The organism is Bacillus sp. SORGH_AS_0510 (assembly GCF_030818775.1).
Classification (GTDB): Bacteria; Bacillota; Bacilli; order Bacillales; family Cytobacillaceae; genus Neobacillus.
This window is the reverse complement of the sequence record NZ_JAUTAU010000001.1, coordinates 4348238-4463580: the sequence shown is the minus strand read 5'-3', so window position 1 is coordinate 4463580 and position 115343 is coordinate 4348238. Positions and strand designations below refer to the sequence as shown.

Sequence of the window (115343 nt, the reverse complement as noted above, 5' to 3'; positions counted from 1 at the left end):
GTCGGATTGGTTGCAGGACTGTTCAATGGGATCGGAGTGGCACTCCTAAAAATTCCAGCGATTATTATGACTTTAGGTACCCTAGGTATTTTACGAGGTCTAATGATTATCTCAACAGGTGGAAAATGGATTGAGGATATTCCAAACTATTTTAAAAAGTTATCAGGAGCTGATTTCATCGGTATTCCTTTTCCAATTTGGATTGGGATGATCATCCTTATTGCTGCGTTTCTTGTTCTAAAGATGACGAAAATGGGCCGTTATTTTTATGCTGTTGGGGATAATGCAGATGGTGCCCGCCTAATTGGAATTCCTGTTTCTAAAATACGAATTCTAGCCTTTGTCCTGTCAGGAATGTCAGCTTCAATAGCAGGGATGATTTTTGTTATGAACATTGGGTTTGTACCAAATCAAACAGGTAGTGGAATGGAGTTGCAGGTCATTGCTGCTGCCGTATTAGGTGGAGTAAGTTTAAACGGTGGATTAGGGACAGTGTTTGGTGCAGGACTCGGTGCCATTTTTTTAACCGCAATTAACAGCTCGCTAATTTACTTGAAAATACCTGCTTACTGGAACAACGCCATATCTGGATTTTTGCTCCTTCTCATCGTCATTAGTGACTCTAGATTCCAAAGCTATTTAGTTACTAGTCAATTTAAAAGAGGAAAGAGGCTTAAACAGCAGTCAATTGAAGGAAAAGGAGGGATTCACAACGATGAAAAAACAGATCGGGCCACTCTTTAGGTGGGAAAGTGCACTTGTTATTTTCTTATTTCTTGAACTGATTTTCTTCGGTGTGATGAATCCGGACTTTTTGAACTTTACTAATCTCATTTTTAGTATGAATGACTATGTTTACATCGGACTAGCCGCTATTCCGATGACTTACGTTATTATTACGGGTGGAATTGATGTATCTATCGGCTCAACAATCGGATTATCGTCCATTTCTATAGGTGTTTTTTGGATGAATGGTGTAAATATTTGGCTTGCTGTATTGATTGCTTTAATCATAAGCGCCTGTGCGGGTGCTGTGAATGGTGTGATTGTTGCTACAACTAATGTTCAGCCATTGGTTGTTACATTAGGAAGTATGTTTCTTTTCTCAGGAATCGCTCTAGTGATTTCTGGAGGAAGTGAAGCATCTGGGTATGAGGGCATCAGTGGTTTTCCCGATGCATTTGTACAGCTGGCGAATGGCCAAACTTTTGGGTTGCCCAACCCTATATTATTCTTACTCTTTTTTATGATTATTTTTGCTGTGATTCTAAACCTTACTCGCTTTGGCAGACAGGTTTTTCTTATAGGAATCAATATAAAGTCAGCAAGGTACAGTGGAATTCGTACAAAATCTATTTTAATTTGGTCTTACATTATTGCCGGTTTAGGGGGTGGTATCAGTGGAATCGTCTTAACCTCCTACTTCAGTTCTGCTAGATCAGACCTTGGAGCAGAAGCAGTATTGCCAGTTATAACCGCAGTTGTCCTTGGTGGAACTAGCATCACGGGTGGGAAGGGAACGGTTATTGGTACAGGGATTGCGAGTATTGTCATTGGTATGATGCAGTATGGTCTGCAAATGATGAGTATGACAAATGAGGAAACAAGCGTAGTGATTGGATTTTTGTTAATCTTGGCAGTTTTACTCCGTTTAGCTAATTGGAGCCATCTCCAATTAGTTATTAAAAAATTTAATAATAAAAAGGCCAATGTAAAAGGGCCGCAAAAGGGAGTGTAGATTAATGAAGAAATCTGGACTGTTAAAGCTGTTCACGGTGGTACTATCAGCATTCCTTCTGCTAGCTGCTTGTAGCAGTGGAGGGGAAAAAGCTTCAGGTGGGGAAAGCAAGAGCAAGAAAGATGTTAAATTAGCCTTTATCCCTAAATTAACTGGTGTTGGTTTTTTCACCTCTGGGGGAGAGGGCGCTAAGGAAATGGCAAAAGAGCTTGGAGTGGACTTGACGTATGATGGACCAAGTGAAGCATCTGTTGCTGGTCAGGTTAAGTATATTAATAACTTTGTTAACCAAGGATATAAAGCACTCATGATTTCCTCAACATCAGTTGACGGTTTAAACCAAGCGTTGGATCGCGCAAAGAAACGCGGCGTAAAAATTCTTACATGGGATTCCGACGTCAATCCAAAACATCGCTCTTTCTATATTAACCAAGGAACCCCTGAACAATTAGGCGGCTTGTTGATTGAAATGACAGCTAAACAAATTCCAGATAAAGCTAAGGTTGCTTTCTTCTACTCCAGTCCAACTGTAACAGACCAAAACCAATGGGTCGAAGCTGCAAAAGCTAAAATAAAAGCGGAACACCCTGGTTGGGAAATTGTTACGACACAATTTGGTGAAAATGATGCTCAAAAATCTTTAACAGTCGGTCAAAATATTATTAAAACTTACCCTGATATTGATGCAGTTATTTGTCCAGATGCTACGGCTCTACCAGCAATGGCTCAAGCAGCGGAGAACCTTAAGGTAGCAGGAAAGATTGCCATCACTGGCTTCTCCACGCCAAATGTAATGAGAGATTTTGTTAAACGGGATACCGTAAAGCAATTCGGACTTTGGGATGTTAAAAAACAGGGGGCTCTTGCAGCCTATGTAGCTTATCTCATGACGGTCAAAGGGAAGGACTTAAAAGTGGGCGATGAGTTTGACGTACCAAATGTAGGTCATGTTAAAATTGAACCGAATACGATTCAAGGATATGATTATACGGATGATCGCAGCGGAATCATCTTATTGCCGGAACGAGTAGTGTTTACGAAAGAGAACATTGATAATTACGATTTCTAAAATGCGTGGAAAGACTGCCTGTTGTGGCAGTTTTTTTCTTTTATAAACAATGTTTTATCTGTTCATACAGTCGTTACGATCGTTGGAATGATGTTTGTTGGGCATTTTTTATTAATTAAATTTATGATCAGTTTATAAAAATTAAAGAATTGTTCCCATCCCAACAGGGAAAAGTAAGCTGAAAAGGGGGGCAAATAAATCCATGCCTATGCTCATTAGGATTCTTCAGCTTACTTTACCGTGGATTTCCATAATATTTCTCCCAAAGAGGTCTTTGAAACACTATTTACCTGTTTCTATTTTCGCTTCACTCCTTGTATGCGGGATGTGTCTGTTAGCGGGTCCACTAAAATGGTGGAATAGTGCAGGTGGTTGGAAAGCAAGACTATTGAATGATACCAGTTTTACTTTTGGTCCTTTTTTTGTAGGGACATTATGGATTTTCCACTTTACCTTTGGGAATATGAAACGATATTTCTTAGCTAACTTATTAATGGACTCACTCTTTTCCTTCGTGCTATGCAAGTTTTATCAGAAGTTAAAACTGTTTAAATTAATTACATTTAAACCTGTGCACATATTCTTAACTTTTAGTAGCTTTTCTTTCATTATTTATGGATTTCAGTTGTTAGTACAGAAGAAAGTAGAAAAATGGAGATGACACTGCCGGTTCGGGCGGTGTTTTTTATTTGGCGAAACAATTTAGGGAATAAAACGTCTATTTTTATAGAGACCAGAAGGAGTTGGTAGGGTTGAAGGAGAATAAATGTCCGAAGTGTAATTGTGAAGAAGTTGCAGAAGGCACAGATTTTATGCCTATTAAACCTTTAAATAAGAAGTTTTCAATGGGTTCAAATAAGATTTATACTTTTTGTTTGAATTGTGGCGAAGTTATATCGATAAGAATAGAAAATCCTATGAAGTTTAGAGAGTAGGAAAGGAAAGTGAGTGGGGGGTTGTGAAGGTTATAACGTTGTGTGGTTCTACTAAATTTAAGGAGCAGTTCGAAAAAGCAAATGCATATCTAACTCTGCAGGGGAATGCGGTCATTAGTCTTGGTTTCTTTGAACAAAGTGAAGGCATTGAAATAACAAAGGAACAAGAGGAACTATTTGCAAAAATTCATCTAAAGAAAATTGATCTGGCGGATGAGATTTTTATCATTGATGTTGGTGGCTATATCGGAAGCAGCACCAGAAGTGAAATTGAATATGCGATAAAGGCAGGCAAACCTGTCCATTATTATTCTCAGAGTGAATTAGAATTGCTTACACAGAAAAACTAATCAAACGTTTGATTAACAAAATAAGACCCATTAAAGGGTTTTTTTTAGCTGGTTAAGCACTTCTGGAATGAATTCAGCATAGCTGTCTATATGAAAATCAGCTTCTATGTCGCGGTTTTGAAAGGCGACGGTTTTAATATTTAATTTCCTAGCCGGTATTAAATCCAACTCACGGTCACCCACTACCAAATCAATATGGTGATTTTTTAGTACATATTCATATGATGCACTGTGTGGTTTTCTGGTGAAGCCTTGTTCTTCCACTGAGACAACTTCCTTAAAGTAGTTAATTAAATTGTATTTTTCAAGGAGAAATATGGTTGATTCCTTGTCACGATGAGTCACTATAATATTATTTTCAACAGATGCGAGGACTTCTTCTAATTGCTCGAAAGGCTGGCTTTCATTTTTTGAATAATAGTTATGTAATCGTGTGTATTCTTCACGTTGTCTCTCATCGATTCCATAGTGTTTAAAAGCAGTCTTGGAATCTTTTTTCAGCCATCTCAAAACTTCCGTGCGATCTAGGTCCTGTTTGCTTAAACTGATGAATCCCTCCACAAGTGCCGGATAGGTATCAAAAAGAGTCCCGTCGAAATCCCAAAGTATGTTCATAAATATCCCTCTTTTACTTAATGTTTTGTTTTTTAAAGACAGTACCATAGAATGAAAGAAAAAGGAATGATTATGGTTGCCGGAAAACTAATCAAACGTTTGATTAAATCGCTGGAACCATTGGTATATAAGGGCTGAAAAAACTAATCAAACGTTTGATTAAAAAAAGAGGTGGAGTGCCATGAAAACGAGAAATAACTATCCATACATCTATTTTTTCACAGAACCGAATGTTGTTTTTGTTTATGAAATCCAAGGGGATAATTATTTAACTGTGTCGCAGTTGTCTGAGCAGGGTGGATGGGAAACATATGAAATTACGGAAGCGTTCGAAGAATTTAATCATAAAGAATATAGTCCGTTAGAAGGCCGAGGTTATTCGATTAGGCTAGATGATGTTAACTTCATGGTAGGTAAAATAAATAAACTCATTCGAATACATAGAAAAAGTTCTAGTCTTATAAAGAAGGATGGTCCGGTACATCTTGTGTCTTCGGAATCGGCTGCGGGTGCTTTAAAATTTGGATTAGAACGGCCCAAAACGGTCATTACATTCCAAGGTTTATTCTCAATCGGCCCGTTATGGAAGCTTGATGATAAAGTGGGACAAGCTGAACGGTTTAAATGGTTAAATGAGAATATTAATCTTGAACAGGATGATTACGAGCTAGAAAATCATTTTACTAAGACTCTGCTAGAAATAGAGGACCTCCCTGAGGATGTACTTATATACATTTGGACGGCTAATAATGGGAATGAACAAACCGGGCTTCGATTCATGCTGCATTTATTAAGGGGAAAAGAGAATGCAGTCGTTGTAATGAATACGACAGAACTTTACAAGAAATGGATCGGCTCTATGGACGAGATAAGTTACTCGAATTCCCTGCATCCGGATGAGTTAAGGCTCCTATTCGAAAAAAGCCAATCGAGCAAGCCGTTAACCCGAGAGGATCGATTACAGTTATTGGAAGAATGGGGATTGCTTTCGCAAACGAAAGAGAATTTACGTCTATGGAAAAATGGAAAAGTAACCAGCGTGACAGAAGATTATTTTGATGACCTTATATTAGAAACCATCAGCAATCTGCATAAAAAGCAAGAAGCAAAAGACTTTATTCGGGCAGGGAGAGTAATTGGAGAAACCCTGCATCAAATGGAAGAAATAGTGGGTGATTCTTATCTAGAGTATCGAATTAGATATTTAATCTATACAGGATCCCTGGAGCTAAAAGGAATTCCAAGATCGATGCGGCATTATAGTGTGAAATTGACAGGTTAATTATAAATAAATAGAAGGTTAAAGGCGGGGGAGTGGCATGAAACAAGAAGGGAAATTTAAAGGTGTTAATGGAGTGGAGTTATATTATCAAGCACTGCATCCAGAGGTAAATGCTCCAAAAGCGGCTGTTATTTTAGTACATGGTCATGGTGACCACAGTGGTGGATTGCAAAACCTTAGCAAGAGTTTGGTAGAAAAAGATTTTTTGGTGTATGCCTTTGATTTGCGTGGACATGGAAAAAGCTCAGGTAAAAGGGGATTCATTCGGGAGTGGGATGAATATAGGAATGATTTACATGCGTTCCGACAGCTAGTTGCCTCCGAAGTTCCCGAACTGCCACTATATATTTTGGGGCATAGCATAGGTGGTGTCATTGCTCTTGAATATACATTAGATTATAGTGAAGGACTTGCAGGACTCGTTGCCATTTCTCCAGCAATTTCTTATGAGGTCACACCTTCAGAGAGAATCCTTATATCGTTAATGGGTAAGCTTAAACCAGATTACAGTATTGTAAAGACTGGTAACCCGCAAATATTAACGAAGGATCCTGAGGAACTTGCGCGACTAAGTTCGGATGAGTTACGTCATGATGTAGTAACACCTGGATTGGGACGGGGATTAATGCGGGCAGTTCAACGGATATCCAAGGAGACAAAATCAATTAAACTACCATTTTTATTACAGTTTGGATTAGAGGATGAGCTAACGCCACCAGCGAAGCTGCTACACTTCTTTACTACCGTTTCATCGCCAGAAAAACAGAAATATGAGTATCCACTTGTGAGACACCGACCATTTGATGATCTTGAGCGGGAACAATTTTTTGAAGATATGACTAATTGGTTAGATAAGCAAGTTGACATTCTATAACGGGTCGTTGACACAAAAGTTCGTAAAAATATAGCCTGTAATTTTCTAACTTTCAAGGGTATAGTGACTGTATTGAAACTGTAAGGAGTGGGCTAATATGTTTTTTAAATTAACTAAAGAGCAGCAACAGGTAATGATTTCTGATATACAATCTTTCTTTTCTGAAGAAAGGGATGAAGTACTTTCTGAATTTGCAGCAGAAAGAGTGTTAGATTTTGTGAAGGAGTCACTTGCGCCACACTTTTATAATGCGGCTGTTTTAGATGTAAAGCGTGTGGTGGAAGAGCGATATGCCGCTATTGAAGATGAGATTTTAACGCTGGAGCGCCCAATAAAGAGATAGGTAATTGAACGTAAGCATGGCGGATAAGCCATGCTTTTTATTTTTTTACAAAAAAAATGCAACCTAAATGGGTTCTTCGTCGCCTAAAAGGTACAAACAATGAAAAAAAGAAGGGGGTGCTTCTATCATGGATCAGAAAAAGCTGATTGAGCGGATTCGCAATGGAGAGGATTCAGCGTTTGCTGAACTCATTCATCCGTTGATTGAAAAAGGATATCGTGCCAGTTATTCGATTCTACGTTCGAAGGAACAGGCGGAAGAGGTCGTCCAAAACGCAATGATTGAAGCGTACAGAAACATTATGAGCGGAAAGGAAATTCATTTTTTCAGTACATGGTTTTATAAACTAGTGTCTCACAGGTCCATTGATGTTTTGAGAAAGAACGGAAGATTAAGAGAATCGGTACTTGAATTAGAATCCCTGCGTGATGAGCAGGGTGTGGTGGATAGCGTGATAAAAGAGGAAACTGAAAATGAAATAAGAAGGGGCATATGGTCTCTTGAGAACAGAGATTACCGAAATGTCCTTCTTCTCTATTATTATCAAGAGTTAACGATTCAGGAAGTGTCTGATTTACTTGGAATCAATAGTTCCACAGTAAAATCACAACTGCGGCGGGCACGGAGCGCTTTGAAAAAAAGATTGCTAGAAAAACAGTTGATAGGGGTGAATACACAATGAAGATGGATGAGTTTTTAAAGAAAGAAATTGAGGAAGATATGGAAAAAATTCAAGTTCCTTCTTCTCTGTACGATTTTGCTAGGAATATTAAGGCGGAATCAGAGGTAAAAAATATTCACGAAGCCCCATTTTTGAAAACGAGACGTAATCGGAAATTCCATTATGTTGCAGCAGCAGTCATTGGTCTAGGTATCCTAACAGGCTCGGCCTTCCTCAGTCCATCGATAGCGGAAATGGCTTCGAAGATTCCTTATTTAGGGCAGGTATTTCAAACCAAACCGGTTTTCGAACTAATCCATGATGCTTTGGAGAAGGAAGGATACAAGAATCTCGCTTTGGGTATGACCCCTGGAGAAAAGGTATTGTTTGAGATTCGAATGGAGGGGTCTGAAAAGGATGCGGACCGGGAGAGAAGGAAAATCACAGGAATCGTAGAGGACATCCTGAAAAGTAAAGGGTATGATTCGTACGAAGTCAAAGTGACATCCTTTATTCCAGAAGTTGTGGAAGAGACGGAAGAAGAAAAACAAATGAGGCAGCTTGGATTGAAATTGGAAGAAGGACTGAGGAGCTCGGGTTATGATATTATGACCGTTAACCCGTATAACCCGAAAATAGAGGTAAGTATTCCGTTAACAGAAAAGCGCGTTGATGAAATTCAAAAGGCCACACTTGAGCTTGCAAAAGAGAACGGTTCGGATAAAGAAGTAGTGATGGATGTGGTAGATGTAGAGAACCAAAAGCGTGAGGGCTTGTGGATGGATTATTTGAGGAGTATTCACGAGGGGCTAGCATTGAAGAAGGAGTATAAAGTTTCCAGTTATGGTTATTCGTATAAGCCGGAAAAGGTGAAAATCATAATTAAAACTAGTATGACTGCTTCGGACGATGGGACCAAAGAGACGGTTGGAAAAATTCGTGACGAGATTAAGGCGTTCCTTGATAGTGAAGACGTTAAAGCAAAGGTAGATCACCAGCCGTATGAGGTTATTGTCCGCGATAAGAGTGGAAAGGATTTTCCGTTCTAGGTATAAGTTAAATTATCTTTTGTTGCAACAGCCCCCCTTCTAATTGAAGGGGGGTTAGTCTCAATTAAGGATACAATAGTGAATTAAAAACATGAATAACAAAAACTAATCAAACGTTTGATTAGTTTTTTTCATGCTCGGGCTAGGTTACTTTCTACTTCTCTATTTTTTTTAGAATAAAGCAGCTCCCATCCTTCGCAAAATAAAGAGATTCTCCATGGTCTCCATGGTCAAGATTAAAATCTACATTCGTTTTATCATAAATTAATTTGTCCACTGTTGCATATTGCACCAGTAATTCAGGGGGAGGATTAAATATAATAGATTGGCTGTTATCTGTTGTAACAAAGCCTTTGGGGTTTGATATTCTTTCGGGCTTTAGTTCAGCTTTCCAATGTCCCTCCAGTAGTAAGGAACTCGCTATGGACTTGGTCTTTCGGTTTTGGACGGACCAAACTTTTCTGCAATTACATCGATGGATTTTGTGCTTCATTTCGTGATACCTACTTTCATAGATAGTAGACTAATAAGGGTTATAGTCATTTTATTCAGTAGGTGGGGGAAATATTTATGGACAAAAAGTCCGATTTCATTAAACCTGAAAACTCATAATTTACGTTTTTTTAAAATAAATGAATAATAAATTGATAAAGTATCGTCTAATAAAACAGTACAGAAAGAATAGAACGGGGGGACCCGATGAAAATAAATAAAGCGAAGCAGCCAGCACCCATTGATGTTTCGAGTATTAACAAAGAAGCGATGCTTGAGGAACTAGTGGAAACCTTGGGAAGCAAGATTCTAAAGCTTGCATTTACATATGTGAAGGATCAAAAAATAGCAGAGGATCTCACGCAGGAAGCCTTCTTGAAATGTTATAAGAACTGGGATCATTTTCGTGGAGAATCCTCAGTGAAAACATGGGTTTATTCGATAACCATTAACCTTTGTAAGGATTATTTGAAAAGTTGGTCCTTTAAGAATTTGTTATATTTGGATTTTTCACCCAAGCAAACCACTGTGAAGGACAGCGTATTAGATCAGGTTTTAGAAAGATCACAGAAAAAGGAATTAGCATCAGCAGTGCTTAATTTGCCTGTAAAGTACAGGGAAGTTATTATTCTCTTTTATTATGAGAATTATCGGGTCGATGAAATCTCAGTTCTTTTACAACAAAATGAAAACACAATCAGGACACGGTTAAGAAGAGGCAAAGAGCTTTTACAAAAGAAGGCTGGAAAAGAAACGAGGGATAAAGATGGAAGATGAACTTCGTTTATTAAAGGAAAGTCTTGATGATACTTATTTTAAGGAGCTAGAGCTTTCAAAGAATATTAAAAAGAAGATAATCAAGCAATCTAAAAAATCTTCCCGAAGATCTCAACACATTCAGAGTTTTAAATATGCAGCAAGTTTGGCCATAGCGGTGTGCTGTCTTCTGCTTTTGGTACAAAACTTTATCCAAGTACCAAAAAACAAGCAAGCTAGTCTTTCGACAGTTCGACAGCAGCAGGTGGCGTTAATCCATTTTCAAAATGATATTATTAGGCTTGTTAGCAAACAAAAACAATCCGAAACCGCCTTTTTAACAGCGATTGTAGCAGGTAAGTCTAAAGGGGAAATTGAGTTGAATCGAGCAGAAAGTATAAAGCAAGGTGAGGAGATTATCTTAGGGCTCAAAGGTATGGTGATCCCTTCTGAGCTTTCCCCTTATCAAGAAATAATTAAAAAAAGCCTAGTGGAGTTAGAAACTGGGTATGTGCTGAAGAATGAATATTTCAGGGATTTAACTCCTGAAACCTACCAAGGACTTTCGGTGCATTATGAGTATGTGGATAAATTATTTAAGTTTGACCAGATGATGATCCCCGTATATAAAGCAGTAGAATTTAGACCAGTAAGTTATGTTGGTTATTTTAACTTAAGAGATTACAGAGAAGAATGAGCAAGAGAAAGGGACAGTCCCCCGGCGCTTTAGCGCAACGGGGGACTGTCCCTTTCTCAGGTTTGTGTTACAATCTTACTATTAAATCTGATCCTCATGAGGAGGGGGAACGCACGTGAACATTCGGATAAACCATAAACTCATCAAAGAAATGTGTGGCACTGTCTCCTTCAAACGAGGGGATTATTTTTACCGAACGGACAGAGTGACCTTTGAACACTATCAGCCCGAATGGTGTCAAGCGACGGTTACATCTGATGAAGCGTTTCGTGTGGTGATTAAAACTGAGACGGATGGGAAACTAAGGACGGAGTGCAATTGCCCGAAGCTTGCGTCCTTTAATAAGGATTGTCAGCATATTGCGGCTGTTTTATTGGCACTTTGCGAACATCAACAACATGGAACTATCCCAAACATATCTAGCAACCCGGGGCTAACTGAGGGCTTATTGAATCTTTTCTCGGATCGACCTGTTCGCTCTAGTGGTCACCAAAACCACTTTGAAACGAGGGAGGTTCTTGAGGTGGAGTTTACCTGCCGCCCAATGGATCTCGGTAATGGGAAACACCTTTTTGGTATTGAACTGGCGGTCGAGTCAACAAACGTGACGGACATTCGTGCCTTTTTAGAACAAGTAGGTTCAGGCCGGTCAGCCGCTCTTTTCCGGAACTCTACGTATGACCCAATTAAGCATTGTTTTCCAAAAGAAACCGATGCCGTCCTTCAACAGCTCATCCAAGTACAGCGTGATGAAAAGGTATATATGAAAAAGGTGCCTGACACCACTGGGCATCAGATACTGCCAATCCCTTCTTCGTCTTGGGAACAGCTGCAACCGTTACTTGTAAAGGTCCCTCAGGTAAAGCTTGTGGATGACGGGCAGACTTTTAAAGGAATTCACGTCTCTCATGAATTGCCGCCATTGCAGTTTCAGTTTAAAGAAGCAGAAGGAAATGGGTATCAATTGCATGTGAAAGGCTTTGAACAGGTACTGGTCTTAGATGCGTATCGGTCTGTATTGTATGAAGGGAAAATCAAACAGTTAGAGGCGCAAGACTGCAAGCGTCTCACCGAGCTAAAACAAATGCTGTCTCAAACAGGAACGAATCGAATCCCGATTCCGGAAGGAAAGATTTCGTTTTTCCTAGAAAAAGTCGCCCCAGGATTAAAAAAGCTCGGACAAGTGACCATCGCTGAATCAATTCGGAAACAAGTAATGGGTACGCCGTTGGTGGCTAAACTCTATCTAGACCGAGTAAGTAATCGCCTTCTAGCCGGCCTTGAGTTTCATTATGACCATATGATGATTAATCCACTAGAAAAGCGAGAGCTGCCAGCTGACAGCCTAATCATAAGAGAGGTAGAAAAAGAAGAAGAAATTCTGCAACTCATGAACGATAGTGAATTTGCCACGACGGACGGAGGCTACTTTTTGCATAATGAGGAGCTCGAGTATGAATTTCTTGTTCATATGCTCCCAAAACTCCAAAAACTGGTGCGGATTTATGCCACAACAGCGGTAAGAAACCGGATTTTTAGAGGGACGACCCATCCTCAGATAAGAGTGAAGGTCAAAAAAGAACGGACGAACTGGCTCGAATTCAAATTTGAAATGGATGGAATTTCAGATCATCAGATTCGCGGAGTATTAGCCGCGTTGGAGGAAAAACGTAAATATTACCGCCTGCCGAATGGCTCTCTTTTTTCATTAGAATCAAGAGAAATGAATGAAATCCAACGGTTTATTCAGTCACCTCTAATGAAGGGTAAAGACTTAGCTGCAGGATTGGAGTTACCGGTCGAGCAAAGTATACAGCTTCTTGATACGGTAGAGGTTAGTGATGCGTTTAAGCTGGAGGAATCTTTCCGCCAGTTCCTTGACCACCTCATGAACCCTGGACAGCTTGAGTTTGAGGTGCCAACCAGTTTAGCTCATATCTTGAAAGAGTATCAAAAGGTGGGCTACAAATGGATGAAAACGCTGGCACACTACGGTTTTGGTGGGATATTAGCAGATGATATGGGGCTTGGAAAGACAATTCAAAGCCTGGCGTATATTGTGTCCGAGCTGCCTGAAATTCGTAAGAAGAAGGAGGCGGTTTTGATTGTTTGTCCTGCCTCCTTAACTTATAACTGGTTGAATGAGATTCGGAAATTTGCTCCTGAGTTAAATGCTATTGTAATTGATGGGGACAAATCGGAGAGGGGTGAACTGCTAAAAAAGGTATCTGATGTGGATGTAATGATTATCTCCTACCCGTTATTACGGCGAGAGATTAGCTGGTTAGAGAAACAGAGCTTTTATGCGTTGTTCTTTGATGAAGCGCAAGCCTTTAAAAATCCATTAACACAGACAGCTCGAGCGGCTAAAAAGCTGCAGTCACGTCATCGTTTTGCACTAACAGGTACACCCGTTGAGAATTCACTCGAAGAGCTGTGGTCCATTTTTCATGTGGTCTTTCCGGAGCTGTTCTTAGGATTAAAAGAATATAGTAAGCTTTCTCGAAAAACAATCGCGCGAAGAATTCGGCCATTTCTCCTGCGGCGCTTGAAAGAGGATGTTCTTGCAGAGCTTCCTGAAAAAATGGAGTCGCGGGAATCGGTGGAACTGTATCCTGAACAAAAGAAGCTGTATGCTGCCTATCTAGCGAAATTAAGGCATGATACGTTAAAACATCTGGATAAGGACACGATTCGGAAAAATCGGATTAAAATATTGGCCGGCTTAACGCGGCTACGGCAGCTTTGTTGTCACCCTGCCTTATTTGTAGATGGGTATAAAGAAGGCTCAGCCAAGCTGGATCAGCTGATAAGGATTGTGGATGAATCGAAGTTTTCAGGTAGAAGGGTGCTCATTTTTTCCCAGTTTACTAAAATGCTTGAGTTGATCGGTCGAAGGTTGCAGGCGAAAGGGCTGCCGTTCTTTTATCTGGATGGTCAAACGCCGCCAGAAGAACGAGTGGAAATCTGCGACCGATTTAATCAAGGGGAGAGGGATTTATTCTTAATCTCCTTGAAAGCTGGGGGAACAGGACTTAATCTGATGAGTGCCGATACGGTGATTCTATATGACACATGGTGGAATCCTGCTGTCGAGGAGCAAGCGGCAGACCGCGCTCATCGGATGGGGCAGCAAAATGTCGTTCAGGTCATCAAACTCGTGGCCCGAGGCACCATCGAGGAAAAAATGAACGATCTGCAGGATAAGAAGAGAGATTTAATCGATGAAGTAATTGATTCAGATGAAAAAGTGATGGCTAACCTTACGGAAGAGGATATTAGGGAAATCTTGATGATCTAGTAGGGAGGTTCAGAGTACTTCGGATTGGTTTACTGTCGTATAGGTGCGTGTAACTGTCGTATGAAGGTAATTTACTGTCGTATAGGTGCGTGTAACTGTCGTATGAGGGTAATTTACTGTCGTATAGGTGCGTGTAACTGTCGTATGAAGGTAATTTACTGTCGTATAGGTGTAGGTTACTGTTGGATAAGAGTGATTTACTGTCGTATAAGTTGATTACTGTCTTATGAGCAAATTTTTCTCCAGGACACCTTAAAACCTCACATAACAAAGAAGAACCTTGCCAATTAACTGGCAAGGTTCTTGTGTTTAAGCATGCTTCCTAAGCGCCTCTTCTAAAAACGAAATTAAATAGTCAACGCTAGTGATTTTTTTATTACATTCAGCACTATCAAAGCAAATATAGTTTCCAATAGCTTTATAGTAATCCGGGTTATTAGACTTTTTCGCTTTGGTTACTGTGGTAATAAAAGCCACCTTCCCAAAACGATTACAGAACGAACAGATATTATCCTTATTCGAAATAGAATATTTGCATTCGATCCCCATCAACTTCTCATCAAGATCATAGATGATAAACTTTTTATTTGAGCTAATATCCGTCCAGCTTAGGTAGGTCATTTTTTCGTAATCGAGATCTGATAAATTGGGTACCTTTAACTTTTTTACCTTAGGAAACATCTTTTTCACTTGCTGTTCGGTCAGCTTGGGGAAGGGGATTAAGAAGCTGGCTAGCTCTTGAACATATTGATCAAGCACCGCTTCCGTTTTCCATTTTAAAAGGTCCAGACTGTCTGCCTGTTTCTTTGTTGCCTGCGGGAAAAGCTCAAGAATTTGAGCATTCGACAGTTCTCTTACTGCCTTAATCACATTTGGGTCGGAATTCTTCCTGTAACTATCCTTAATCAAGGCCACTTGCCGTTTGATAAAATTATATTGGTCATTCTTAATGAATTTTTCATCCATTGTTCGTCACCTCATTCAACTTTATTTTATAAGAAGTATCTTACTAATAAAATGTAGAAAATGAATTAGAAACAAACTATACATAAGAAAACACTGACAGCACAAGCCATCAGTGTTTTTTATTTGAGTAAACTATTTTCTTGATCGTTTCGATGGATAAGAAATGCTCATCCGCTAAATCAGGAATGCTTTTTCCGTTCGTAAAAGCATGCTTGATAGCGGAATTTCGTTCATCGATGGATTTCCTTGCTCCGGAACAACTGCCCCATGTCCGGTAGGTTTTTTCCGGCTTCGGAATATAAAGGGTTTCCCCTTGAACGTATTTTTGAATTTCTGCAATCAGCTTTTCAGGTAAGATGTTGCTTGCGTTTACATATTTCATACATTGCCAGCCCCTTATTTTATTTAGAGAAATAAGGTGCAAAGCCGCATATTAAAAAGCTTACCTGGGCGATTTGTTAAGTTAGTGTCCGCCCCATGCAAAGTATCGCCTTTCCAATACTTGGCTTTGCATGAGTTGCTGGAGTCCCTGGTAATCTAGTTAGATTTCCCAAGACTCATCACCTCCTGAAAATGTAAGGTGTATTCTTACCTTATTTTATAAGTAAGTATCCTTTTATTATAATTCACTGTTTACTCGAATGGAATAGAATTTGATAGGTGGATTTTTTATACGTATCGGCATATTCCAATCCATAGCTGCCAAAACTATGCTCGTTTGTATGAAATTTTTTCAAAAGGAGGTTTATGGATTGATTAAGACACTTACCATCTTTCTAGTTTCATTGCTAGTGATCATTGGACAGTTTTCACATTTCCGTGCATTTGCAAAAAAGCCAGACAGTGCTGTCCAGCTTCGTTTACTTGGTACGACCGATATTCATGTTTTTTTAGCTAATTATGATTATTATCAGACAAAGCAGGATGACAAAGTGGGTTTGGTGAAAACCGCTACCTTGATCAAACAGGCACGGAACGAAGTGAAAAACTCAATGCTGTTTGATAATGGGGACGAAATTCAAGGCAATCCTTTAGGTGACTACGTCGCAAAGGTAAAGGGATTAAAGAAAGGCGAGGTGCACCCGGTTTATCGCCTTTTTAATCAGTTAGAATATGATGCTACAACGGTAGGAAACCATGAATTCAATTATGGATTGGATTATCTCAACGAAGTATTAAACGATGCTAAAATGCCGCTGGTCAATGCAAATGTGGTGAAAGCAGGAACAGATCAGCCATATTTTGAACCTTATGTCTTCCTTAATAAAACTGTTGTGGATGCACAAGGGAAAAAACAAACGATTAAGATTGGGATCATTGGCTTTGTTCCACCGCAGATTATGGAATGGGATAAAGCCAATTTAGAAGGCAAAGTCGAAGTAAAACCTATTGTGGAGACTGCGAAGAAATATGTTCCGTTGATGAAAAAGAAAGGGGCTGACGTAATTGTTGCCCTTGCTCATACTGGAATTAGCGGTGAGCCCTATCAGCCGAGAATGGAGAATGCGGCTTACTATTTAACCGAAATCAAGGACATTGATGCGATTTTTACCGGACATCAACATAATGTTTTCCCTGGACCTCTTTATAAGGTTTTAGAGAAAGTGAATCTGGAGAAAGGGACGATTAATGGGAAACCGGTGGTAATGCCGGGAGCTTTCGGCAGTCACCTTGGAGTCATTGACCTTCAACTACAAAAGGTTCTAGGCCAGTGGAAGGTGGTTGACAGTCAAGCTAGTGTTCGTCCGATTGTGGATGCAACGGGGAAATCGATTGTAGAAACAGACCAAGAGTTAATGAAGGCAATCCTTCCTGAACATGAGGGCACGATTAAATATGTGAACCAGCCTGTTGGAGAAACGACCGCTCCGATTTATAGTTATTTTGCGCTCGTCCAGGATGATCCTTCTGTTCAAATCGTGAATATTGCACAAACAGAATACTTAACCGAGAAATTAAAGGATCCAGCTTATAGTAAGTATGCAGGTATCCCTGTCCTTTCCGCGGCTGCGCCGTTTAAGGCAGGTGGGCGTAACGGTCCACAGTACTATACAGACATTCCGGCGGGAACTTTGGCAATAAAGAATGTCGCAGATTTGTATTTGTATCCGAATACGCTTCAAGCGAAGTTAGTTACAGGAGCGCAGCTTAAAGAATGGCTGGAAATGAGTGCTGGACAATTTAATCAAATCGATCCATCCCAGACGGGGGAACAGCCGTTAATTAATTCGAACTTCCAATCTTTTAATTTTGATGTGATTGATGGAGTGCAGTACCAAATCGATGTAACGAAGCCGGCTAAATACGATCCTAACGGGAATGTGATTAATGCTGGTTCGAGCCGGATTTTAAACTTAACCTATCAAGGAGAGCCTGTTGCGGCAGACCAGAAGTTTATTGTGGCAACGAATAATTATCGTGCAACAAGTGTGACCTTCCCTGGAGTAAGTCAAGGTGAGATTGTATTAAAATCACCTGATGAAAACAGACAAATTATCACGAACTATATTCAAGAAAAGAAAACGATTAATCCGACGGCAGATCAAAACTGGTCTTTTGCTAAATTCAAAGGCACAGTTGTTCCAGTGTTTGATAGTTCGCCGAATGCTCAGAAGTTTATTGGCCAGTTCCCGAATATAAAATATATTGGGCCATCGGCTGGTGGATTTGCAAAGTATTCTATTGATTTAACTGAATAAACGCTTGTTACCGTATGGCTCGACAGGAAAAAGCTGTCCCTGGATTAGGGGACAGCTTTTTCGTTAGAGGGTACTATGAATTTATGGGAAAAGTAATAATGTCGGTATCAATTGTCCATTCTAAACGTCTAATCCATTCTTCCTGAACTTCTTTAGGAGATTTTTGGACCTTATGCAAAACTTTCCATACTTTATATACACAATAAGCTTTTAGTGTGATCCCTGTTTTATGAGTAATTTTTAAACAATTTAGTTCATTATCAATGTCTTCGTTTATAGTTTTTGCAACTTTAATAACTAATGGAATATGAGAACCAGTTAACAAGAAGGTTTCATTTGTATAACCTCCAGTTAATCTAACAAGTTTAAAATCACCATATTTTTCTGTTAAAAGTTCTTCAATCATCTTTTTAATCAAAGTGGGATTTTCATCCTCATATACAAAAATCTCTCTATAACATATCTACTATTACACAAATTTTATGTTTAATCATCTTATAAAAAGAAATAAGTAGTTTGCTCTTCAAAGAATCTTACCTATCTTATAAATATACGATTTTCCTTATTTATCCAAAAATGTTATAATAAATTTTGGTAAAAAAGGAGGAGGACGCACTTGAAAATCGCAATTGTATGTTTTGATAACTTTACTGATATAGATGTTTTTTTACCGTGGGATTTATTAAACCGGGTTCGACATGTCGGTGGGATATCGAATTGGGATGTTCAACTATTAGGAACTGAAGAGACCCATATTTCGGTTTCTGGGTTACGTATCCCAATGACAGGAAGTATTTCCGAAATACCTTTTGCTGATGCAGTCATTTTCACAAGCGGTAAGGGTGTTCAAGATTTATATAAAGATCAAGAATATCTATCAAAAATTAACCTAGATACAAAAAGGCAACTAATAGGTTCCATGTGCTCAGGTGCACTTTTATTAGGTGCAAAAGGATTATTAACTGGAAAAAAAGCAACAACCTATCCAACAGCAGTAGAACAGCTAAAACAATTTAATGTAGATGTTATTGAACAGAGCTTTGTTAACAATGGAAATATTTCTACTGCAGCAGGATGTTATGCAGCTCAAGATTTATCAGCTTGGATTATTAGGACACTAATAAACGAAGACATAGTGAATAAAGTAATCGAATCTGTTCAGCCTGTTGGGAAAGGGTTACATTTTTAATGATTGCGTTAAAGTCAGGTTTTTTTACCTGGCTTGTTTATATTATAGTTCTTAAAACAACCTAGGCAGGGATTTACTTCACATATGCCGAAGTGAAAAGAACTTACGAAAAATGTTTGATATGTAAAAAAGGGGTACTAAGTATGAGAAATCTCGTCTTGTTAAGCAATATTTCAAACAATATGAATTTACATTTAGAGGAAAGAATTAAAGGGATGATAGGCGAAAGCCTGTTTAAACTAGCATATATTCCCTCCCAATCAGACCATCAAAGAAGATATTTCAATTATGTTATGGAGTATTTCCAGTCCTTAGGGGTTAGCGATGTTTTATATTTTGATGCAGATGAAGAATATGATGAGAGCTTGCTAGAACAATTGAAAGAGTGCGACGGGCTTTTCTTATCAGGAGGAAACACCTTCTATTTTTTAAAAAATCTCCAGGAAAGAAACCTGATCCCAACCATCCAAGCCATGGTGGAAAAGGGTAAACTACTGATTGGACTGAGTGCCGGGAGCATCATGATGTCTAAAACCATTAAGATTGCAGACTACATAGACGAAAATCTCGTTGAATTGCAAACATTAGAGGCGTTGGATCTCGTAAACTTTGAATTCATGCCACATTGGGAAGTACAAAAGCCTCGTCTAGAGGAATTATTAGAGTATTCTTTAACCAATCAAAACACCATTTACACCTGTTACGACGGTGATGGTATTGTTTTACAAGGAGATACCATTGAGTTTTTTGGAAAGGTAAATGAAATCAGAAGTGGTAATTGGATTGAATCGACAAGAGGTGGAGAATTTGAGTAATTGGGAAAAGGCCTTATCAAAAATATGTGAGATCTATTTTAACACCGAATCCAGAATGGAATGGATTTTGGTCGGCTCTGTGGGTTCAGTGCTCCAAGGCTGTGACATGACTCCTGGGGACATTGATATCTATGTAAAAGACCAAGAGATTGTCGGCCAATTTGCCGAATTGTTACAATCATATTCCCTCCCGTCAAAAGGTGGAGAAAAACATGATGAGAATTGGCTATCCTCCTTCGAAGAGCCAACCTTTACCCAAACCTTCCCAACCGGTTTTACCTGGACAAAAGGACGTTGGAAAATTGAAGGCGTCGATGTTGAAGTCGTGAACATTTCGAATTCTGCAGGTATCCCTGATTCGCAAACAGGAAATGGAATTTGGGAAGGCGGAAAATATATTTGGGACCTTTATAAAAAAGTCTCGTTTGGACCATATACCATCCGAACTGTCCCACTGGAAATACAATTAGAATCCAACTATAGAAGACAAAGACAGGAAAGAATTGATGCCATCATCAAGGCAATGAAAACCTACGGATACGATGAAGAACTATTGAAGAAATCTCTTTCTAGCAAACACCTTCTAGAGTTTTACACAGCAATGGGCATGGAAAGTCCTATTTCCTGAAAAGGTGTGAACAGCGCATGAGTAAAAAAGCTTTATGGCTGGGGTTAATCGCGTTTGTGTTTGTTCTTTTAGCGGCCTGTCAAAGAGATGACGAATCTACTCAAAAACATTATAAACCAACTGCAAATGAAGTGGTAGAAGCCCATGGTGGTCTTGAGAATATTAAAAGATTAGACCTGTTTGTTAAAAATGTGAACAGCGGGAAGAAGGATCAGGTTCGGCTCACTCGATTTACAATAGAAGGGGATCCTATTTACTATGATTTAACCTATAACGGCTCCAAATTGAAAATTATAGAAGACACAAGAGAAGACGAGTTTGGTCAAGGAGAGGTAAAAACCTATCATTGTAAAAGTATCCAAAAACAAGAATCATCTACAAGTACCAAATATATAATCGAGGAATGCCCAAATTTAGGAGAGTTACTGACCATTTCTCACGATGTCGACCAACAGGATTTGTTTGAATTTGAGTTGAAGTACGGTGTGGGTATGAAAAATAAAATTAACACAAAGGAACAGGAACTTATCAAGGACTTACAAAATGGTGAGGAAGTTGGCGTCAGTGATTTCCAGTTTTCAAAGGATGAAATGAACCAAATCTATAAGCTCATGATTCTTTCAAACTATCTTGAGGAAAAAAAGCTATCAACTCAATGCAATAAGAAGCCATTTGAAAGTTATGAGCTAACCGTGTGGATTAATGACGCGAAGCGACATTTTGCGTGGTCCGAATGTGATAAGAGTAAGGATGGAAAACAAATGTCGGAACTGGTTGCTGATATTAAAGCCATCCTCAAACAAAATCCTGTCTATCAATCGTTCCCAGAGGTTAAAGGATCCTATGAATAACAAAAGGTGGTTCCACTAAAAAATGATAGATGAGCAAGGAGTTATTTCGATTATACAAAGTGATTCATGGATTATGGAAATATTAAAAACAGTGAATTCACTGGATTTACCAGACTGGTGGATTTGTGCAGGGTTTGTTCGTTCAAAAATATGGGATCACCTTCATGACTTTAGCGAAAGGACTCCTATTCCTGATATTGATGTCATTTTTTTTGATCAAACAACAATGGATGAATTAGTAGAAAAAAAGTATGAAGCAAAACTTAGAACCCTTATGCCTGATTGTCCGTGGTCGGTGAAAAATGAAGCCAGAATGCATATTAGAAATAATATGCGACCTTATACTTCCTCGGTGGATGCAATATCGAAATTTCCTGAAACCGCAACAGCACTTGGTGTTAAATTAGATGGAGATAACAATGTCATCTTAACAGCTCCTTGGGGGATTAGCGATGTAGTCCAATTCGAGGTTAGGGCAACTCCATTTTTTATAGAGAATGAAGAGCGGATGAAATTCTATAAAGAGCGTATTGCAAAAAAGAACTGGAAATCAACTTGGAACAGGATAAAAGTGTATAACACTAGTGTATCGTGACTAAGAGTCCTTGCCTCAATGTTAAAAAGAAGGTAAGCTTTAGAAAAATAGAAATGAGGGATTCGCATGGCATTTGATACATCAATTTTAGGTTTACCATACTTCAGCCTGGATGCGGCTGCGGTCGACAAAAGTCCAAGTGAGATGGTTATTACAAACAATAATGGAGAAACCTATTACATAGTAACAAAAGATGTATATGAGGACGGCCTGCAACAAGAAGGGTATCAAATCGTCGTAAACGAAGGAGAGTAATATTGCTCTCCTTTTATTGATGCTTCATGACTAATATTGTACAGGAGCCATTGCAATGAAAAAACTTATTGTATTCTTTTTACGATTGCTAGGATTTATCGCCATCATCCTTTTGACTATAGGCATATTTGTCTTAATCGCATTCCTCCAACAAGCATTTTTTGTTCCAAAAGAGTATGTCATCTGGATTTTCAGATCACCTTATTCAGGGTTGGTTTTCATTTTTGAGATCTATCTTTTTGTGGGATACTTTTACCTCTTTAATAAGGACTTTAGAGATACATTACGATATGGTAAGTTTTTCAGCAGGAATAGAAAAATCATTATTTCTGTTGTTATAACTGGTACCCTTGTACTGTTATACACGGTGATCACACCAGTTACGGTAGTTAAAGCAAAAAGAATCGTTAATTATTCTTTTTTCACTCCGCAGGGAAAGGAATATAGCTACAATGACATATCGAAAATCCAAACAGGTGTGTATGGGAAGGGTCGCTCCTCATTATTCGGGCACTCCAAGGGTGAATTTTTTTACATTATTGAATTGAAAGATGGGACAAGAATTGATCTAGCCGAGGTGGGCGGGACGCCACAGGATAAAGACGAGCGCTTTATCATCGAAAAACTTGATAGGAAATTTGTGGATATGAATATTCCTAAAGAAGCCAGCATGAAAAACTTTGAGTACACGAAAAAGAACTTAGCTAAGATATATACGGATAAGATTCGCAACATTTTGGAAAATACAAAATAACTTTTTAAAACACACTTGACAGGTAGGTAAAGTCAGAATAAAATGAAAATAATCTAACTGAACTATTTAAGCTGATTGGAAAACCAAAGGCTTATACTCATTTTTATGGGTATAAGCCTTTTATTTTTTTGAAGGGAGAATTTCATCATGACTTATCCGATAAGTAAGTGTAGTCCATATTGTTGTCCGTCTACTAGGTTAGTATTATTTTTTCATTATAAAAACCAAGTAAACACATAGGATATATTATATATGAGGAGGATGAATAAATGGCGAATGTAGATCAAGCTAAGGCCAACTTTATTCTATCAACACTTAAAGGGATGGAGTATGGCTCAGTTATTATTACGGTTCATGACGGAGCGATTACTCAAATTGACAAAACCGAGAAAACACGGTTTGGACAAAAGAAACATGCATCAAAAGATAAACAATAAAATAAGTACTGGACTTACTAATCTATTATGCCGATCAGACTTACTGAAGGCTGCTACTTTTTATTACTGATTTAGAGCTGTTTTTCGGAGCTTTTTATGTGCCGAAATTCTCTTTAATAGGTATTAAAATGAAGCAGCCTTTTTTATTTACAAATAAGGGGGCGTTTTACCATGTTACGTATACAAAAAGGATCAATTAAATTAACACTGTTGCTACTTATTCTGGGGCTTCTATTAACCGGATGCGGTAGTAATCAAACAAGCAATCAAACTGGTCAAAAAAAGGAAGAGAAAACGACAGAAAAAAAGACCGAAAATAAGCCACCAGTGGAGTTATTGAATGTTTCATACGATCCGACTCGTGAGCTTTATGAAGAGTTTAATAAGGAATTTGCAAGCTATTGGAAAAATAAAACAGGTCAAGAGGTAACGATTCAGCAATCACACGGCGGGTCAGGGAAGCAGGGCCGCGCAGTAATTGATGGACTAGAAGCAGATGTGGTTACACTTGCTTTGGCATATGATATCGATGAAATTGCAAACCTAGCTGGTTTACTTTCAAAAGATTGGCAGAAGAAATTGAAAGATAACTCTACACCTTATACATCTACGATTGTGTTTTTAGTTAGGAAGGGAAATCCGAAGGGGATTAAAGATTGGGATGATTTAACGAAGAAGGGCGTTTCAGTCATCACACCGAATCCGAAAACTTCTGGGGGAGCACGCTGGAATTACTTAGCTGCTTGGGCTTATGCACAGGAAAAATACAACGGCGATGAAAAGAAAATCAAAAGCTTTATGGGCCAATTATATAGCAACGTTGAGGTGTTAGATTCTGGGGCACGCGGTGCGACGACTACATTTGTTGAACGGGGCATTGGAGACGTATTAATCGCTTGGGAGAATGAAGCATTTTTAACCTTAAACGAGCTAGGGAAAGACAAATTTGAAATTGTAGCTCCATCCATAAGTATTCTTGCTGAACCACCTGTTGCAGTTGTAGATAAAGTGGTGGATAAAAAGGGTACCAGAGAAGTGGCTGAAGCCTACTTAAATTACTTATACACAGAAAAAGGACAGGAAATTGTAGCGAAAAATTACTATAGACCAAGAAATGAAGAAGTTCTTGCGAAGTATGCGGATACTTTCCCAAAGCTGAATTTAGTAACGATCGATGATTATTTCGGAGGTTGGAAAAAAGCACAGGAAACTCATTTCAATGACGGCGGTACTTTCGATCAAATATATCAGCCAAAGTAAGAAAAAATGAATAAGCGTTCTCAACTCTTACTAGGTTGGGAACGCTTATCTAACTTTTAGCGGAAGGGGTCAACCTCATGGCTCATATACAAAGTCTAAAAAGGAAACGAAACAGTGTACTTCCAGGCTTGGGCTTGTCACTTGGATTTACCATGTTTTACCTCAGTCTTATCGTCATTTTGCCCTTATCCATGATTTTTTTTCAAACGGCGGCTGCCCCTTGGGATAAAATATGGCAGACCATATCTGATCCAAGAGTAATAGCTTCCTATAAACTCAGCATCGGTGCTTCGCTCCTAGCAGCAACAATAAATGTCATCTTTGGTGTATTAATTGCGTGGGTGTTAGTTCGTTACCGGTTTCCTGGAGCGAAGATTATCGATGGACTTGTTGATCTTCCCTTTGCCTTGCCAACAGCGATTGCAGGAATTGCCTTAACCACTTTATATACAAAAACAGGCTGGATTGGACAGTTTTTAAGCTTTAAGGTGGCGTTTACCCCTCTTGGCATTACGCTGGCTCTTACCTTTATTGGCTTACCCTTTGTGGTCCGAACGGTTCAGCCTGTCCTCCAAAACTTTGAAAAAGAACTTGAAGAAGCTTCTGCTAGCTTAGGAGCCAACCGTTTCCAAACCTTTGGAAAAGTCATTTTTCCTGAATTACTGCCAGCTGCACTAACGGGTTTTGCTCTAGCATTCGCAAGAGCGCTTGGGGAATATGGATCAGTGGTGTTTATTGCAGGAAACATGCCCATGAAAACAGAAATTACGCCCCTTTTAATTATGACAAAGCTTGAGCAATATGATTATTCGGGGGCGACTGCCATTGCTGCAGTCATGCTAATTTTTTCATTTATTCTCTTATTCTTAATTAACCTGTTGCAATGGTGGACAAATAGAAAATTCATATAAAAAAATAGGAGGTCACTATGGCTGGACATGTTTCTCTGGCATATGCAAGTAACACATCACTACAGACTACCTCGAAAAATTCTGAGCCTCGGTGGGTGAGGTGGCTTTTAATTACGGTAGCATTAGGATTTCTATGTTTATTTCTAGTTTTACCACTTGTTGCAATATTCGTAAAAGCCTTTGAAAAAGGAGGAGAGGTGTTTTGGGCAGCTATTACTAGTCCGGATGCCTTATCCGCTATAAAGTTAACCTTCCTTATTGCGCTTATCACGGTTCCTCTTAATGCGATTTTTGGGGTGGCCGCTGCTTGGAGCGTGACTAAGTTCAATTTTAAGGGAAAAAGCTTTTTGATTACGGTTATTGACCTGCCCTTTGCAGTATCCCCGGTTATTGCCGGATTGGTGTTTGTTTTATTATTCAGTGCACATGGTTTATTCGGCCCTTGGCTAATGTTACATGATATTAAGATTATTTTTGCCGTTCCAGGAATTCTTCTAGCCACTCTGCTAGTCACTCTGCCTTTTGTGGCTAGAGAATTGATTCCATTGATGCAGACACAAGGCACAACAGATGAGGAAGCATCGTTGACATTAGGTGCAAGTGGTTGGAAAACGTTTTGGCTGGTTACACTTCCGAATATTAAATGGGGATTATTATACGGTGTGATCCTCTGCAGTGCCCGGGCGATTGGTGAATTTGGAGCCGTTTCGGTTGTTTCCGGCCATATTCGCGGTTTGACTAATACGATGCCATTGCATATTGAGATTTTATATAATGAGTATCAGTTTTCAGCGGCGTTTGCAGTTGCATCGTTAATGTCCTTTTTCGCCATCATTACCTTGGTCGTGAAAAACTTAATTGAGTGGAAAGCGAAAAAATCAGTGATACCTGAAGAAGGGGCTGTTTAAGATGAGCATACAAATTAACCAAATCTCAAAATCATTTGGGAGATTTAAAGCCTTAGATAATATTTCTATTGATATTCAAACGGGAGAACTCGTTGCTCTTCTTGGCCCGTCTGGTTCAGGGAAAACCTCACTATTAAGAATTATTGCTGGATTAGAAGCAGCCAACCAGGGAGCTATTCTGTTCGGGGAAGAGGATATGACGTACATTAGTACGAAAGAGCGGAAGGTCGGCTTTGTTTTTCAACACTATGCACTTTTTCGGCATATGACTGTTTTTGATAATATTGCGTACGGGTTAAAGGTAAGACCAAGGAAGACCCGGCCTTCTAAGCAAGAAATCAAGGAGAAGGTAGAGGAGTTGTTAAGACTAGTTAAGTTGGAATTCTTTGCTGACCGCTACCCAGCTCAATTGTCGGGCGGCCAGCGTCAGCGAGTTGCCTTAGCAAGAGCATTGGCTGTTGAGCCTAAAGTCCTTTTGTTAGATGAACCATTTGGCGCCCTAGATGCAAAGGTACGAAAGGATTTACGGCGCTGGCTGCGAAAGCTTCATGATGATTACCAGATTACGAGTATTTTTGTGACACATGACCAGGAGGAAGCGCTGGATGTGGCTGACCGAATAGTGGTAATGAACGAAGGGAAGATTGAACAAATTGGTACACCTGAAGAAGTCTATGAAAATCCCAAAACTCCGTTTGTTTATCACTTTTTAGGGAATGTGAATTTGTTTAAAGGCCGTCTACACAATGGGAAGTTACGGCATGGAAATTTTGAGATGGAAGTGAATGACCCTGAATATGAAGGAACGGTGAATACCGAAGCGGTGGGATATGTTAGACCCCATGATATCAGTATTGAGCGCGAACCGAGTGCCGATTCGGTAAACGCCGAGATTAGTTATATTCATTCAGTCGGTGCAGTGGTTCAACTGGAGTTGATTCGTAAGGATACAGGGGAGTTTCTAGAAGCTGAATTAACAAAGGACCGGTATCGCAGTTTAGGTTTGATAACAGGGGATGAGGTGTTTGTAAAGCCGAAGCAGTTACGGGTGTTTATTCCGGAGGATTATACGATATAGCACTGGTTTAAATGAGTTTTTTAACAAAGCATTTAGAAGGGAAAAAGAAGCTGTGGTCGAGTAGTAGAGTCTATGCGACCGTTATGGGGTGTCAAAAATGAAACCGGTAATGTAGGGGGATTCTACGTGCCCGAAATTGATGGAAAAACCAAAACGGGTAACGTAGAAGGGATCTACGTGTCCGAAATTGATGGAAAAACCACAACGGGTAACGTAGAAGGAATCTACGTGCCCGAAACCGGTAGGAAAAACCGAACTGGGTAACGTAGAAGGGATCTACGTGCCCGGAACCGGTAGAAAAACCCAAAATGGGTTACGTAGAAGGATTCTACGTGCTTGAAACGGGCTTCGCAAATTGAAACGGTCGCGAAGAAATAATACGCGACCAAATACCTCACTATCTTCGAACTTCCTCGAAAACAAACACAACTCATGGACCCCATAATTCATTACAAATAACTAAAACGGATAAACCAAATAAGTCAAATACCCCACAATAATCCCTGTAATCGCTCCGAAAAATACCTCTGCCGGCTGGTGGCCGAGCAGTTCCTTTAGCTTGTCACGGGACTCTGTTTTCTTTAAACTTGGATGCTTTAAGGTTTCGATGAGTAGATTGAAATCAGCCAGCAATGCATTTAGCACTTCAGCATGGTAGCCGGCATGTCTTCGAACACCCATCGCATCGTGCATCACAATAAGGGAGACAATTACCGCTATCGCAAACTCATTTGACTGAACTCCGGCTGTAATACCGATCGCTGTAGTCAAAGAAATAATGGTGGCTGTGTGGGAACTAGGCATCCCGCCCGTACTAAACATTAAGCTCCATTTTAGTTCTCTTGAGGCTAAAAAGTGTATCGGAATTTTTACAAATTGAGCAATTAGCATTCCTAAAAGGGCAGCGCAAATGGGAAAGGATAAGAACATGGGAATCCTCCTAAATTTTGGCTTCTATAATGCTTATTATTATCTTAACAGAAAAAGAAAGCAAAGTAATATGTTGGAGACTTTGGTGAGAGGAATGAATACATTTAAATAGGGTAAATCATAATTAGCTCTTTTCCTTAAATAGGAGGGTATTCCATTGAAATTCTCAAGTTCAAATAGAATAGAAGTATTAAACGAAATGACCTCAGAAGCATTTGATGTCCTCGTCATTGGAGGAGGGATTACAGGCTGCGGGATTGCGCTTGACGCCGTCACTAGGGGATTGAATACCGCTTTGATAGAAATGCAGGATTATGCTGCGGGCTCATCCAGTCGTTCTACTAAACTTGTTCATGGAGGCTTGCGCTATTTAAAGCAATTTGAAGTAAAAATGGTTGCTGAAGTGGGAAAGGAACGCGCTATTGTGTACGAGAATGGCCCGCACGTGACCACTCCAGAATGGATGCTTTTGCCGATCCACCAAGGAGGGACCTTTGGCAGATTTAGCACTTCTATGGGGCTTCGAGTCTATGATTTTTTAGCAGGTGTAAAAAAGGCAGAACGGCGATCGATGCTGTCCGTTGAACAGACTATTGAAAAAGAACCACTTCTTAAGCAAGAGGGTTTAATGGGCGGGGGGATTTACGTAGAATACCGCACCGATGATGCCCGTTTGACGATTGAAGTGTTGAAGGAAGCGGTCGCTAGAGGTGTAAAGGCAGTCAATTACACAAAAGCAAACGAGCTTCTTTACCGAGATGGAAAAGTAGTAGGTGTACGGGTCACTAATCAGTTAAATGGGGATGTGTATGATATTTATGCGAAGAAAATCATTAATGCCACCGGACCTTGGGTGGACTCACTTCGCGACAAGGACCATTCCATGTCCGGGAAAAAACTGAGGCTGACAAAAGGAGTTCATATAGTCATTGACCAGTCCAGGTTTCCTTTGAAACAGGCCGTCTATTTTGATACACCTGACGGCAGAATGGTGTTTGCCATTCCTCGTGAGGGTAAAACGTATGTAGGAACTACAGATACATTTTTTGATAAAGAGCTTGCTCATCCCAAAATGACTTCTGAGGACCGGGCCTATCTTATTGAGACCATTCATTACATGTTCCCTAAGGTGCAGATTAAAGAAGAGGATATTGAGTCCAGTTGGGCAGGGGTAAGGCCGTTAATTTATGAGGAGGGAAAGGACCCTTCAGAAATTTCCCGTAAGGATGAAATCTGGGTATCCGATTCAGGTTTAGTCACGATTGCAGGAGGTAAGTTGACCGGTTACCGCAAAATGGCGGAAACAGTGGTTGATTTGATAGCGAAGAAGTTAGAGGAGGAATGGGGGCTTCGGTTTAAAGCATGTCAAACCAAGCATATGCCTATTTCCGGTGGTCATTTTGGCGGATCCAGCAAGTTTCAAGCTTTTATTGAAAAAAATTTAGAGGAAGCCATTGTGAATGGGTTTACGAAGGAACAGTACTTACAATTAGTCCATCGATACGGTTCCAATATTCATCGAATTTTTGAGATGGCCAAGGGTTACAATTCCGATCACACGTATGGTTTACCATTGGATGTATATGTGCAATTGGTGTATAGCTTGGAGGAGGAAATGACGGTTAAACCTGTGGATTTTTTTATCCGGCGGACGAGCGCATTATATTTTAATATTCAATGGGTCCAAAAGTGGAAACAAGCTGTAATGGACTTGATGGCGGAGTATCTCGAATGGACGGGAGAAGAAAAAGTAAATTATCAGGAAGAACTAGAAACGGAGTTACATGACGCTGTGAATCCCACGGAAACCATATAGTAACTACCATTAATTACAAACATAAACGGCAGTCCAAAAGGCTGCCGTTTACCCAAAATTATTTTAACGGAATCCAAATTTCAGAGTAATAATCGGGTCCCCACGGATCTCCGGCAGGATAGACCTCTAATTCCGGCCCCCCTGCGTGCTCATACTGACTGGACGGGAACCATTCTGAGAAAATCTGTTTCCAAGCGTTCTGCATGGCATGGGGCATTGGGCCATGAACTTCAAAAATACCCCATTTTGCAGCAGGGATATCTAGCTGCAACAGATTCTCTGGCATATCGCCTTCATATTCCGTAGCAATCCAATAATCCAATTTTTCCGGCGTTAAACCTTCCCGTTTATCTACACAAACACCAAGGACTCCTTTTATCTGCCCATTATTCAGTTGAACTAGTCGATCATTGGTTCCATCGGCATGAACATCCCCCCACATGTTGGGAATGCCTTTTAAATTTTCGTCGTTGACACATGAAAACTCTCTCTTCACTCCAACAACTTTGAAACCGTCTCTTTCGATAATCTTATAATTCATTGGATCTACTCCTCTCAAAGTGACCTGGATCGCCAGGCGGTTATACGATGTTAGCTTTCCCGTGTGATTTCGTGCTTGGCTAGGAGTTAATCCATGCTGCCTTCGAAATGCTTTTGAAAAAGCTTCCGGAGTGTCGTAACCATATTTCAGGGCGATATCAATGATTTTGCTATTTGTTGCTGATAATTCTTGTGCAGCCAACGTTAAACGTCTACGACGAAGATATTCACCTACAGAAATATCCGTTAAAATCGTAAATGTTCGTTGAAAATGAAACTCAGATACATGTGCTTGTTTCGCAATGTCCTCAATTGTGATGTCATCAAGCAAATGCTCCTCCATATAATCAATCGCTCTCTGCAGTGATTCAACCCATCCCATATAGCTCACTCCTTAATTAGATGCTAACAGCCAAAGAATCTTAAATCCTGTCAATTTCTGCTCTGGTAAAGCAGGTTTAATCTTATTTTTCTATTAAAACACTTCGGTGTCTAGTGAACAAACATTTAATGTTATTGCTTCCATTTACAACCATATACCGGTTAAAATGATATAAAGTCATATGCTCAAAATGGAGGGATGAATAAAAGTGTCACATATGGAAAAGAAAGTGACGAATCAGGAAATCTCATCTGATGGTGCATTTAAACGTCAGAAGAATAGGTTTACGACTCCATTTGGTAAGGAGGATGGCGAGCTTCCAGTTGAGGCAGGAAGGTACCGATTATTATGGTCTGCTGTATGCCCATGGGCACATCGGTCTGTGATTGTTCGAAGAATACTAGGTTTAGAAGAGGTTATTAGTCTTGGAACGGCAAGCCCAATGAGGCCTAAACTCCCCCATGTAGACTGGGAGTTCTCATTAGATCCAAACGGTGTAGACCCAATATTAGGTGTGCGCTTTATGAGTGAATTGTACCTTAAGACAGACCCTGACTACACGGGACGGCCAACCGTTCCTGTGATGATTGATATTAAGGAGCAAAGAGTCGTCAACAATGATTATTTTAAACTTACAAACTATCTAGAAACGGTGTGGAAGCCATTTCACAAGGAAAATGCGCCTGATTTATACCCTGAGTACCTACGTGAAGAAATAGATACGTTGAATGATGTAATTTTTCATGAGGTAAACAACGGGGTGTATAAGTGTGGTTTCGCTCAGTCACAAGAAGCGTATGAAGAAGCTTATGACATCTTATTTCATAGATTAGATGAATTGGAGCAACGGCTAGCTGCCAAGCGCTTTTTATTTGGCGATAATATTACAGATTCAGATGTTCGGCTCTATGCGACATTAATTCGTTTCGATGTAGCTTACTATTCAGCCTTTAAAGCTAATCGGAATCGAATTGTTGATTTTCCGAATCTATGGGGTTACTTAAGAGATCTCTTTCAAACTCCTGGTTTTGGAGACACGACCGATTTTGATGCTATAAAAAAGCACTATCATTTATCACACCATATTGCCAACAATGATCAGAAAGGGCAAACGATCCTTCCAAAGGGACCGGATCTCTCCGGACTTCACTCGGCGCATGACCGTCAATTATTAAGTAATACTACGGAAAAATTTCTCATCCATTAAGTGAAAAACAATTGAAAGAAGGTGTAAAAATGAAGATTCGCGATGCAAAAGAGAAGGAAGGTACTTTCATCCGAGAACAAAGAGTTAATTCCTACAGAGAACATGCAGAATGTATTCCAGAAGGGCATTGGGAAGCACTGAAGCGGTCAATTTCTTCAGAAGCTGATATACAGCCAGGAGTTGAAAGAATTGTAGCTGAATTAAATGGAAAAATCTTAGGTAGTGTGGCATTGTTCCCGGCTAAAACGGATGCATACAACGGGTACATAGATGCCCTAGATTATCCTGAAATTCGCATGCTTGCTGTTACACCGGAAGCAAGGGGCAAGGGAGTGGCGACTGCGTTAATTACTGAGTGTATACGGAGGTCAAAGGAGAAAGGGTATTCATCGGTTGGACTGCATACTGGACAATTTATGGAGAGTGCGATGAGGTTGTACGAAAGCCTCGGGTTTGAACGACTGCCACAATTTGACTTTGAACCGGCTGGTGACGGGATTATCGTGAAGGCTTATCGGCTAACATTCAAATGATTTTTATTTTTATTGGCGGTTTCAGACAAAGTTGGCTGAAAAGAGAGAAAGATAGTCAGAAGTCATGGCAACATCTACTTTTTTTCAGAAAGAAGAAGGAAAAGTAGAAGTAGGAGGGATCTACGTCTACTTTTTCCAAGAAAGAAGAAGGAAAAGTAGAAGTAGAAGGGAGCTACATCTACTTTTTCCAAGAAAGAAGCAGGAAAAGTAGAAGTAGAAGGGGTCTACATCTACTTTTTCCAAGAAAGAAGAAGGAAAAGTAGAAGTAGAAGGGGTCTACATCTACTTTTTCCAAGAAAGAAGAAGGAAAAGTAGAAGTAGAAGGGAGCTACATCTACTTTTTCCAAGAAAGAAGCAGGAAAGGTAGAAGTAGAAGGGAGCTACATCTACTTTTTCCTAGAAAGAAGCAGGAAAAGTAGAAGTAGAAGGGATCTACATCTACTTTTTCCAAGAAAGAAGCAGGAAAAGTACAAGTAAAAGGGGTCTACATCTACTTTTTCCAAGAAAGAAGCAGGAAAAGTAGAAGTAGAAGGGAGCTACATCTACTTTTTCCAAGAAAGAAGCAGGAAAAGTAGAAGTAGAAGGGAGCTACATCTACTTTTACCTAGAAAGAAGAAGGAAAAGTAGAAGTAGAAGGGAGCTACATCTACTTTTTCCTAGAAAGAAGCAGGAAAAGTAGAAGTAGAAGGGAGCTACATCTACTTTTTCCAAGAAAGAAGAAGGAAAAGTAGAAGCAGAAGGGGTCTACATCTACTTTTACCTAGAAAGAAGCAGGAAAAGTAGAAGTAGAAGGGAGCTACGTCTACTTTTTCCAAGAAAGAAGCAGGAAAGGTAGAAGTAGAAGGGAGCTACATCTACTTTTTCCAAGAAAGAAGCAGGAAAAGTAGAAGTAGAAGGGGTCTACATCTACTTTTTCCAAGAAAGAAGCAGGAAAAGTAGAAGTAGAAGGGAGCTACGTCTACTTTTTTCCAGAAAGAAGCAGGAAAAGTAGAAGTAGAAGGGATCTACATCTACTTTTTCCAAGAAAGAAGAAGGAAAGGTAGAAGTAGAAGGGAGCTACATCTACTTTTTCCAAGAAAGAAGCAGGAAAAGTAGATGTTGACGTGAGCCAACTTCGCGATAGCAGCATATAAGAAAGAGGAACTCTATGAGAAAAATAACTTTATCAAACAGAACTACAGTAGAGGTAGAATGCTTGAGTTGTGCCCTAACCAGCGGATTAATTGAGCCTGATGGAGGAGTAGTCATTGAAACAGAACATTTCCATGCACATCAGGATGTTGCGTATCCGATCAAAGGATTAATCATCCTAGCGTCCAAGCGCCATATCATATGTTTTGATGAACTAACAGAGGAGGAAAAATTAGATTACATCAATATCCTTACAAAAATTAGAAAAGCACAGCGAGAAGTACTTGGCATTGATTATGTTTATTATTTTTACAACGAAGATACGACCCACCATTTTCATACCTGGATGGTTCCGCGCTATGAGTGGATGTACGAATTTGGCCGGTCAGTAGAATCAGTTCGCCCTGTTCTGCTTCATGCGAGAAATGAAATGAATGATGAGGAAAATGTGAAAGAAGTAATGGAAGCAATTAAGCTACTAACTGTTGAGTTAAATAGATAAATTTTTTTATAGGGAAGCCGCCAACTATACGATTGGTGGCTTAATTTTTGAAATAAACAGGGGATTATTTGTTTGAAACAGAATAATAGTAAGTAATATAGGGGGGCCACCATGAAAAGAATAATATTTTCGTTTTTGCTATTGATAAGCCTATGCTTTACTTTGTTGGGATGTAATGTGGGTGATGTGGAGAAAGGAAAAGTTGATCTGAAAGGCATAATTACAGAAGTGAATCGAGAGAGTAATCAAATTTTATTAAAGGATAAAAATGTTGGCTTTGTTTGGGTCACCTTGCCTGACCATGGAGATATTAATAAATATGAAAAAGGGCAAGAGGTGGTGGTGTGGGTTAAAGGTGGAATCAGAGAATCCTCACCAGCCCAAGCAGATGCATTGAATATTGAGTTTGCAAACCCAAATATTAAATAGAAAGGTGTGAATGATGTGGATGTCATTGAAAAAGCACTGAAAACTGCTGCCAAGGCCCATGAAAAACAGTATAGAAAAGGAACGGATATTCCATATGTCACCCACCCCATTGCGGTAGGGATGATTTTAATAAAGGCGGGCTACAGCGATGAACTGGTTGCCGCTGGAATATTACATGACACCGTAGAGGACACAGATCTATCTTTACAAGACATCGAGCAATTATTTGGAAAGAGTATTGCTGATATTGTAGAGGGATGTTCAGAACCTGATAAATCACTTACTTGGGAAGAACGGAAAGCAGATACGATTGAGTACTTAAAGACCGCTCCTGAAAAAATACGTGTCGTTGCCTGTGCAGATAAACTACATAATATACAATCAATTGCCAGCGATATAGAACAATTCGGTGACCAAGTCTGGGAGAAATTTAATAGGGGGAAAGAAAAACAAAAGTGGTACTACACGAGTGTTATTGAAAGTTTAGATTATCAGTCTAGCTTCCCGTTGCTTGATAAGTTAAAAGTTAGCGTGAAAAGACTTTTTAAGAGCAACTATGAAGAATAAAGCAAACCCTCTAGTTATTTCTAACTAGAGGGAATTTTTATATTATCCGATAATCTTAAAATGGCCGCCTACACCTTTATCGATTACCTTTAAGTGAAGGGGTTGATTGAATTTTTTAGACAATCCTTTGATAATTCCATAATTGAAGGCAGAAGAATAATTCGGTGTATGACAAAATAGTTGAATCTCATTCTTGATATCCATATAAGGAAGGTACTCACCGATATACGAAGTGCTTTTATGGTTTAGATGAAAAATGTGATTCAGGTGCTCCAACGATTGTTGGAAGCTTTGAACGGTCTCCGGGAAAATACAGTGTTCAGGTACAGCCTCACCTATGACCTCCATTACTTCAGCCCCATGGCGTTCAGAAATGGCCTGTAAAATGGTATGGCCAAAATCCATTGTAAACCATTCGTTGACAGTGAGGATTCTTTCGTTTATTTCAAAGGGTAATTCAAATTTTTCTTTTGAGGCAACATCTAAGATATTATGAATGAAATTGTTATGGACCATTGCAGAATCTTTTCTTCTGTGTGCCTCAGGTTGATGAACTTTAGTGTGGAAGTTCATTAATTTTTCTAGTTCCTGGCTGACCTTAAGTGTTTCGTCAGAGGACAGTCCGACAAGACCAATGGTTTGATATAGTTGTTGTCTCTTATATTCAATGATATCTTTTATCATTATTATCTTCCTTTGAATGAGCTATCTAAAAATTCTTTACCTTTATTATACTTTAAAATTTATATAAAAGACAGGTAACAGCATATGGAGAAGGAATGATTCCCTTAAAAGGCGAATAGGAGTACATAGGAAGAATTCATGATTTGGGGGAAGATACGGTGAAAGCAAGCTATCCAATTGGAAAGTTTCATTTTGAAGGTCAGATGACGAAGACTATCATAGAAGACTGGATTCATGATATTGAAAATTTACCGGGATTACTGCGAGATGCAGTAAGTGATTTAAACGATGATCAGCTAGATACACCCTATCGTCCGGGGGGGTGGACTATCCGACAGGTAGTACATCATGTGGCAGATAGTCATCTGAATGCATACGGACGTTTTAAACTGGCTCTTACTGAGAGTAAACCGATTATTAAACCTTATGGCCAGGACAAATGGGCAGAACTTCCTGATTCAAAACTGCCGGTAACTATATCGTTATCGTTGCTTGATGCTTTGCATTTGCGCTTGGTAGTGCTTTTACGAACGCTAACTCCTTCTGATTTGGAAAAAATATTCATTCATCCAGAGTCTGGGGAAGTTTCAGTTGGGAAAAATATAGGCATTTATGCTTGGCATGGAAGACATCATCTTGCACATATTATTTCATTAAGAAGTAGCAAAGGGTGGTAAAAAGCTGGGAAGGGCATCAGTCTGGTTGCCCTTCTTGCTCTAGCCAATCCAATCATGAGTTTCTGGGTCATTTACATCCATATGGCGTGGGATTTTGTGCTCTGGAACCTCACCATCATGGTCAAGATAATAATGTCTAATTGGATGTAAATCGTAATCTAGTTCATAGACGAGCGGAATGCTATTGGGAATATTGAGACTCACGACCCCATCGTCGGGAATGTTGTCGAGATATTTCACGAGTGCTCTTAATGTATTCCCGTGGGCAGAAATGATAACTCGCTGGTGGTTTTGCAAGTTCGGAACAATTTGACTATGCCAATACACCAACGTGCGTTTTTCTGTATCAAGGAGACTCTCTGTGAGTGGAATATTCTTCATACCAATTTGAGCATATTTCGGGTCTTTTTGATCCAAAATATGGCCCTCAGGATGAATTTCAGGAGGACAGATACTAGCAGAGCGTCTCCATTCATTGACCTGATCTTCACCATAGCGCTTAATCACTTCCGATTTATTCAGGCCTTGTAAGGCGCCGTAATGTCTTTCATTCAATCTCCAGGATTTATACACAGGAATCCACACTAGATCCATTTCATGGAGCAGAATCCATAATGTTCGAATAGCTCTTTTTAATACGGAAGTATGGGCTACGTCAAAGATAAAGCCATGTTTCTTTAAGATAGCACCGGCATCTCTCGCCTCACTATAGCCATCATCAGTAAGGTCCACGTCTGTCCAGCCGGTAAAACGATTTTCTAAATTATATAGACTTTGTCCATGTCTAATAAAAACGATTTGTTTCAACTTTTTCACCTCAAAATTAACACAGTATCGTCCTATAGTCTGTCCATTTCTAGTTTAAAATGTGCAGGAATGTTAAGTGACACTGAGAATTTATATACTTTAGGGTTTTGAGGAATTAAAAAAATGAGGTGCTTCTATGAATATAAGAAAAGCTGTTTTATCCGATGCGAAGGGAATTGCCAGAGTCCATGTGGATTCATGGAGGACAACCTATGCCAACATTATGACAGAAGACTATTTAAATCAATTATCCTATGAAAAACGTGAGGAAATGTGGAATATTATCATACCAAACGGCGGTGTTTATGTTGCCGAAAATAATGAAGGTACTATCGTTGGTTTTTCATCTGGTGGAAAAGAAAGATTAGGAGAATACCCTGGTTTTTCGGGTGAATTATATGCGATTTATATTTTAAAAGAGTATCAGGGTAAAGGCCTTGGGAAAGCGCTAGTGAAACCAATCGTCAAGGAGTTACAGGATCAGCAAATTGATTCCATGGTGGTATGTGTACTAGAAGAAAATAACTCCCGCCTTTTTTATGAAGCCCTTTGCGGCAAAAAAATAGACACTATCGAGGTTGAAATAGGCGGAAAGAGGCTTAATGAACTTATTTATGGATGGGAGCATATTGGAACTTTACTCAATGACTAGTCCATTAATAGAGCAAATTATTACTCTGCTTTTAAGGTAGAAATAGATTAGGAGGAAAATATGCAAACACTTTTTATGTACAATTGGCAGGTCAGAGAAGAGTGGTTCCGTTGGTGTGAAGATGTTTCACTGGAGGAGTTACTTCGCGTCCGAACCGGAGGCGTAGGTGGGATCTTACATACACTTTTCCATATTATCGATGTGGAGTGGAGTTGGATTCGTCTATTACAGGGGCAACCTGATTTCCAAGAGAATTTTCAGGAATACCAAAGTCTAGAGAGGATCCGCGAACTGAACGAAGTATTTCGTCAAGACGTCGAGGGATTTGTGAACTCATGGGATTCTAGTATGGAAGAAAGAATTCTTACTCTTCATGAACCTGATGGAAGTGTTGAGACCTTTACTTGGGGTGAGGTCATCCGGCATGCGCTAGTCCATGAAATCCACCATGTAGGACAAATATCCATCTGGTCAAGAGAAGTGGGAAAAAAGCCAATTTCTGCGAATCTAATTGGAAGAGGACTTGTGTAAAATGATGAGGGGGAATGATATGTGATCTATTCTTTTATCTAGTATTTCCTCCCCTTGTCAGTATTTAGCTTACAACTCAGGATAAACAAAGGGTGAAGCAACATGATACAGAAGGGCGAATTACTTATAAGATGCAAGACTTACGATGACCTCGGGAAGATGGCCTCATGGTTAAATGACCCAAAGGTATTGGAGTTTTATGAGGAGCATCCCTTAACCTTTGATCAAGTATTAAAAAAATATGGTCCTAGAATTGAAGGAAATCATTATGTTAAACCTTGTATTGTAGAATACAAAAATAAACCAATAGGTTATATGCAATATTACGAGGTTCAAGAGACAGAATTAGAGACATACGAGTATCCAATAAATCAAAATATCTTTGGTATAGACCAATTTATTGGGGAGACACAGTTATGGGGGAAAGGGTTAGGGACATCGATGATCCAATTGCTATTATACTATCTTAGCGAAAAAAAAGGTGCCTCTCGGGTCTTATTAGATGTTAAGACTCATAATTATCGAGCCATTTCCTGCTATGAGAAGTGTGGTTTTAAAAAAATTAAAAAGCTTAATGATGACTTCATTTTAATGGAATGGAGCAAAGGGGAATTATGGGATTAATTAATCGAATGAGGGAATTTATTGATAGTCAGTATAGTAACCCTCGAGGGCTAATAGGTACCTATTTCGGTGAAAAGATGGTTCGGCAACATAAGCCTGAAACGTTATGGACACTTGAGCTTTTAAAAATTGGTAAGAGAGAAAGTGTATTAGAACTGGGCTGCGGTGCCGGTTATGCCATGAAACTAATCCTAGATCAAACATTAGCTGTTCAAGTAGTAGGCTTAGACCTTTCACCCACTGTGCTACGGTCCGCGGCCATAAGAAATAAAAAGGAAATAGCAGAAGGACGAGCCGAACTAGTTCAAGGCAATGTAACAAATCTTCCTTTACAAAATAAGCACTTTGACAAAGTATTTAGCATACATACCATTTATTTTTGGAATAACATTGATGAGACAATAGCAGAGATTTACCGGGTACTAAAACCTGGAGGATATTTTATCCTTACCCTATGTGATGGGAAAAATGGTGAAGTATGGGAAGGGGTAAAAAGTATGATTGATGAACAATTAATTCCTAGTGTTAAGAAAATTGGTTTTCAAGAGGTAGCATTACTGGGTGGGCCGAATTCAAGAAAATTTCATACGGTTGCAGTCATGGGACGTAAGGCTCTTTAAAATAAATTCTAATTGGAAAGGCAGCTTAGGATTTTTGATACTACAATTAACACAATAAAAGTTTGTCTGCTTTGGTTTTAACCTCCCTACAATGGCAACTATGGTAGTGAGGTGATTATTAATGAAGTTTATATTAATTATTGGCAGTATTCTCGCACCTGTTTTAATGCTTTTTTTGCAGAAAACAAAGCCGAAACTTCGTTTGTTATTCAATCTAGCCGCTCTCATATCTGCACTCGTATTTGGTAATATCTCTTCAATTGCTATTTACGAAATCATAAAGGACAATACCGTATTCATGACCAATATCCATGGGATTTTCTTGAATCCACTGTTCTTATTAACTGGATCCTATTTAGGAATATATAGTATTTATCGAATCGTTCTATGGACAATAGAGGATAGTAAAAGATAGAAGACCCTTGTTTCGAATAAGACAAGGGTCTTATTCGTTCGCTGCTTTCCCTATTAGATGACAACTCTTAGCATTTTCGTTGACATCATGACTTGGCTCTGGTTGCTCCTTCTTTTTTGATTTATCCTTTTGTGTGTATTTACCAACGGGTGAAGACTTTAGTAAAGTAAGAGTATAAAATATTGGAACAATTTGGTTCATGAGTTTTTTAAGTAGTTTTATTCAATCTAAAAAGGAGCAACTAAATGAAAATTAGCAAACATAATGCAGAGCATTACACATGGGGAAATCAGTGTGATGGCTGGCATCTAGTTAATCAAAAAGAACTAAGTGTGATTCATGAACGAATGCCTCCTCAGACATCAGAGATACGGCATTATCATCAACAGTCACGGCAATTTTTCTTTGTATTATCAGGAAGTCCGACACTAGAGATTAATGGGGAACGATTCGCCTTAACACCTCAAGAAGGAGTAGAAGTCCCGCCACATATCCCTCATCAAATGTTTAATGAATCAGAAAGCGCTGCGGAATTTTTGGTTATATCTCAGCCAACTAGTAAAGGTGATCGCGTTTCCTTGAGTTAGGTGACTATTTGACTGTGTGAATGCAAAAAGAAGAGGGTGGTGCCGCAGAGAGATGGTTCTATCGCCTTAAGTTGAGGGGAAGAATCGCAAAAGGGCTCGTAGAGAGGTTCTATGACCCCGAAGTTCAAGGAAAAAGAAGCAAAAGGTCGTGTAGAGGGGTTCTATGCGACCGTAGTCAAAGGAAAAAACAACAAAAGGGCTCGTAGAGAGGTTCTATGAGCCCGAAGTTCAAGGAAAAAGAAGCAAAAGGTCGCGTAGAGAGGTTCTATGAGCCCGAAGTTAAAGAAAAAAACAGCAAAAGGGCTCGTAGAGTGGTTCTATGAGCCCGAAGTTAAAGGAAAAAACAACAAAAGGTCGCGTAGAGAGGTTCTATGAGCCCGAAGCGAGAGGAAAAAACAGCAAAAGGGCTCGTAGAGTGGTTCTATGAGCCCGAAGTTAAAGAAAAAAACAGCAAAAGGTCTCGTAGAGAGGTTCTATGCGACCGTAGTCAATGGAGAAAACAGCAAAAGGGCTCGTAGAGAGGTTCTATGCGACCGTAGGCAAAGGAAAAAACAACAAAAGGGCTCGTAGAATCGTGTTTTAATAGAATAAGGATATTTTTACGCGTCCAAAAAACTAATTTAAAGAAGGAGTACCAAAAATGGCTTTGGAAATGAGAAAAATATGTGAGAAATGTAATAAACCTGTACAAGACGATGGAGTAGCATATATTTGTACTTACGAATGTACTTTTTGCCATGATTGTACCGAGGAGATGGAATCTGTCTGCCCTAATTGTGGTGGAGAGCTTGTGAGAAGACCAAGGAAGATAAAAAAATAGAGAATTCTGTAAATGTTATAAATGAACTAATAAAGGCATCCTAGGTAAGGATGCCTTCGTAGATTAAGGGTTTTAAATACTAGTAGCTTGCAGATTTAATTCAGATGCTGTATGTACAATTTGTTCGAACGCTTTATGGAATGCTTCCATCTTTACTGCTTGTTCATGAGAATCTGTTGAAATTTGTTGGATGGTTGTAATGATTTTTTCTAGATTAGCTACCATCGCTTTTAATTGAGGTTCTACACCTTCAACTGTTTCTCGATTATTTTCAGCCATTTTCTCAATTTCTTTAGCTACCACAGCAAATCCTTTTCCATGTTCCCCGGAACGAACGGCTTCAATAGAAGCGTTAAGACCTAATATTCGGGATCTAACAGCAGTTTTCTTTAAGATTCCCAGGATCTCCTCAATCTGTTTAATTTCATCTCTTAGGAAAGTGGTTTCCTCATCGAGTTCTTTGAGTTCAGTTGCCATCTGTTCCGTTACTTTTGTTACCTCTTCTGATGTTGCAGCCAGCTCACTGCTAACACCTGTTAATTTTTGTGCGCCTTTTCTTAAAATATCCACTTTATTGTTTGAAACAATAGTGGAAATGACCCCAATTATTTCATTGTTTTCTATGATAGGTGTTGCAGTAGCTATATATGCAACACCAAAAATTTCTGAACCACGTTCTTCCTTTTGTGACGTACCAGTGAGTAATGCGTTATGAGTAACAGTTCCTTTAAAATTTTCAGCAGATGCGCCTAAAGGGACTTTCAGATCAATCGTTTTGCCAGGAAGGTATCCAATGACCTTTTCTGTGTCTGCTAAAACGATACATGCATCTTCCGCATGAGTGAATTGAATGATTTCCAAATTATTTAGCAATTGTTGTAACCGATCCAAAGTAATTCCTCCGTTTGAAAAATGGTGTGAGTATATTAAATATATCATTTTTTATATAAGATAACAGACTAGTTAAAAAATATATTTTTTAATTAATACAAATTTTCAACATTCGATTTAGAGAATGAATAGGTTATTTATTATTTATAAAAATTACCAAAAAGTAGTTGAAAGTGGAAATAAAATCCACTAATATAAAAATGACAGTTATGTCATTGTTTTTTTAAAAAAACGGAGGAGATTTTACTTTGACACCAAAAATTTCTGACAGTGAAAAAGAGAAACGTAAAAAGCATATCATCGATTCAGCGGTTGTAGTATTTACAAGAAAGGGATATGTTAACTCGACCATGCAGGATATTGTAGATGAAACAGGAATGAGCCGTGGCTGGGTGTATTTGTATTTTTCGAATAAAGAAGATATTATGCTAGCGATACTCGCAGAAAATGATAAAGAAACAGAAGCGCAAATCAATAACCTACTAACGAGCGGACTATCCGTTTGGCAAGGTTTGAGCGGCTTGATCGATATGATGGACCAGCAATTCAACCATGCTTCAGACGACCTGCCTATTGTAATATATGAATACTTTATCAGCGGATGGAAGCAGCCAGAACGACGTGAATATCTCGAAGTCCACTACAAAAAACAGCACGAATATTTATCGCTTTATTTACAACAGGGGGTCGCGAACGGAGAGTTCAGACCAAGTGTGGATTTAGATGTGATTATTAAAATGATAACCTCGTATTTTGAAGGTCTTTTACTTCACTCAAAAGCAGCAGGGAGCAATAACGTTCGAGTGAGTGAACAATTAAAGCTCTTCAAGGCTATGTTAATGTCAGTTTTACAAGTCGATGAAACGGAAGGTGGTTTGTAATGTCTATTTTTAAAAATAGGGTCTTCACTAAATTGTTTTTAGCGGCCTTTGCATCACAGCTTGGAACAACAATTGGGAATGTTGCCTTTGCTTTCTACCTATTAGATCACTTTAGCAAGCAGCCGTTTTATGCAACCATAGCGGAATTAATGTATTCCCTGCCTATTCTGCTTGTTTTCTTCATGGTAGGAGTGGCTGCTGACAGGCTGGACCGGAAGAAAATCGCTGCTAACTCCGATTGGATTCGGGCCATTTTAACAGGCTTTTTGCTAGTAGCAGTTTATTTCAATATCCTTTGGTTAGTATTTGTAATCCTATTTCTTCGAAGTGCCGTTTCAAAGTTTTTTGCCCCAGCAGAAATGAGTATTTTACAGGGTGTTCTAAATAAAGAGCAATATATGCAAGCCTCTGGTCTAAACCAAACAGTTCTCGGATTGTTTATGTTGTTTGGGATGGGGATGGGTGCGATCTCCTATCACTACATTGGCTTAATGGGGACGGTCATCATTGACGGGGTTAGCTTTATTATATCTGGGCTCCTCATAAGCAGTTGCTCCATTCCATTAGAAGCACGGCTTCCTAATGGGAAGACACATATCAAAGATATTCATATTTCTACCGTACTCACTGATTTTAGAGAAGGATTAAAATATATTCTTAATTTCAAGCTGTTAAAATCCATCGTTTCTGGCTTTCTGGTATTTGGTCTCATTAACGGTGCCTTTGCTGTTCTTCCGCTTTTTACAATGAAATATAAGCTTGCTCCAGAACATTTTACACAGTATGCCTCTTTATTTTCTATCTTTTTAGGGGTCGGATTTGTACTTGGCAGTGGAATTGGTAGCCCATTGATTAAAGTATTCAAAGTTCATCGGGTTATCATTGGTGGTATTATCTTAAGCGGCATCTTCACTTTAATTATGGGAACAGTGGAAAATGTCTGGTTCTATCTGTCCATCGTATTTATTATGGGTGTACTCATTGCCCCAGTGAATGTGGCACTGTCAGGCTGGATGACTGAGCTCGTGGACCCTAAATTTATGGGGAGAGTCTCAGGTTGGGTTGACCCGTTAATGATGCTGGCTCATTCCTTATCATTGGGAATCATAGCAGTTATTTTCCCTGCATTTGTAAAAGTAGACACCATTTATTGGGCTGTTGGTATACTACTAATGCTTGTAGGGACCTATTATCTATTTGCTTTACCAAAGTTGGTTACACAAGAAGTGAAAGGATCAGACATCCAAACGCTTCCTACTCCAGCGGAATAAACATGCAGTTTTTTTTTTGAAAAAACTCAGGAAAGTGAAACTATTTTTCATTGAGCCTCGACTAACTAGATAACCCCCCCTAGGGTTGTTTTAATAGGCCCGGCATTAGTTGCTGGGCTTCATTTTTTTTATATCGACACATTTCCTGGAACCTTGCTATTTGTTTAGCAGGGTTCTTTTTTATTTTCAGTGGATTTCCTCCTTTTTTAGCTTTAAAAATTCATGTTATTTAGTGATACGAAAGGGGTATTACACTGAATAATTATAAAAACACACTAGGTATAAGTCATTATTATCTAGAGAAAGAAAGCGGGTGCAAGTTTGGGAACAAGAAAAAAAGGTCTAATTATTGCTGGATTTACAGGGATGTTTGTCATAGTGGTCCTTTTTTACTTTTTTTTAACCTCTGTAGGAGAAAAGGAGAAGGTCGGTGGAAAGAATGTAGTAAATGAAAATCCGCCTGCGGCAAAAGTGGAAGTAAAAGACCCTACTCTGCCAGCATTTACAAGTAAGCAGCTGACATCCTTACCAAAGGATAACTGGGTAACAAATGGTGGGAATACATTCAATCAGCGTTATTCAACCCTTGATAAAATCAGTACATCTAACATTAATAAACTAAAAGGAAAATGGGTTACCCACCTAGGTTCAGGGCAAGAGTTTAAATATTCGGGAGAAGCATCACCTGTTGTTTATAACGGTGTCATGTACATTATTACCGGAGCAGATCAAGTATCTGCTGTTGATGTGAAAAAAGGCGAGACGTTATGGACATATAAACCGAACATTAGTGAGTTAACAACTGTGTGTTGCGGTTGGACAAGTCGGGGTGTAGCACTCGGTGATGGACTAGTTTATGTAGCTTTATTAGATGCCAGGTTAGTCGCTCTAGACCAGAAGACAGGTAAAGAGGTTTGGTCGACTGTGGTCGATGATTGGAAAAAGGGTTATACGATTACCAGCGCACCTCTATACTATAAGGGGAAAATTTATACGGGTATCGCTGGTGGTGAATACGGAATTCGGGGCAGGGTTACGGCCTTTAATGCCAAAAGTGGGAAGGAGCTTTGGCGCTTCTACACTATACCTGGCCCTGGAGAAACGGGGCATGAAACTTGGCCAAGTGATAACGATTCTTGGAAGCGAGGAGGAGCACCTGTTTGGCAAACACCTGCGGTCGATCCTGATTTAGGGCTACTATATTTTTCAACAGGGAATGCGGCTCCTGATTTAGATGGAAGTGTGAGAAAAGGAAATAACTTATTTTCTTCTTCCATAGTGGCAATCGATGCTGAAACAGGAAAATACAAGTGGCACTTTCAAGAAGTCCATCACGATATTTGGGATTTAGATGCACCGAATCCAGTAATATTATTTGATGTTAAAAAGGATGGGAAGAAGCGAAAGGCGCTTGCACAGGCAGGTAAAACAGGTTGGCTTTATATCCTAGATCGAACAAACGGGAAGCCATTATTAGGAATTGAGGAGAAGCCAGTTCCGCAGGAAGAACGTCAAAAAACATCGCCCACTCAACCAATTCCAAAGGGCGACGCATTCGTTCCGCAAGTTGTAACGGAAGAAGATCTTCAGAAAGAGGTAAAAGGCTATAAAGGAAATATAGGTAAGATTTTTGATCCATATTGGGAAGAACCAATGCTTGTGAAACCATCGACGTTCGGAGGAGCCAACTGGCCGCCTTCAGCGTACAACCCGGATACAGAATATTTCTATGTGTTAGGAACGGACCAGTATTCTACTTTTACCAGAAGTGAAGAAGAGTATAAAGAAGGAAGTATCTATCTAGGGAGTATTATTCAACCCGTACAGGATGCTCCCGTAAGAGGTACTATTACGGCCATTGATGTAAAAACTAATAAAATTGCCTGGCAGAACAAGTGGGATTCCAATGCTTATAGTGGCGTGTTAACAACAAAGGGTGGACTTGTCTTCGTAGGACATAATGATGGAAGATTGGTTGCCTTTGATGCTAAGACAGGTAAGCAAGTATGGGAATTTAAAACCGATGCAGGTGTAAATGCGGCTCCTATTGCCTATGAGGTGGAAGGTAAAGAATATATTACTGTGCTCGCAGCAGGAAACGCGTTAGCAGGTTCCAAGCATGGTGACTCCTTATGGACCTTCTCCTTAGATGGAACCATTGAATCAGGTACCACTCCTGTCGAAACCAAAAAACAAGATGACAAGGAAAATGGTGATACCGTGGCCAATGTGGACGATGGAAAAAAGGTGTTTGAAGGAAATTGCTTGGCCTGTCATGGCAGGGAAGGAACAGGCGGACATAATGGGCCAGACCTGCAACAAAGTCAGGTAGCGAAAGATCCGGAAAAAGTAATGGCAAGGGTCAAAAAAGGTGGAAATACCATGCCGGCCTTTGGTGAGCTATTAACTGAAAAACAAATCAAAGATGTAACCAAATATATTACGGAGATTGTGGCAAATAAACAAAAATAGGGGAACATAAGGGCTGACCAGTTTTCTTTCTGGTTAGCCTTCTTTTTAGAGGAATAAATTCCTAGTCGAATTTATCTATTTATCTTTTGTGATGAACATGTTATGCTGAAAAAATGAATATACTAATAAAGAGTTTCATTAATCTGAAAATGATCGTTGGTAATTAACGGTTTCGAACTCAGGAATGTTGCTAACTTTTTATTTAGAAGTTATTCTAATAATTGTGGGTTTCAATTTAATATAATAGGGAATTGAATTAGTTGATTATAGTAAAGTAATCAACTTTTTATATATAAAATAAGGGGAGATGAAGATGAAAAAAATTAGCTTAGCATGGCAGATTTTTATTGGACTAGCACTAGGTATTGCTGTGGGTGCTATATTTTATGGTAACCCGCATGTGGAAGCATACTTACAGCCAATTGGTACAATATTTATTCGATTAATTAAAATGATTGTTGTTCCGATTGTTGTAGCTAGTCTTATTGTTGGTGTTGCCGGTGTTGGTGATATGAAGTCACTAGGTAAACTGGGTGGAAAAACGCTTTTATATTTTGAAATCATTACCACGATTGCTATCCTTGTAGGTTTGCTTGCTGCAAACGTGTTTCAACCGGGAGCTGGTGTGGACCGATCACACTTAACGAAAACAGATATTAACTCTTATGTTGATACTGCTGCACAAACCGAGTCACATTCTATGGTTGATACCTTTGTTAATATCGTGCCTACAAATATCATCCAGTCATTAGCAAATGGCGATATGCTGGCTATTATCTTTTTCTCTGTTATGTTTGGACTTGGAGTAGCAGCCATTGGAGAAAAAGGTCAACCGATTATCAACTTCTTCAGAGGTACAGCAGATGCCATGTTCTATGTTACCAACCAAATCATGAAACTGGCTCCACTTGGTGTATTTGCTTTAATTGGTGTAACCGTATCTAAATTTGGTATTACGTCATTAATCCCATTAGGTAAATTAGTACTAGTTGTTTACGGATCAATGATTTTCTTTATTTTAGTTGTTCTGGGTGTAGTTGCAAAAATTGCAGGGTTTAATATCTTTAATCTAATCCGTTACTTAAAAGATGAATTAATTCTGGGTTATACAACAGCAAGTTCGGAAACGGTTCTTCCTAAAATCATGGAAAAGATGGAGAAGATCGGGTGTCCGAAGGCTATTACTTCATTCGTTATTCCAACAGGATATTCATTTAACCTTGATGGATCAACCTTGTATCAAGCGATTGCAGCGTTATTCATCGCTCAAATGTATGGAATTCATATGAGTATTACACACCAAATTACTTTAGTTCTTGTATTGATGCTTACTTCTAAAGGGATTGCCGGAGTTCCGGGTGTATCGTTCGTCGTGTTGCTTGCGACTCTTGGTAGCGTAGGTATCCCAGTTGAAGGATTAGCATTTATCGCTGGTATTGACCGTATTCTTGATATGGCACGTACATGTGTAAATATTGTGGGTAACTCGTTAGCGGCCATTGTTATTACAAAATGGGAAGGCCACAAGATAGAAAATGATGCGGTAGAGAAAGCAGCATAATACTTCTAATAAAAAAAACACTTCGCGTATTCTGCTAAAGGGTTCACTTGTGGGGTGCACGAAGACAAATAGACAGATGAAATGGCATGTAAATTGACGCATGCCATTTTTGTTGTTATATAAAGGTTTAATGTCCATTTCTTTTAGTATTGGCAGTCCAATATTAAAGTGTTTTTGAGTGACAATACATATTGTACATTGAAAATTCATGTCAAATTAGATGTCATTTAGAATACCAAAATAAGTGCAAATTAGATGTTAATGGGAGAAGGGGAAGGGAAATTTGAGCTTCCGTAGTTGAGACGAGTTCATAACGACTGAAGGGGTAAAAAAATCAGGTCTCCGGTCGTTTAGAAGGGTTCATAACGACTGAAGGGGTAAAAAAATCAGGGCTCCGGTCGTATAGAAGGTTTCATAACGACTGGAGGGATAAAAAAATCAGGTCTCCGGTCGTATAGAAGTGTTCATAACGACCGAAGGGGTAAAAAAATCAGGGCTCCGGTCGTTTAGAAGGGTTCATAACGACCGAAGGGGTAAAAAAATCAGGGCTCCGGTCGTTTAGAAGGGTTCATAACGACCGAAGGGGTAAAAAAATCAGGGCTCCGGTCGTTTAGAAGGGTTCATAACGACCGAAGGGGTAAAAAAATCAGGGCTCCGGTCGTTTAGATAGGTTCATAACGACTGTAGGGCAAAAAAAATCAGGACTTCGGTCGTTTAGAAAGGTTCATAACGACCGAAGGGCATAAAAAATCAGGGCTCCGGTCGTATAGAAGGGTTCATATGTAAATGTCAAGCTAAGTATGTACATTTTTGATTGTTTAAGAATGTACAAAAATTACTCGTTTTCCTTTTCCAAATGATTTTTAATACGATACGAATCACCAATTATGTTCACAACTGTTGCGTGGTGTAATACACGATCCAATATGGCATTTGCTATTTTTGTATCCTGGAAGACCTCATCCCACTGCTTAAAGCTTACATTTGTGGTTAATATGGTGCTTTTTTTCTCATATCTTAAATCAATTAGCTGGAAGAACAATTTGGCATCCTCACGATCAATTGGTAGATATCCAATTTCATCAATAATTAATAACTTATACTTTCCATAATGCTTTAATCGACTTTCTAAGCGATTTTCTAATTTTGCTCTTTTTAATTGCAGGATTAATTCATTACATTTTATAAAATAGGTACTGGTTCGTTTCTTGGCTGCTGCTATCCCTATGGCTGTTGCTAAATGTGTCTTTCCGACTCCACTAGGTCCCAAGAATACGATATTCTCTTTCTCTTCGAGAAATCGTAATGTTGTAAAATCAAGTATTTGCTGCTTGTTTACTGATGGTTGGAAATTAAAATCAAAATCCTTTATCTCTTTACGGTGGGGGAAGGCCCCCACCTTGACCATTGAATTAACCATGGTTTTTTCACGCATATCGATTTCATAATTTGTTAGTTTTAAGAGTGTGTCTACAAAAGATAATTGATTACTCATACCAAAATCAATCGTTTCACCAAGATGACCAATCATCTGTTTTAATTTTAAATACTCAAGGTTTTGCATTAATTGTTGATAACTACTATTCATTTTTATACACCTCATCAATCGCTCGTAAGTTATTTTTAGCCAGCTCATCAATATCCGGAAAGTGCGGAAGCCCTCTTGAGAGTGCCTCAACGTAGTGTTCTTTTTTATAGTTGAGTTTGATTTCACTGACCTCGTGTTTCGCGATTAACTCCGTGTTATAATAAATATGGATTTGATTATCATATACTTGTAAACCAACGGTTTTCCCTTTGTATTCAGCTGGAACTGAATACTGGTTTGATTTATAAGTAATCATGCAAGCGGAATTGACCTGTACAAGTTTATGGTGGATCTTATAAGAATCTCTTATTTGCTTTCTTGGTAGGGGCAATAAGAGATTTTTTTCTTGTTCAATGGCCAAAATAGGTATTTTCCCTGTACCCTGATGGTAACTGTGGTTAATCCGTTCACAAAGGCTCTGCACAAACGCATGAAGCTCCTCATAATCAAATTTTCCCTGATAGGCATGAATCTCGTCTATCAATTTCATAGGACTTTCAACTTTCCCCTTCGTCCTTGGTCGTCCTGCAATACAAGGCCTTACTTTAAACCCAAAATCCTTTTCAAATTGACCAAAGCGTTCATTCACTACTCCCTTTGAATACTCGGTTCGTGGTTCATCCATTACTGTTTTCATATTATCCGTCACAAGGTTTTTAGGCACTCCCCCAATGGCTTCAAAGCTTTCTGTCAGAAAGGACATCAATACGCTTTGTGACTTTGATATTGTTAAATGAAAGGTTCTAAAACGGGAATGGGACAAAAGAAAAACAGCCACATTTACATAAAGAATTTCTCCATCTTTCGTTATATACCGGATATTCTCCTTCCAATCTATTTGAGCTTGTTCACCCGGAAGGGTTTCATAACGAATTACGGAGTGAACAGTTTCTGTACGTTTCCCCTCACTAAAGTATGCTTGAAACTCTGGTTTACGAGCTATATAAGCTCGAAATGTTGACTGGGAACATTCCAGTCCATGATTATCTTTTAAATACTGCCATAGAACACGTTTATAAAAAAATCTCTGCTTAGACTCTCGGGAAAGCAGTAGCTTTATTACTCCGTAATAATCATCTATCTTAGATTCTCTATCTCGTTTCTTTTGAGGCACATATCCATTAATATATTTATCAACTGTCCTCCGATCTACATTTAATTCTCTAGCTAATTTACTCTTGTTAATTTTCATATTTAAATTCTCCATAAGAAGTTTAAGTTTTGGTAAGTCTGTAAGACTGTTGATTTCAAAATTTGTTGTAATATCTAGTTGAACATACATACTCTCCACCTCGATAAGAGTATGCCATGTACTACCCAAAACTGTACATTCTTATACAATCATTTCTGTACATATTAAAATTAGCATTTATAGTTCATAACGACCGAAAGGGTAAAAAAATCAGGACTTCGGTCGATTAGAAGGGTTCATAACGACCGAAGGGGTAAAAAAATCAGGTCTTCGGTCGATTAGAAAGGTTCATAACGACCGAAGGGCATAAAAAATCAGGGCTCCGGTCGTATAGAAGGGTTCATAACGACCGAAGGGCATAAAAAAACAGGACTTCGGTCGATTAGAAGGGTTCATAACGACTGAAGGGCTAAAAAAATCAGGCCATCGGTCGATTAGAAGGGGTTCATAACGACCGAAGGGGTAAAAAAATCAGGGCTCCGGTCGTATAGAAGGGTTCATAACGACTGAAGCGTTAAGAAAATCAGGGCTCCGGTCGATTAGAAGGGTTCATAACGACTGAAGGGCAAAAAAAATCAGGGCTTCGGTCGTTTAGAAAGGTTCATAACGACCGAAGGGCATAAAAAATCAGGGCTCCGGTCGTTTAGAAGGGTTCATAACGACCGAAGGGGTAAAAAAATCAGGTCTCCGGTCGTTTAGAAGGGTTCATAACGACCGAAGGGGTAAAAAAATCAGGTCTCCGGTCGTTTAGAGGGGTTCATAACGACTGAAGGGCAAAAAAAATCAGGGCTTCGGTCGATTAGAAAGGTTCATAACGACCGAAGGGCTAAAAAAATCAGGGCTCCGGTCGATTAGAAGGGTTCATAACGACCGAAGGGGTAAAAAAATTAGGACTTCGGTCGTATAGAAAGGTTCATAACGACCGAAGGGGTAAAAAAATTAGGACTTCGGTCGATTAGAAGGGTTCATAACGACTGAAGCGTTAAAAAAATCAGGGCTCCGGTCGTATAGAAGGGTTCATAACGACCGAAGGGTTAAGAAAATCAGGGCTCCGGTCGTATAGAAGGGTTCATAACGACCGAAGGGGTAAAAAAATCAGGGCTCCGGTCGTTTAGAGGGGTTCATAACGACTGAAGGGCAAAAAAAATCAGGGCTCCGGTCGTTTAGAGGGGTTCATAACGACTGAAGGGCAAAAAAAAATCAGGTCTTCGGTCGTTTAGAGCAAAAGAGCGCATATACAATTTATTCAGCTACTCTTCTTCATGTTGATTTCTTAGTAAAATAGACTGTCATTTACGCTGCAGAACCGTGGTCAGGCACCTCTTAAGTGAATCTTTTAGTATTCTGCGAGTGTTTTTTTAGATACTGGATGTTCGAAGTTGTGATTCTTTATATCGATAATTTTTGAGAATCAGTGGCAGTGATTTCACTGTGATTAATAAACGGAAAAGTTCCGATTAAATTGGGGAATACCCATATTTCCTTAATAATAAGGGAGGTTTTTCCGTTTATATTATTCAAATTTTTGGATTTTGTCTTTTTTAGAGCAGTTAACCGGAAATTCTCCGCTTATTTCTACTTTTTAAGCTTCCTCTTTATAAAATGGCCAGAAATTCTCCGCTTATGAATTCTCTACCTAAACGAAAATCAACAAATTAAGGAAGGTATGTTAGGCACCCTTGGCGAATCTAATTCGATAGTAGGAGGTTGGTATTATGTTTATTAGACTTGTTCCTAATGATGATTTATTAACTACTGAGGAATCTTTTGTAAGTGATGAAGTCCAATATAATCTAATTCACCGGATCAGTGAAGGCAGTGATGCATTAGGGATTAAGACACCTGATAATAAGATGATTTTGGCGCAATCGCCTGGCCATAATGCCTGGTTGTGGTTATCTAAGGAGACTCCACCAGAGGAACAAAGAGCTTTGATTAATAATCTAGTAGACTATTTAAATAGTGATCAGCTTCCTGGAGTATCTGGAGATCCTCAGACTGCGGAAATGTTTGCGGAAGCTTTTTCAAAAAAACGGGGTATTGGCTACCAAACAGATATGACCATGGAATCATACCATTGTCCAAAGGTGTTAAAACCGGTAAATGTATCAGGAGAAATTCAGAAAGCCGCATTAGAAGACATAGAAACCGTAGAGGCGTATCTTGCAGGGTTTTTAAAGGATGCGTTTGGTACTTCTGTAGAGGTAGGTACTCAGATGTCAAAGGCACAAACAATGATTGGAACTGGAAACTTATATCTTTGGTTTGTTGATGGTAAGCCGGTATCAATGGCGAACATATCACATCGCTCTCCTAGGCATGCCCGAATTAATGCTGTTTTTACTCCAGTTGAGCATCGGAAAAATGGCTATGCAAGTGCGTTAGTAAGGGAATTGTGTGTGATTATCCATTCAGAGGGGCTTATACCGATGCTGTATGCGGATATCATTAATCCTGATTCCAATAAGGTGTACAAAAATATTGGTTTTATAGAAAGTGGTAAAATAGCAGAAATTAAATTTGTAAGATAGATAGGATAATGAGGTGAGTTCAATGTATAAATTTTTCGAAGATGTAGTCATTAGAAATGAACATTCAACCATACCGTATACGTGGATCTGCAGCGAAAAGCCAAATAAAACTATTTGTATTATGCTGCCTGGGCTGGGTTATTCAACTCAGCGCCCGCTATTTCATTATGCGACAGGGGTATGTTTGAACAATAATGTGGATGTTCTAAATATCAATTACAACTTTGTAAAGAATGAAAAGTTTAGGGAGCTTACCAAGGTAGAACGAGAGCAATGGATGTATGAAGATGTAAAAGTTGTGGTCGAGACAGCTGTAAAAGATGCCGGATATGAGCAGTGTATTTTATTAAGTAAATCCATTGGAACGATTCCGATGGCGATGGAATGGACTCAGGAAACCTTCCTGCAAAATTCAGTAGGCATTTGGTTAACTCCGCTGCTAAAGGAAGATAGGGTATATCAAGCCCTAGTGGAAACGAAATTACCTTCTCTTTGTGTCATTGGAGATGAAGACCATCATTTCATTGAAGGGCGGTTAACTGCACTGGAGAACAACCCGCTCGTTAGTACGGTTGTTATACCTAAAGCGGATCATGGTTTAGAAATTCAAGAAAATACATCAGCAACCATTGAAGCGATGAAGGAAATAATGCTACATGTTGAAGCGTTTATAAAGAAAAATAAAGTCGGTTAAGACTGCTATCACTGGCAGTCTTTTTTAACAATCTTTATATTAGTAATAAGGCTAGAAAATAGGGATAGGTTTACAGGATGTGATTTTCATGTTTAAAGCAGCGATTTTATTTATACTTGCAGGATTAGCAGAAATAGGCGGGGGTTACCTTATTTGGTTATGGTTAAGAGAAGGAAAGCCACTCTCGTGGGGACTCCTCGGTGGTATTACTCTTGTGCTCTATGGAATCATAGCCACTTTTCAAGCGTTTCCTTCGTTTGGCAGAGTATATGCCGCATATGGTGGTGTCTTTATCTTGTTATCGGTGTTATGGGGATGGCTAGTAGATAAAAAGACACCAGATCTGTATGACTGGCTCGGAGCAGCAATCTGTTTACTGGGTGCTTCAATTATTCTTTGGGCGCCAAGACATTAATATAAGGTTCATTAATGAAGGGGAATTCATATGAATATCAGAGAAGCAGGAGGTACTGATGCAGAAAACTTGGTAGCGCTGATTAAGCAGGTTGAAAATGAATCTGAGTTTATGCTGATGGAGCCAGATGAACGACAGGTTACACCTGAACAACTCAGAAATAGAATCACTTCTTCCAAAAAAAGCGGGAACTCTACTCTCTTTGTAGCAGAAGTGGAAAACCGATTAATAGGCTACATGTTTGCTATGGGAGGTACAGCAAGAAGAAATCAGCATGCTGTGTATATTGTAATTGGTATTTTAAAAGATTATAGAGGAAAAGGTGTAGGGACGTTGCTATTTAAGAATCTCGAAGAATGGGCAAGTGAACGAAACATTCGTCGATTAGAGCTAACAGCCGTTACCCGTAATATAGCCGGTGTGGCTCTGTATCAGAAAATGGGCTTTAAAGTGGAAGGTACAAAAAAGGATTCCTTACTTATAGCTGGAGAATATGTCGATGAATATTATATGGCAAAAATTTTGGGAGAGGGGAATGGAAAATGCAAATCAGACTATTAACTCCTGCGGATGCAGAACGGTATTGGGCACTGAGATTAGAAGCATTAAAGGAAAATCCAGAGGCCTTTTTAACAAGCTATGAAGATGCGGTTAAACGAGAAAATCCAGTTGAACAAGTAGCCCGCAATTTCACATCAGAAGGTAATTATACGTTTGGCGCTTTTGAAGGAGAAGAGTTAATGGGCGTTGTCACGTTGCTCCAGGAAAGAGCGGAAAAAGTCGAGCATAGGGCTAATATTTTTGCCATGTATGTCACTCCAAGAAAACAGCGTTCAGGAGTGGGGGAGGCCTTGCTTAAAGAAGCGATCAACAAGGCAAAAACAATAGAGGTAATCGAAAAAATCAACCTATCTGTCACCGCAAGTAATGAAAAAGCGAAGAGACTCTATTCCAAATTAGGATTTACGACGTTTGGATTGGAAGAAAAGGCTTTAAAAGTAAATGGTGAATATTTTAACGATGAACATATGGTTTTACATTTAAAATAGCCGTTAGGAGTGATTCGAGAATATGTTAAAAAGTGAATCTATCTATATTAGACCTTTTATTACGAGTGATGCAGCCGCTTTGCTTGAACTACAGCTTGCAAATCGCGATTTTTTTCAAAAGTTTTCTATGGAAAGAGATGATGATTTCTATACACTTGAGGCGCAGTTTGAGAGAATTCCTCAATACCAAGAACTTAGTCAAAATGACCAGTCCTATAACTTCGGAATTTTTACTTATGATGATACTTTAATTGGAACGATCAATCTATTTCATGTCATGAGAGGCTCGCTTCAAAGTGCATTTATTGGTTATTTTTTAGATAAAAATCATAATGGAAGAGGATATACAACAGAAGCGGCTAAGCTGATCGTCGATTATGGTTTCAACGATTTGCATTTACATAGAATCGAGGCAGGAGTTATGCCTCATAATATCGGGTCAATCCGCGTGCTAGAGAAGGCAGGTTTTCATAAGGAAGGTATTGCTTTGAAAAATGTGAAAATCAATGGCAAATGGGAAGACCATCAGGTGCTGGCAATTATTAATCCCCGTGATTAACAGGCATGAAATGTTTCGACTCCACGTATTCTGGGTATACAAAGATTAATCAACAAATAGGTTGATTAATAAGGAATCAAGGAGAGGAGCATCAGTATGAAGGCTAAAGCACTTGTTTCTGAGAATATGCCATTTACAGATATCCATTCAATCATGACTGAGCAAGGTTTTTCAATGATGGGTATAGGTGAATCGGTAAAATATAGAGCAACACTGCGGGATTCATCTACTGAATCCATCTATTGGTTAGAGATTCCGGTTGAACGATATTTAGAAGATCCTGATCAAGCGAGGTTAGGCAAGCCCTTCTTATTTGGAGATGAAGAACGAATTCCTATTCCTGTTAGGGAGGCTGCAGACAGTAAGTTAAAGGAAATGGCTGATTATTTAAAAAACAATGTAGTAAATATAAATGATTATCGAGCTGACCAGGCTGAGCCAAATGGTTCAATGGCAGCCGATGAGGACGAGGTAAAACAACTTGGAAAAGAAATGGAATCGCTGAAAACGAATAAGGAATTATCAGAGGAAGGCGAAGTTCCAGATCCTGTTCAATATGAAGTAGAAACAAAATAATATTAGTAACTTCAAACCGGCAAAAATCTGTCACGATTTTGCCGGTTTTTCTTTTTAAGGGATGAACACAACTTGGTCTTGATTATGGTAAAATGGTAGCATGCAAGGTATTGGAGGTTGAAGCACCAGTGATTACTCTTTACAAAGTAATTGTGTTCATTCATATCTTTTCAGCTATTTTGGGAATGGGACCTGGATTTATTTTAACGACTGTTGTAAAATCGGGGAAAAACATGACTGAATTAAGGCATTCATATAGGCTTAGACATAAGCTTCATATTTTTGTAATGGTTGGCGGTACCCTTCTACTCATTACAGGTATAGCGATGGGACTATTAAATCCAAGCTTGTTCCGGATGGGCTGGTATGTAACGAGCCTTATTCTCTTTTTGGCAGCACTTGCGATTGGACCGCTTGTCCTGTCACCAAGGTCAAGACCCGTGAAGGCGTTATTAAAATCACATAAAGGGGAAGTTATACCTGAAGAATATTGGCGGTTAGCTAAGGTTCTTTTTCGATATGAATACCTTGAGAATCTAATATTTATTATTATCATAGCTTTAATGATACTAAAACCATTTTAAGAAGAACGGTAGGGCAAATTTTTTGCCTACCGTTCTTTTTTTGGGGTGTAAAAATGATCAATTTGAAAATAAATAGGAAAGAAAATCAGGTACTCTTTTCCTAAAGGAAGTATAGTTATGCTGACCTTCTTCAATTAATTGAAAGTGAAGGTTTTCTACCTTATCTTTTAAAATCGCATACACGCGGTCTGTTAAATCAAGGAAAACCTGAGTCATCTTTTCGTCATCGCCCAATTCTTTTGTCCCAATGTCCATGTAGAATTTTTCAATAGCGGATAAATCGGATTCCTTTAATAGATTTTCAATATCTTCCTGGTTTCTATAAAATCCTGGGGAAATAGCTGCTATTCTTTTAAAAATATGTGGATACTTACAGGCCGCATAAGTGGATATTTGGGCACCTAAAGAAATCCCAGCCATTGAGGTCTGATCCACAAGAGTTCTATATTTACTGTCAATTAGTGGCTTAAGCTCTTTTACTATGAAATCCAGATACTCGCCACCTCTACCACCAGACGAACTGGTATAACCTAATATTTCTTTGCTGATTTCACCATGTGCCCATGGGCAGTACTCGTCAATCCGTCCTTCTCCTTCGGTATTGAGGTCAATTCCAACAACGATAATCGGTAAGCCACTTTGATCTAAGTAATCCTTCATACCTAAAGATACCCCTTTAATGGCTCCTTCATCTTCAAAAACATTCTGGCCATCGTGCATATATAATACAGGATATCTCTTGGTTTCTGAATTATAGTTTTCCGGAAGATATATTCTTACCATTCTTTCTTGTTGAAATGGGGACATGTATACTTGGAATTTTTCTAACATCATGTTCACCTGCTATTTCTAGTATTTATATAACCTTAATTTACCATAAATTAAAATGATTGTATGTTTTTTTAGGGATGATTTTGAACTACTATACACTCTAACTTTTTTAGACAAAATGGACAAAAATACTACAATCATAGGTCAATAAAGCTATATAAAAACGACTGTTTTTCGTTTAAAATGGGTGTATAGATGGACGGTTATAATAGAAGGAAATTTGAACTTTTACAGCGCCCTCTGCTCTTTGCAGGTTAAGGCTGGACTAATCTATTGGATTAGTTGGGGGAGATGAAATTCGGTGTCAAAACAGTATGAATCACTTGCCGATCTTAAGAGAAGCGTATATCTGTGGGTCATTCCATGCATTTTGATTGCGCTCATTTTAAATACTATTATGCAAAACGTTGATGGTTCGGACAAACTTAGTTTTGTTATTAATAATACAATGACAATTTGGTTTGCAGTAAGCTGGGTTCTAGTATATAAAAAACAGTTTGTTCGGTTTAGTGAGTTATCTAATCTAGTGTTAGTTAGTATTTATCATGTAACGACTTTTTTCGATATGATTTATAATTATATGTTGAAAATTGGCGGTTCTTTAGGCGATTTTATTGTCTGGATGCCAATTATCATTATGTTTATCTTTTTAACGCTAGGGATTAGGAGAGGCCTGTACTATTCTATAGGAATTTACCTAATTACCTTATTAAGTGGAATCGTGGTTATCAACAAACTTTCGGCTGAATCCATTGATTCCCTTTTGCAATTCTACTTTGCCAACTTGGTTTACATCATTGTCCTTTTTTATGCGCAGCATATGTTTAGGGCCTATGCAAAGATGGAATTGCTAAAAAAATATGCCTATTTAGATTCATTAACAGGTGTTGCCAACCGCCATCAAATTGATGAGTGGTTGGATCAAAAGCTGAGTGATTCGAGGGAAATGCATACGTCCTTTTCAATTATATTTTTCGATATTGACTATTTTAAAAGGGTTAATGATCTGTTCGGTCATAAAATTGGCGACTCTGTTTTAGTTGAGTTAGCTGGATTGATCCAAGAACATCTTGCTTTACGTGACCGATTGGGCCGTTGGGGAGGAGAAGAATTTATTGTGCTCTCTGATGTGACATGGAACAATGCGATTGCCTTTGCAGACTACCTAAGGGAAAAAGTAGAGAGGCACGAGTTTAAAGAAGTTGGTCGATTAACAGCAAGCTTTGGGGTGGCGGATTCTCGATTGGAGGATACCATCGATTCGTTATTAAACCGTGCGGACGAGGGCTTATACCAATCCAAGAATACGGGGAAAAATAAAGTGAGTATAATAAATTAATTTTGATGCCTCTATTCGGTAGAATAGGGGCTTTTATTATCGCGTTTTTATTAGTACTCCATATACTATTAATATACAGATATAGCGTTAACTTACTGTGTGCTGGAGGTGAGAGTTTGGAAAATAGAAGAAGTAGAAGTCCATTTTCTTTTTGTCTCTTCCGAGGATATAGATGGTGTGGACCTGGCTGCAGTGGTCCTGGTGAACCGATTAATGATGTAGACGCCTGCTGCAAGCACCATGATCGCTGCCTAAGCAGTGGAAAATCTCGTTGTCAATGTGATCGTGAATTTATGGATTGTCTTCATGACAAAAGAAATGGGAAGACCGATAAAGGGAGAAAAGCGGCTCTTATGTACGATTTTATGAAGGTAAGGACATCGTTCACATGCGGCTCGAATCGTTCAGAACAAAAAGGTAGACCATTTTTCTAAAATTAGAACCGGTGACTAATGCCTACGAGGGTAAATAGAACCGGTGTATTTTATAGAGGAATATTTGTCATAAATGTTCGTCTATTGTGGATACTATTCCCAAATGAGTTTCATGAGTCATTCTATTCCAGAAGAAATTGAGGATATTGAAATGGAAGATAAAACAAGGATTCGACTGACTGCTGGGGAAATGTCTGGACTATGGGCACAATATTTGAACGATACAATTATCATCTGTATAAACAAATTTTTTTTAGAAAAAGTTGAGGACGAGGAAGTTCGTCCAATCATTGAATTTGTTTTAAACTCTGCTAAAGGGAATATTGCTATAATGGAGGACATCTTTACTAAAGAATCCTTTCCTATACCCATTGGATTTACAGATCAAGATGTTGACCCCAAAGCACCAAAGCTTTTTTCAGATACTTTTGTGCTTATGTTTTTAAGACATATGTCCATCCTTGCAATGGCGGCCAGCAGTGCGGCTCTAGGAGTCGCTACACGTCCAGATATGGTAGAGTTTCATAAAAGGGTCTTAAAGATAGGGGTTCAGCTTCAGGATTTCACTAGGGATTTAATGTTAAAGCAAGGAACCTATATTCGACCGCCATACCTATCTGTCCCTGATAAAGTGGACTTTGTAAAACGACAGCATTTTTTAGCAGGATTTTTGGGACATAAGAGACCCTTAACATCAGTGGAAATTACTCATTTGTTTTTAAATGTCCAAACGAACGCTATTGGAAAAACTTTAATCACAGGTTATGCACAGATTGCACAAAGTAAAGAAGTAAAGCAATATTGTTTACGAGGAATGGAAATTGCGCAGAAACACGTAGATATTTTCAGTGGTTTCTTAAGGAAAGAGGATTTACCAATACCGATGAGCTGGGATTCTGCCTTAACAGATACAACTGTTCCTGTCTTTTCAGATAAGTTGATTATGTTCAATGTGGCTGGGATGATCGCTGCAGGGGTGGGGAATTACGGAATGGCTATGGCCGCAAGTCCTAGGAGAGATGTAGGAATGAAGTATGCATCGTTAATACCGGAAATTGCTCTTTATGCAGAGGACGGGGCTAATATAATGATTAAGCATGGCTGGATGGAAGAACCTCCGCAGGCTGATGACCGTGGCATATTAATTAAAGGAAAGTAGACAAGCCGTCAATTGACGGTTTTTTTATGGTTAAAATTATGGTTTCTATCTTTTGAGTACAAACAATCCTCTAAAATAAATCCAAAAAAGTTCAATTGAGGTAAGCAGAAAAGGGGATTCAAACATACTTTATAATGGGTGGATAATGTTTAGAGAGAAGGGCTGCCAATTTGGCAGTCCTTTGCTTGTTTAGAGGCATACTGGCGGTTGAAAGGAAGAAAATGGTATGATACCCTTGTATATTTAGAGCGGAATGGGGCTTTCCATCTGAAGCGAAGGAGTGCTATGCAATGAATGATATTTCTAACAAGCATACAATTCAACACCCAGACGACGAGACACAATTTTTTACTAATGAGGACCGAGCTCCTTTTAATGATGTGATTAAACATGGAGATATGGTCCAAGGCTTTCAGTCACCTAAACAAATTACGCAATTTCCTAAGTGGTATCAGAAACCAAAAAGAATCTTTGCCTTTATTTCGGTACTGATCTTTGTTGTGTTGTTACTCTATCAGATTATTCAATTTGTCCTTAATGTAATAGCAGAATAGCCGTTAATTTCAGGGCCTTTCTGCCTATTTTAAAAGATGCAAGTAATAGACTAAAAAAATATAGACTGAATATTTCCCAAGGCCATAATGAAACAGGTGTTGGGATTTTAACTATAGTGATGTGTTAAAGAGGTGGTGCCTGACCCCAAACAAGTCTCTTTTTTCCCAATTATAAAATCAAATCCTCCGTGTTATGATAATTTTGAAAATTCAATACATAAATGATTATTAGGAGGCTGGGATTATGAAGAAACGTACATCACTTGTTTTGGCATTGGGATTAACTATGGGGACTGTGGTACCGATTACTGCTGCAGCGCAGACGGTTCCGTACAATGTTACAGTAACGAAGGATGCAAGCCAATTTGGTAAAGATGCTAAAGTAAACTGGAAAAAGGGACAAGCTGTTCCATCCTTCGTTCATGGAAAACTATCTACTAAAGCGTATAAAGACAAAGCTGCAGTAAAGCAATTTTTAAAAGAAAATAAAAGTCTATATAAATTAGACTCCGATAAAGATTTGACATTACTAGATGTTCAAAAGGACGAGCTGGGCAGAACGCATTACAATTTTGTTCAATCCGTACAAGGAGTTCCGGTTGACGGGGCAAAGTTTAAAGTGCATACAGATAAAAATGGAATCGTAACTGCGGTGAATGGAGACGTGTTCCCGGAAGCTTCTTCCTATTTCAAGGGTGCACTGAAAGCTCAGCTTTCTAAGGACGCAGCACTTAACCAGGCTTGGAAATCTATTAAATTAACTAAAGAAGATACACTAACAAACGCAGAAGCAGGTCCAATGGGTAAGAAATTTGAAGATACCGTTGAAAAAGCGGAATTAGTTGTTTATAAAAAAGCAAATGATTTCTATCTTGCTTACAAAACCAATCTTCAATTCATTCAGCCTTACCCTGCAAACTGGGTAGTCTATGTAGATGCTGTGAATGGAAATGTACTAGATTCCTATAATGCAGTTAATGATGCAGGTACAGGGGTTGGCGTTCTTGGTGATACAAAAACACTGAATACCTATTATTCAGGTGGTACTTACTATTTATACGATGTAACTAAGCCTATGTCAGGTGTCATTGAAACATATACTGCGAAGAATTTAACACGTTTACCTGGTAGTTATTCTGTTGATGCAGATAATAATTTTAACGCAACATCACAACGTGCAGACGTGGATGCGCACTATTATGCAGGTGTTGTTTACGATTATTATAAAAATACGTTTAATCGTAACAGCTTTGATAACAATGGGGCAACCATTCGTTCAAGTGTTCACTACAGCAGAAATTATAATAATGCCTTCTGGAATGGAGCGCAAATGGTTTATGGTGACGGTGATGGGACAACCTTTAGATCATTGTCAGGTGCATTAGATGTCGTAGGACATGAGTTAACACATGCGGTAACAGAAAGAACCGCAGGTCTAGAATATCAATATCAATCTGGAGCATTGAATGAGTCCATTTCCGATACATTTGGAGTATTCATGGACAAAGGGGATTATTTAATCGGTGAGGATGTATACACACCAAATAAAGCAGGCGATGCCCTTCGAAGCCTATCGAATCCTAGCCTTTATGGACAGCCTGAGAATATGAGCGGTTACGTTAACACTACTTCTGATAACGGAGGCGTTCATACAAATAGTGGGATTCCAAACAAAGCGGCTTACTTAACCATTTCAAGCCTTGGTACTTCTGTTGCAGAAAAAATTTATTACCGCGCACTTACTGTGTATCTCACTCCAACGAGTAACTTTAGCAATGCCCGTGCTGCTCTTCTTGCAGCAGCAGCTGATTTATATGGTACAGGCAGTTCACAATATAATGCCGTTGCCTCTGCTTGGTCACAAGTAGGCGTTTACTAAAAATATATTTTAATAGGACGCTGACTTGATCGTTGAAGTCAGCGTCCTATTTTTTTGTAGTATTAAGAAAGGATATTTGCCTGTCGGGGCTGACCGCGGCGCTTGTGCTTTTCTAATAAAAAATAGATTGGTGTCGGGCACCAATCCAAAATGGGAAGTTTAAGAAATGAGTTCTTTGAACTTATTTCCTAATTAAGTTACTTTTATCATAATGAAAATATGTGAAGAATTTAGGGGGAAGTTGTGTGGAAGTTGTGAAGCTTTTCTTTTCTGAGGATAGGGAATTCTGCCTAAAAATATCCAATTTTAATAATAGTATGTTTAATTCCTAGAATGCATGATTTATAATTTATTTGTTAACCGTTAGTTTGATTTGGTTTACAAATAATTAAGAGGTGATGACATGTATTGGTTTAAGCTTGCTGAAAACATTATTGACGGATATGTTCCAACCAAAGATGAAGCTATGAATATTTTATTGGTAAAAGATGAAGAAATCCTCTCACTTGTTAATGCAGCCTATGAAATCCGCAGACATTATTACGGGAAGAAAGTAAAACTGAATTTAATCATCAATGCAAAAAGTGGATTATGTCCAGAAGACTGTGGCTATTGTGCGCAATCTATTAAAGCGAAAACAGAAATTGACCGATATACACTCATAAGTAAACAAACGATTGTTGAAGGAGCAAAGGAAGCAAATAAGAATAAAATAGGTACATATTGTATTGTAATGAGTGGACGGAAACCTACAAATAATGAAGTGGAAACGGTGATAAATGCTGTTCAGGAAATTAAAAATGAGGTTGATCAAATTAAAATTTGTGCTTGTATGGGATTAGTGAGCGAGGAACAGGCCCATCGATTAAAAGCTGCAGGGGTTGACCGTTTTAACCACAATATTAATACAAGTGCGAATCATCACGAGAATATTACAACGACACACGATTATAAGGACCGAGTAGACACAATTGAAAATATAAAAAAAGCAGGGATTTCGCCGTGTTCCGGTGTCATTTGCGGGATGGGGGAAACTGATGAAGATATCATTGATATGGCATTTGCTTTAAGGGAGCTAGACGCGGATTCAATCCCTGTTAATTTCCTTCATCCGATCCAGGGAACAAAGCTTGAGAATCTAGATGAATTAACTCCTCTTCGCTGCCTGAAGATTTTAGCATTATTTCGTTTTATTAATCCGACGAAGGAGATTCGAATTTCAGGTGGACGTGAATTCAATTTGCGTTCGCTACAGAATCTAGGTTTATTTATTGCGAATTCGATTTTTGTAGGTGATTACTTAACCACTCAGGGACAATGCGCAAGCGACGATTATCAGCTGATTCAAGATCTCGGCTTTGAAATTGAAGAAAACCCATTCGAGACGGAGAGCCAATCCTTTTCTAAAACAATAATAGGTTAAAAATTTACCCTTGCTAATACACAACAGCGAGGGTTTTTTTGCAAAAAAAAAGATCGGTGTCAGGCACCAATCCGATTATGGGAAGTTTTAAGAAATGAGCTCTTCGAACCATTTCTTAATTAAGTTACTCTTATCATATAGAAGACTTGTGTAGAACTTATAGCGAAGTTGTGTGGATGTTGTGAAGGTGCTAGGAAGGCCTTCTGCCATTTAAAACAACTTCCGCCATAAATGGGGAGTGGGTCTTTAAGAGTTGAACCGATTCTTGTGCCATCACTCCGCCATGGTAATGATGTAATCGGTTCTTTATGTAGGTGCTGGATTCAATAAATTGAGCCATATTCAAATATTTATCCTCTACCGCATAAACAACGGTACGGATATTTGCAAGTATGAGAGTAGAAAGACACATGACACAAGGCTCTACCGTTGTATATAAGATACATTCACGGGCATGTTTTCGTAAGTAGGAAGCACATGCGTTCATTGCATTGATCTCTGCGTGTTCTAATTCACTGTCTTTTGTGTTAATCCGGTTAGATCCTCGAGCAATGATGGTGCCATTATGAACAATAACTGCTCTGATTGGGCGATCGCCACGTTTTCCAGCTTCTTCTGCTTCCTTTAAAGCTTCCTGCATGTAACTGTGATGGTCGTATTCATTAAAATTTGTAATCAAATTGCTCCCCCGCTTTTGTTTTATATAATACTAAAGTAACAAATATTTGGAAAAAAGTAGAGAAAAAATGAATTTGGAATAAAAATTGGATGAATGTGGAACCTAATGTAGACACATAGTCTAATTTTGGAGGTACAATCTTGTGGATTACAAGCAGTATTGGGACAGAATCTATGAAAATAAACATGAGTTGACCTCAGTGTACTCCTCATACTGGAATCAGTATTCGGATTTTGGAAACTGGCAGTTCTGGATAGTTCTTTCATTACTACTTTTCCCTTTGATTCTGCTGTTTTTTACAGTCGATAGAAAACGAATATTTGAACTGTTTTTCTTCGGGTACACCGTACATATTCTCTGGGCGTATACGGATATTGCGCTTGGCCATAGTGGGATCTTTGTTCATAAGTATTTTTTACTTCCCGTTTTGCCAAATGCAACTAATGTGACGGCTTCGGTCTTACCTGTTGGCTTCTTGTTGTTATACCAGTACTGTACGAATCATAAGAAAAGTTTCTTTTTATATACGTTGGGGTTAAGTGCGGTGTTTGCTTTTGGTTTCTCTACTTTGGAGAGGTTTCTTGGATTAGTGGATTTTAAAAAAGGCATAAATCAATTTCACCTTTTCCTCATTGATCTTGTGATTGTGCTTATTGCTTATTGGTTTACAAGATTTTTGTTAAAAGTAAAGAATCGTGAGACTTCATAATAAGTTTTAAGAAATAAGAAAAATTAATAAGGATAAAAGGGCAGGCATCTACGCCTCTTTGTCATTGGGGACATACAATATTCCAATGAGCTATAAAGGAGGCTAGAGAATGGAAAGACAATACGGCAGTTATGGTCCAAGACCACCACAAGGGTATCATCATGGTCATGGAGGTTATTATCCTGGACAAGGGTATCATCATGGTCAGGGCGGTTACTATCCAGGGCATGGTTACCACCATGGGCATGGCACATATATTCCAGGACATGGTTATCATCATGGACACGGCACGTATGTACCAGGTCATGGCTATCACCATGGACATGGCACGTATGTTCCAGGACAAGGATATCACCATGGACATGGCGGTTACTACCCTGGACATAGAAAATCGTAATAACATAATTTCTAATTGAGGCTCGCCATTTGGCGAGTTTCTTGTTTTTTTAGTTGATTGGAAAGTGATTTCCAACATTTGTAGAATAAGTCTATATTTTGTAGAATTCCTTTTAAGTTTTGTAGAATTAATTAAAGTTTTGTAGAATCTATTTTCCTTTAAATGCATTTATACTCTTTTCTGCTTACAGAACAAAAGGAATATTATGTTAAAATGAGGTTTATAAACGGAATGTAAAAAAAGGGGTATGACTATGATTCAAGAGAGTATAACATTAGGTACAAACCAGGACTTAGATTCCATCAATGACTTGTTTGAAGCCTGTAAAAAGGATCTTCTTAATAAGGGAATTTTTCAATGGGATGACCAGTATCCTAACAAAGAATATTTAGAATGGGTTGTTAATGAGGAAGAGATGTATATCCTTCGTGTAGATGGTAAGGTGATGGGGGGTATGGTTATTAATGAATGGCAGCTTCCAGAATGGCAAGAGGTGAAGTGGAGCGAACCCGATAGCAAGGTCTTAATACTTCACTCGTTCTGTGTGCAGCCTACTGCACAAGGAAGTGGCTACGGTAGGAGAATGCTGGATTTCGTTGAGAACTTTGCTAAGGAAAAAGGATATGCAGGAATCCGCCTCGACGCTTTCTCTGGAAATCCAGGTGCACTTAGATTCTATGAAACTAAAGGGTACATAAAAAAGGGTGAAATTTTTATTTCTACAAAACCATTAGGTCATGAAACTTATTATTGTTATGAGAAGTTATTTTAGTGCATGAGACAGACGTCTTTACATTGAAGTTAGCCTCATTTTTCTTGTTAGATCCAGTCTGAAACTTTTGTCTTCGTTTTTACATTTAGCATTAAGAGAGGTGATTGCTGATGAAAGCAGTAGTGTTTGATTTTGATGGCTTGATTGTAGATACCGAAACGGTTTGGTATGAATCATTTAAAGAAGTGTTAAGCAACCATGGATTAGAGTTATCAGTTGAACAGTTTGCATGAGTAATAGGAACAGATGACGCAGACCTATATGCATATATAGAAAAGAATCTTTCTTCACCAGTTGAATCAGTCGTTATAAAGGACGCAGCTCATAAGCTTTTTGCTGTGAAAATGGGAGAACCTGTCCTACGGAACGGTGTGAAGGAATATCTATTAGAGGCAAAGGAATTAGGTTTAAATATAGGCCTTGCATCTAGCTCTGGTCGTGAGTGGGTAGAGGGGTATTTGAAGAAATTAAATATCTTTTCATACTTTGATGTAATTAGAACACGAGACGATGTATCAAGGGTAAAGCCTGATCCTGAATTATATGTTAAAGCTGTCGAAGCACTAGGGGTAGCCAAGTCGGAAGTTTTTGCGTTTGAGGATTCTTTAAACGGGTTAAAAGCCGCTAGAGCTGCAGGTATCCAATGCGTAGTTGTCCCTAATTCTGTAACTGCTCATTTAGATTTTACAGATTATAGCCTAAAAATATCGTCAATGAGTGATTTACGCTTAAGGCAAGTATTGAATTCGATTAAGCAGGTAGAGGGGGATGAACTTGAGCGAGTATCAAATTAGATTTGGCCGCATGGAAGATGAGGAATTTCTGTGGGAAATGTTATACCAGGCGATCTTTATTCCCGAAGGTGAGACTCGGCCAACAAGAGATATTTTGAAGCAACCAGATATTGCGAAATCTATGCAAGGGTGGGGTCGTGAAGGGGATACGGCTTTCATTGCCATGGATACCGACAATCGTCCGATTGGAGCGGTGTGGGTCAGGTTGTTTGACGAATCGAACAAGACCTATGGCTATGTGGATGAAAAAACTCCCTTACTAGGAATGGCACTTCTTCCAGCGTTCAGGGGAAAAGGGATAGGGAAGGCACTTCTTGGAGAGATGTTAAAAGTAGCCAAGGAATCTGGGTTTGGCGCGGTGTCATTAAGCGTAGACCCGAACAATCCGGCTCTTCACCTCTATCAAAAGTTTGGCTTTAAAAAGATAGGCATAGATGGAACGTCTTGGGATATGTTGGTTACGTTCTAAATAATGGGTGTCAGGCACCATGTGAAAATTTCACATGGTGCCTGACACCTTTTTAGTGAAACATTAGGCTTTAGATTGTTTGAAAAGTGCAATATAATGGGAGTAAAGATGTTCACGGAATCGTCAAATTTTCAATTATGGTAAGGGGGAGACACGGTGGTAAGAGCGGCTGTTGCGGGGATTGTTGGCTTTGTGTTGATATTTGTTGAATCGATGATTGTGATTAAAGTAAAGGGATATGAAACCATTGAATTCGGCGGCATAGCACCTTTTATCAACGTTTGGGCAATGAATTTCTTTTTTGTCTTTGCGATCCTTACACAACTAACGAACTGGTATGAAAACAAAGTAAATGTTGAAAAAAGTGAAGAACAAGGATTCTAATATAAAAGCGCCTCGATCACGGTAAAAATGACGTGAAGTAGGCGCTTTTGTTGTTTTAAAGCAGTTACTTTATGATATTTTAGTTGGTTTCTTCTTAAATTTTGTATGCTGTGGAAATTTATCAGCGGATTTCGGGAATTTATCAGCGAATTTTTAATTTTATCAGCGAATCTGCCAATATATCAGCGAATTTCCAGTTTTATCAGCGAATTAACAAAGACTTCCCTTTTATGGCATTCTTTTATTAAAATGAAAATATAGAATTTTCTGTAAAGGGTGGTTTTATGATAACGAGAGATGATTTGGACTCCTTTCCGTATCCATTTAAAGACGATGTTTATCGCTATTCTAACAACTCCGTACCAATGAATCATCCCATCAGTATTGAGATTACATCCAGTTATCGGGAGGAGATCGAGCTTAAGCGGAAGCTTCTTTCAGCACACCCTGAACGATGTTTTCAATCCTTACCGCATACGATAAAAGGTCAGTGGGAAATCCTTGAATTAGTGTTGGAGAATCTAGTAACTTATTATCCTGACAAATTTGAATTAGATAAAAAAGATGAAAACTGGACGTTCTACAATAAGCTTTTACAAGAAAAGCAAAGCTTTATCTTTGGAGACGACGCCACTTTGCCATGTGAGCCGCTTAACTTTATTGGCAGGCATGTTCAAGAAGATTTGATCTTTATGATGCAGCGGGATGGAGATTTGTATCTGGATGCAGGTCAGCTATGTTTCCCGGCCAATTGGTCGTTAGCCTTCGATTTGGGGATGAGTTTCAAACAGATTCATCAACCGATTCCGGGCTTTAAAGACGAAGGCCTGGATGAACGGATTCTTCAGTTCCTTTTAAAGTTGGAACCAGGAAACCCATGGTGGCGGAAAAACTGGTCTCTAATGGCAGGAAACCGCCTGGATACTTCCCTGGAAACTTTTGATGATTGGGGAAAAGGAAGGAAACAAGTCACCAAGGAAAATGCAGGGGAGTTCGTTCATCTCCGTGTGGAGGTTCAGAAATTATTCCGGTTGCCTCGAACAGGAGGCATTCTATTTACCATCCATACCCACCTACTGCCTTTGGAAAAATTAGCAGCTAAACCTGAATGGCTCAAGCAGTTTCATCAGATCCTACTGGAATTACCTGCTTATATAGTGGAATATAAAGGGCTCTCCCTATTCAGAAATGCTGTCCTAGAGTATTTAGAGGAACAGTTGGAAAGCAGGTAAGCTTTATGAGTGAGAAAATCAATTTTGTAACAGGAAAGCGCCACTACTTATTTTGTGCGGATGAAGAAGGCATGAAGCTGTTACAGCCATTAATCGATGTTGTGATAGATGGAAATATAAGCTACGAGATTCAGAGTATGAAAGAAGAGTGGGACCCCACTTATTTTTCAAAATGGATTAGCAGACAAAAAATGGGGAGTTTCCTATATGTCGCTGCAGATTGGAATAGGTTAAAAAATTTAAAAAGAATAGCAGAGGATGCAGGGTTTTCGGACGAAGAATCACAGTATATTGGCTGTGGGAAACAGCAGATAAAGATTTTTTGTTGCAGGTGCCATGGGCTCTCCATTTTGGAAAAAGGTCAATCTGAACGAACCTGTGACCATTGTGATTTACTACTGGAGGTTTCTAATCATTACTCTCCACTCCGTGATGCCTTTCTTGGCTATGTTGCAAAATTATGAAAGAAGGGAGACGCTATGGTAAATGAGAGAACCATTCCTGTCTATGTAAAAGCAATTGAACAGGAAACGCCACAAGTAAAATGCTTTACACTGGCCCCGTTAGTAGAAAAACTGCTTCCAGCTTTTAGCGCGGGATCACATATAACTACATATATGGATGGAAGAGCAAGAAATTATTCCTTAACGAATCATCCTGATACAAGGGACAATTATCAAATTGCGATCCGATTAAGTGAAACATCCACTGGAGGATCTCTTTACTGGCATCAGGAGGTGAAAATAGGGGATAGGTTAATGATCAGTTACCCTAGAAACCATTTTCCTTTAAGCTTTAAGGCAAAGCATCATGTGTTTTATGCCGCAGGAATTGGTGTGACGCCCTTTATCTCTATGATGCAGGAACTAAAAGATATAGGGGATACGTTTGAACTACACTATGCAGCAAAATCAAAAGAACTTTGTGCATTCTATGATTTTTTACAGACAAATTTCCCCTATCAATCTCATTTTTATTTGTTCAAAAGGAGAAGAGGCACAACGACTGCAGGATACTACTCTTCTAGAGCATAGAATTGGAACACATGTATATTTCTGTGGGCCAGATTCTTTTATGACTGACTTTTCGGAAGCTGCTATTCGATTTGGTTACCCGCGTGTGAGTATCCATCTTGAACGATTTGCCCCACCCCGACCTAAGGATGCATCTCCTTTTACAGCTCAACTCACTAGTGGAGTTGAGATTCATGTAGCAAAGGACCAGTCACTCTTAGATGCTTTGCATGCAGCAGGGATTACTGCTCCTTATTCTTGTCGGGTGGGAAGATGCGGAACCTGTGAGCTTAAAGTAGTAGAGGGGGTAGTCGATCATTATGACTCTTTTTTAAATGAAGAACAGCAGAATGCCCAGAATGTGATTTTGACTTGTGTGTCGAGGGCTAAAACAAAGAAATTACTAATAGATATATAGAAATTCAATAGTAAAGGACACATAGGGTGTCCTTTATTATTTTTTCCCAAAAAAGGTGAAAAGGTATTGATAAAACTAATGTCATTAGTTAAAATAAAACTAACGATATTAGTTAAAAGGGGATGACGACTATGAGACTGATTAAAAATGGATATTTATATCAAGTGACGTTTATGGCAAAAGTGTTTCCGGTTAATTGCTATTTAGTGGAGGAAGAGGAGGGATTAACACTAATTGATGCGGCCCTTGGCTTTTGTGCAAAGGGGATCTTGCAGGCTGCTGAGAAAATTGGGAAACCCATTATAAGGATCATTTTGACGCATGCACATGAGGACCACGTCGGAGCATTAGATGCGCTCAAAGAAACACTACCTGAAGTGCCGGTTTATATCTCTATACGCGATCATCGATTAATGAATGGTGACCGATCACTTGATTCACATGAAGACTCTACACCGATTAAAGGTGGGGTACCGAAGAATCTGAAGACAAGAGCAAATGTATTATTGAAGGAAGGTGATTTGGTGGGGTCTTTAACTGCAATTGAGACACCAGGGCATACTCCAGGATCCTTATCCTTCCTCGACCTTCGTACTAAGGCATTAATTGCTGGGGATGCCTTCCAAACAAGAGGTGGTGTGGCAGTAGCTGGAGATGTAAAACCGTTATTTCCGTTTCCTGCATTTGGTACTTGGAGTAAAAGGACGGCGCTAGCCAGTGCAAAGAAATTAGTGAGTTACGAACCAACGCTTCTTGCAGTTGGTCATGGGGAAATGTTAGAAAACCCTGCAACAACCATGGAACAAGCGATCCTGCATTTAGAACAGAAGATTAAATAAGGAGCAGATAACATGTCACCAAGACCAAAAGTAGCACTTGATATAGCAACGATACTAGAAGCTGCAGGGGTGCTGGCGGATCAAAAGGGAATGCAAGAGGTTACACTTGCAAACCTGGCTAAAAAGCTAAATATCCGCCCCCCTTCTTTATATAATCATTTCGAAGGCTTACCTGGACTGAGGAAGCAGTTAGCCATTTTTGGCATTGAACGGCTGTACGCTGAAATGGCTGATGCGGCTATTGGGATGTCAGGCACCGAAGCGGTACTAGCAGTTAGCCGGGCGTATGTAAATTTTGCGCGAATACACCCTGGAATTTATGAGGCGACCCTGCTTGCACCCGATCCAGAGGATGTGGAGGTGCAGCAGGCAGGAGCAAAAATTGTGGATCTTTCTGTTCGGGTATTAAAGGCGTATCATTTAGAGGGTGATCGTGCCTTGCATGCAGTAAGAGGGCTGCGCAGCATTTTACATGGTTTTTCATCCTTAGAGCAAAAAGGTGGATTTAAACTTTCATTAGACTTAGATGAAAGCCTAATAATCATTATTCAAGCCTTTCTCTTTGGAATGGAAAAAGGTTCTTAATGAATAGAGATAGGACTGCCAGGTAACCTCTGTTATAATAGGGGTAACATTAGAATGTAAAAGGATGATCATTTTGCAGAGCCTAGAAAAATTTGGGTTGCTTGTGGACGTTGAAACGACAGGTTTAGGCCCAACCAAGGATGAGGTCATTGAGTTAGCTCTGAAGCTGTTTTCCTATCGGACAGATTCAGGGGAAATTATCGAAATGATTGAAGAGGATTCCTTCTTACGCGAACCACTTTCTCGAACGGCAAGGAATAACTACGATACAGCCTATCGGGTTCACGGAATTCCTTATGAGTTAGTAAAAGGAAAAACTTTTCTTGATGGGAAAATAAAAACCTATTTTCATCGTGCCGATTCAGTATTTGCTCACAATGCTTCTTTTGACCGAAGCTTTCTCTATCATATGTATCCAGAGGTTAATGAGTTGAAGTGGTATTGTACGATGAGAGGCGTTCCATGGAAAAATTATGGTTTTCCAAATGGCAAACTTCTCACTTTATTACAAGCACATAACATTACCGATTACCAAACACATAGGGCATTAGACGATATTACATACTTGATGGACTTACTCAAAAAAACCAGTCCAAAAGGGAATCTCTATCTTCAAGAAGTGCTTGAAAAGGGGCCGATGAAGAAATATCAGCCTGCAGCTTCACGAACTAAATTAGGATAAAAAACTAAGCAAACGTTTGATTAGTTTTTTCAAATCGACAGGTGCCTTGCACCTGTCGATTTTTTCTTATTTAATTACGCCAATATAGTTGGATTGAGGGCGGTAAATGGTGTTATTTTCAGCCTGTTCTAGGATATGCGCCGTCCAGCCGACCATTCTGCTAGCTGTAAAGGTTGGGGTGAATAGTTCTGCATTCATATTAATGGCCTTCATGATCGCTGCCGCGTAAAATTCCACATTTGTATAGAGGGATCGACCTGGTTTGATTTCTGCCAATAAGCTTACTGCTGTTTCTTCAACCCTTATTGCGAGGTCCAGCCATTCATCCTTACCATCAAGTTCTAGTAATTTGTTTTTTAAGGAAATAGCCCGAGGATCGTGCGTTTTATAGACTCTATGACCGAACCCCATCAATTTTTCTCCTCTTGTTAACTTATCCCTAAGCACACTTTCAGCATCACCCATAAAAGCAATTTCATTGAGCAAATCAATGACCCCTGAAGGAGCACCGCCATGAAGCGGTCCTTTCATCGTGCCGATGGCAGTGGTAACCGCTGAAACGATATCAGATTCTGTTGAAGCTGTCACTCTAGCTGAGAAGGTAGAAGCGTTCATACCGTGCTCAAGGGTTAAAATCATATATGTTTCAAGAGCTTTCGTATGCGCAGCTAATGGTCGTTTTCCATTGAGCATATAAAGATAATTTTCTACATGGTCTAAGTCCATGCGAGGAGGAACAAACTCCTTGCCATCCAGCATTCGTTTGCGATAAGCAATGATCGTAGGTACAAGAGAGGTCAGTCTAATCGCCTGGGCGAGGGTCGGTTTCCAGCTATAGTCGGCATTTCCTCCTTCTGCTGAAATGGCGGTGCGAATCACACTCATCATATCCATGGATAATGGCAGATGGTCAATGATGCATTTAATGTTATCTGGAATCACTCGTTCACTTTTCATTTGCTCTTTCAAAACATGTAGTGCTTCTACATTTGGTAATTCACCGTACCAGAGGAGGTAGGCTGTTTCTTCAAATGAGTACTTTTGTGTGAGACTCCTAATCTCGTATCCTCTATAGATGAGATGACCATTTTCCCCATTGATATGACTAATGGAGGTATCCGCCGCAACAATTCCTTTCAAACCTTTGTTCATCATTTAAACACTCCTTCCCTTTGTTCATTACATTGTATAAAATAAATATAATTAAGAATATTGAATAATTTTAAAGTGATTGATTACTATTTTTAATAAGGAGTACATGATGGAATTTCAATGGCTTACTACATTCATTACGGCTGCCGAGTCTGGGAATTTTAGAAGAGCAGCGGAACTGTTATATATTTCCCAGCCTTCCGTAACCGTTCATATTAAACAATTAGAAAAAGAGTTAGGAATATCGTTATTTCAGAGGGATGGAAAAAAGATTAAGCTGACCGAAGCAGGAAAGAGATATTTGATTCACGCAAAAAGTTTAATAGAGGAATACCAAAAGGGACTTGAAGACTTACGATCTTTTAGTCAGGGCTATACCACTCAGTTAACTCTTGCGATTTCTCCTTTGATAGCAGATACAATTCTGCCTTACGTATTAAAAAGCTATACCAAACAATATCCTGAAGTAGAAATCTCAGTCAAAATAGTAGAATCTACTGAAATTGAACAGGCTGTCTTAAAGGAGGAGGTTGATTTGGGGCTATCCTGCTTAAACAGTCATCATCCTGACTTGCAATCGGAGCTTTTATATAAAGATGAAGTCATATTAGTGGCTGCTCATGATGGGAGAGATTCCGAGTCAGCACCTCCGCTAGATGAAGAAGAGGTACTGAACTCGAACTACTTATTAACACACAATCATCCAGGTTATTGGGAGTCACTTTGTAGAGATGTGAAAGGAAAATACCCTGGTGTGAAGATGATGAAAGTATCACAAGTTCACATCACCAAAAGATTTATTGGGGAAGGACTAGGCGTTTCCTTTCTTCCGATTTCAACCGTTAGAAGGGAACTTTTAGAAGGCAGGTTATTAGAAGTCGACTGTCAATCTATCCACTTACCTGAGGCAAATACCTATGCCATCATGAAATATAACCATTCCCTCCAAAAAGAGTTTTTAACATTTATCTCAAAATATCGCTGGTAGGTTTACAGGGATTGCCACCTCGATTGACTGGTTATTACTGTTTCCTAAAAACACCTGGAGCGATACCAAATTTCTTTTGAAAAACTCTATGAAAATAGGGGTATGAACCGAATCCACAATCCTCGGCAATCTGTTCAAGTGTCATAGTGGTGTATTTCATTCGCTCTAGTGCTGCGGATAAACGAACTTCAAGCGCATACTCAATCATCGTTTTTCCCACACTGCTTTTAAACAAATGAACAGAACGGGAAACGCTTAGACCTGCGTGCTTTGCCACTTCTTCTACTTTAAAGGATGTGGTTGCATGCTCTTCAATATAACGCATCATACGTGTAACAGTATAAGGCCGATTAAAGGAGGGAGCCGTTTCGTTGACTGCCCGTTCTAAGGATAAACAAAGTGCTCTAAGGAGATAATCAGAAAGCTCCTTATTTTCCTCAGATGTGGGCCGGCGTTCCTCCACAATTAAATGTCTCCAGAGCGCCATTGTTTTTTCGTCCAAATCAATTTTGGAAATCGTAGGCTTTTCGGCCCGTTTCCACCATTCATCCACCCAATCTCCTTTACAGGATAAATGATAATCCGCACTGCTTTGGCCCGCTTCCACTAATAACTCATAATAATCACCTGGCTGTATAATCAAAAGATCTCCCTTTTCAAGTGTCCTTCTTTTTCCTTTTACCACTACCTCACAAAACCCTTCCGTTTGTAGTCGAAAAAGATATCCGGGGAATCCAGATTTATGCTGAGAATAATACCCTTGTGTGTGGTAGGAATACCCGCAGAAATAAATCTTCAAGCTCATAAGCTCACTCCTTCATAAAACAAATAGCAAAATAGTAGATGTATTCATTATATCGTTTATGTTTATTTTACAGTATATCATATATGATGGTATCAAATAAGTAATATTAATAACTAGCATAAGTGAGGGATGAGAGTGACGACAACTATACCAATTGCGGTTCAGATGTACACCTTACGGGAAGAATCTGAAAAGGATTTTGTTGGTACGTTAAAAAAAGTAGCTGAACTAGGTTTTGACGGGGTAGAGTTTGCCGGATACGGGGGATTATCAGCTAAAGAAGTAAGACTGCTATTAGATGATTTGGGACTGAAAGCTGCAGCGAGTCACGTGCCATTGGATGACTTAGAAACCAATTTGGAACAAGTGATAGAGGACCAAAAACAACTAGGCAGTAAATATGTTGTCTGTCCTTACCTATTGCCCGAACGTCGAAAAGAACAAGATTATCAAGCACTAATCCTTTTTTTAGAGCAAGCGGGTGCAAAATGTCGTCAAGAAGGCATTACACTTTGCTATCATAATCACGATTTTGAATTAGAAAATCTTTCAGATGGTAGAACTGCGTTAGAATCCATCTTTGAGGATACTAATTCAGCAAACGTGAAGGCAGAACTGGACGTTTATTGGCTGACCAAAGCAGGTGAAACACCAGTGGAGTGGATGAACCGTTATAGAAATCGAACTCCTCTTATCCATTTAAAAGATATGACTACAGATGAAGAACAATATTTTGCTGAACTTGGAACTGGTGGCGTTAATATTGAAAGCGTCATCAATTTAGGTGAGGAATCAGGTGTAGAGTGGTGGATTGTAGAGCAGGATTTCAGCCGCCGGACCCCATTCGAAAGTATTGAAATAAGTTTAAAATACTTAAAAGAAAGACTGTGTTAAAGAACGGTGTTGATTTATACACTCTGTTGATTGGAGCGGAAGGCGCGAAGACTCCTGTGGGAGTATGGTTCATGAGAGACCCCGCAGGCGCGTTTCTCCGAGGAGGCTCGCCGAAACACCCACGAACCGCTCGCGCCTGGAGCTGAAATCAACAGAAAATTTAACAGAGCCAAAAGAAAAGGAGCAAATATAGATGTTAAACGTAACAGTATGGAATGAAAACCGACACGAACAGAAAAACCCAGTGGTTAGAGATATTTATCCGAACGGAATTCACGGTGCCATTGCCGCATTTCTTGAAGCGGAAGGCTTTCATGCGAAAACAGCGACATTAGATGAGCCAGAGCATGGCTTAACTGATGAAGTACTGGCAAATACAGATGTGTTAGTTTGGTGGGGCCATCTCGCACATGGTGAAGTGAAGGATGAGGTTGTGCAAAAAGTTCAGCAACGTGTCCTTGATGGAATGGGACTAATCGTTCTCCACTCTGGACATTTTTCAAAAATCTTTAAAACATTAATGGGAACGAGCTGTGATCTGAAATGGCGAGAAGCCGATGAAAAGGAACGTCTCTGGGTGGTAAGCCCAAGCCATCCTATCACAGAAGGAATCTCGGAATATATCGAACTTGAAAAAGAAGAAATGTACGGAGAGCATTTTGATATTCCACAGCCGGATGAATTGATTTTCACCAGTTGGTTTGAAGGTGGAGAAGTATTCCGTAGCGGCTGTACGTATAAGCGCGGAAACGGTAAGGTTTTCTACTTCCGCCCAGGACATGAAACCTATCCGACTTACCATAATAAAGAAATTCAGCGGGTCATTAGCAATGCAGTTAAATGGGCTAAGCCAGTGAAACGCGAACGTCCGGTTTATGGAAATGCCAAGCCATTAGAAATGATTAAAGGAGGAAAATAAATATGGAAAAATTACGTGTAGCAGTCATCGGTTGCGGCAGTATTGCTCAGTATCGTCATTTACCTGAATATAAAGCAAATAAAAACGTAGAACTTGTTGCGGTTTGTGATATCAATGAAGAGCGTGCGATAGAAGTGGCGGAGAAATTCGGAGCTAAAGCCTATACGAGTTATGAAGAGCTATTAGATGCTGGCGGAGTAGACGCGGTTAGCGTTTGTACACCAAATTATCTTCATGCTCCCATCTCTATTGCTGCATTACATGCCGGTTTCCATGTCCTTTGTGAAAAGCCAATGGCCACCTCAAAACAAGAAGCAGAGGCCATGATTGAGGCTGCAAAGGAAAGCGGTAAAAAGCTGATGATTGCACATAATCAACGATTCGTACCGTCTCATCAAAGAGCTCGCAAGCTCATTGAAAGTGGAGAAATCGGGAAAATTTATAGTTTTCGTACAGCGTTTGGACACGGTGGTCCTGAAGGCTGGAGTGTGGATGGAAAAGAAAGCTGGTTTTTCCTAAAGGAAAAAGCATTTGTTGGAGCGATGGGCGATCTAGGTGTGCATAAAACGGATTTACTGCGATATCTTCTTGGGGAAGAGATCATTGAAGTGGGGTCATTTGTAGAAACTAGTGCAAAAGATTTTGCTGATGTGGATGATAGTGCGGTTTGTATATTGAAAACAGAAAACGGCGTCATCGGAACGCTTGCTGCCAGCTGGGCCTATGTAAGCAAAGAAGATAATTCGACGATTATTTATGGGGAAAAAGCCATCCTTCGTTTAGAGGATGATCCGGTCAACTCACTGGTTGTTCAATATAAAAGTGGTGAAGTGGTCAATTACCAGTTGGGCAGAATCCAGTCAAATGAAGAGGGCGGTCAAAACAATTCACGTGTGATCGATCTTTTTGTTGACGCGGTTGTGAACAATCAAGAGCCTCCTGTTCCGGGTGAGGAAGGCATGAAATCTTTAAATGTTATCTTGGCTGCGCTCGAATCAAATGAAACAAAACAAATAGTAAGAGTGAATGACCAATGAAAAAACTACGAATTGGCATAATTGGGGTTGGTGGCATTGCGCAAGGCCGTCATATCCCTGCTTTTTTACAGCTTAGTGATGTATGTGAAATAACAGCTCTTAGTGATGTGAATGTGGAACGTGCAAAAGAAGTGGCTGAAAAAAATCAAATTCCAAATGTGTTTGATAATTATCATGATCTTTTTTCTGAAGTAGATGCGGTTTGTATTTGTACGCCAAATAAATTCCATGCGGAGATTACCGTTGCTGCATTCGAAGCAGGGGTTCATGTTCTCTGTGAAAAGCCAATGGCGCTAAGTGCTGAAGAATGTGAGGCAATGATTGCTGCCTCTAAAAGAGCCGATAAGGTTCTAGCTATTGCCTATCATTATCGTTTCATGAAAGAAGCACAGGCGGCAAAGAAAGCTATGAAGGAGGTAGGAACTGCACTTGTAGTTAGGGTTCAGGCTTTAAGGCGCCGGAAAGTGCCGGGCTGGGGTGTGTTTACAAATAAAGACCTTCAAGGTGGCGGCAGCCTAATCGACTATGGTTGTCACCTTCTCGACCTCGCCTTGTGGCTAATGGGAAATCCGAAACAAACGATGGTGTCAGGCACCACCTATAACACATTAAGTAGAATGCCGAATCAAGTGAATCAATGGGGCGAGTTTGATCATGAAACGTTTAATGTTGATGATCATGTGACGTCATATGTGCAGTTTGAAAACGGGGCTTCGATGCTGTTTGAAACTTCATGGGCTGCGAATATAAAGGATGACAAGGAACATCTGAGCATATCTGGAGTAGACGGCGGGATAAGTGTTTTCCCATTTGAGCTTTATACTACTAAAAATGGAATGCTATTAAATAGCCAAGCGGCATGGATTTCAGGTGAAGAGAATCCAGGACTGCCACAGGCAAAAAACTTTATTCAAGCATGCCTTGGATTGGAAGAATTAGTTGTGAAGCCTGAGGAGGCTCTTCAAGTTTCTCAAATTATTGATCGAATCTATGAGAGCAGTCATTCGTTTAGAGAGGGGATTACAAAATGAAATTAGGTGTATTTACCGTTTTATTTGCTGAAAAGTCTTTCGAGGAGATGCTCGATACTGTAAAAGAAGCAGGCCTTCATGCTGTTGAAATCGGCACAGGTTGTTACCCAGGGAACAGTCATTGCGATTTAGATGCGTTATTGGAAAGTGAAGACGCAAGGAAGGAATATATCCAGAAAGTTGAAGGACGCGGGCTGACCATTAGTGCCTTTAGCTGTCACGGAAATCCTATTTCTCCTGAAAAAGAATTCGCGAAGCAGTCTCATGAGACACTTTTAAAGACAATTAAACTCGCTTCTTTGTTAGGTGTTCAGGTAGTAAACTGTTTCTCTGGTACCGCAGGTGACCATGAAGGCGCCAAGTACCCTAACTGGCCCGTGACACCGTGGCCAAATGAATATGGAGACGTGTTAAAGTGGCAATGGGAAGAGAAGCTGATTCCATACTGGAAGGAAGTAGGGCAGTATGCGAAGGAGCATCAGGTGAAAATTGGCCTTGAACTTCATGGCGGCTTTTTGGTTCATACACCATACACCCTGTTGAAGTTGCGCGAAGAAACCTGCGATGCGATTGGCGCCAACTTGGATCCAAGTCATCTTTGGTGGCAAGGAATTGATCCTGTTGCAGCAATCAAAATTTTGGCTAAAGAAAATGCGATCCATCATTTCCATGCGAAAGATACGTATATTGATCAAGAAAACGTAAATATGTATGGATTAACGGACATGCAGCCATATGGGGAAGTACGTTCACGTGCGTGGACCTTCCGTTCGGTTGGATGCGGTCATAGTTTGAAAGAATGGTCTGATATGATGAGTGCACTCCGCACTTATGGTTATGACTATGTGGTCAGCATTGAACATGAGGATCCAATTATGTCGATTGAAGAAGGCTTTAAACGGGCAGTGGTGAACTTAAAATCCGTTCTCATTGAAGAGCCCGTTTCACAAATGTGGTGGGTATAGGGATGCAGGGGTTCATACCTGTGTTCGGATATGTAGCGGCTGTGTTAACAACGATGTCCTTCCTGCCGCAGGCAATTAAAACCATCAAAGAGAAAAATACCGAGGGAATTTCACTTGTCATGTACAGCTTGTTTACTATAGGTGTGCTTTTATGGCTCATTTATGGCTTATTGACGAAGGATATCCCAATAATAGCTGCTAACGGAATTACTTTGATTTTATCGGCAACTATATTAACCTTGAAAATTAAGTATAGTGCTAGAACAGGTACGAATTAAATAGAGAATCTGAGATAGTCTGGTTAAAGTAGGGGCTTCTACGAGCCAGAGCTGGTGTTGAGACAGAGGGAACGGTCGCGTAGGAACTATCTACGCGACCGAAATGGCCAAGGTGTTGAGGAATCCGGTAGCACAGGTGCCGTCTACGGTATTCTTCATTTTGACGATCTAGGTTCCTTCCTTGTTTGGCTCTAGCTGGGTTAATTAGACGTCTTACCAGAACATTTATCCCAACAGGTAAGAAATAATAGCTTTATTCGTGCTGTACAGTGAGCCTGGCATATCATCACGATTTGATTTCAATGCAAAATAACGTGTATCTGTAGTATCTTGGAAAAAGCTATATTGCAATATGCTTTTTTCACCTTCAAGTGCACTCATAATCTGTTCGAAAAATTGTGCATGAGTCATCATATCCTCTGAAGCTAAGTGAAATATGCCCTTTAGCTTACTTTCAATAATGAACCTTAGTTGTTTTGCTAACTGAACATCCAAAAGATTGTTGCATAATAAATTGCTGTACACATCAATCATTTTATTATTTTTTATACTTTCTTTGATTAAGTTCCATCTTGGAGAATTCTTACCCCATATCGCGGGGATTCGGAGAATGATCACCCGCTCATCTAAAATTTCTTTTAACATTTTTTCGCAATCTATTTTGAATTTCCCATAATCTGATTCAGAAAAAGGAATATCTGATTCGGTGTGTGGTTTTGAATAATCACCATCAAATACATTTGTAGTAGAAAAGAAATACAAACGACCATTGCTATTTCGTAATTCCATTGCCAATTCTTTATGTAACTGGAGCTGTTGATCAAACTCTCCTCTTAGGCAGGAAATCACAATGTCGGGATTAATTGAACTTATAATTTCCTTTAGCTTATCTATTTCTTGAACTTCCAATTGGAACTGCTTACCACCAGGGAGACTGAGCGACGAAGAAGAATATGTTCCATACAGGTCAAATGAATCTCTAAGTTCATTGATTAAAGCCCTTCCAACTAGACCGCTTGCGCCAAGAATAAGTACCTTTTCCATCGCAATTCCTCCATCTATTTTTTATATTACCTACCTATTTTTCGCTGATAAGTATCTCTCTTTAATAATCTTTTTGTGATGGATGGCGTGACCTGCAATTATGTAGCCGATGGCGCGGGCAGTTACTTCCGTATTGTTGGCATTACCTTTGTAGCTCCAGGCTTCCACAGGCATGTTTTTAATTAAAGTAATCGTAGCTTTGCGTGTTGCTACAAAATCCTCGAGTATATCATTAATAGATTGGTTGTTAATTTGCGAGCCTTCTACAAATTCATTTTCATTAAAGCCAGCTAATGCTGTTTGGTCACCGCGGCCAATACGAAGCAGGCGATAGCTCATAATTCTTTCGGTATCAGTCATATGACCGAGAACTTCTTTGATGCTCCATTTATCTGTGGCATAGCGAAAGTGTCCCTCTTCATTTGAAATACCTTCAAAAAGTGCGATGGTACTATTTAGATCCTCATTCAGAATGGTTAGCAAATCTCCTTCGGGAACAAGGTCCACATACGGTACATAATACTCCGGGTACTCACTAGTTAATGGGCGTTGTAACATTATTTTCTCTCCCTTCAAATTAGAAACATCTACTACTACTTTATTCCTTTTGATAAAGAAATACCAAATAAAAGTAATTGAAATTGGATGATTTTAGAAAATAAAGGCTTGTGCATAGAATTTCTATGTATTATGATTTCATTATACATAGAAATTCTATGCTTATGGGGAGGAGTCGTATGTGATGAAAAAAATAGTAATTACAGCTGTGTTTGTCTTTTTTATAGGTACTGTGTTTTTCTGGTTGAAACCGCATTTTCCACGTACCTTTCATCATCGTGTAACTGGTCATACCGATTTACATAATGAAAATATAAATGGATTCTATCTATTTGATGATATTCATTCGGATAGATTTATAAGTGTGTATGGGGAACAGAAACAAAAAAGTAGAGAAATAGAGACTTACAGCTATTACAAAATTAAGGATGGGCTAGAAATCGCAACGAATGAAAAGGGCGGAATTTTTCGCTTTATCGTAGAAAGCTCTGGAATTCCTAGCGCAAAAGGAATTGAAGTCGGGGATTCAATTACAAAGGTGAAAAAAGCTTATGGCGAAAACTTTTATAAGCGTACTGAACAGGGGGTAGATATATTAGGGTATGTGGATCAGCGGAACCATCAATCGATTGAATTTTGGTATGGACATAATCGAATCCTTTTTTACCGACTAGATGATAATTCTATGAAATGATCCTACAAAAAAGAGTCACTGCGCGTCTGCAGCAACTCTTTTTTGTTTAAACGATTTTATTAAAACGAACACGCTGGTTAATTACATACATTACAGGCATACCAACAGCCATGACCACGAACTCGCCAACCGCAGTGGTTAACCACGTAAACATGAATGGTAGGTTAAATGCCAAGTGTAGCTCAAGGGCAATAAGGAACATGGTAAATGTGAAAACTAGTGTATTCACAATCATTCGTGTCCATAACCCCTTAATATATTTTGCACAGGCAATCGTGATTAATAAGGCAATCACGGATTGACCGACACCGAAAATAAGGTCGTATGCTTTCATGGGTGAAAAGAATAAATTCGTCAAAAATACACCCAGAACGATACCGAAGAAATATTTTTTGTTAAAAACAACTAGATGATTGAACATCTCAGACACACGAAACTGGACTTGGGTAAATCCAAACGGCTGGATTATAGCAGAGACCGCAATGTACAAGGCTGCTACAATGCCGTTGACGACAATTGATTTTACTTTCATATATAATTATCTCCTTAGTTTTTTAAAGTGGGAGGTTCTCGAACCACATTATTTTCAGTCAAATTAATATATTAATATAAATAAAATAGCTAGTCAATGATACCTAAAATTCATAAAAAAAATCACAGGAAATTTTTACATAATTTATTAAAATTTGTACATGATAAAAAGAAAAAAAGGAATGGCGTATTTTTATGAAGCACAATAAAATGTTTTTACTTGTACTGATGTTAGTCCCTTGGTTTTCAGTGCCACTCCTAGGGAGGAGAGCCCTCAAGAGATTTTACCCTGGTGCTTTGTTTACCTTTGTTTGGATACTATTTGAGAGTATTTTTGCAGGAAAACGGCTGTGGTGGAAATTTTATGAGAAGCTGACTCCTATGGGAGAACTCCCATTCATGATTGGGCCGTTCTTTGTGGGATCGTTATGGATTTTAAAATTTACATTCGGAAATTTCTTTCGATACCTCTTTTTGAATCTTATCATTGATGCTTTTTTTGTCTACCCTGGTATGATTATCTTACGAAAGATGAAGATTGTTTCACTGATAAGAATGAAGCATTATCAAATGGGGATCTTATTCCTAAGTAAATCAGTGGTTATGTACGGATTCCAATACCTTGTAGAAAAAATAAGAAAAAAGCCAAAAACGCTTATGCAGAAGATCTTCCTAAAGTAACAGTAAGCTGACTTGAAAGTGAGTGCCTTTTAAGTCAGCTTTTTTATGTTCGCAAATAAACGGGTCTTTTTCGCAAATAAAACCCTAATTATCGCAAATAAACCACTCGTTTTCGCAAATAAACATTCTATTTACGCAAATAAAAGGTGATAGAATAATAGGATAAATTATTTTCAACAGTGCGAGGTCTTGAAATATTAGAAAATTAAGGGGGAATACATCATCCTACACCATTTAGAAATCTACGTTTCGAATCTAGCGAAAACTACAGAATTTTGGGGATGGTTTTTATCTGAATTAGGATATGAACTGTACCAAGAATGGAACTTAGGAATTAGTTGGAAATATGGGGGAACCTATCTAGTATTTGTGCAAGTGGAAGAAAGATTTTTGGACGTTCCTTATCATCGCTCGAGAGTAGGCTTAAATCATCTAGCATTTCATGCTGAATCTCAAGAGCACGTCGATCGAATTACGGAACAATTAAAAGAAAAAGGAGTCCCAATTCTTTATCAGGATCGCCACCCGTTCGCAGGGGGGGATTCACATTATGCGGTATTTTTTGAAGACCCTGATCGTATTAAAGTGGAACTAGTAGCACCAAAAGTGGATAACTAACCATTTGGAAAATGATGTATTTTGTCGTTTCCGTGATATAAATCACAAAACACCATTCGATTAAACTTTATAATTATATAAAACAGGGGAAAAATAAAGGATGGATGGTGAAGGAATTGGAATCTAATTTTAAATCTCTATATAGTGAAATTGGTGGACAAGAAACCATTGACAAGTTAGTTAATGCCTTTTATCCACGTGTATATGCTGATCAGGAATTAAGACCTTTATTTGAAGGGGACATGGAAGAAATCAAGAGGAAGCAGAGAATGTTTCTTCCGCAATTTTTGGGAGGGCCTGCTTTATACAGCCAGGAATTTGGACCACCTGCCATGAGAGCACGCCACTTACCGTTTGAAGTAACACCAAGAAGAGCTGCCTGCTGGTTACGTTGTATGAAAGAAGCCTTCCAGGAAATCGGACTTGACCAAAATCCCGCAGGACTTGCATTCTATGACCGCTTAACACAGGTTGCCGGCATAATGGTAAACAGTCCCGACCGTGATTAATCTAGATCCGTAGTAAAAACAAAATCCCCACCTGCATATTAAGCCGGGTGGGGATTTTAAATTTTGGCTGTGTTAAAGAACAATGTTGATTATTGCACCCTGTTGATTGGAGCGGAAGACGCGAAGACTCCTGTGGGAGTATGGTTCAGGGGAGTCCCCCGCAGACGCTTGCGTCGAGGAGGCTCGCCGAAACACCCACGAACCGCTCGCGTCTGGAGCGGAAATGAACAGGCAAGTTTAACAGAGCCTAAATTTTAATAAAATTAACCCCTTTCATTTTTTGTGGTATAGTGTGGTTGTTTATAGTGAGGAGGAAATAAAGTGAAAAAAAATGAGCAGTGGTGGAAGAGAAGCGTTGTCTATCAAATATACCCAAGAAGCTTTATGGATTCGAATGGAGATGGAATAGGCGATATCCAAGGAATCATTCAAAAGCTCGATTACTTAAAATTACTAGGCATCGATGTGATCTGGTTAAGTCCGGTGTATGATTCTCCGAATGATGATAATGGGTATGATATCCGTGATTATCAAAAAATCATGGAAGAGTTCGGCACGATGGCTGATTTTGACCTAATGCTTGAAGAAATACATAAGCGCGACATGAAATTAGTCATGGACCTTGTTGTGAACCATACCTCTGACGAACATGAGTGGTTTGTTCAGTCAAAAAAATCGAAGGATAATCCTTACCGTGACTATTATATTTGGCGTGAAGGTAAAGATGGAAAAGAGCCGAACAATTGGGGTTCTTTTTTCAGCGGTCCAGCGTGGGATTACGATGAAGCAACCAAAGAATATTACTTGCACTTATTTGCGAAAAAACAACCGGATCTTAACTGGGAAAATCCAGCTCTACGTGAAGAAGTGTATCGCATGATGAGATTTTGGCTCGATAAAGGGATTGATGGCTTCCGTATGGATGTTATCAATATGATTTCTAAACAGCCAGGGTTACCAGATGGTGTACAGGCAGAGGGTCAATTATATGGAGATGGCAGCCCCTTTTATATGAATGGACCTAGAATTCATGAATTCTTAAAGGAAATGAATAAAGAGGTATTAGCGAAATATCCAATTATGACAGTAGGAGAAATGCCTGGTACTACACCGGAAGATGCCATTCTCTATACAAACCCAGAACGAAATGAAGTAAACATGATTTTTACGTTTGAACATATGGACCTTGATAGTGCACCAGGTGGAAAGTGGAATCTAAAGCCTCTAAACCTTGTGGACTTAAAGGAAAACTTGGCCAAGTGGCAAGTAGGGTTACACAACAAAGGTTGGAACAGTTTATATTGGAATAATCACGACCAGCCAAGAATTGTGTCACGTTTCGGGAATGACCAGGAATACCGTGTGGAATCAGCCAAAATGTTAGCAGCCTGTCTGCATTTCATGCAAGGGACTCCATATATCTATCAGGGAGAAGAAATCGGAATGACGAATGTGAAGTTCGACTCGTTAGATGACTACCGTGATATTGAGACCTTGAATATGTATAAGGAACGTTCGTCTTTAGGTTACACGCATGAAGAGATTATGACGTCCATCTACGCCAAAGGAAGAGACAATGCAAGAACACCTGTACAGTGGGATGCAACAGAGCATGGAGGATTTACAACTGGAACTCCATGGATTAAAGTCAATCCAAGGTATAAGGATATTAATGTAAAAAGTACACTAGAAGATCCACAGTCCGTTTTTTACTTCTATCAAAAGTTGATTTCTTTGCGTAAGGAAATGGATATTATCGTGGAAGGAGATTTTAATTTGTTACTTAAAGATCATCCATCCATTTTTTCATATGAGAGAAATTGGAAGGATGAACAACTCCTAGTGTTATGTAACTTTAGTAAGAATGAAGTAGAGATTACCGAGGAAGAATTAGTTAATAGTATAACAAATTCTCAATTGCTTCTTTCGAACTATGAAGCGGGAACATTGACTACTTTACGTCCGTATGAGGTAAAAGTTTTAACCAAATAAGGTGACAGTCCCCCGCTGCTTTAAAGCGGCGGGGGACTGTCCCTTAAAAAAAAATAAAAAATGATTGCGCATACATTTTAAAAGTGCTACTATGAATCTATCGATTAGTGCAAACGTTTTCGCTAACGATACACAAAGAGTATAGGGGGTATTAGTAGATATTAACTGTAAAGTAAGTAGATTTTTTATTGAAGAATAACGATTTGTTTACAGTTTTTCTGCTATTATGTGCAAACGTTTTCTCGGAAAACAAGTTTTTACTCCATTTCGAATGTTATTTTAGACAAACAAACCAACATACTAAAATAGTTTTTTATTTAAAGATTTATGCAAACGATTGCACTTTCAAACTATTGATTGTATGATATCTAGTATATTTAAAGCGTCTAGAATAATAATATTCGAAATAGAACAAAATACACTCATCTATGTTTTCTTGTTTTGCACATGAACAACAAGTATTACAAAAATTTTTTCAGTATGGGGGTAAATCATGAACAAGAAAAAATTATTTTCTGGAGTTGGAGCTGGACTTCTTTCATTAAGTCTTCTTCTAACAGGCTGTGGTAACGCTGATAAAGGTGGCGGAGCTAAGGAAGAATCAAAAGGCGGTAATGTAACACTTGATGTATTCCAATTCAAAGTAGAATTCAAAAAGCAATTTGAAGAAGCTGCGAAGAAATACGAAGCATCACATAAAGGAGTAAATATCAACATCACAACTGTTGGTGGTGGTGAAGATTACGGTGCAGCTTTAAAATCTAAATTTGCTTCAGGTAAAGAACCAGCTATCTACAACATCGGTGGCCCACAAGACGTGGAAGACTGGCAAAAGAAATTAGCTGACCTTTCTGATACAGAAGCATCTAAGAAAGCATTAAAAGGTACACTTGATGGTGTTTCTAAAGATGGTAAAGTTTTAGGATTACCATACAACCAAGAAGGTTACGGCTTTATCTATAACAAGACTGTATTCGAAAAAGCTGGAATTGATCCAAAATCAATCAAGAGCTATGCAGACCTTGAAAATGCAGTTAAAACTCTAGACTCTAAGAAGAAAGATCTTGGTCTTAAAGCAGTATTTGCACTTCCTGGTAAAGAAACTTGGGTAACTGGCTTACACTTATCCAATGCATTCTTAGCTCCTGAATTTGATAACAACGTTCTAAATGCATTCAGTGCAAAGAAAGTTGACTTCAAATATGGTGATGCGTTCAAGAAGGTCCTTGATCTTCAAAACAACTATTCTGTCCAACCAACTGTAAGCCTTGACTATGCTCAACAAGTTGAAGAGCTATTCTCACTACAAAAAGTAGCTATGATTCAACAAGGTAACTGGGCATATGGTTCAATCGCTGGAATCGACAAAGATTTCGCTGATAAGAACATTGGTTTATTACCAATTCCTGTAGAAGGTTACAAAGAAGATGCAATCCCTGTTGGTATCCCAATGTACTGGGGCGTAAACAGCAACAAAGACAAAGCTACACAAGCTGAAGCTAAGAAATTCTTAGACTGGTTATACACTTCTGACGAAGGTAAAGAAATCGTTATCAACGACTTTAAGTTCATCCCTGCTTATGATGGCTTTGATGCATCAAAAATCAGTGATCCACTTTCAAAAGAAATTTATCAATATGCTCAAGATGGCAAGACAATCGGCTGGACATTCATGGGCTACCCAACTGGTTGGGGACAAGACCAACTTGGTGTTCAAATTCAAAAATATTTGAGCAAAGAAGCTAAGTGGGAAGATGTAGTAAAAACTACAAAAGAAGCTTGGGAAAAAGCAAGAAATAAATAATCCCTTATGAACAAAGATAATGGGTCCTACTTGATAAAAGCAGGACCCATTATAAATTAGCATAGAGAGGCAAGCGGCTAGTTCATAAGGGGAGTAACAATGTAGTTGGGTTTTTTCGACTTGGAGAATGGTCCAGCTCCAGCGCCTAGCCACTCGGGTCAAATAACCTTCGGCAAGTAAAGTCAAAGAACGACTTTTCTTGCCGAAGAACATTTGCCTGTCGGGGCTGACCAAGGCGCTTGCGCTTTTCTTATGAATCAGCCACTTTTCTTTCAATTACTAACTTAGAAAAAATACAAAACATATTGGAGGTTTTTTACCATGATGCGTACGCGGGATTTATCTTATTGGTTATTTTTAGCCCCGGTTCTTTTAGCATTATCAATGGTTGTTATCATTCCATTGCTATTCGGAGTTTACTATTCATTTACAAACTGGAATGGTATTGAAGTAGGCGGTTTTATTGGCTTCGAAAATTATATTAATGTTTTTAAAGATAAGGAATTCTTAGATTCATTATGGTTTACAGTAAAGTTTACTGTTGTTTCCATTATTTTAATTAACTTCTTTGGGCTTGCATTAGCACTTATCGTAACATCCAAAATTAAAACAAGTAAGTTTCTACGTACGATCTTTTTCATGCCGAACCTAATTGGTGGTTTGATTCTAGGTTTTATCTGGCAATTTATTTTCATTAAAGTTTTTGCCGGTATTGGAGAATTGTTTGGAATCGAAAACTTACAAGGATGGCTTTCTACTACTAACACTGGTTTTTGGGGCTTAGTCATCTTAATGAGCTGGCAAATGGCTGGATACATCATGGTCATTTACATTTCTTACTTAGAAGGTGTACCAACAGAGTTAATTGAAGCTGCTGAAATTGATGGGGCAAGTTCATTCCAGCGTCTGCGCTTCATTGTTTTCCCGTTAGTTGCACCTGCATTTACAGTTAGTATGTTCTTAACATTATCGAACACGTTCAAGCTTTACGATCAAAACTTATCACTAACAGGCGGCGGTCCGTATAATTCCACGCAAATGGTCGCTATGGAAATCTTCAAAACAGCATTTGGTGAAAGTGAAATGGCTTATGCTCAGGCAAAAGCAGTTATCTTCTTTATTATCGTTGCTGCTATTTCCTTAACACAAGTGTACATCAACAAGAAAAGGGAGGTTGAAATGTAATGGGAAGAAAATATAAATTGCCGCTTGAGATTCTAGGTATTTTATTAGGTTTGTTATGGCTTTCTCCTTTTTACTTAATGATCGTCAACTCCTTTAAAACAAAGAAGGAAATTTTCTCAGGTACATTAAATTTACCGGAAGTATTTACTTTTGATAACTATGTTGAAGCATTTAATGAACTCACATTCTTAAAAACATTTATGAACTCACTTTTAATTACGGTAGTAAGTGTAGCCATCATTATTATCTTCTCATCAATGGCTGCCTACGCTCTTTCAAGAAATAAGAGCAAAATGAGTACCATTGTATTCTTCTTGTTTGTTGCAGCGATGTTAATCCCGTTCCAATCCGTTATGATTCCATTGGTGACGATTTTCGGAAAAATAGAAATGCTCAATCGAGCGGGAATTATCTTTATGTATTTAGGCTTTGGTGCCAGTCTTTCCATCTTCCTGTACCATGGTACATTGAGCGGGATTCCAAAATCCTTGGATGAGGCTGCAACCATTGATGGTGCAAATCGATTCCAGATTTTTTGGTACATCGTTTTCCCTATGTTAAAGCCGATTACTGTAACGGTAGCCATCTTGAATACCATTTGGATTTGGAATGACTACTTACTTCCATCTCTAGTAATAAACCAAGAAGGAATGGAAACTATTCCATTAAAAATGTTCTTCTTCTTCGGTGAGTATACAAAGCAATGGCACTTAGCGCTCGCTGGATTAACGATTGCGATTATTCCAGTAATCATTGCATACTTCTTTGCACAAAGGGAAATTATCAAGGGTATTTCTGAGGGTGCGGTTAAATAATTTCTACCTTATAATATAGGTAAAAACGAGCAATTTATTGGTATTAGGGGGAAGTAATGGTGGTTACAATCAAGGATGTGGCAAGGGAAGCAAATGTGGCGCCTTCAACAGTTTCAAGGGTAATTGCTAATAACCCGCGGATCAGTGAACAAACAAAGAGACGTGTGAAAGAAGTAATGGAACAATTAGGATACTACCCTAACTTGCAAGCACGTAGCTTGGTTGCTAAAAGCACTCAAACCATTGGAGTGATTATGCCGAATTCGGCTTACCATGCCTTTCGAAACCCATTCTTCCCTGAAGTATTAAGAGGAATCAGTATGAATGCCCATGAAAGTAAATATGGTATCTATCTTTCAACGGGATCAACTGAGGAAGAAATTCACGAAGAAGTCCTGTCCATGGTTATGGGGAGGCGTGTAGATGGTATAGTTCTCTTATACTCACGTGTTAATGATCGTACGATGAACTACCTTGAGGAAATAGGCTTTCCTTTTACGGTCGTTGGACGTCCAAGTGTAAATGAAGAGCGTATTACTTATGTCGACAATGACAATATTTTTATAAGCAAACAGGTAACCAACTACTTAATTGAACACGGGCATACAAATATAGCTTATGTTGGAATCAATCCTGATTTTGTGGTTACCATTGACCGAATCAATGGATACAAATTGGCACTTAAGGAAGCGGGACTTACTGTTAACGAGGCGTATCTAGTTAATGAAGAATTGGTTAATGAACAAGGGATTGATGCCATTTGTTCTTTAATGGAAATGGATGCTCCTCCTACAGCGTTAGTTACACAGGATGATTTAATGGCGTATGAAATCATCAGTCATTTAGAAAAATTAAACATAAGAGTGCCTGAAGATATTTCAATTGTAGGCTTTAATAACCTCTCATTATCTGAACATTCGAAGCCGCCATTAACGTCAGTGGATATCGGAACATTTCAGTTAGGCCATTTGGCTACTCAATGTTTAATTGAAAAAATCGAAAATCCTGAAACATTGCCAAAGAGAATCACGATTCCAACAAAGCTCATTGAACGTAAATCATGTGCAGTGAAAAAGTAAACTTTTGATTGCTTGTGAAATGACAAACATAAAAAGAGTCAGTGAGGATTTTACATGAATAAATTATGGTGGAAAGAAGCTGTTGCCTATCAGATTTATCCTCGAAGCTTCATGGATTCCAATGGAGATGGGATTGGGGATATCAAGGGCATCATCTCTAAATTAGATTATTTAAAAGAGCTTGGTATTGATGTGATTTGGGTTAGTCCAATGTATCAATCGCCTAATGACGATAATGGTTATGATATCAGTGATTACCAGGAGATTATGAAAGAGTTCGGAACAATGGCTGATTTTAATCTCCTTTTAGAGGAGACGCATCGCCGTGGGATGAAACTCATTCTCGACTTAGTCATTAACCACACGAGTGATGAACATCCTTGGTTTATCGAATCTCGTTCTTCCAAAGAGAATCCAAAGCGTGATTGGTACATCTGGCGTGATGGAAAAACTGGTAAAGAACCGAATAACTGGGAAAGCATATTTGGTGGTTCCGCTTGGAAATATGATGAAGAAACGGATCAGTATTTCATGCATATTTTTTCTAAAAAGCAGCCTGACCTTAACTGGGAGAATGAAGAGGTCAGGAAGGCACTATATGAAATGGTAAACTGGTGGCTTGATAAGGGAATCGATGGGTTCCGTGTCGATGCGATTAGTCATATCAAAAAAGAAGAGGGCCTAGAGGACATGCCAAATCCTGAAGGACTTCAATATGTATCTTGCTTTGATAAAATGATGAATGTAGATGGGATTCATACGTTCTTGCATGAGTTAAAGGAAGAAACGTTTGCTAAATATGACATAATGACTGTTGGGGAAGCGAACGGAGTAACAGTTGATGACGTAGAAGATGTGGAGCGTTGGGTCGGCGAAAAAAATGGTAAGTTCAATATGGTTTTCCAATTCGAGCATTTAGCACTTTGGGATGCCGAAGCGAAAAAAGAACTAAATATTGTGGAACTTAAGGATGTATTGTCCCGGTGGCAAAAAGGGTTGGAGAATAAAGGCTGGAACGCCTTGTTCATCGAGAACCACGACCAGCCGCGTGTAGTATCTACATGGGGTAATGACAAAGAATTCTGGCGTGAGAGTGCAACTGCGTTCGGTACGATGTATTTTCTCATGCAGGGTACACCATTTATTTATCAGGGGCAAGAAATCGGCATGACGAATGTTCAGTTTGATTCCATCGATGATTATGATGACGTATCCGCAAAGAATATGTACCGTATTAAGCGGGCAGAAGGTGTTTCACATGAGGAAATCATGGAAGTGATTTGGGCTTCTGGCCGTGATAACTCTCGGACTCCAATGCAGTGGTCAACTGAGGAAAATGGTGGTTTCAGTACAGGTAATCCATGGTTGAAGGTAAACCCGAATTTTAAGGACATCAATGTTGCGGCACAACAAAAAGACGAGAAGTCTGTTTTGAGCTTTTATAAAAAGTTGATTCGCTTAAAGAAGGCAAACGAAGTATTTACCTATGGTACGTATGATTTGCTTTTGAAAGATGATCCGCAAATTTTTGCATATACTAGAACTTTAAATGAAGAAAAGATGTTGATCATTACGAATCTATCCACACAGCCTGCTGTGATGGATGGAGTGTCACTCGATTATCGCCACTTGCTGCTTTATAACTATGAGGTTTCACCACATGAAACACTCACTCAATTGACTTTAAATCCTTATGAGGCAAGAGTATATCGTATAGAATAAAATGATGGAAAAAGGCGATTCAGTTGAAATGAATCGTCTTTTTTCTTTTTTAGTTTGAAGGATTTGTAAACGCTTCCAGTTTTATTCGGTATTGCATTGTTAAATATGTCGATTTTTGTTATTTTATAGATAAAGCCTCTAATTTTTGTCATGTAGCTCAACTAAACAAAGCATCTATAAGGAGAGAACACATTTGGGGACGAAGAAGATAAATGATCCAACTTATTGGAAACTCATTTTTAGTTTGATCGTCTTTATAGAGCTGCTAGACATTGCAGTTTCTATTTTCTATCCAACTATTAAGTTCTTAAAAATTATTTCTATTATTATACTCATTGGAGCTCTTCCGATTTTTCTTCGTTCATTAAAAGGAATTGAAAAAAAGGACGAAGAACTTCGCCAAAATAAGCTAAAATTAAAAAATATCTTTGATACACTTGATGTTGCCATTTGGTCACACGATTTAAAGTCAGGCACTTTGTTAATCACCCCAGGTATCGAAAAATTATATGGCTATTCTTACATCGATTTTTACAAGGACTTAAATCTTTGGAAAAAGGTTATCTATCCTGAAGATTTAGAAGTAATTGCGGACAGAGGAAAAAAGCTTGCTTTAGGGGAAACAGTTACAAGTGTGTATCGGATAATTCGTCCTGATGGGGAAGTCCGTTGGATTCAGGATAGAGGGTTTCCTACATTGGATGAAAATGGGGAATTTATCGACTTTACGAGTGTTTTATTTGATATAACGGATCGAAAAGAGAGTGAGGACCGTTATCGTAGTTTGGTAGAAATGTCTCCAGATATTATTGCGGTCGTTAATTATGAAAAAATCGAATACATTAATGAAGCTGGTTGGAAGTTAGTTGGTGCTAAACATCCTGAAGAATTAATCGGCCATTCTCCATTAAAGTTTGTCCCTGCACAAATTGTGGAAGCTTTTAAAGTAAGAGGCAATCCCCAAGAACAGAATAAAGTTAGACTCGAATTTAAGGTAAAAAAACTGAATGGAGAGACTATTGATGTGGAAATGGCGTCCACTCCGATTTTCTATGAGGGCAGGTTTGCTGTTCAAGTTGTCGGTAGAGATATAACGGAGCGGAAAAGGGCAGAGGAGACCATCAAAAATATGGCCTTTTACGACACATTAACAGGGCTGCCTAATAGAAACAGGTTCAAACATCAACTTAACGACGCATTAAACAAGCAGGAAGAAAACAAAAGGCTCGCCGTCTTATTTTTAGATTTAGATCGATTCAAGATTATTAATGACACAAAAGGACATAACACCGGAGATATTGTGCTGCAAAGAGTAGCGGATCGGCTAGAAATGTCTGTTAAAAACGAGGGAATGGTCTCAAGGCAAGGTGGAGATGAATTTATTATCCTGCTGGAAGATGTGGATAAAGATCGGGCGGCACTGGTAGCCCAGCGAATTCTTTACGAGTTTTCAAAACCAATCGAAGTGAACAATCAGGAGTTTTTTGTTACTCCTAGTATTGGAATCAGCCTCTATCCTTCCGATGGTTTGGATGAGGAAACATTAATTAAAAATGCAGATAAGGCAATGTATCAGGCAAAAGAGCGTGGAAAAAATAATTTCCGGTTTTACTCATCCAGTTTGAATGGGAATTCGGTTCGAAAAATGGAACTGGAAAACGGACTACGAAAAGCAATCGAGAGGAATCAACTAACCCTTCATTATCAACCGCAAGTCTCTTTAGCAACGGGAGAAATTGTAGGGATTGAAGCATTGGTGCGTTGGAATCATCCGGAGCATGGATTTATTGCGCCTTCAGAATTTATTCCATTAGCAGAGGAAACAGGGTTGATTGTTCCAATAGGCAAATGGGTATTATGGGAAGCGTGCAAACAAAGGAAAGCTTGGAAAAATGCAGGATTTAAGAATTTTCCGATTGCAGTGAATGTTTCTGTGAGACAATTTGAGGATGATTACTTTATTGAATATATCTCAACGATCCTAGAAGAAATGGGACTTCAAGCGAATCATTTGGAATTAGAAATTACCGAAAGTATCATGCAAAATCTAGAGAATTCTACGATTATCTTAAATCAATTAAAAGAGCTAGGTGTTCTTTTATCCATGGATGACTTTGGCACTGGATACTCGTCCCTTAGTTATTTAAAGCATCTTCCAATCGATAAGATTAAAATAGATAAATCGTTTGTAGACGACATCATTTATCACTCCAACCAAGGAACAATGGTAAAAACGATCATCGATATGGGAATGAATTTAAATTTTGTGGTCATTGCTGAAGGGATCGAAACAGAAGAACAACTTTCATTCTTAAAGACCAATGCATGTGACATTGGTCAAGGGTACTTATTTAGTAGACCGTTACCGGCTGACAATCTAGAACAATATTTAATCGTAGGAAATAAGAAAAGAGGCTGACTTAATCGTTGAGAGGTCAGCCTCTTTCATTTCTTCTTATGCAGGAACTCTACCTTTTATCTTGTGCTCCCATGGCTTCATAAGCCATCTCCTTAAAGCAAAACAGCCGCGCAGCCATTCATCTGCTCCTTGTGCAAGCCAAACACCTAACAGTCCTAAACCAAAATGAATGCCAAACAGGTAGCTTAGTGAAACGGCAATTCCCCACATGGATATCATACCTATGATGACCGGAAATCGAACATCCCCAGCAGACTTTAATGAACTCATCAAGACAATATTCATGGCTCTACCTGGTTCAACAAAAACAATCGCCCATAAAACAGGGATACCCACAGCGATTATGCTAACATCCTGAGTAAAGGTCTTCAATATCGGGGATCCGATAAGCGCAATGACTAATGAAGTAACGAATGAGGCGATCATGGCAATTCTTAGTGTACGAATGCCGCGTTTAAGGGCACGATGAAACTGCTTGGCGCCAATATAACGAGCTACTAATAGCTGTGTCCCTTGAGCAATAGCTAGTGTAAATAGAAAACAAATCATGTTGATATTTAATATATATACACGGGCAGCCAAAGAAGCGGTTCCCATTGAGACTACAAAACTAGTAATTAACAGCTGTGATAATTGATAGGACAAATTTTCTCCTGCAGACGGTATTCCAATTGCAAGAAGCCCTTTGATATCTTCCTTTTTTGCATTGAAGATGTCTCGTATCTCTAGCTTTAGAGAAAGCCGATTATAGACAAGGTAAATTAGTGCACAAACAGCATAAAATCTGGCTGCAACAATTGCCCATGACACACCGGTTACACCTGTAATCGGTAGACCGAAAATTCCCGATAATGCCACGATATTCCCTCCGATACTAATCAAGTCCATGATGACAGTGACCACCATAGATTCCTTCGTATATCCATAACTGCGCAAAACGGCACTTAAAGCCAACGAAATCGATTCAAAAAAGAGAGAGATTCCGCAAATACGGATAAAGGTATGGCCATATTCAAATACTTTCCCATGGATATCAAAAAGAAGCAGAAGCTGTTCTCCAAAAAGAAAAACGATGATAGAGATAGTAATTCCGAACCAAAAATTAAGACCAAATACAGAGCGTGATAATTGTTTCGCCGTTTTCAGTCGACCAGCGCCAAGGTTTTGGCTAATGAGGACGGTAGCTCCAATAGATGTAACGGTAAATACCAAGATGAAAATGTTTAATAACTGATTGGCTACTCCGACCCCTGCAGCTGCAGAATCAGAATAATGACTTAACATAAAGGTAGCGAAAATCCCCATACCCATATGAAGAGTCAATTCAATAAAAAGAGGCCACGAAATACTAAACAGTGATTGTTCTTGAAGCTTATTTGTCTGTTCTTCCAATGGTGCATTGCTCCTTTAACCTAGTAACTTAATAAATTCTATTTTTCATTGTACACCTAAAGAAGGTGGAAGCCTAGATGATATTCCATCTTATGTAATTGGAGAAAGAAATAGAAATACCTGCTGATTTAGTTCAGCAGGTAGCAGGCATATATGTGGTCATCATATTTTTTGGAAAAAACAAAGCATACAACGCTACATACCCCATTTCATTGCAACTGTTAGTGTACAGCAACTCATAGGATTAGCTTGGTCAGGCTGAGTAGTGAGAGTAAAGGTGATTCCCGATGGAGTAAACTTGGTGATGACCGGCACTTTTAAACCAATGGATCTTATCATCGCATCTACTTCAGTATGTTTCCCTTGTTGGGCGGCGCTCATTATTTTACGGTCAAATCCAGGGTCACCTAACCTATCTAGTAATTTACTTCCTTGTTCCATTAGTAGACGAAACGATTTAACGGAACTGGTAAAGATTTTCGTATCGACCGGCGGATAACTCCGAAGATAGTGTGGGTTCACGATGTATGTTGGGTAGGTAGGAATTGGAGGATACATAGGATAATGAAAAGGGGCGTATAACATTATAACTCTCCTTCCATGAGTAAAAACACAAGGCAATAGTACCATATGAAATTTTGTTGGTTTTGGTTCCTCGAAGAGTTTTGAAAGGAAAAGCGCAGGAACTTATACAATCCTGCGCTCTTAATCCTATTGGATTCTGATATTCCCACTCGAGACATCGAGGTTGATAGGAAATTTTCCTGTGCCATGTTTTCCTTGAATACTATGTTTACTCTGTTCTTTGGAGGTCAATGGCAGGTCGCTTGAAATCATGCCGCTGCTTACGTCCCCATTCAGTGTGAAATCAGCATCATTTGGTACATCAAGGGTTACATCTCCTGAGCTAACATCGATGGTGATTGAATCTACTAGTTGATCGACTTGAATCGAAAGCCTACCGGAGGATACATCAGCCTCAATTGGACCCGTATAGTGTTTGATTTCTAGGTTACCAGAACTCACATCAAATGCACCTGAATCCGCCTTTAGTGAATCAATGTTCACATTCCCTGATGAAACGTCCTGCTCAAAATGCTTAACTGTCAGATTAGTAAGGTTGAGGTTCCCTGATCCAATATCAACGGTCAATTCATCTAAATTCACCGGCTTATTTTTTGAAGGACCAGAGAATTGTAAATTACCTGAACCTAAATCAATGCTCATATTACGATCATATGTTTCTGGAATATAGATTTTTAGTTCTTTCTTTTTCGAAAAAGGAGCCCAGTTAAACCAATCGAACCATTTGTTTTTTATGGCCACTTCAATTTTGTCACCAGATTCTCTGACTGTAAGTTTTTCTTTTCCATTATAGACGGCTTTTAAATCTTTCCGGTCTTCCGGAATGATTGTGGTACTTACACTAGCAACGTTTATTTCAATCAAGTCCGTTTCGGTTGTTACGGCCGCTTGTGTATTTTTTGTCTCCGCTGCCTTAAACCAATCCATTTGGAAGCCTTGATTGAAAACAATATATAATCCTGTGATGATTAATAGTAATATCAAAATTCTTTTCATTTTTTTCCATCCCCTTTTCTATTTTCTTCTATATATAGCATAAGAAATCCTTTCGCTATCCTCAATGAACCTGAGATTTATTTCTTTCTAAGACCTGAGACGTACATATGATTTTTCGTTTGCCGAAATATTTATTTCATCCGGAAAAAGAATTTATGGTATTCTTTGTAAAGGAGGTGCACATAATGACAATTAAAAATTTGACTGCTAAGGAACTTCATGAAAGGCTACGAGGAGATGAAAAGGTAGTTGTTTTAGACGTTCGGGCAGAAGAAAAATATAAGGAATTTCACATAGAAGCAAGTCAAAATATCCCTAAGACTATTATTTTTGAAATGGAAGAAAACGAAGGGAATCCGTCTCTTTCCTTGCCTCAAGACAGTGAAATCATTGTTACATGCACGACAGGGAATTCTGCAACCAAATGCGCAAAGATTCTCGATGCGCACAATTATAAGGTTTCGGTTTTAGAGGGCGGACTTACAGCCTGGAAAGCCTATCTGCTTTCTTTGCAAGAATAGTGGGGAGAGACCATTATGCTGCAAAAATTAAATAAACAACTTGAGAAAATCATGCCGCTTATTACTCCAGTAGGCGTAGTTACTGGAGTAATTTTTAGTATTCATCTAAAGGATTTTTCCTATCTTATTCCGTGGATTTTTGCATTTATGACCTTTGCAGGTAGTTTAAGTTCTAATTTTCGTTCCTTAAAAGAGGTCATGGTCCATCCTTTCCCGATTTTATTAGCGATGTTGATTTTACATGTTCTTATGCCAGCTTGGGCATGGGGGGTAGGTCATATCGCTTTTTCTAGTGATGCTTATACAATTACGGGGCTTATTTTAGGAATGGTCATCCCAACAGGCGTCACGAGCTTCATCTGGGTATCCATTTACAAGGGAAATATTCCATTGGTCCTATCTCTGATTTTAATAGATACATTGCTTTCCCCGATTATCGTTCCGCTTTCCCTTTCATTATTTATTGGTCAAAAAGTCGAAATGGACTTTGTAAGCATTATGAGAGGACTGCTTGGAATGGTGGTTATTCCTTCCATGGTAGGAATGTTATTAAATCAAATAACAAAGGGGAAAATTAAGGACCAATTGGGTTCCCGACTAGCTCCTTTTTCAAAAATAAGCATAGGCATTGTTGTGATGTTAAACGGGGCAGTTGTTGCCCCATATTTAAAAAACATTAACCTAAAGCTTGTAGCAATTATGCTAACCGTCTTTTGCATTGCTTTCACGGGGTATTTATTTTCCTTCCTTTTGGGTCGGTTGATGAAGATGGATCGCGATACGGTCGTCACCCTAACGTTTACAGGTGGGATGAGGAATATAAGTGCTGGTGCGGTGTTAGCCGTTTCCTTTTTCCCTGCAGCGGTGGCCGTCCCTGTGGTCGTCGGGATGCTTTTTCAACAAATTTTAGCATCTACAAATGGATATTTTCTCGACCGGTATTATAATAAAAAGGTCGATAAACAACAATCTTTAGTTATTTAAATGAGAAGGTGTTTCTACTAATGAATGACGTAACAAGAAAAGACAGTGCCCTTTTGTCAGGAGTGCAAGGCATCCAGTGGGCTGTTTTTATGCTAACGAATATCATTGCCGTGCCGGTTGTAGTGGGTGCAGCTTTTCACATGTCTCCAGCAGACATTTCAACCTTTATGCAACGGATGCTATTGGTTTCTGGTGCAGCAACCCTAATACAAGTATTTATTGGCCATCGTCTCCCAGTTGTCGAAGGGGCGGCGGGAATGTGGTGGGCCATCTTTATCCTGCTCGGTACAATGAGTGCACCGGGAGGACAGGGTCTTTTACTACAGCAGCTAGAAATGGGTCTTATCATTGCTGGGTTATTCTTAGCGATAGTAAGCTTCCTGCCGATTATTGAAAAAATCCGTTTATTATTCACACCTATTGTTACAGGGGTTTATTTAATCCTATTAGTCAGCCAGCTTAGCGGCTCTTTTTTCAAGAGTATTCTTGGAATTACAGCTACGAATGAGCTCAATGGAAAAATTACATTGATTTGCTTGGTTGAAATTATTATTATTTTACTTTTTTCTTTAAAAGCAAAAGGTATTTGGAAAAGCATGGGGCCTCTTGTTGGTATCGTGGTTGGCTGGACCTTGTTCCATCTTTTCGGATTCATACATCAGGGGCAAGTCTATAAACCAAGCAGTTGGTTTGCGCTGCCGGAACTTTTCAGCTGGGGAGCTCCCAAGTTTGATTTAGGGATCGTATTGACCTCCGTTATTACTTCCGTTGTGTTAATCTCTAATGTTATTGCGAGTATTTTGGTAGTGGGGATTGCTCTTGAAAAAGAAATCCAGCCAAAGCAGTATCAAAAGGGGATCTTGGGTAACGGAGTGAACTTGCTTGTTTCAGGAATATTCTCGGTTGTCGGCGTTGTTCCTTTGTCTGTTTCAGCAGGATTTATCACAACAACGGGGATTAGAGCAAAACGCCCTCTTTTAATTGGAGCTGTTTTAATCATTGTCATTGGATTTTTCCCTTATATAGGCGAGTTTCTATCGACTTTGCCACTGGAGGTTGCTTATGCGTCCTTGTTCATTCCATTCTCGCAGATGATGGGTTTTGGCATTCGGGATTTAATGGGCCAGGAGCCGTCCTCACGAAATTTATTAGTTATCGGCCTTTCATTGATGGTAGGGATTGGAATGATGTTCATGCCACCAGCAGCATTCGAAAGTGTCGCGCCATGGCTGCGGAATATTATCGCTAATGGATTACTTGTTGGTTTGATGTCCTGTCTGTTGTTCGAACATGTGCTGTTTAGGGAGAAGAAGGTTGAAAATAGTACAAATTAATAGGCTTGAAGAAGATTCCCCTCACCTTGGATTGGTGAGGGGTGTTTGTTTTTTTGTGGTTCTAATGTCCTTTGAAGGAAAAAAGCGTGGAACGGAACCATTCGGGGTGACCAGTACCCGTTGAAGGAGAAAAAAGAGAAGAACGGTAACTAGTCGGGATGACCAGTGCCCGTTGAAGGAGAAAAAAGAGAAGAACGGTAACTTGTCGGGGCGACTAGTGCCAATGGAAAATGAAAACCCATTCCCACGGGCACTAGAACACAAGAAAAGCCAGTCGAATGAAACTGGCTTTTTTACATAGAAGCATCAATGCTAATATGTTTAAATTTAGAAACCTGAAACAATCCCTGGTCTGTTAGCTTTAGTTCAGGTATGACGGGAAGTGCCAAGAAGGATAGAGTCAGAAAGGGATTAAACTCACCGCTCGCTCCTATTTCTCTAAGCGCTTTGTTAATCTCGTTCAGCTTAGCATTAACCTCCTGGAAGGGACGGTCAGACATTAAGCCTGCGATAGAAAGCTCCAAAGAGGCAAGCATTTCCCCTTGATTAACAACCACCATTCCTCCTTGCATTTCCTTAAGCATATTCGCTGCAAAAATCATATCGTGGTCGTTTGTGCCGGCAATAATTAGATTATGAGAATCATGTGCAATCGTGGTGGCAATCGCACCTGATTTTAACCCTAATCCCTTCACGATCCCTAGTCCAACCTCTCCGGTCAGATGATGGCGCTCAATAACGGCCAGTTTCAATTGATCCCTTGAAATAGAAGTTTGAAACAAACCACTATCGGAAATTTCTACTTCCTCCATGATATGTTTAGTTACGAGACTATTGGGGATGATTTCAATGATATTTGCTTTATTTTCTTTTAAAGGGATTTCAAAAGTATGTTCTGATACCTCGTGAAAACGAACGGAATTCTTTAGGCATTCTGTTTCTGTGCTTTTTTCTGATCCATAAACTAACATTAATAGTCCATTCTTCCATACGGCCTTTCCATCCTTATAAACGTCAACAATCTTTATTTTTTCAAGGTCCTCCATAAGGATAAAATCAGCTTTATATCCAGGTGCAATGGAAAGTCCAAAGCATTCTGCGGCATTAATTGTCGCCATTTGGATCGCTGTGATGGGAGATAGTCCTGAGGAAATGGCCAGTCGTACATTGTGATCAATACTGCCTTCACTAATCAAGTCATCTAAATGTTTATCATCTGTAACAAATAGACAGCGCCGGGCATTACTACTAGTAACAACCGAGATTAACTGCCGTAAATCTTTGGCTACGGTACCTTCGCGGATCATCAGGTACATTCCTCGTTTGAGTCGTTCTTTTGCTTCGGCAGCGGTCGTGCTTTCATGATCTGTTCGTATGCCTGCAGACATATAGACATTCAAATCATTCGCACTGAGCCCTGCGGCATGCCCATCGATTTTTTTGCCAAATTTCTTGCTGTCCATAATTTTATCAAGCATGTCTTGTTCTGCATGTAAGACAGCTGGGAAATTCATTACCTCCGCTAAACCGAGAACATGGGGGTTTTGATAAAAAGGCCTTAGGTTTGCTGCTGCAAGGGTAGCACCGGAGTGTTCAAAAGCAGTGGCTGGAACACATGATGGAAGCATAAAGTAAAAGTCAAATGGTAGGTCATTAGAGGAATCAATCATATATTGTATTCCTTCGGCCCCACACACATTGGCAATTTCGTGAGGATCGGCAACCACAGTAGTTACCCCATGTTGGAGGAGGACCTTAGCAAATTCACTGGGAGTTACCATCGATGACTCAATATGAACATGGCCATCGATAAAAGCTGGTGAAACGTAGCAGCCCTTTGCATCGATTATCTGTTTTCCTTCGTATTCTCCGATGCCTGCAAAATAGCCATCAATAATGGCGATATCTCCCTTCATGATTTCACCATTAAACACATCAATGATTTTCCCATTTTTAATAACTGTATCTGCAGGTTCTTTTCCGGATGCAACTAAGATTCTTCTCGTTAATTGGTTTCGCTCCATCATTAACAATCCCTTTTTGTCAGATTTGTATTCTATTTTTTCTAACTTAAGTTACATTATTCTATAACCGGTGGATCAATTCTTGTATGCTGGGAGGTTACTTAACAAACTTTTTCAATGGGGCTTTGTAAGAATATATGTCCAAAAATGAACGGCATCGCAGTATTTATTTAAAAATTTGTGTCGTATAATAGAAATAACAATGATGCCAATGTGGAGGAAACTATGAGTAAACTTTTTGTCGACAAATCGATTACAATTAATGCTCCTGCAACCAAAGTATGGGATGTACTTACTATTAGTGAGTATAATGCCGATTGGGCAAAGGAATTTTCAAGCGGCGGTCCACAGTTCCATCTTGAGTCGACTTGGGAGCTGGGAAGTCCAGTATTTTGGAAAGGTCAGGACGGTACCGTGATTGTTGAAGGTAACGTTACGGCTGTTGAGAAAAACAATTTTCTTCGCTTTACCGTATTTGACGTTCGAAGTGCGGAGAGACCTGCGGTGACAGAGGAAGACGGAATTACATTCCATCTGCTTGAGGAAAATGGGGAGACCACCCTACATATTTTACAAGGTGATTTCTCAGCAATGACGGATGGAGAGAAGTACCGAGATATGAGTGCGGATATTTGGGACAAGGTACTGCCAAAGGTAAAAGAGATGGCGGAGCAAGCAAACTAAATTTATTTGAGCTAGGTACCTCTCAACCTAGCTCTATTTGTTATGGTAAAATTTTTATAAAAAGGAGATCGCTCAAAATGAATATTATCGACTTACATTGTGATGCGCTGCTTAAGCTCCAAGAAGCAAAAGGAGCACTAAGATTTGCAGATGCACCAGAGTTACAAACTAATAAAACTCGATTACAGCAAGGACAAATAAAGGTTCAGTGCTTTGCTATTTTTATTGAACCCGAAATTAAAGGAGACCATAAATTTCAAGTGGCACTTGAACAAATTGATTATTTTTACAAAGAAGTGCTCGGAAGAAACCCCGACATGGTACATATCAAGGAATGGTCTGATTTTGACCGCTTAAAAATTGGCCAAATTGGAGCAATGTTGACACTTGAAGGAGTAGACGCCATTGGCAACGATTTAGCTAAACTGCATATTCTTTACAGGTTAGGGGTCCGGTCAGTAGGGTTGACTTGGAATCAGGCAAACCTGGCTGCAGATGGAGCAGGAGAACCGCGCGGAGCGGGACTGACTCTTTTTGGAAAAGAGATCGTTGAGTTTAATAACGAGCATCAGATCCTTACAGATGTTTCCCACTTAAGTGATAAGGGGATTTGGGAGGTCATTGAGCTGGCCAAGTATCCAATTGCGAGCCATTCTAATGCAAGAGCACTTTGTCATCACCCACGTAATTTAACAGATGAACAGGCAAAAGCGATGTTCGCGAAGGGTGGACACATTCACGTTGTGTATCTTCCAACATTTGTGAAAGAATATGGAGAGGTGAAAATTACAGACCTAGTGAAGCATATCGATCATTTTTGCTCGTTGGGCGGTGTGAAGCAAATTGGATTAGGTTCCGATTTTGATGGGATCTCGACGTTTATTACCGACCTAGAAGACGCATCAAAGAGCCAAAATCTAATCAACGAACTATTAAAGCATTTTAAAGAGGAAGAAGTAAAAGGCTTTGCCTATGAAAACTTCCTTAATTACCGTCCTGGGTTTAAGCGATGAAGGTGATCCCATGCGGTCACTATCAGTGGAAAATTGTTTCATAGTATTAATTTTTTAAAAGAGGTGTTAGGAACTTGTATCTTACTATAAAAGAAACAGCCGAATATCTAGAGGTGCCAGAAGCAACTGTTAAAAGTCTCATCCAACAAAAGAAAATTCGGTCCGTATTTGATGGGGAACAGTACCTAATCAACAGAGACCAATTCAGTACTCATCTAAAACAGCTGGAAAAATACAAAGAACTGATTGAAGAAATCCTAAATGAGCCAATTCCAGAAAGCATCGACGTTAAGGACGAAGATTAATAGTGTGGTGTCAGGTGTGGTGTCAGGCACCCTCCGTGGACACTGTCCATCTGGATTGGACACATCAGAGGTTGAAATATGTTGAGGTGGAAAAATGAGCAATAATCTATTTCTTAAGAGAGTTTATGATCCGGATGATGAGATGGTTGGCTGCCGAATTTTAATTGATCGGTTGTGGCCGCGGGGGATATCGAAGGAAAATGCGAGATTATCACATTGGTTTAAGGAAATTGCTCCTAGCAATGAGCTTAGGAAATGGTTTTGCCATAAGCCAGAGCTGTTTGAGGAATTTCAGAAACTATATATTAAGGAATTACGGTCTGATGCACAGAAGCAGGAAATGATTAAGCAGATTATGGATCAAAGCTTAAATGGAAGAGTAACACTTCTTTATGGAGCAAAGGATCCTGTGTACAATCATGCAAATGTTTTGTTTGAAGAGCTTAATAGAATCAGAAGAGAATATTAAATAACATACAAAAAGAGGTGCGATTTGCACCTCTTTATTTATTTTAAATGACATATAAAAACACAGAGAAGAAATGTGCCAGGCTCCCAAGGAGTATGAAAATATGAAAAATCTCGTGAAATCCCAAGTGCTTTGTTTCGAGGAATTTTGGTTTTGCGCCATAGATGACTCCACCGATTGTATAAAAAATTCCCCCGAGTACCAGTAGTAACAGCCCCATCGGAGCAAGGCTGCCCATTAGAGGTGAAAAAACAAAAATAATCATCCAGCCCATGGCAATATATAATGCAGTAGAAATCCAACGGGGGCAGTTAAACCACACCATCTTAAACACTACGCCGCTTACTGCAACGCCTGTAATAATTGAAAAAAGAATGGCCCCCGTTTTTCCGTTTAAACTGATAAAGCAGAAGGGAGTATACGTACCTGCAATTAACACAAAAATCATTGAATGGTCCAGCCTTCTCAAAAAAGCGATAACCTTATCGTGTGCAATCACCATATGATACGTGGCTGAAGCGGCATAAAGCAGGATCATGCTAATTCCAAATATAATGACTGCTGTAAGTGGCAGCGGAGCTGGAGTTGTCATAGCCGTTTTAATCACCATCGCAAGAAGTCCAATAAACGCTAAAACGGCTCCAGCTAAGTGTGTCAGCCCATTAATGGGTTCACGAATATAATTGTTCATATTTTATTTCCTCCTAACACATCATATAGTTTTAATAACTACTTATAATGATACTGATGTAACTCAACCTAGTCAACACCTAATTCTTTAGGTATAATGAAAATATAAAGAAAAATGAGCGGGGTTTTTTAAATGGAAGAAATAAATCGGATTATTAATCAACTGGGCTTAGAAACAAACATTACTTTGGATGAGATTCCAAGGATTGATTTATACATGGATCAAGTCATTCAGCTATTTGAAGGTAAATTTAACGAAACAAAACGGAATGAGGAAGAAAAAATTCTCACCAAAACAATGATTAACAACTATGCAAAAGGAAAGTTGATTTTTCCGATTCAAAATAAGAAATACTCTAAAGAGCATCTCATCTTAATGAGCCTGATTTACCAGTTAAAAGGGGCACTCTCGATTAATGATATTAAGGTGACACTAGATGGGATTAATAAGAAGATTGTAAAAGAGGATATTGATATTGAGTCATTTTACACAAGCTATCTTCATTTAACTAGCCAAAATGCAAAGGACTTTAAAGAAGACATCGAACATAGAGTGAAGGAAGTAAAAGAAGAAATTACACAAGCAGAGAAGAAAGATTCTTCTTATCTTGAACAAATATTGATGATTTCCTCACTTGTACACATGAGCAATTTGTATCGAAGAGTGGCCGAAAAACTTGTGGATGGATTAGCGGTGGAGGCCACAGAAAAGGAAGGAAAGCGTCATAAATAATAATGTTAAGGATTCACTTGTGGGGTGCAAGAAGACAAATTGACAGATAAAATGGCATGTAAAGTGACGCATGCCATTTTTGTTGTTATAACAAGGTTTAATGTCAATTTCTTTTAGAAATGGCATTATTAAAGTGTTTTTTGAGTGACAATACATATTGTACATTGAAAATTCATGTCAATTTAGATGTCATTTAGAATGCCAAAATAAGTGCAAATTAGAGCTTCGGTCGTTGAGACGGTTATATAACGAATGAACTATTAAGAAAATCAGAGCTCCGGTCGTTGAGACGAGTTCATAACGACTGAAGCGTTAAGAAAATCAGATCTTCGGTCGATTAGAAGGGTTCATAACGACCGAAGGGGTAAAAAAATCAGGACTTCGGTCGATTAGAAGGGTTCATAACGACCGAAGGGGTAAAAAAATCAGGTCTCCGGTCGATTAGAAGGGTCCATAACGACCGAAGGGGTAAAAAAATCAGGTCTCCGGTCGATTAGAAGGGTCCATAACGACCGAAGGGGTAAAAAAATCAGGGTTCCGGTCGATTAGAAGGGTTCTAACGACCGAAGGGGTAAAAAAATCAGGGCTCCGGTCGATTAGAAGGGTTCATAACGACTGAAGGGCTAAAAAAATCAGGTCTTCGGTCGATTAGGAGGGTTCATAACGACCGAAGGGGTAAAAAAATCAGGTCTTCGGTCGATTAGAAGGGTTCATAACGACCGAAGGGGTAAAAAAATCATGTCTTCGGTCGATTAGAAGGATTCATAACAACCGAAGGGGTAAAAAAATCAGGTCTTCGGTCGATTAGAAGGGTTCATAACGACCGAAGGGGTAAAAAAGTCAGGACTTCGGTCGATTAGAAGGGTTCATAACGACTGAAGCGTTAAAAAAAATCAGGGCTCCAGTCGTTTGGAAGGGTTCATAACGACCGAAGGGCTAAGAAAATCAGCCCATCGGTCGTTTAGAAGGATTCATAACGACCGAAGGGGTAAAAAAATCAGGACTTCGGTCGATTAGAAGGGTTCATAACGACCGAAGGGGTAAAAAAATCAGGACTTCGGTCGATTAGAAGGGTTCATAACGACCGAAGGGGTAAAAAAAACAGGTCTCCGGTCGATTAGAAGGGTTCATAACGACCGAAGGGGTAAAAAAACAGGTCTCCGGTCGATTAGAAGGATTCATAACCACCAAAGGGGTAAAAAAATCAGGTCCCCGGTCGATTAGAAGGGTTCATAACGACCGAAGGGGTAAAAAAATCAGGTCTCCGGTCGATTAGAAGGGTTCATAACGACCGAAGGGGTAAAAAAATCAGGTCTTCGGTCGATTAGAAGGATTCATAACGACTGAAGGGGTAAAAAAAACAGGTCTCCGGTCGATTAGAAGGGTTCATAACGACTGAAGCGTTAAGAAAATCAGGCCATCGGTCGATTAGAAGGATTCATAACGACCGAAGCGTTAAAAAAATCAGGACTTCGGTCGATTAGAAGGGTTCATAACGACCGAAGGGGTAAAGAAATCAGGTCTCCGGTCGATTAGAAGGGTTCATAAAGACCGAAGGGGTAAAAAAATCAGGGCTCCGGTCGATTAGGAGGGTTCTTAACGACTGAAGCGTTAAGAAAATCAGGTCTTCGGTCGTTTAGATCTAAAGAGCGCATATACAATTTATTCAGGTACTCTTCTTCATGTTGATTTCTTAGTAAAATAGACTGTCATTTACGCTGCCGAAACGTGGTCAGGCACCGCTTATGTGAATCCTTTAATATAATGTGTGACGCTTTCATTTTTAGTATATTAGCTGTTTCTCACATACATTCTCGATACTAAAATCAATAAGACCTTGCCCCACTTCTATTGGTTTTTGGGCGGATTCTTGAATCGCCATATTTGTTACCTTAATAGAATCAGCTTTGTTCTCACCGCCATAAACCTTCAAATCTGCCCCTGCATGCTTAAAGCCTCGGAATGAAAGATTGTTTAACCGTACATTTCTAGCTTGATATTGGACTGCAATGACAGGGTTTCCTTTATAATCATAAGTAGGATCTCCTACTAAGGTAAAATGATGGATCACAACATTTTTATAGGCAGAAATCACCATGCCGCGGGGAGTTGACTCCTCGTATAAATCCGTAAATACCGGTGCGATGGAGGCAAGGTTTACAGCTAAAATGTTAAAAGCTGACCGCGATTCCGCCTCGGAACTTTTATGGTGGCCGATGTGACGAAAGTTAAACGACCGGTTATCGTTGACTGAAATATGACCAATGATGACAACATTAGAAGCTGCTGATGAATTTTGATGCGCTTTGATTTCCACCCCGCCAAAGCATCTTGTAGTTGAGTTATTCACCAACAGAACATTACGTGAACCATCATCAATTTCGATTCCATTTGAATTGGAGTGCCCTTTCCGATGAGCTCGTCCACTAGGTTCACACATATGGGAGTTAGAAATCCAAATATAATCACTATGGTGAGTGGTAATTCCATCATCCCCAAAGCCGTAGCCAGTCACATAATTGAGCCAGACATATTTACTTCCACCACGCGCACGGAAGCCATCACCAGCGTAATTATACAGAGTAGAGGAGATATCAAAACAATGAAGACCAGGATTGATGCCTTCCACATCATTAATCCATGCGTAGGTTACATTGGCGAACGTTAAACAGCTTGAATGGTTCCCCCATGTACTAGTTTTTTCTGCATCAACTAACCTTTCCACGTTCCAGTCCAAACTTACTCTTTGGACGAGAAGGTGGTGGTTGCCTTTCCAGTGATTAGCGTTGGTTACCAGCCTTGTTCCTTTTGAAGCCTGGTGATCGAGCTTTATCGTTGTTACTCCTTTACCAGAACCCTCGAACCATGTCCATGAAGGTAAACGAATTCCTTTTGTTAAAAAAACTCCTGGTGGCACAATGACTTTTACACGGCCGTTTCCAATCGCCTTTTTAAATGCTATAGTACAATCCGTTTTTCCATCCCCAACTGCACCAAAATCTATGACATTCACTTCACGTTCTATCATTTTGTTCAAAAGGTTGTATTCAATATCCAGCGTATCCTTCCAATCTGGTGTTATTTGTCCTTGGTCATCTACCTTAACTTTAGTTGATTCCAAAAGGTTATAAGGTTTGGAAAGTAGACGAAAAAACCTTTCCGTTATTCTATTTATCATTGGAAGAGGGGGAGAAGGATTTTGACTTGAGACCGGAACAAACTCTTCGTTCGACATTTGCTGGAGAAATTCTTCTGCCTCCTTAACTTCTTCTTGATAATTTAGGTGCTTTCCAGTTATTCCTGCAAGCAGTTCAGCGTTCCTCTGCGGGTCATGGTTCTTATTTAAGCTAATCATTCGATTCACTCCTAAAGGAAATCCTTTTTACTATTATACCCTCCAAGTTTAGAAAGCCCTCCACTTTCAGCTTGTGGAGGGAATTTTAACACAGAAGTTTCAGTCGGACTTTCTACGGGTATAGTAGTATTTTAATACTTTACTTACCGGACAACGGATAATTTTTCATAAACGAAAAATACTAACAAATGTTCGGAGGTGGAAAGAATGGAACAACAGGATTTTGAAAAAATATACGAAGAATATAAGCAACAAAGTGAGCAAAACGCAATGAAAGAGGCAGGTCAGCCTAGTCCTGAAGGTAAAGAAGCATTTGTAGCCGTAAGAAAGAATGAAGATGGAGATATTATTGCTTTTAAGACAAGCAGTGGGAGAGAGTTGGATTATCTAACAGCCTTGGATGAAGCAAAGGCAGGAAAGTTAGCCCATGTGGATGTCTTTCATAAGTATGGTAGAGATATCATCAGAAGTGAACCTGATGGCATAAAAGAAAACAATCTAGACCAGTTGCCAGAATTTTAAAGTATTGGCTGTGTTAAAGAACAATGTTGATTTTTACACCCTGTTAATTGGAGCGGAAGGCACGAAGACTCCTGTGGGAGTAATGGTTCAGGGGAGACCCCGCAGGCGCAAGCGCCGAGGAGGCTCGCCGAAACATCCACGAACCGCTCGTGCCTGGAGCGGAAATCAACAGGCAAGTTAAACAGAGCCAAAGTATTAAGGGGGATATCATGCATTGGTATGAAAAATTGAATCAATATTTTCCTGTGGAAGAAATGAAATCAAGAGAGCATATGGAAACCCTTCTTAAAGAGCGGGCTGAAATCTATCATAAAGATGAAGGGCCCAACCATGTGTTAATGTATGTGGAACTAGACAATTTCATTTTTATCGATTATTTATTTGTTTCGAAAGATGCCCGGGGGCAGGGCGTTGGTCGTAAGCTTTTGGAGAAGCTAAAGCAAAAGGGAAAACCGATCATCCTAGAAGTAGAACCTGTAAACTATGAGGATAGTGATACCGAAAAACGGTTGCATTTTTATAAGCGGGAAAAATTCGAGCATGCTACTTCAATTGGTTATGAAAGAAGGTCCCTTGCAACCAATGAAATTAACCGCATGGAAATTCTCTATTGGGCGCCGAATGATGAATCAGAGGAAATGATTTTTCAAGCGATGAAAAAAACATATGACATGATTCATACTTATAAGGACAAGCATTTTTATGGTGAGTCGTACCAGCCAGTGGATGATGTACTTACCTTTGATGAGGAGTCGGATAATAAAGATATATTAGAACGGCTTTAACACCAACGCTTTGCTCCGAAATGGGGTGAAGCTTTTTTTAAAATTGCCAGCAACAGTCCCAGTCCTAGATAGTTTAGTATTTTATGTCCTGATTCAATGGATAGAAGCCTGACCGGTAAATAGAAGAAGTTTTTAATTCCCGAGCAAAGAGAAAAAGAGCCCGATCGGTTAATAGGGTAGGTTTCTAATGCCCGAGCAAAAGGAAAAAGAGCCCGACCGGTAAATAGGGGAAGGTTCTAATGCCCGAGCAAAAGGAAAAAGAGCCCGACCGGTAAATAGGGGAAGGTTCTAATGCCCGAGCAAAAGGAAAAAGAGCCCGACCGGTAAATAGAAGAAAGTTCTAATGCCCGAGCAAAAGGGAAAAGAGCCCGACCGGTAAATAGAAGGAGGTTCTAATGCCCGAGCAAAAGGGA

General features: G+C 39.2%; 123 protein-coding genes, 2 pseudogenes and 1 riboswitch (1 of these 126 cut by a window edge). Of the genes and pseudogenes, 99 read left to right on the top strand and 26 right to left on the bottom strand.

Annotated features, from left to right (window positions below; translation table 11 throughout):
• From QE429_RS22705 to QE429_RS22690, 4 genes are all read left to right on the top strand, one after another.
• On the top strand, window positions 1-744 hold the 3' portion of the coding sequence (locus tag QE429_RS22705; protein ID WP_307290932.1) for an ABC transporter permease subunit. Its footprint begins 288 nt before the window's first position; only the last 744 of its 1032 coding nucleotides appear in the window; its start codon lies beyond the left edge, outside the window; its stop codon occupies window positions 742-744.
• On the top strand, window positions 716-1738 hold the full coding sequence (locus QE429_RS22700; RefSeq protein WP_307290252.1) for an ABC transporter permease: 1023 nt from the start codon (window positions 716-718) through the stop codon (window positions 1736-1738). Before QE429_RS22705 ends, QE429_RS22700 begins: the two co-directional genes overlap by 29 nt.
• Window positions 1739-1742: 4 nt before the next feature.
• A complete protein-coding gene (lsrB, locus tag QE429_RS22695) occupies window positions 1743-2807 on the top strand; it encodes an autoinducer 2 ABC transporter substrate-binding protein LsrB (protein WP_307290250.1) in 1065 nt (354 codons plus the stop codon).
• A 958-nt stretch (window positions 2808-3765) separates the two neighbouring features.
• Complete coding sequence (locus QE429_RS22690) at window positions 3766-4092, top strand: TIR domain-containing protein (protein WP_307290248.1); 327 nt, start codon at window positions 3766-3768, stop codon at window positions 4090-4092.
• A 30-nt stretch (window positions 4093-4122) separates the two neighbouring features.
• On the opposite strand, the gene QE429_RS22685 is transcribed toward QE429_RS22690, so the two are convergent.
• Entirely contained in the window at window positions 4123-4707 is a 585-nt protein-coding gene (locus tag QE429_RS22685) for an HAD-IA family hydrolase (RefSeq protein ID WP_307290247.1), read from the bottom strand.
• A 181-nt stretch (window positions 4708-4888) separates the two neighbouring features.
• Between QE429_RS22685 and QE429_RS22680 the strand changes: the two genes are divergently transcribed.
• The 5 genes from QE429_RS22680 (at window position 4889) to QE429_RS22660 (ending at window position 8916) form a co-directional block, all read left to right on the top strand.
• A complete protein-coding gene (locus QE429_RS22680) occupies window positions 4889-5989 on the top strand; it encodes a DUF1835 domain-containing protein (protein ID WP_307290246.1) in 1101 nt (366 codons plus the stop codon).
• A 37-nt stretch (window positions 5990-6026) separates the two neighbouring features.
• Window positions 6027-6863, top strand: coding sequence for an alpha/beta hydrolase (locus tag QE429_RS22675; RefSeq protein ID WP_307290245.1), 837 nt, complete (start codon window positions 6027-6029; stop codon window positions 6861-6863).
• Between the two features lie 97 nt (window positions 6864-6960).
• A complete protein-coding gene (locus QE429_RS22670) occupies window positions 6961-7206 on the top strand; it encodes a DUF2164 domain-containing protein (protein ID WP_307290243.1) in 246 nt (81 codons plus the stop codon).
• 127 nt (window positions 7207-7333) lie between these two features.
• Window positions 7334-7888 carry an RNA polymerase sigma factor gene (locus tag QE429_RS22665; protein WP_307290241.1) on the top strand — a complete coding sequence of 185 codons (555 nt, stop codon included), beginning with the start codon at window positions 7334-7336 and terminating at the stop codon, window positions 7886-7888.
• A complete protein-coding gene (locus QE429_RS22660) occupies window positions 7885-8916 on the top strand; it encodes a DUF4030 domain-containing protein (protein WP_307290239.1) in 1032 nt (343 codons plus the stop codon). Before QE429_RS22665 ends, QE429_RS22660 begins: the two co-directional genes overlap by 4 nt.
• Before the next feature lie 154 nt (window positions 8917-9070).
• Here QE429_RS22660 and QE429_RS22655 read toward each other — a convergent pair whose 3' ends face one another.
• Window positions 9071-9409, bottom strand: a complete 339-nt coding sequence (locus tag QE429_RS22655) for a hypothetical protein (protein WP_307290237.1) — start codon at window positions 9407-9409, stop codon at window positions 9071-9073.
• Window positions 9410-9615: 206 nt separating this feature from the next.
• On the opposite strand from QE429_RS22655, the gene QE429_RS22650 reads away from it, so the two are divergent.
• From QE429_RS22650 to QE429_RS22640, 3 genes are all read left to right on the top strand, one after another.
• Window positions 9616-10185 carry a sigma-70 family RNA polymerase sigma factor gene (locus QE429_RS22650; protein ID WP_307290236.1) on the top strand — a complete coding sequence of 190 codons (570 nt, stop codon included), beginning with the start codon at window positions 9616-9618 and terminating at the stop codon, window positions 10183-10185.
• On the top strand, window positions 10175-10861 hold the full coding sequence (locus QE429_RS22645; protein WP_307290234.1) for a hypothetical protein: 687 nt from the start codon (window positions 10175-10177) through the stop codon (window positions 10859-10861). The genes QE429_RS22650 and QE429_RS22645 overlap by 11 nt, the downstream gene beginning before the upstream one ends.
• A 115-nt stretch (window positions 10862-10976) precedes the next feature.
• The gene (locus QE429_RS22640; RefSeq protein ID WP_307290232.1) at window positions 10977-14162 is read left to right on the top strand and encodes a DEAD/DEAH box helicase; all 3186 of its coding nucleotides are present in this window, start codon (window positions 10977-10979) and stop codon (window positions 14160-14162) included.
• A gap of 309 nt (window positions 14163-14471) precedes the next feature.
• Here the strand turns inward: QE429_RS22640 and QE429_RS22635 are convergent, their stop codons facing one another.
• Together QE429_RS22635 and QE429_RS22630 are read right to left on the bottom strand one after the other, a co-directional pair.
• Complete coding sequence (locus tag QE429_RS22635; RefSeq protein WP_307290230.1) at window positions 14472-15128, bottom strand: FusB/FusC family EF-G-binding protein; 657 nt, start codon at window positions 15126-15128, stop codon at window positions 14472-14474.
• 109 nt (window positions 15129-15237) lie between these two features.
• The gene (locus QE429_RS22630; RefSeq protein WP_307290228.1) at window positions 15238-15510 is read right to left on the bottom strand and encodes a CD3324 family protein; all 273 of its coding nucleotides are present in this window, start codon (window positions 15508-15510) and stop codon (window positions 15238-15240) included.
• 403 nt (window positions 15511-15913) lie between these two features.
• Here QE429_RS22630 and QE429_RS22625 point away from each other — a divergent pair, with 403 nt between their 5' ends.
• On the top strand, window positions 15914-17827 hold the full coding sequence (locus QE429_RS22625) for a bifunctional 2',3'-cyclic-nucleotide 2'-phosphodiesterase/3'-nucleotidase (RefSeq protein WP_307290930.1): 1914 nt from the start codon (window positions 15914-15916) through the stop codon (window positions 17825-17827).
• A 73-nt stretch (window positions 17828-17900) separates the two neighbouring features.
• On the opposite strand, the gene QE429_RS22620 is transcribed toward QE429_RS22625, so the two are convergent.
• Window positions 17901-18245, bottom strand: a complete 345-nt coding sequence (locus QE429_RS22620; RefSeq protein WP_307290226.1) for a hypothetical protein — start codon at window positions 18243-18245, stop codon at window positions 17901-17903.
• A gap of 198 nt (window positions 18246-18443) precedes the next feature.
• Between QE429_RS22620 and QE429_RS22615 the strand changes: the two genes are divergently transcribed.
• From QE429_RS22615 to QE429_RS22555, 13 genes are all read left to right on the top strand, one after another.
• The gene (locus QE429_RS22615; protein ID WP_307290225.1) at window positions 18444-19016 is read left to right on the top strand and encodes a DJ-1/PfpI family protein; all 573 of its coding nucleotides are present in this window, start codon (window positions 18444-18446) and stop codon (window positions 19014-19016) included.
• 143 nt (window positions 19017-19159) lie between these two features.
• Entirely contained in the window at window positions 19160-19831 is a 672-nt protein-coding gene (locus tag QE429_RS22610; RefSeq protein ID WP_307290224.1) for a Type 1 glutamine amidotransferase-like domain-containing protein, read from the top strand.
• The gene (locus QE429_RS22605) at window positions 19824-20459 is read left to right on the top strand and encodes a hypothetical protein (RefSeq protein WP_307290223.1); all 636 of its coding nucleotides are present in this window, start codon (window positions 19824-19826) and stop codon (window positions 20457-20459) included. The genes QE429_RS22610 and QE429_RS22605 overlap by 8 nt, the downstream gene beginning before the upstream one ends.
• Window positions 20460-20476: 17 nt before the next feature.
• On the top strand, window positions 20477-21310 hold the full coding sequence (locus QE429_RS22600) for a DUF4362 domain-containing protein (protein WP_307290221.1): 834 nt from the start codon (window positions 20477-20479) through the stop codon (window positions 21308-21310).
• Window positions 21311-21332: 22 nt separating this feature from the next.
• Window positions 21333-21905, top strand: coding sequence for a nucleotidyltransferase family protein (locus QE429_RS22595; RefSeq protein ID WP_307290220.1), 573 nt, complete (start codon window positions 21333-21335; stop codon window positions 21903-21905).
• A gap of 66 nt (window positions 21906-21971) precedes the next feature.
• Window positions 21972-22160, top strand: coding sequence for a hypothetical protein (locus QE429_RS22590; protein ID WP_307290218.1), 189 nt, complete (start codon window positions 21972-21974; stop codon window positions 22158-22160).
• Window positions 22161-22215: 55 nt separating this feature from the next.
• Window positions 22216-22914, top strand: coding sequence for a hypothetical protein (locus QE429_RS22585; RefSeq protein ID WP_307290217.1), 699 nt, complete (start codon window positions 22216-22218; stop codon window positions 22912-22914).
• A gap of 269 nt (window positions 22915-23183) precedes the next feature.
• Complete coding sequence (locus tag QE429_RS22580) at window positions 23184-23351, top strand: YezD family protein (protein WP_307290215.1); 168 nt, start codon at window positions 23184-23186, stop codon at window positions 23349-23351.
• 171 nt (window positions 23352-23522) lie between these two features.
• The gene (locus QE429_RS22575; RefSeq protein WP_307290213.1) at window positions 23523-24611 is read left to right on the top strand and encodes a sulfate ABC transporter substrate-binding protein; all 1089 of its coding nucleotides are present in this window, start codon (window positions 23523-23525) and stop codon (window positions 24609-24611) included.
• 77 nt (window positions 24612-24688) lie between these two features.
• Window positions 24689-25522 carry a sulfate ABC transporter permease subunit CysT gene (cysT, locus tag QE429_RS22570; protein WP_307290211.1) on the top strand — a complete coding sequence of 278 codons (834 nt, stop codon included), beginning with the start codon at window positions 24689-24691 and terminating at the stop codon, window positions 25520-25522.
• A gap of 17 nt (window positions 25523-25539) precedes the next feature.
• On the top strand, window positions 25540-26430 hold the full coding sequence (cysW, locus tag QE429_RS22565) for a sulfate ABC transporter permease subunit CysW (RefSeq protein ID WP_307290209.1): 891 nt from the start codon (window positions 25540-25542) through the stop codon (window positions 26428-26430).
• Window position 26431: 1 nt separating this feature from the next.
• The gene (locus QE429_RS22560; protein ID WP_307290208.1) at window positions 26432-27508 is read left to right on the top strand and encodes a sulfate/molybdate ABC transporter ATP-binding protein; all 1077 of its coding nucleotides are present in this window, start codon (window positions 26432-26434) and stop codon (window positions 27506-27508) included.
• Window positions 27509-27634: 126 nt separating this feature from the next.
• Window positions 27635-27772 carry a hypothetical protein gene (locus tag QE429_RS22555; protein WP_307290207.1) on the top strand — a complete coding sequence of 46 codons (138 nt, stop codon included), beginning with the start codon at window positions 27635-27637 and terminating at the stop codon, window positions 27770-27772.
• Between the two features lie 195 nt (window positions 27773-27967).
• Here QE429_RS22555 and QE429_RS22550 read toward each other — a convergent pair whose 3' ends face one another.
• Window positions 27968-28438: a divergent PAP2 family protein gene (locus QE429_RS22550; protein WP_307290204.1), complete on the bottom strand. Its 471-nt coding sequence runs from the start codon at window positions 28436-28438 to the stop codon at window positions 27968-27970.
• Window positions 28439-28637: 199 nt separating this feature from the next.
• On the opposite strand from QE429_RS22550, the gene QE429_RS22545 reads away from it, so the two are divergent.
• Window positions 28638-30254, top strand: coding sequence for a glycerol-3-phosphate dehydrogenase/oxidase (locus tag QE429_RS22545; protein ID WP_307290928.1), 1617 nt, complete (start codon window positions 28638-28640; stop codon window positions 30252-30254).
• A 58-nt stretch (window positions 30255-30312) separates the two neighbouring features.
• Here the strand turns inward: QE429_RS22545 and QE429_RS22540 are convergent, their stop codons facing one another.
• On the bottom strand, window positions 30313-31176 hold the full coding sequence (locus tag QE429_RS22540) for an AraC family transcriptional regulator (protein WP_307290202.1): 864 nt from the start codon (window positions 31174-31176) through the stop codon (window positions 30313-30315).
• A gap of 217 nt (window positions 31177-31393) precedes the next feature.
• Here QE429_RS22540 and QE429_RS22535 point away from each other — a divergent pair, with 217 nt between their 5' ends.
• The 5 genes from QE429_RS22535 (at window position 31394) to QE429_RS22515 (ending at window position 35545) form a co-directional block, all read left to right on the top strand.
• Window positions 31394-32383 carry a glutathione S-transferase family protein gene (locus QE429_RS22535; RefSeq protein ID WP_307290926.1) on the top strand — a complete coding sequence of 330 codons (990 nt, stop codon included), beginning with the start codon at window positions 31394-31396 and terminating at the stop codon, window positions 32381-32383.
• A gap of 29 nt (window positions 32384-32412) precedes the next feature.
• On the top strand, window positions 32413-32916 hold the full coding sequence (locus tag QE429_RS22530; protein ID WP_307290200.1) for a GNAT family N-acetyltransferase: 504 nt from the start codon (window positions 32413-32415) through the stop codon (window positions 32914-32916).
• Between the two features lie 1147 nt (window positions 32917-34063).
• Entirely contained in the window at window positions 34064-34549 is a 486-nt protein-coding gene (locus QE429_RS22525) for an HIT family protein (protein WP_307290199.1), read from the top strand.
• 111 nt (window positions 34550-34660) lie between these two features.
• A complete protein-coding gene (locus tag QE429_RS22520) occupies window positions 34661-34978 on the top strand; it encodes a DUF3221 domain-containing protein (protein WP_307290197.1) in 318 nt (105 codons plus the stop codon).
• Between the two features lie 15 nt (window positions 34979-34993).
• The gene (locus tag QE429_RS22515; RefSeq protein ID WP_307290196.1) at window positions 34994-35545 is read left to right on the top strand and encodes an HD domain-containing protein; all 552 of its coding nucleotides are present in this window, start codon (window positions 34994-34996) and stop codon (window positions 35543-35545) included.
• Between the two features lie 42 nt (window positions 35546-35587).
• Here the strand turns inward: QE429_RS22515 and QE429_RS22510 are convergent, their stop codons facing one another.
• Window positions 35588-36229 (bottom strand): aspartyl-phosphate phosphatase Spo0E family protein, encoded by a 642-nt coding sequence (locus QE429_RS22510; RefSeq protein WP_307290195.1) that lies wholly within the window; start codon window positions 36227-36229, stop codon window positions 35588-35590.
• 158 nt (window positions 36230-36387) lie between these two features.
• On the opposite strand from QE429_RS22510, the gene QE429_RS22505 reads away from it, so the two are divergent.
• A complete protein-coding gene (locus tag QE429_RS22505) occupies window positions 36388-36906 on the top strand; it encodes a YfiT family bacillithiol transferase (RefSeq protein ID WP_307290193.1) in 519 nt (172 codons plus the stop codon).
• A 39-nt stretch (window positions 36907-36945) separates the two neighbouring features.
• On the opposite strand, the gene gpmA is transcribed toward QE429_RS22505, so the two are convergent.
• Entirely contained in the window at window positions 36946-37713 is a 768-nt protein-coding gene (gene gpmA / locus QE429_RS22500) for a 2,3-diphosphoglycerate-dependent phosphoglycerate mutase (protein WP_307290191.1), read from the bottom strand.
• A gap of 136 nt (window positions 37714-37849) precedes the next feature.
• Between gpmA and QE429_RS22495 the strand changes: the two genes are divergently transcribed.
• From QE429_RS22495 to QE429_RS22465, 7 genes are all read left to right on the top strand, one after another.
• The gene (locus tag QE429_RS22495) at window positions 37850-38365 is read left to right on the top strand and encodes a GNAT family N-acetyltransferase (protein ID WP_307290189.1); all 516 of its coding nucleotides are present in this window, start codon (window positions 37850-37852) and stop codon (window positions 38363-38365) included.
• Between the two features lie 60 nt (window positions 38366-38425).
• On the top strand, window positions 38426-38896 hold the full coding sequence (locus QE429_RS22490) for a DinB family protein (RefSeq protein ID WP_307290187.1): 471 nt from the start codon (window positions 38426-38428) through the stop codon (window positions 38894-38896).
• Window positions 38897-38998: 102 nt separating this feature from the next.
• Window positions 38999-39520 carry a GNAT family N-acetyltransferase gene (locus tag QE429_RS22485; protein WP_307290186.1) on the top strand — a complete coding sequence of 174 codons (522 nt, stop codon included), beginning with the start codon at window positions 38999-39001 and terminating at the stop codon, window positions 39518-39520.
• On the top strand, window positions 39511-40140 hold the full coding sequence (locus QE429_RS22480) for a class I SAM-dependent methyltransferase (RefSeq protein WP_307290184.1): 630 nt from the start codon (window positions 39511-39513) through the stop codon (window positions 40138-40140). The genes QE429_RS22485 and QE429_RS22480 overlap by 10 nt, the downstream gene beginning before the upstream one ends.
• Before the next feature lie 121 nt (window positions 40141-40261).
• Window positions 40262-40555 carry a transposase gene (locus QE429_RS22475; RefSeq protein WP_307290182.1) on the top strand — a complete coding sequence of 98 codons (294 nt, stop codon included), beginning with the start codon at window positions 40262-40264 and terminating at the stop codon, window positions 40553-40555.
• A gap of 245 nt (window positions 40556-40800) precedes the next feature.
• Window positions 40801-41142 (top strand): cupin domain-containing protein, encoded by a 342-nt coding sequence (locus QE429_RS22470; RefSeq protein ID WP_307290180.1) that lies wholly within the window; start codon window positions 40801-40803, stop codon window positions 41140-41142.
• Window positions 41143-41782: 640 nt separating this feature from the next.
• On the top strand, window positions 41783-41962 hold the full coding sequence (locus QE429_RS22465) for a DUF1272 domain-containing protein (RefSeq protein ID WP_307290178.1): 180 nt from the start codon (window positions 41783-41785) through the stop codon (window positions 41960-41962).
• Between the two features lie 72 nt (window positions 41963-42034).
• Here QE429_RS22465 and QE429_RS22460 read toward each other — a convergent pair whose 3' ends face one another.
• Window positions 42035-42853 carry a methyl-accepting chemotaxis protein gene (locus tag QE429_RS22460; RefSeq protein ID WP_307290176.1) on the bottom strand — a complete coding sequence of 273 codons (819 nt, stop codon included), beginning with the start codon at window positions 42851-42853 and terminating at the stop codon, window positions 42035-42037.
• 248 nt (window positions 42854-43101) lie between these two features.
• On the opposite strand from QE429_RS22460, the gene QE429_RS22455 reads away from it, so the two are divergent.
• The 4 genes from QE429_RS22455 to QE429_RS22440 all read left to right on the top strand — a co-directional run bounded on the left by QE429_RS22455 (window position 43102) and on the right by QE429_RS22440 (window position 49038).
• Window positions 43102-43734, top strand: a complete 633-nt coding sequence (locus QE429_RS22455; RefSeq protein ID WP_307290175.1) for a TetR/AcrR family transcriptional regulator — start codon at window positions 43102-43104, stop codon at window positions 43732-43734.
• A complete protein-coding gene (locus QE429_RS22450) occupies window positions 43734-45005 on the top strand; it encodes an MFS transporter (protein ID WP_307290173.1) in 1272 nt (423 codons plus the stop codon). The genes QE429_RS22455 and QE429_RS22450 overlap by 1 nt, the downstream gene beginning before the upstream one ends.
• A 321-nt stretch (window positions 45006-45326) precedes the next feature.
• Entirely contained in the window at window positions 45327-47477 is a 2151-nt protein-coding gene (locus QE429_RS22445; protein ID WP_307290172.1) for a PQQ-dependent dehydrogenase, methanol/ethanol family, read from the top strand.
• A 313-nt stretch (window positions 47478-47790) separates the two neighbouring features.
• On the top strand, window positions 47791-49038 hold the full coding sequence (locus QE429_RS22440; protein WP_307290170.1) for a cation:dicarboxylate symporter family transporter: 1248 nt from the start codon (window positions 47791-47793) through the stop codon (window positions 49036-49038).
• 835 nt (window positions 49039-49873) lie between these two features.
• Here the strand turns inward: QE429_RS22440 and istB are convergent.
• Together istB and istA are read right to left on the bottom strand one after the other, a co-directional pair.
• The gene (gene istB, locus QE429_RS22435; RefSeq protein WP_307282679.1) at window positions 49874-50626 is read right to left on the bottom strand and encodes an IS21-like element helper ATPase IstB; all 753 of its coding nucleotides are present in this window, start codon (window positions 50624-50626) and stop codon (window positions 49874-49876) included.
• Entirely contained in the window at window positions 50619-51908 is a 1290-nt protein-coding gene (gene istA, locus QE429_RS22430; RefSeq protein WP_307282676.1) for an IS21 family transposase, read from the bottom strand. Before istA ends, istB begins: the two co-directional genes overlap by 8 nt.
• Before the next feature lie 1625 nt (window positions 51909-53533).
• On the opposite strand from istA, the gene QE429_RS22425 reads away from it, so the two are divergent.
• The 8 genes from QE429_RS22425 (at window position 53534) to QE429_RS22390 (ending at window position 58226) form a co-directional block, all read left to right on the top strand.
• Window positions 53534-54349: a GNAT family N-acetyltransferase gene (locus QE429_RS22425; RefSeq protein WP_307290168.1), complete on the top strand. Its 816-nt coding sequence runs from the start codon at window positions 53534-53536 to the stop codon at window positions 54347-54349.
• Between the two features lie 22 nt (window positions 54350-54371).
• Window positions 54372-55043, top strand: coding sequence for a hypothetical protein (locus QE429_RS22420; RefSeq protein ID WP_307290167.1), 672 nt, complete (start codon window positions 54372-54374; stop codon window positions 55041-55043).
• Between the two features lie 88 nt (window positions 55044-55131).
• Complete coding sequence (locus QE429_RS22415; protein WP_307290166.1) at window positions 55132-55458, top strand: YnfA family protein; 327 nt, start codon at window positions 55132-55134, stop codon at window positions 55456-55458.
• Between the two features lie 30 nt (window positions 55459-55488).
• Complete coding sequence (locus QE429_RS22410) at window positions 55489-56019, top strand: GNAT family N-acetyltransferase (RefSeq protein WP_307290164.1); 531 nt, start codon at window positions 55489-55491, stop codon at window positions 56017-56019.
• On the top strand, window positions 56001-56507 hold the full coding sequence (locus tag QE429_RS22405; protein ID WP_307290163.1) for a GNAT family N-acetyltransferase: 507 nt from the start codon (window positions 56001-56003) through the stop codon (window positions 56505-56507). Before QE429_RS22410 ends, QE429_RS22405 begins: the two co-directional genes overlap by 19 nt.
• A gap of 22 nt (window positions 56508-56529) precedes the next feature.
• On the top strand, window positions 56530-57066 hold the full coding sequence (locus QE429_RS22400; protein ID WP_307290162.1) for a GNAT family N-acetyltransferase: 537 nt from the start codon (window positions 56530-56532) through the stop codon (window positions 57064-57066).
• 96 nt (window positions 57067-57162) lie between these two features.
• Window positions 57163-57642 carry an FtsZ/tubulin family protein gene (locus QE429_RS22395; RefSeq protein WP_307290160.1) on the top strand — a complete coding sequence of 160 codons (480 nt, stop codon included), beginning with the start codon at window positions 57163-57165 and terminating at the stop codon, window positions 57640-57642.
• Window positions 57643-57770: 128 nt separating this feature from the next.
• Window positions 57771-58226, top strand: coding sequence for a DUF2269 family protein (locus QE429_RS22390; RefSeq protein WP_307290159.1), 456 nt, complete (start codon window positions 57771-57773; stop codon window positions 58224-58226).
• Window positions 58227-58283: 57 nt separating this feature from the next.
• Here the strand turns inward: QE429_RS22390 and QE429_RS22385 are convergent, their stop codons facing one another.
• A complete protein-coding gene (locus QE429_RS22385) occupies window positions 58284-59060 on the bottom strand; it encodes an alpha/beta hydrolase (protein WP_307290157.1) in 777 nt (258 codons plus the stop codon).
• A 298-nt stretch (window positions 59061-59358) separates the two neighbouring features.
• On the opposite strand from QE429_RS22385, the gene QE429_RS22380 reads away from it, so the two are divergent.
• The 6 genes from QE429_RS22380 (at window position 59359) to bioB (ending at window position 65845) form a co-directional block, all read left to right on the top strand.
• Entirely contained in the window at window positions 59359-60396 is a 1038-nt protein-coding gene (locus QE429_RS22380; RefSeq protein ID WP_307290155.1) for a GGDEF domain-containing protein, read from the top strand.
• Window positions 60397-60512: 116 nt separating this feature from the next.
• Window positions 60513-60830, top strand: coding sequence for a phospholipase A2 family protein (locus tag QE429_RS22375; protein WP_307290153.1), 318 nt, complete (start codon window positions 60513-60515; stop codon window positions 60828-60830).
• Window positions 60831-60933: 103 nt separating this feature from the next.
• The gene (locus QE429_RS22370; RefSeq protein WP_307290152.1) at window positions 60934-61989 is read left to right on the top strand and encodes a DUF3231 family protein; all 1056 of its coding nucleotides are present in this window, start codon (window positions 60934-60936) and stop codon (window positions 61987-61989) included.
• A 290-nt stretch (window positions 61990-62279) separates the two neighbouring features.
• Window positions 62280-62543, top strand: coding sequence for a hypothetical protein (locus QE429_RS22365; RefSeq protein ID WP_307290150.1), 264 nt, complete (start codon window positions 62280-62282; stop codon window positions 62541-62543).
• 244 nt (window positions 62544-62787) lie between these two features.
• A complete protein-coding gene (locus tag QE429_RS22360; RefSeq protein ID WP_307290148.1) occupies window positions 62788-64422 on the top strand; it encodes a M4 family metallopeptidase in 1635 nt (544 codons plus the stop codon).
• Window positions 64423-64825: 403 nt separating this feature from the next.
• Window positions 64826-65845 carry a biotin synthase BioB gene (bioB, locus tag QE429_RS22355; protein ID WP_307290146.1) on the top strand — a complete coding sequence of 340 codons (1020 nt, stop codon included), beginning with the start codon at window positions 64826-64828 and terminating at the stop codon, window positions 65843-65845.
• A gap of 190 nt (window positions 65846-66035) precedes the next feature.
• On the opposite strand, the gene QE429_RS22350 is transcribed toward bioB, so the two are convergent.
• Window positions 66036-66524 carry a nucleoside deaminase gene (locus QE429_RS22350; RefSeq protein ID WP_307290145.1) on the bottom strand — a complete coding sequence of 163 codons (489 nt, stop codon included), beginning with the start codon at window positions 66522-66524 and terminating at the stop codon, window positions 66036-66038.
• A gap of 142 nt (window positions 66525-66666) precedes the next feature.
• Here QE429_RS22350 and QE429_RS22345 point away from each other — a divergent pair, with 142 nt between their 5' ends.
• The 13 genes and pseudogenes from QE429_RS22345 to QE429_RS22285 all read left to right on the top strand — a co-directional run bounded on the left by QE429_RS22345 (window position 66667) and on the right by QE429_RS22285 (window position 74818).
• On the top strand, window positions 66667-67233 hold the full coding sequence (locus QE429_RS22345; protein ID WP_307290143.1) for a hypothetical protein: 567 nt from the start codon (window positions 66667-66669) through the stop codon (window positions 67231-67233).
• A gap of 109 nt (window positions 67234-67342) precedes the next feature.
• Complete coding sequence (locus QE429_RS22340; RefSeq protein WP_307290141.1) at window positions 67343-67630, top strand: hypothetical protein; 288 nt, start codon at window positions 67343-67345, stop codon at window positions 67628-67630.
• A gap of 253 nt (window positions 67631-67883) precedes the next feature.
• The gene (locus QE429_RS22335) at window positions 67884-68402 is read left to right on the top strand and encodes a GNAT family N-acetyltransferase (RefSeq protein WP_307290139.1); all 519 of its coding nucleotides are present in this window, start codon (window positions 67884-67886) and stop codon (window positions 68400-68402) included.
• A gap of 110 nt (window positions 68403-68512) precedes the next feature.
• Window positions 68513-69196, top strand: a pseudogene (locus QE429_RS22330) (HAD family hydrolase).
• Window positions 69177-69665 (top strand): GNAT family N-acetyltransferase, encoded by a 489-nt coding sequence (locus QE429_RS22325; protein WP_307290138.1) that lies wholly within the window; start codon window positions 69177-69179, stop codon window positions 69663-69665. Before QE429_RS22330 ends, QE429_RS22325 begins: the two are co-directional and overlap by 20 nt.
• A 156-nt stretch (window positions 69666-69821) precedes the next feature.
• Window positions 69822-70049: a hypothetical protein gene (locus QE429_RS22320; RefSeq protein ID WP_307290136.1), complete on the top strand. Its 228-nt coding sequence runs from the start codon at window positions 69822-69824 to the stop codon at window positions 70047-70049.
• A 284-nt stretch (window positions 70050-70333) separates the two neighbouring features.
• Window positions 70334-71281, top strand: a complete 948-nt coding sequence (locus tag QE429_RS22315; protein WP_307290134.1) for a heme-dependent oxidative N-demethylase family protein — start codon at window positions 70334-70336, stop codon at window positions 71279-71281.
• A 5-nt stretch (window positions 71282-71286) separates the two neighbouring features.
• Window positions 71287-71745, top strand: a complete 459-nt coding sequence (locus tag QE429_RS22310) for a hypothetical protein (RefSeq protein WP_307290132.1) — start codon at window positions 71287-71289, stop codon at window positions 71743-71745.
• Window positions 71746-71760: 15 nt separating this feature from the next.
• Window positions 71761-72315 carry a ferredoxin reductase gene (locus QE429_RS22305; RefSeq protein WP_307290130.1) on the top strand — a complete coding sequence of 185 codons (555 nt, stop codon included), beginning with the start codon at window positions 71761-71763 and terminating at the stop codon, window positions 72313-72315.
• A gap of 40 nt (window positions 72316-72355) precedes the next feature.
• Complete coding sequence (locus QE429_RS22300) at window positions 72356-72712, top strand: 2Fe-2S iron-sulfur cluster-binding protein (RefSeq protein WP_307290129.1); 357 nt, start codon at window positions 72356-72358, stop codon at window positions 72710-72712.
• A 131-nt stretch (window positions 72713-72843) separates the two neighbouring features.
• On the top strand, window positions 72844-73551 hold the full coding sequence (locus tag QE429_RS22295) for an MBL fold metallo-hydrolase (RefSeq protein WP_307290126.1): 708 nt from the start codon (window positions 72844-72846) through the stop codon (window positions 73549-73551).
• A 12-nt stretch (window positions 73552-73563) separates the two neighbouring features.
• The gene (locus QE429_RS22290) at window positions 73564-74136 is read left to right on the top strand and encodes a TetR/AcrR family transcriptional regulator (RefSeq protein WP_307290124.1); all 573 of its coding nucleotides are present in this window, start codon (window positions 73564-73566) and stop codon (window positions 74134-74136) included.
• Window positions 74137-74209: 73 nt separating this feature from the next.
• The gene (locus QE429_RS22285) at window positions 74210-74818 is read left to right on the top strand and encodes an exonuclease domain-containing protein (protein ID WP_307290122.1); all 609 of its coding nucleotides are present in this window, start codon (window positions 74210-74212) and stop codon (window positions 74816-74818) included.
• Between the two features lie 66 nt (window positions 74819-74884).
• On the opposite strand, the gene QE429_RS22280 is transcribed toward QE429_RS22285, so the two are convergent.
• On the bottom strand, window positions 74885-75973 hold the full coding sequence (locus QE429_RS22280; RefSeq protein ID WP_307290121.1) for a citrate synthase/methylcitrate synthase: 1089 nt from the start codon (window positions 75971-75973) through the stop codon (window positions 74885-74887).
• Between the two features lie 106 nt (window positions 75974-76079).
• On the opposite strand from QE429_RS22280, the gene QE429_RS22275 reads away from it, so the two are divergent.
• Window positions 76080-76958, top strand: a complete 879-nt coding sequence (locus tag QE429_RS22275; protein WP_307290119.1) for a LysR family transcriptional regulator — start codon at window positions 76080-76082, stop codon at window positions 76956-76958.
• Window positions 76959-76992: 34 nt separating this feature from the next.
• On the opposite strand, the gene QE429_RS24500 is transcribed toward QE429_RS22275, so the two are convergent.
• Together QE429_RS24500 and QE429_RS24495 are read right to left on the bottom strand one after the other, a co-directional pair.
• Window positions 76993-77178, bottom strand: coding sequence for a helix-turn-helix domain-containing protein (locus tag QE429_RS24500; RefSeq protein WP_373463279.1), 186 nt, complete (start codon window positions 77176-77178; stop codon window positions 76993-76995).
• 234 nt (window positions 77179-77412) lie between these two features.
• Window positions 77413-77763 (bottom strand): annotated as a pseudogene (locus QE429_RS24495) (AraC family ligand binding domain-containing protein); the annotation flags it as partial.
• 165 nt (window positions 77764-77928) lie between these two features.
• Here QE429_RS24495 and QE429_RS22265 point away from each other — a divergent pair.
• The 6 genes from QE429_RS22265 (at window position 77929) to QE429_RS22240 (ending at window position 82887) form a co-directional block, all read left to right on the top strand.
• Entirely contained in the window at window positions 77929-78657 is a 729-nt protein-coding gene (locus QE429_RS22265) for a sugar phosphate isomerase/epimerase family protein (protein WP_307290925.1), read from the top strand.
• A gap of 193 nt (window positions 78658-78850) precedes the next feature.
• Window positions 78851-79576, top strand: coding sequence for a ThuA domain-containing protein (locus tag QE429_RS22260; protein ID WP_307290115.1), 726 nt, complete (start codon window positions 78851-78853; stop codon window positions 79574-79576).
• A 2-nt stretch (window positions 79577-79578) separates the two neighbouring features.
• A complete protein-coding gene (locus QE429_RS22255) occupies window positions 79579-80613 on the top strand; it encodes a Gfo/Idh/MocA family protein (protein ID WP_307290113.1) in 1035 nt (344 codons plus the stop codon).
• Entirely contained in the window at window positions 80610-81644 is a 1035-nt protein-coding gene (locus QE429_RS22250; protein ID WP_307290111.1) for a Gfo/Idh/MocA family protein, read from the top strand. The genes QE429_RS22255 and QE429_RS22250 overlap by 4 nt, the downstream gene beginning before the upstream one ends.
• Window positions 81641-82609 carry a sugar phosphate isomerase/epimerase family protein gene (locus QE429_RS22245; RefSeq protein WP_307290109.1) on the top strand — a complete coding sequence of 323 codons (969 nt, stop codon included), beginning with the start codon at window positions 81641-81643 and terminating at the stop codon, window positions 82607-82609. The genes QE429_RS22250 and QE429_RS22245 overlap by 4 nt, the downstream gene beginning before the upstream one ends.
• Before the next feature lie 2 nt (window positions 82610-82611).
• Complete coding sequence (locus QE429_RS22240; protein ID WP_307290107.1) at window positions 82612-82887, top strand: SemiSWEET transporter; 276 nt, start codon at window positions 82612-82614, stop codon at window positions 82885-82887.
• Window positions 82888-83112: 225 nt separating this feature from the next.
• On the opposite strand, the gene QE429_RS22235 is transcribed toward QE429_RS22240, so the two are convergent.
• On the bottom strand, window positions 83113-83931 hold the full coding sequence (locus QE429_RS22235) for a sugar nucleotide-binding protein (protein WP_307290105.1): 819 nt from the start codon (window positions 83929-83931) through the stop codon (window positions 83113-83115).
• 30 nt (window positions 83932-83961) lie between these two features.
• Entirely contained in the window at window positions 83962-84489 is a 528-nt protein-coding gene (locus QE429_RS22230; RefSeq protein WP_307290103.1) for a DinB family protein, read from the bottom strand.
• Between the two features lie 184 nt (window positions 84490-84673).
• On the opposite strand from QE429_RS22230, the gene QE429_RS22225 reads away from it, so the two are divergent.
• Window positions 84674-85183, top strand: a complete 510-nt coding sequence (locus QE429_RS22225) for a hypothetical protein (protein ID WP_307290101.1) — start codon at window positions 84674-84676, stop codon at window positions 85181-85183.
• A gap of 46 nt (window positions 85184-85229) precedes the next feature.
• Here QE429_RS22225 and QE429_RS22220 read toward each other — a convergent pair whose 3' ends face one another.
• Window positions 85230-85715: a QueT transporter family protein gene (locus QE429_RS22220; protein WP_307290099.1), complete on the bottom strand. Its 486-nt coding sequence runs from the start codon at window positions 85713-85715 to the stop codon at window positions 85230-85232.
• 8 nt (window positions 85716-85723) lie between these two features.
• Window positions 85724-85768, bottom strand: a riboswitch (PreQ1 riboswitch).
• Between the two features lie 141 nt (window positions 85769-85909).
• On the opposite strand from QE429_RS22220, the gene QE429_RS22215 reads away from it, so the two are divergent.
• The 10 genes from QE429_RS22215 to QE429_RS22170 all read left to right on the top strand — a co-directional run bounded on the left by QE429_RS22215 (window position 85910) and on the right by QE429_RS22170 (window position 98538).
• Entirely contained in the window at window positions 85910-86395 is a 486-nt protein-coding gene (locus tag QE429_RS22215; protein ID WP_307290098.1) for a hypothetical protein, read from the top strand.
• Between the two features lie 222 nt (window positions 86396-86617).
• A complete protein-coding gene (locus QE429_RS22210) occupies window positions 86618-87013 on the top strand; it encodes a VOC family protein (RefSeq protein WP_307290924.1) in 396 nt (131 codons plus the stop codon).
• Between the two features lie 104 nt (window positions 87014-87117).
• Entirely contained in the window at window positions 87118-87522 is a 405-nt protein-coding gene (locus QE429_RS22205; RefSeq protein WP_307290096.1) for a globin domain-containing protein, read from the top strand.
• 321 nt (window positions 87523-87843) lie between these two features.
• Entirely contained in the window at window positions 87844-89514 is a 1671-nt protein-coding gene (locus QE429_RS22200) for a glycoside hydrolase family 13 protein (RefSeq protein WP_307290094.1), read from the top strand.
• Window positions 89515-90007: 493 nt separating this feature from the next.
• Window positions 90008-91318, top strand: a complete 1311-nt coding sequence (locus QE429_RS22195) for an ABC transporter substrate-binding protein (RefSeq protein ID WP_307290092.1) — start codon at window positions 90008-90010, stop codon at window positions 91316-91318.
• A gap of 324 nt (window positions 91319-91642) precedes the next feature.
• The gene (locus QE429_RS22190; RefSeq protein ID WP_307290923.1) at window positions 91643-92503 is read left to right on the top strand and encodes a carbohydrate ABC transporter permease; all 861 of its coding nucleotides are present in this window, start codon (window positions 91643-91645) and stop codon (window positions 92501-92503) included.
• Window positions 92503-93318: a carbohydrate ABC transporter permease gene (locus QE429_RS22185; protein WP_307290091.1), complete on the top strand. Its 816-nt coding sequence runs from the start codon at window positions 92503-92505 to the stop codon at window positions 93316-93318. The genes QE429_RS22190 and QE429_RS22185 overlap by 1 nt, the downstream gene beginning before the upstream one ends.
• 56 nt (window positions 93319-93374) lie before the next feature.
• Complete coding sequence (locus QE429_RS22180; RefSeq protein WP_307290090.1) at window positions 93375-94397, top strand: LacI family DNA-binding transcriptional regulator; 1023 nt, start codon at window positions 93375-93377, stop codon at window positions 94395-94397.
• A gap of 54 nt (window positions 94398-94451) precedes the next feature.
• Entirely contained in the window at window positions 94452-96119 is a 1668-nt protein-coding gene (locus QE429_RS22175) for a glycoside hydrolase family 13 protein (RefSeq protein WP_307290088.1), read from the top strand.
• A 193-nt stretch (window positions 96120-96312) separates the two neighbouring features.
• Complete coding sequence (locus QE429_RS22170) at window positions 96313-98538, top strand: bifunctional diguanylate cyclase/phosphodiesterase (RefSeq protein WP_307290086.1); 2226 nt, start codon at window positions 96313-96315, stop codon at window positions 98536-98538.
• Between the two features lie 36 nt (window positions 98539-98574).
• Here QE429_RS22170 and QE429_RS22165 read toward each other — a convergent pair whose 3' ends face one another.
• From QE429_RS22165 to liaG, 3 genes are all read right to left on the bottom strand, one after another.
• Complete coding sequence (locus tag QE429_RS22165; protein WP_307290085.1) at window positions 98575-99930, bottom strand: MATE family efflux transporter; 1356 nt, start codon at window positions 99928-99930, stop codon at window positions 98575-98577.
• Between the two features lie 195 nt (window positions 99931-100125).
• Window positions 100126-100515: a YuzC family spore coat inner layer protein gene (locus QE429_RS22160; protein WP_307290084.1), complete on the bottom strand. Its 390-nt coding sequence runs from the start codon at window positions 100513-100515 to the stop codon at window positions 100126-100128.
• Between the two features lie 126 nt (window positions 100516-100641).
• A complete protein-coding gene (liaG, locus tag QE429_RS22155) occupies window positions 100642-101511 on the bottom strand; it encodes a LiaG family protein (protein ID WP_307290083.1) in 870 nt (289 codons plus the stop codon).
• 185 nt (window positions 101512-101696) lie between these two features.
• On the opposite strand from liaG, the gene QE429_RS22150 reads away from it, so the two are divergent.
• Genes QE429_RS22150 through QE429_RS22140 form a run of 3 tightly spaced genes read left to right on the top strand, consistent with a single transcriptional unit; the run spans window position 101697 to window position 104350 of the window.
• Window positions 101697-102032: a rhodanese-like domain-containing protein gene (locus QE429_RS22150; RefSeq protein ID WP_307290082.1), complete on the top strand. Its 336-nt coding sequence runs from the start codon at window positions 101697-101699 to the stop codon at window positions 102030-102032.
• A 15-nt stretch (window positions 102033-102047) separates the two neighbouring features.
• Window positions 102048-103016: a bile acid:sodium symporter family protein gene (locus QE429_RS22145; protein ID WP_307290081.1), complete on the top strand. Its 969-nt coding sequence runs from the start codon at window positions 102048-102050 to the stop codon at window positions 103014-103016.
• Between the two features lie 20 nt (window positions 103017-103036).
• On the top strand, window positions 103037-104350 hold the full coding sequence (locus tag QE429_RS22140) for a purine/pyrimidine permease (protein ID WP_307290080.1): 1314 nt from the start codon (window positions 103037-103039) through the stop codon (window positions 104348-104350).
• 293 nt (window positions 104351-104643) lie between these two features.
• Here the strand turns inward: QE429_RS22140 and ade are convergent, their stop codons facing one another.
• The gene (gene ade / locus QE429_RS22135; RefSeq protein WP_307290921.1) at window positions 104644-106374 is read right to left on the bottom strand and encodes an adenine deaminase; all 1731 of its coding nucleotides are present in this window, start codon (window positions 106372-106374) and stop codon (window positions 104644-104646) included.
• A gap of 225 nt (window positions 106375-106599) precedes the next feature.
• Here ade and QE429_RS22130 point away from each other — a divergent pair, with 225 nt between their 5' ends.
• The 4 genes from QE429_RS22130 (at window position 106600) to QE429_RS22115 (ending at window position 108845) form a co-directional block, all read left to right on the top strand.
• Window positions 106600-107058 (top strand): SRPBCC family protein, encoded by a 459-nt coding sequence (locus tag QE429_RS22130; protein ID WP_307290079.1) that lies wholly within the window; start codon window positions 106600-106602, stop codon window positions 107056-107058.
• 77 nt (window positions 107059-107135) lie between these two features.
• Window positions 107136-108071 (top strand): dipeptidase, encoded by a 936-nt coding sequence (locus QE429_RS22125; protein ID WP_307290078.1) that lies wholly within the window; start codon window positions 107136-107138, stop codon window positions 108069-108071.
• Window positions 108072-108145: 74 nt separating this feature from the next.
• A complete protein-coding gene (locus tag QE429_RS22120) occupies window positions 108146-108376 on the top strand; it encodes an excisionase family DNA-binding protein (protein WP_307290077.1) in 231 nt (76 codons plus the stop codon).
• Window positions 108377-108470: 94 nt separating this feature from the next.
• A complete protein-coding gene (locus QE429_RS22115) occupies window positions 108471-108845 on the top strand; it encodes a DUF488 domain-containing protein (RefSeq protein WP_307290076.1) in 375 nt (124 codons plus the stop codon).
• 43 nt (window positions 108846-108888) lie between these two features.
• Here QE429_RS22115 and trhA read toward each other — a convergent pair whose 3' ends face one another.
• Window positions 108889-109536: a PAQR family membrane homeostasis protein TrhA gene (gene trhA / locus QE429_RS22110; RefSeq protein WP_307290075.1), complete on the bottom strand. Its 648-nt coding sequence runs from the start codon at window positions 109534-109536 to the stop codon at window positions 108889-108891.
• A gap of 132 nt (window positions 109537-109668) precedes the next feature.
• Between trhA and QE429_RS22105 the strand changes: the two genes are divergently transcribed.
• Complete coding sequence (locus QE429_RS22105; RefSeq protein WP_307290074.1) at window positions 109669-110268, top strand: DUF1836 domain-containing protein; 600 nt, start codon at window positions 109669-109671, stop codon at window positions 110266-110268.
• 1783 nt (window positions 110269-112051) lie between these two features.
• Here the strand turns inward: QE429_RS22105 and QE429_RS22100 are convergent.
• A complete protein-coding gene (locus QE429_RS22100) occupies window positions 112052-113623 on the bottom strand; it encodes a glycosyl hydrolase family 28-related protein (protein WP_307290073.1) in 1572 nt (523 codons plus the stop codon).
• A gap of 270 nt (window positions 113624-113893) precedes the next feature.
• Between QE429_RS22100 and QE429_RS22095 the strand changes: the two genes are divergently transcribed.
• Window positions 113894-114145 (top strand): DUF3892 domain-containing protein, encoded by a 252-nt coding sequence (locus QE429_RS22095; protein WP_373463278.1) that lies wholly within the window; start codon window positions 113894-113896, stop codon window positions 114143-114145.
• A 209-nt stretch (window positions 114146-114354) separates the two neighbouring features.
• Window positions 114355-114930 carry a GNAT family N-acetyltransferase gene (locus tag QE429_RS22090; RefSeq protein ID WP_307290071.1) on the top strand — a complete coding sequence of 192 codons (576 nt, stop codon included), beginning with the start codon at window positions 114355-114357 and terminating at the stop codon, window positions 114928-114930.
• Window positions 114931-115343 lie beyond the last annotated feature (413 nt).

What these genes read in the sequence shown, in the direction of transcription:
- QE429_RS22700 (WP_307290252.1), top strand. Translation starts at nt 716, where the DNA reads ATGAAAAAACAGATCGGGCCACTCTTTAGGTGGGAAAGTGCACTTGTT.
- lsrB (WP_307290250.1), top strand. Translation starts at nt 1,743, where the DNA reads ATGAAGAAATCTGGACTGTTAAAGCTGTTCACGGTGGTACTATCAGCA.
- QE429_RS22685 (WP_307290247.1), bottom strand. Translation starts at nt 4,707, where the DNA reads ATGAACATACTTTGGGATTTCGACGGGACTCTTTTTGATACCTATCCG.
- QE429_RS22680 (WP_307290246.1), top strand. Translation starts at nt 4,889, where the DNA reads ATGAAAACGAGAAATAACTATCCATACATCTATTTTTTCACAGAACCG.
- QE429_RS22675 (WP_307290245.1), top strand. Translation starts at nt 6,027, where the DNA reads ATGAAACAAGAAGGGAAATTTAAAGGTGTTAATGGAGTGGAGTTATAT.
- QE429_RS22670 (WP_307290243.1), top strand. Translation starts at nt 6,961, where the DNA reads ATGTTTTTTAAATTAACTAAAGAGCAGCAACAGGTAATGATTTCTGAT.
- QE429_RS22665 (WP_307290241.1), top strand. Translation starts at nt 7,334, where the DNA reads ATGGATCAGAAAAAGCTGATTGAGCGGATTCGCAATGGAGAGGATTCA.
- QE429_RS22660 (WP_307290239.1), top strand. Translation starts at nt 7,885, where the DNA reads ATGAAGATGGATGAGTTTTTAAAGAAAGAAATTGAGGAAGATATGGAA.
- QE429_RS22655 (WP_307290237.1), bottom strand. Translation starts at nt 9,409, where the DNA reads ATGAAGCACAAAATCCATCGATGTAATTGCAGAAAAGTTTGGTCCGTC.
- QE429_RS22650 (WP_307290236.1), top strand. Translation starts at nt 9,616, where the DNA reads ATGAAAATAAATAAAGCGAAGCAGCCAGCACCCATTGATGTTTCGAGT.
- QE429_RS22645 (WP_307290234.1), top strand. Translation starts at nt 10,175, where the DNA reads ATGGAAGATGAACTTCGTTTATTAAAGGAAAGTCTTGATGATACTTAT.
- QE429_RS22635 (WP_307290230.1), bottom strand. Translation starts at nt 15,128, where the DNA reads ATGGATGAAAAATTCATTAAGAATGACCAATATAATTTTATCAAACGG.
- QE429_RS22630 (WP_307290228.1), bottom strand. Translation starts at nt 15,510, where the DNA reads ATGAAATATGTAAACGCAAGCAACATCTTACCTGAAAAGCTGATTGCA.
- QE429_RS22610 (WP_307290224.1), top strand. Translation starts at nt 19,160, where the DNA reads ATGAGAAATCTCGTCTTGTTAAGCAATATTTCAAACAATATGAATTTA.
- QE429_RS22600 (WP_307290221.1), top strand. Translation starts at nt 20,477, where the DNA reads ATGAGTAAAAAAGCTTTATGGCTGGGGTTAATCGCGTTTGTGTTTGTT.
- QE429_RS22595 (WP_307290220.1), top strand. Translation starts at nt 21,333, where the DNA reads ATGATAGATGAGCAAGGAGTTATTTCGATTATACAAAGTGATTCATGG.
- QE429_RS22590 (WP_307290218.1), top strand. Translation starts at nt 21,972, where the DNA reads ATGGCATTTGATACATCAATTTTAGGTTTACCATACTTCAGCCTGGAT.
- QE429_RS22585 (WP_307290217.1), top strand. Translation starts at nt 22,216, where the DNA reads ATGAAAAAACTTATTGTATTCTTTTTACGATTGCTAGGATTTATCGCC.
- QE429_RS22580 (WP_307290215.1), top strand. Translation starts at nt 23,184, where the DNA reads ATGGCGAATGTAGATCAAGCTAAGGCCAACTTTATTCTATCAACACTT.
- QE429_RS22575 (WP_307290213.1), top strand. Translation starts at nt 23,523, where the DNA reads ATGTTACGTATACAAAAAGGATCAATTAAATTAACACTGTTGCTACTT.
- cysT (WP_307290211.1), top strand. Translation starts at nt 24,689, where the DNA reads ATGGCTCATATACAAAGTCTAAAAAGGAAACGAAACAGTGTACTTCCA.
- cysW (WP_307290209.1), top strand. Translation starts at nt 25,540, where the DNA reads ATGGCTGGACATGTTTCTCTGGCATATGCAAGTAACACATCACTACAG.
- QE429_RS22560 (WP_307290208.1), top strand. Translation starts at nt 26,432, where the DNA reads ATGAGCATACAAATTAACCAAATCTCAAAATCATTTGGGAGATTTAAA.
- QE429_RS22550 (WP_307290204.1), bottom strand. Translation starts at nt 28,438, where the DNA reads ATGTTCTTATCCTTTCCCATTTGCGCTGCCCTTTTAGGAATGCTAATT.
- QE429_RS22545 (WP_307290928.1), top strand. Translation starts at nt 28,638, where the DNA reads ATGACCTCAGAAGCATTTGATGTCCTCGTCATTGGAGGAGGGATTACA.
- QE429_RS22540 (WP_307290202.1), bottom strand. Translation starts at nt 31,176, where the DNA reads ATGGGATGGGTTGAATCACTGCAGAGAGCGATTGATTATATGGAGGAG.
- QE429_RS22535 (WP_307290926.1), top strand. Translation starts at nt 31,394, where the DNA reads ATGGAAAAGAAAGTGACGAATCAGGAAATCTCATCTGATGGTGCATTT.
- QE429_RS22530 (WP_307290200.1), top strand. Translation starts at nt 32,413, where the DNA reads ATGAAGATTCGCGATGCAAAAGAGAAGGAAGGTACTTTCATCCGAGAA.
- QE429_RS22525 (WP_307290199.1), top strand. Translation starts at nt 34,064, where the DNA reads ATGAGAAAAATAACTTTATCAAACAGAACTACAGTAGAGGTAGAATGC.
- QE429_RS22520 (WP_307290197.1), top strand. Translation starts at nt 34,661, where the DNA reads ATGAAAAGAATAATATTTTCGTTTTTGCTATTGATAAGCCTATGCTTT.
- QE429_RS22510 (WP_307290195.1), bottom strand. Translation starts at nt 36,229, where the DNA reads ATGATAAAAGATATCATTGAATATAAGAGACAACAACTATATCAAACC.
- QE429_RS22495 (WP_307290189.1), top strand. Translation starts at nt 37,850, where the DNA reads ATGAATATAAGAAAAGCTGTTTTATCCGATGCGAAGGGAATTGCCAGA.
- QE429_RS22490 (WP_307290187.1), top strand. Translation starts at nt 38,426, where the DNA reads ATGCAAACACTTTTTATGTACAATTGGCAGGTCAGAGAAGAGTGGTTC.
- QE429_RS22485 (WP_307290186.1), top strand. Translation starts at nt 38,999, where the DNA reads ATGATACAGAAGGGCGAATTACTTATAAGATGCAAGACTTACGATGAC.
- QE429_RS22480 (WP_307290184.1), top strand. Translation starts at nt 39,511, where the DNA reads ATGGGATTAATTAATCGAATGAGGGAATTTATTGATAGTCAGTATAGT.
- QE429_RS22475 (WP_307290182.1), top strand. Translation starts at nt 40,262, where the DNA reads ATGAAGTTTATATTAATTATTGGCAGTATTCTCGCACCTGTTTTAATG.
- QE429_RS22470 (WP_307290180.1), top strand. Translation starts at nt 40,801, where the DNA reads ATGAAAATTAGCAAACATAATGCAGAGCATTACACATGGGGAAATCAG.
- QE429_RS22465 (WP_307290178.1), top strand. Translation starts at nt 41,783, where the DNA reads ATGGCTTTGGAAATGAGAAAAATATGTGAGAAATGTAATAAACCTGTA.
- QE429_RS22450 (WP_307290173.1), top strand. Translation starts at nt 43,734, where the DNA reads ATGTCTATTTTTAAAAATAGGGTCTTCACTAAATTGTTTTTAGCGGCC.
- QE429_RS22440 (WP_307290170.1), top strand. Translation starts at nt 47,791, where the DNA reads ATGAAAAAAATTAGCTTAGCATGGCAGATTTTTATTGGACTAGCACTA.
- istB (WP_307282679.1), bottom strand. Translation starts at nt 50,626, where the DNA reads ATGAATAGTAGTTATCAACAATTAATGCAAAACCTTGAGTATTTAAAA.
- istA (WP_307282676.1), bottom strand. Translation starts at nt 51,908, where the DNA reads ATGTATGTTCAACTAGATATTACAACAAATTTTGAAATCAACAGTCTT.
- QE429_RS22425 (WP_307290168.1), top strand. Translation starts at nt 53,534, where the DNA reads ATGTTTATTAGACTTGTTCCTAATGATGATTTATTAACTACTGAGGAA.
- QE429_RS22420 (WP_307290167.1), top strand. Translation starts at nt 54,372, where the DNA reads ATGTATAAATTTTTCGAAGATGTAGTCATTAGAAATGAACATTCAACC.
- QE429_RS22415 (WP_307290166.1), top strand. Translation starts at nt 55,132, where the DNA reads ATGTTTAAAGCAGCGATTTTATTTATACTTGCAGGATTAGCAGAAATA.
- QE429_RS22410 (WP_307290164.1), top strand. Translation starts at nt 55,489, where the DNA reads ATGAATATCAGAGAAGCAGGAGGTACTGATGCAGAAAACTTGGTAGCG.
- QE429_RS22405 (WP_307290163.1), top strand. Translation starts at nt 56,001, where the DNA reads ATGCAAATCAGACTATTAACTCCTGCGGATGCAGAACGGTATTGGGCA.
- QE429_RS22400 (WP_307290162.1), top strand. Translation starts at nt 56,530, where the DNA reads ATGTTAAAAAGTGAATCTATCTATATTAGACCTTTTATTACGAGTGAT.
- QE429_RS22395 (WP_307290160.1), top strand. Translation starts at nt 57,163, where the DNA reads ATGAAGGCTAAAGCACTTGTTTCTGAGAATATGCCATTTACAGATATC.
- QE429_RS22385 (WP_307290157.1), bottom strand. Translation starts at nt 59,060, where the DNA reads ATGATGTTAGAAAAATTCCAAGTATACATGTCCCCATTTCAACAAGAA.
- QE429_RS22370 (WP_307290152.1), top strand. Translation starts at nt 60,934, where the DNA reads ATGAGTTTCATGAGTCATTCTATTCCAGAAGAAATTGAGGATATTGAA.
- QE429_RS22365 (WP_307290150.1), top strand. Translation starts at nt 62,280, where the DNA reads ATGAATGATATTTCTAACAAGCATACAATTCAACACCCAGACGACGAG.
- QE429_RS22360 (WP_307290148.1), top strand. Translation starts at nt 62,788, where the DNA reads ATGAAGAAACGTACATCACTTGTTTTGGCATTGGGATTAACTATGGGG.
- bioB (WP_307290146.1), top strand. Translation starts at nt 64,826, where the DNA reads ATGTATTGGTTTAAGCTTGCTGAAAACATTATTGACGGATATGTTCCA.
- QE429_RS22340 (WP_307290141.1), top strand. Translation starts at nt 67,343, where the DNA reads ATGGAAAGACAATACGGCAGTTATGGTCCAAGACCACCACAAGGGTAT.
- QE429_RS22335 (WP_307290139.1), top strand. Translation starts at nt 67,884, where the DNA reads ATGATTCAAGAGAGTATAACATTAGGTACAAACCAGGACTTAGATTCC.
- QE429_RS22315 (WP_307290134.1), top strand. Translation starts at nt 70,334, where the DNA reads ATGATAACGAGAGATGATTTGGACTCCTTTCCGTATCCATTTAAAGAC.
- QE429_RS22310 (WP_307290132.1), top strand. Translation starts at nt 71,287, where the DNA reads ATGAGTGAGAAAATCAATTTTGTAACAGGAAAGCGCCACTACTTATTT.
- QE429_RS22305 (WP_307290130.1), top strand. Translation starts at nt 71,761, where the DNA reads ATGGTAAATGAGAGAACCATTCCTGTCTATGTAAAAGCAATTGAACAG.
- QE429_RS22300 (WP_307290129.1), top strand. Translation starts at nt 72,356, where the DNA reads ATGACTGACTTTTCGGAAGCTGCTATTCGATTTGGTTACCCGCGTGTG.
- QE429_RS22295 (WP_307290126.1), top strand. Translation starts at nt 72,844, where the DNA reads ATGAGACTGATTAAAAATGGATATTTATATCAAGTGACGTTTATGGCA.
- QE429_RS22290 (WP_307290124.1), top strand. Translation starts at nt 73,564, where the DNA reads ATGTCACCAAGACCAAAAGTAGCACTTGATATAGCAACGATACTAGAA.
- QE429_RS22280 (WP_307290121.1), bottom strand. Translation starts at nt 75,973, where the DNA reads ATGATGAACAAAGGTTTGAAAGGAATTGTTGCGGCGGATACCTCCATT.
- QE429_RS22275 (WP_307290119.1), top strand. Translation starts at nt 76,080, where the DNA reads ATGGAATTTCAATGGCTTACTACATTCATTACGGCTGCCGAGTCTGGG.
- QE429_RS22265 (WP_307290925.1), top strand. Translation starts at nt 77,929, where the DNA reads ATGTACACCTTACGGGAAGAATCTGAAAAGGATTTTGTTGGTACGTTA.
- QE429_RS22260 (WP_307290115.1), top strand. Translation starts at nt 78,851, where the DNA reads ATGTTAAACGTAACAGTATGGAATGAAAACCGACACGAACAGAAAAAC.
- QE429_RS22255 (WP_307290113.1), top strand. Translation starts at nt 79,579, where the DNA reads ATGGAAAAATTACGTGTAGCAGTCATCGGTTGCGGCAGTATTGCTCAG.
- QE429_RS22250 (WP_307290111.1), top strand. Translation starts at nt 80,610, where the DNA reads ATGAAAAAACTACGAATTGGCATAATTGGGGTTGGTGGCATTGCGCAA.
- QE429_RS22245 (WP_307290109.1), top strand. Translation starts at nt 81,641, where the DNA reads ATGAAATTAGGTGTATTTACCGTTTTATTTGCTGAAAAGTCTTTCGAG.
- QE429_RS22240 (WP_307290107.1), top strand. Translation starts at nt 82,612, where the DNA reads ATGCAGGGGTTCATACCTGTGTTCGGATATGTAGCGGCTGTGTTAACA.
- QE429_RS22235 (WP_307290105.1), bottom strand. Translation starts at nt 83,931, where the DNA reads ATGGAAAAGGTACTTATTCTTGGCGCAAGCGGTCTAGTTGGAAGGGCT.
- QE429_RS22230 (WP_307290103.1), bottom strand. Translation starts at nt 84,489, where the DNA reads ATGTTACAACGCCCATTAACTAGTGAGTACCCGGAGTATTATGTACCG.
- QE429_RS22225 (WP_307290101.1), top strand. Translation starts at nt 84,674, where the DNA reads ATGAAAAAAATAGTAATTACAGCTGTGTTTGTCTTTTTTATAGGTACT.
- QE429_RS22220 (WP_307290099.1), bottom strand. Translation starts at nt 85,715, where the DNA reads ATGAAAGTAAAATCAATTGTCGTCAACGGCATTGTAGCAGCCTTGTAC.
- QE429_RS22215 (WP_307290098.1), top strand. Translation starts at nt 85,910, where the DNA reads ATGAAGCACAATAAAATGTTTTTACTTGTACTGATGTTAGTCCCTTGG.
- QE429_RS22205 (WP_307290096.1), top strand. Translation starts at nt 87,118, where the DNA reads ATGGTGAAGGAATTGGAATCTAATTTTAAATCTCTATATAGTGAAATT.
- QE429_RS22195 (WP_307290092.1), top strand. Translation starts at nt 90,008, where the DNA reads ATGAACAAGAAAAAATTATTTTCTGGAGTTGGAGCTGGACTTCTTTCA.
- QE429_RS22190 (WP_307290923.1), top strand. Translation starts at nt 91,643, where the DNA reads ATGCGTACGCGGGATTTATCTTATTGGTTATTTTTAGCCCCGGTTCTT.
- QE429_RS22185 (WP_307290091.1), top strand. Translation starts at nt 92,503, where the DNA reads ATGGGAAGAAAATATAAATTGCCGCTTGAGATTCTAGGTATTTTATTA.
- QE429_RS22180 (WP_307290090.1), top strand. Translation starts at nt 93,375, where the DNA reads ATGGTGGTTACAATCAAGGATGTGGCAAGGGAAGCAAATGTGGCGCCT.
- QE429_RS22175 (WP_307290088.1), top strand. Translation starts at nt 94,452, where the DNA reads ATGAATAAATTATGGTGGAAAGAAGCTGTTGCCTATCAGATTTATCCT.
- QE429_RS22160 (WP_307290084.1), bottom strand. Translation starts at nt 100,515, where the DNA reads ATGTTATACGCCCCTTTTCATTATCCTATGTATCCTCCAATTCCTACC.
- liaG (WP_307290083.1), bottom strand. Translation starts at nt 101,511, where the DNA reads ATGAAAAGAATTTTGATATTACTATTAATCATCACAGGATTATATATT.
- QE429_RS22150 (WP_307290082.1), top strand. Translation starts at nt 101,697, where the DNA reads ATGACAATTAAAAATTTGACTGCTAAGGAACTTCATGAAAGGCTACGA.
- QE429_RS22145 (WP_307290081.1), top strand. Translation starts at nt 102,048, where the DNA reads ATGCTGCAAAAATTAAATAAACAACTTGAGAAAATCATGCCGCTTATT.
- QE429_RS22140 (WP_307290080.1), top strand. Translation starts at nt 103,037, where the DNA reads ATGAATGACGTAACAAGAAAAGACAGTGCCCTTTTGTCAGGAGTGCAA.
- ade (WP_307290921.1), bottom strand. Translation starts at nt 106,374, where the DNA reads ATGGAGCGAAACCAATTAACGAGAAGAATCTTAGTTGCATCCGGAAAA.
- QE429_RS22130 (WP_307290079.1), top strand. Translation starts at nt 106,600, where the DNA reads ATGAGTAAACTTTTTGTCGACAAATCGATTACAATTAATGCTCCTGCA.
- QE429_RS22125 (WP_307290078.1), top strand. Translation starts at nt 107,136, where the DNA reads ATGAATATTATCGACTTACATTGTGATGCGCTGCTTAAGCTCCAAGAA.
- QE429_RS22115 (WP_307290076.1), top strand. Translation starts at nt 108,471, where the DNA reads ATGAGCAATAATCTATTTCTTAAGAGAGTTTATGATCCGGATGATGAG.
- trhA (WP_307290075.1), bottom strand. Translation starts at nt 109,536, where the DNA reads ATGAACAATTATATTCGTGAACCCATTAATGGGCTGACACACTTAGCT.
- QE429_RS22105 (WP_307290074.1), top strand. Translation starts at nt 109,669, where the DNA reads ATGGAAGAAATAAATCGGATTATTAATCAACTGGGCTTAGAAACAAAC.
- QE429_RS22100 (WP_307290073.1), bottom strand. Translation starts at nt 113,623, where the DNA reads ATGATTAGCTTAAATAAGAACCATGACCCGCAGAGGAACGCTGAACTG.
- QE429_RS22095 (WP_373463278.1), top strand. Translation starts at nt 113,894, where the DNA reads ATGAAAGAGGCAGGTCAGCCTAGTCCTGAAGGTAAAGAAGCATTTGTA.
- QE429_RS22090 (WP_307290071.1), top strand. Translation starts at nt 114,355, where the DNA reads ATGCATTGGTATGAAAAATTGAATCAATATTTTCCTGTGGAAGAAATG.